The 113,745-nt window shown below is 65.9% G+C and carries 104 protein-coding genes and 3 tRNA genes (2 of these 107 running past the window's edge); 75 read left to right on the top strand and 32 right to left on the bottom strand.

Features of this window, described 5'->3' with window-relative positions; translation table 11 throughout:
* From KAJ83_RS00175 to KAJ83_RS00285, 23 genes are all read left to right on the top strand, one after another.
* Positions 1 to 1,927, top strand: the 3' portion of a protein-coding gene (locus KAJ83_RS00175; protein ID WP_210680002.1) for a peptidase domain-containing ABC transporter. It extends 212 nt beyond the left edge of the window; 1,927 of the gene's 2,139 nt are visible here — the last part of the coding sequence; its start codon lies off the left edge, out of view; its stop codon occupies positions 1,925 to 1,927.
* 2 nt (positions 1,928 to 1,929) lie between these two features.
* Complete coding sequence (locus KAJ83_RS00180; RefSeq protein ID WP_210680003.1) at positions 1,930 to 3,219, top strand: HlyD family type I secretion periplasmic adaptor subunit; 1,290 nt, start codon at positions 1,930 to 1,932, stop codon at positions 3,217 to 3,219.
* Positions 3,220 to 3,277: 58 nt separating this feature from the next.
* Positions 3,278 to 4,582 carry a Zn-dependent hydrolase gene (locus KAJ83_RS00185; protein ID WP_210680004.1) on the top strand — a complete coding sequence of 435 codons (1,305 nt, stop codon included), beginning with the start codon at positions 3,278 to 3,280 and terminating at the stop codon, positions 4,580 to 4,582.
* Complete coding sequence (locus KAJ83_RS00190) at positions 4,579 to 5,808, top strand: alpha/beta hydrolase (protein ID WP_210680005.1); 1,230 nt, start codon at positions 4,579 to 4,581, stop codon at positions 5,806 to 5,808. Before KAJ83_RS00185 ends, KAJ83_RS00190 begins: the two co-directional genes overlap by 4 nt.
* Before the next feature lie 198 nt (positions 5,809 to 6,006).
* The gene (locus KAJ83_RS00195; protein WP_210680006.1) at positions 6,007 to 7,668 is read left to right on the top strand and encodes a long-chain-fatty-acid--CoA ligase; all 1,662 of its coding nucleotides are present in this window, start codon (positions 6,007 to 6,009) and stop codon (positions 7,666 to 7,668) included.
* Between the two features lie 28 nt (positions 7,669 to 7,696).
* Positions 7,697 to 8,461: an SDR family NAD(P)-dependent oxidoreductase gene (locus KAJ83_RS00200; protein WP_210680007.1), complete on the top strand. Its 765-nt coding sequence runs from the start codon at positions 7,697 to 7,699 to the stop codon at positions 8,459 to 8,461.
* A complete protein-coding gene (locus tag KAJ83_RS00205; protein ID WP_210680008.1) occupies positions 8,458 to 10,266 on the top strand; it encodes an acyl-CoA dehydrogenase in 1,809 nt (602 codons plus the stop codon). The genes KAJ83_RS00200 and KAJ83_RS00205 overlap by 4 nt, the downstream gene beginning before the upstream one ends.
* Before the next feature lie 64 nt (positions 10,267 to 10,330).
* The gene (locus KAJ83_RS00210) at positions 10,331 to 11,194 is read left to right on the top strand and encodes a 3-hydroxyacyl-CoA dehydrogenase family protein (RefSeq protein ID WP_210680009.1); all 864 of its coding nucleotides are present in this window, start codon (positions 10,331 to 10,333) and stop codon (positions 11,192 to 11,194) included.
* Between the two features lie 16 nt (positions 11,195 to 11,210).
* A complete protein-coding gene (locus KAJ83_RS00215) occupies positions 11,211 to 11,999 on the top strand; it encodes an enoyl-CoA hydratase/isomerase family protein (protein ID WP_246484120.1) in 789 nt (262 codons plus the stop codon).
* A 204-nt stretch (positions 12,000 to 12,203) separates the two neighbouring features.
* The gene (locus KAJ83_RS00220) at positions 12,204 to 13,055 is read left to right on the top strand and encodes a FadR/GntR family transcriptional regulator (protein ID WP_210680010.1); all 852 of its coding nucleotides are present in this window, start codon (positions 12,204 to 12,206) and stop codon (positions 13,053 to 13,055) included.
* On the top strand, positions 13,052 to 14,242 hold the full coding sequence (locus tag KAJ83_RS00225; protein WP_343221906.1) for a thiolase family protein: 1,191 nt from the start codon (positions 13,052 to 13,054) through the stop codon (positions 14,240 to 14,242). The genes KAJ83_RS00220 and KAJ83_RS00225 overlap by 4 nt, the downstream gene beginning before the upstream one ends.
* 108 nt (positions 14,243 to 14,350) lie before the next feature.
* A complete protein-coding gene (locus tag KAJ83_RS00230; RefSeq protein ID WP_210680011.1) occupies positions 14,351 to 15,655 on the top strand; it encodes an ABC transporter substrate-binding protein in 1,305 nt (434 codons plus the stop codon).
* A 172-nt stretch (positions 15,656 to 15,827) separates the two neighbouring features.
* A complete protein-coding gene (locus tag KAJ83_RS00235; RefSeq protein ID WP_343221907.1) occupies positions 15,828 to 16,730 on the top strand; it encodes a branched-chain amino acid ABC transporter permease in 903 nt (300 codons plus the stop codon).
* 3 nt (positions 16,731 to 16,733) lie between these two features.
* Positions 16,734 to 17,729: a branched-chain amino acid ABC transporter permease gene (locus KAJ83_RS00240; protein ID WP_210680012.1), complete on the top strand. Its 996-nt coding sequence runs from the start codon at positions 16,734 to 16,736 to the stop codon at positions 17,727 to 17,729.
* Entirely contained in the window at positions 17,726 to 18,511 is a 786-nt protein-coding gene (locus KAJ83_RS00245) for an ABC transporter ATP-binding protein (protein WP_210680013.1), read from the top strand. Before KAJ83_RS00240 ends, KAJ83_RS00245 begins: the two co-directional genes overlap by 4 nt.
* Positions 18,508 to 19,167: an ABC transporter ATP-binding protein gene (locus KAJ83_RS00250; protein ID WP_210680014.1), complete on the top strand. Its 660-nt coding sequence runs from the start codon at positions 18,508 to 18,510 to the stop codon at positions 19,165 to 19,167. The genes KAJ83_RS00245 and KAJ83_RS00250 overlap by 4 nt, the downstream gene beginning before the upstream one ends.
* Positions 19,164 to 20,213, top strand: coding sequence for a phosphotransferase family protein (locus KAJ83_RS00255; protein ID WP_210680015.1), 1,050 nt, complete (start codon positions 19,164 to 19,166; stop codon positions 20,211 to 20,213). The genes KAJ83_RS00250 and KAJ83_RS00255 overlap by 4 nt, the downstream gene beginning before the upstream one ends.
* A 40-nt stretch (positions 20,214 to 20,253) precedes the next feature.
* Positions 20,254 to 21,519 carry an acyl-CoA dehydrogenase family protein gene (locus tag KAJ83_RS00260; RefSeq protein ID WP_210680016.1) on the top strand — a complete coding sequence of 422 codons (1,266 nt, stop codon included), beginning with the start codon at positions 20,254 to 20,256 and terminating at the stop codon, positions 21,517 to 21,519.
* A gap of 17 nt (positions 21,520 to 21,536) precedes the next feature.
* Positions 21,537 to 23,135, top strand: a complete 1,599-nt coding sequence (locus KAJ83_RS00265; RefSeq protein WP_210680017.1) for a class I adenylate-forming enzyme family protein — start codon at positions 21,537 to 21,539, stop codon at positions 23,133 to 23,135.
* Positions 23,128 to 23,571, top strand: coding sequence for a PaaI family thioesterase (locus tag KAJ83_RS00270; RefSeq protein ID WP_210680018.1), 444 nt, complete (start codon positions 23,128 to 23,130; stop codon positions 23,569 to 23,571). Before KAJ83_RS00265 ends, KAJ83_RS00270 begins: the two co-directional genes overlap by 8 nt.
* A 28-nt stretch (positions 23,572 to 23,599) precedes the next feature.
* On the top strand, positions 23,600 to 24,580 hold the full coding sequence (locus tag KAJ83_RS00275) for an NADPH:quinone oxidoreductase family protein (protein ID WP_210680019.1): 981 nt from the start codon (positions 23,600 to 23,602) through the stop codon (positions 24,578 to 24,580).
* A gap of 120 nt (positions 24,581 to 24,700) precedes the next feature.
* Positions 24,701 to 24,777: transfer RNA gene (locus KAJ83_RS00280), tRNA-Pro, on the top strand.
* A gap of 118 nt (positions 24,778 to 24,895) precedes the next feature.
* Positions 24,896 to 25,288 carry a GFA family protein gene (locus KAJ83_RS00285; protein WP_210680020.1) on the top strand — a complete coding sequence of 131 codons (393 nt, stop codon included), beginning with the start codon at positions 24,896 to 24,898 and terminating at the stop codon, positions 25,286 to 25,288.
* Between the two features lie 29 nt (positions 25,289 to 25,317).
* On the opposite strand, the gene KAJ83_RS00290 is transcribed toward KAJ83_RS00285, so the two are convergent.
* Genes KAJ83_RS00290 through KAJ83_RS00320 form a run of 7 tightly spaced genes read right to left on the bottom strand, consistent with a single transcriptional unit; the run spans position 25,318 to position 31,868 of the window.
* Positions 25,318 to 25,755: a hypothetical protein gene (locus tag KAJ83_RS00290; RefSeq protein ID WP_210680021.1), complete on the bottom strand. Its 438-nt coding sequence runs from the start codon at positions 25,753 to 25,755 to the stop codon at positions 25,318 to 25,320.
* Positions 25,756 to 25,789: 34 nt separating this feature from the next.
* Entirely contained in the window at positions 25,790 to 26,209 is a 420-nt protein-coding gene (locus tag KAJ83_RS00295) for a Na+/H+ antiporter subunit G (protein ID WP_210680022.1), read from the bottom strand.
* 3 nt (positions 26,210 to 26,212) lie between these two features.
* On the bottom strand, positions 26,213 to 26,482 hold the full coding sequence (locus KAJ83_RS00300; RefSeq protein WP_210680023.1) for a K+/H+ antiporter subunit F: 270 nt from the start codon (positions 26,480 to 26,482) through the stop codon (positions 26,213 to 26,215).
* Positions 26,479 to 26,976 carry a Na+/H+ antiporter subunit E gene (locus tag KAJ83_RS00305; protein ID WP_246484121.1) on the bottom strand — a complete coding sequence of 166 codons (498 nt, stop codon included), beginning with the start codon at positions 26,974 to 26,976 and terminating at the stop codon, positions 26,479 to 26,481. Before KAJ83_RS00305 ends, KAJ83_RS00300 begins: the two co-directional genes overlap by 4 nt.
* A 23-nt stretch (positions 26,977 to 26,999) precedes the next feature.
* Positions 27,000 to 28,595 carry a monovalent cation/H+ antiporter subunit D gene (locus KAJ83_RS00310; protein ID WP_210680024.1) on the bottom strand — a complete coding sequence of 532 codons (1,596 nt, stop codon included), beginning with the start codon at positions 28,593 to 28,595 and terminating at the stop codon, positions 27,000 to 27,002.
* Entirely contained in the window at positions 28,592 to 28,984 is a 393-nt protein-coding gene (locus tag KAJ83_RS00315) for a Na+/H+ antiporter subunit C (RefSeq protein WP_210680025.1), read from the bottom strand. The genes KAJ83_RS00310 and KAJ83_RS00315 overlap by 4 nt, the downstream gene beginning before the upstream one ends.
* 4 nt (positions 28,985 to 28,988) lie before the next feature.
* Entirely contained in the window at positions 28,989 to 31,868 is a 2,880-nt protein-coding gene (locus KAJ83_RS00320) for a monovalent cation/H+ antiporter subunit A (RefSeq protein ID WP_210680026.1), read from the bottom strand.
* Positions 31,869 to 32,022: 154 nt separating this feature from the next.
* On the opposite strand from KAJ83_RS00320, the gene KAJ83_RS00325 reads away from it, so the two are divergent.
* Together KAJ83_RS00325 and KAJ83_RS00330 are read left to right on the top strand one after the other, a co-directional pair.
* Positions 32,023 to 33,879, top strand: a complete 1,857-nt coding sequence (locus KAJ83_RS00325) for an ABCB family ABC transporter ATP-binding protein/permease (RefSeq protein WP_210680027.1) — start codon at positions 32,023 to 32,025, stop codon at positions 33,877 to 33,879.
* A gap of 220 nt (positions 33,880 to 34,099) precedes the next feature.
* Positions 34,100 to 34,795 carry a hypothetical protein gene (locus KAJ83_RS00330; RefSeq protein WP_210680028.1) on the top strand — a complete coding sequence of 232 codons (696 nt, stop codon included), beginning with the start codon at positions 34,100 to 34,102 and terminating at the stop codon, positions 34,793 to 34,795.
* Here the strand turns inward: KAJ83_RS00330 and KAJ83_RS00335 are convergent.
* The 3 genes from KAJ83_RS00335 to KAJ83_RS00345 all read right to left on the bottom strand — a co-directional run bounded on the left by KAJ83_RS00335 (position 34,705) and on the right by KAJ83_RS00345 (position 36,779).
* On the bottom strand, positions 34,705 to 35,538 hold the full coding sequence (locus tag KAJ83_RS00335) for a hypothetical protein (protein WP_210680029.1): 834 nt from the start codon (positions 35,536 to 35,538) through the stop codon (positions 34,705 to 34,707). The two genes, KAJ83_RS00330 and KAJ83_RS00335, sit on opposite strands and share 91 nt — an antisense overlap.
* Before the next feature lie 25 nt (positions 35,539 to 35,563).
* Positions 35,564 to 35,947 (bottom strand): helix-turn-helix transcriptional regulator, encoded by a 384-nt coding sequence (locus tag KAJ83_RS00340; RefSeq protein ID WP_210680030.1) that lies wholly within the window; start codon positions 35,945 to 35,947, stop codon positions 35,564 to 35,566.
* Positions 35,948 to 36,116: 169 nt separating this feature from the next.
* On the bottom strand, positions 36,117 to 36,779 hold the full coding sequence (locus tag KAJ83_RS00345; protein ID WP_210680031.1) for a peroxiredoxin: 663 nt from the start codon (positions 36,777 to 36,779) through the stop codon (positions 36,117 to 36,119).
* Positions 36,780 to 36,946: 167 nt separating this feature from the next.
* On the opposite strand from KAJ83_RS00345, the gene KAJ83_RS00350 reads away from it, so the two are divergent.
* The gene (locus KAJ83_RS00350; protein ID WP_210680032.1) at positions 36,947 to 38,068 is read left to right on the top strand and encodes an acetoin utilization protein AcuC; all 1,122 of its coding nucleotides are present in this window, start codon (positions 36,947 to 36,949) and stop codon (positions 38,066 to 38,068) included.
* A 56-nt stretch (positions 38,069 to 38,124) separates the two neighbouring features.
* Positions 38,125 to 38,574: a GFA family protein gene (locus KAJ83_RS00355; protein ID WP_210680033.1), complete on the top strand. Its 450-nt coding sequence runs from the start codon at positions 38,125 to 38,127 to the stop codon at positions 38,572 to 38,574.
* A gap of 57 nt (positions 38,575 to 38,631) precedes the next feature.
* On the opposite strand, the gene KAJ83_RS00360 is transcribed toward KAJ83_RS00355, so the two are convergent.
* Together KAJ83_RS00360 and KAJ83_RS00365 are read right to left on the bottom strand one after the other, a co-directional pair.
* Positions 38,632 to 39,936, bottom strand: a complete 1,305-nt coding sequence (locus tag KAJ83_RS00360; protein ID WP_210680034.1) for an NAD(P)/FAD-dependent oxidoreductase — start codon at positions 39,934 to 39,936, stop codon at positions 38,632 to 38,634.
* Positions 39,937 to 39,966: 30 nt separating this feature from the next.
* Positions 39,967 to 40,452 carry a PAS domain-containing protein gene (locus KAJ83_RS00365; RefSeq protein ID WP_210680035.1) on the bottom strand — a complete coding sequence of 162 codons (486 nt, stop codon included), beginning with the start codon at positions 40,450 to 40,452 and terminating at the stop codon, positions 39,967 to 39,969.
* Positions 40,453 to 40,633: 181 nt separating this feature from the next.
* Here KAJ83_RS00365 and KAJ83_RS00370 point away from each other — a divergent pair, with 181 nt between their 5' ends.
* Entirely contained in the window at positions 40,634 to 41,632 is a 999-nt protein-coding gene (locus tag KAJ83_RS00370) for a threonine/serine dehydratase (RefSeq protein WP_210680036.1), read from the top strand.
* Positions 41,633 to 42,214: 582 nt separating this feature from the next.
* Positions 42,215 to 42,646 (top strand): MbcA/ParS/Xre antitoxin family protein, encoded by a 432-nt coding sequence (locus KAJ83_RS00375; protein ID WP_210680037.1) that lies wholly within the window; start codon positions 42,215 to 42,217, stop codon positions 42,644 to 42,646.
* A 106-nt stretch (positions 42,647 to 42,752) separates the two neighbouring features.
* Here the strand turns inward: KAJ83_RS00375 and glnA are convergent, their stop codons facing one another.
* Entirely contained in the window at positions 42,753 to 44,165 is a 1,413-nt protein-coding gene (gene glnA / locus KAJ83_RS00380; protein WP_210680038.1) for a type I glutamate--ammonia ligase, read from the bottom strand.
* Between the two features lie 169 nt (positions 44,166 to 44,334).
* Positions 44,335 to 44,673: a P-II family nitrogen regulator gene (locus KAJ83_RS00385; protein WP_210680786.1), complete on the bottom strand. Its 339-nt coding sequence runs from the start codon at positions 44,671 to 44,673 to the stop codon at positions 44,335 to 44,337.
* Positions 44,674 to 45,025: 352 nt separating this feature from the next.
* Between KAJ83_RS00385 and KAJ83_RS00390 the strand changes: the two genes are divergently transcribed.
* From KAJ83_RS00390 to KAJ83_RS00480, 19 genes are all read left to right on the top strand, one after another.
* Positions 45,026 to 45,667, top strand: coding sequence for a class I SAM-dependent DNA methyltransferase (locus tag KAJ83_RS00390; RefSeq protein WP_210680039.1), 642 nt, complete (start codon positions 45,026 to 45,028; stop codon positions 45,665 to 45,667).
* Positions 45,668 to 45,745: 78 nt separating this feature from the next.
* A complete protein-coding gene (locus KAJ83_RS00395) occupies positions 45,746 to 46,684 on the top strand; it encodes a cation diffusion facilitator family transporter (RefSeq protein ID WP_210680040.1) in 939 nt (312 codons plus the stop codon).
* Between the two features lie 102 nt (positions 46,685 to 46,786).
* Positions 46,787 to 50,290 carry a DNA polymerase III subunit alpha gene (dnaE, locus tag KAJ83_RS00400; protein WP_210680041.1) on the top strand — a complete coding sequence of 1,168 codons (3,504 nt, stop codon included), beginning with the start codon at positions 46,787 to 46,789 and terminating at the stop codon, positions 50,288 to 50,290.
* Between the two features lie 66 nt (positions 50,291 to 50,356).
* Positions 50,357 to 50,701: a hypothetical protein gene (locus KAJ83_RS00405; RefSeq protein ID WP_210680042.1), complete on the top strand. Its 345-nt coding sequence runs from the start codon at positions 50,357 to 50,359 to the stop codon at positions 50,699 to 50,701.
* A gap of 190 nt (positions 50,702 to 50,891) precedes the next feature.
* Positions 50,892 to 51,761 carry a 30S ribosomal protein S2 gene (gene rpsB, locus KAJ83_RS00410; protein WP_210680043.1) on the top strand — a complete coding sequence of 290 codons (870 nt, stop codon included), beginning with the start codon at positions 50,892 to 50,894 and terminating at the stop codon, positions 51,759 to 51,761.
* A gap of 146 nt (positions 51,762 to 51,907) precedes the next feature.
* On the top strand, positions 51,908 to 52,834 hold the full coding sequence (tsf, locus tag KAJ83_RS00415) for a translation elongation factor Ts (RefSeq protein WP_210680044.1): 927 nt from the start codon (positions 51,908 to 51,910) through the stop codon (positions 52,832 to 52,834).
* Between the two features lie 304 nt (positions 52,835 to 53,138).
* The gene (gene frr, locus KAJ83_RS00420) at positions 53,139 to 53,693 is read left to right on the top strand and encodes a ribosome recycling factor (RefSeq protein ID WP_210680045.1); all 555 of its coding nucleotides are present in this window, start codon (positions 53,139 to 53,141) and stop codon (positions 53,691 to 53,693) included.
* Between the two features lie 42 nt (positions 53,694 to 53,735).
* The gene (locus KAJ83_RS00425; protein ID WP_210680046.1) at positions 53,736 to 54,485 is read left to right on the top strand and encodes an isoprenyl transferase; all 750 of its coding nucleotides are present in this window, start codon (positions 53,736 to 53,738) and stop codon (positions 54,483 to 54,485) included.
* A 4-nt stretch (positions 54,486 to 54,489) separates the two neighbouring features.
* Positions 54,490 to 55,167 carry a phosphatidate cytidylyltransferase gene (locus tag KAJ83_RS00430; protein WP_343221910.1) on the top strand — a complete coding sequence of 226 codons (678 nt, stop codon included), beginning with the start codon at positions 54,490 to 54,492 and terminating at the stop codon, positions 55,165 to 55,167.
* Between the two features lie 20 nt (positions 55,168 to 55,187).
* On the top strand, positions 55,188 to 56,444 hold the full coding sequence (locus tag KAJ83_RS00435) for a 1-deoxy-D-xylulose-5-phosphate reductoisomerase (RefSeq protein WP_210680048.1): 1,257 nt from the start codon (positions 55,188 to 55,190) through the stop codon (positions 56,442 to 56,444).
* A 99-nt stretch (positions 56,445 to 56,543) separates the two neighbouring features.
* Complete coding sequence (gene rseP / locus KAJ83_RS00440) at positions 56,544 to 57,668, top strand: RIP metalloprotease RseP (protein WP_210680049.1); 1,125 nt, start codon at positions 56,544 to 56,546, stop codon at positions 57,666 to 57,668.
* Positions 57,669 to 57,883: 215 nt separating this feature from the next.
* Positions 57,884 to 60,202 (top strand): outer membrane protein assembly factor BamA, encoded by a 2,319-nt coding sequence (gene bamA / locus KAJ83_RS00445; protein ID WP_210680050.1) that lies wholly within the window; start codon positions 57,884 to 57,886, stop codon positions 60,200 to 60,202.
* Positions 60,202 to 60,798 (top strand): OmpH/Skp family outer membrane protein, encoded by a 597-nt coding sequence (locus KAJ83_RS00450; protein WP_210680051.1) that lies wholly within the window; start codon positions 60,202 to 60,204, stop codon positions 60,796 to 60,798. Before bamA ends, KAJ83_RS00450 begins: the two co-directional genes overlap by 1 nt.
* Before the next feature lie 17 nt (positions 60,799 to 60,815).
* Positions 60,816 to 61,853: a UDP-3-O-(3-hydroxymyristoyl)glucosamine N-acyltransferase gene (gene lpxD / locus KAJ83_RS00455; RefSeq protein ID WP_210680052.1), complete on the top strand. Its 1,038-nt coding sequence runs from the start codon at positions 60,816 to 60,818 to the stop codon at positions 61,851 to 61,853.
* Positions 61,854 to 61,950: 97 nt separating this feature from the next.
* Entirely contained in the window at positions 61,951 to 62,400 is a 450-nt protein-coding gene (fabZ, locus tag KAJ83_RS00460) for a 3-hydroxyacyl-ACP dehydratase FabZ (RefSeq protein ID WP_246484125.1), read from the top strand.
* The gene (lpxA, locus tag KAJ83_RS00465; protein ID WP_210680054.1) at positions 62,400 to 63,206 is read left to right on the top strand and encodes an acyl-ACP--UDP-N-acetylglucosamine O-acyltransferase; all 807 of its coding nucleotides are present in this window, start codon (positions 62,400 to 62,402) and stop codon (positions 63,204 to 63,206) included. The genes fabZ and lpxA overlap by 1 nt, the downstream gene beginning before the upstream one ends.
* Before the next feature lie 10 nt (positions 63,207 to 63,216).
* Positions 63,217 to 64,092 carry an LpxI family protein gene (locus KAJ83_RS00470; RefSeq protein ID WP_343221911.1) on the top strand — a complete coding sequence of 292 codons (876 nt, stop codon included), beginning with the start codon at positions 63,217 to 63,219 and terminating at the stop codon, positions 64,090 to 64,092.
* Between the two features lie 14 nt (positions 64,093 to 64,106).
* Positions 64,107 to 65,261 carry a lipid-A-disaccharide synthase gene (lpxB, locus tag KAJ83_RS00475; RefSeq protein WP_210680056.1) on the top strand — a complete coding sequence of 385 codons (1,155 nt, stop codon included), beginning with the start codon at positions 64,107 to 64,109 and terminating at the stop codon, positions 65,259 to 65,261.
* 99 nt (positions 65,262 to 65,360) lie between these two features.
* On the top strand, positions 65,361 to 67,352 hold the full coding sequence (locus KAJ83_RS00480; RefSeq protein ID WP_210680057.1) for a methyl-accepting chemotaxis protein: 1,992 nt from the start codon (positions 65,361 to 65,363) through the stop codon (positions 67,350 to 67,352).
* Between the two features lie 112 nt (positions 67,353 to 67,464).
* Here KAJ83_RS00480 and KAJ83_RS00485 read toward each other — a convergent pair whose 3' ends face one another.
* Positions 67,465 to 68,769, bottom strand: coding sequence for a citrate synthase (locus tag KAJ83_RS00485; protein WP_210680058.1), 1,305 nt, complete (start codon positions 68,767 to 68,769; stop codon positions 67,465 to 67,467).
* Positions 68,770 to 68,949: 180 nt separating this feature from the next.
* Entirely contained in the window at positions 68,950 to 70,353 is a 1,404-nt protein-coding gene (gltX, locus tag KAJ83_RS00490; protein WP_210680059.1) for a glutamate--tRNA ligase, read from the bottom strand.
* Between the two features lie 210 nt (positions 70,354 to 70,563).
* Between gltX and KAJ83_RS00495 the strand changes: the two genes are divergently transcribed.
* Positions 70,564 to 72,702, top strand: a complete 2,139-nt coding sequence (locus KAJ83_RS00495; RefSeq protein WP_210680060.1) for a ComEC/Rec2 family competence protein — start codon at positions 70,564 to 70,566, stop codon at positions 72,700 to 72,702.
* Positions 72,703 to 72,724: 22 nt separating this feature from the next.
* Here KAJ83_RS00495 and lexA read toward each other — a convergent pair whose 3' ends face one another.
* The 5 genes from lexA to trpD form a co-directional block, all read right to left on the bottom strand.
* On the bottom strand, positions 72,725 to 73,420 hold the full coding sequence (lexA, locus tag KAJ83_RS00500; protein ID WP_210680061.1) for a transcriptional repressor LexA: 696 nt from the start codon (positions 73,418 to 73,420) through the stop codon (positions 72,725 to 72,727).
* Between the two features lie 233 nt (positions 73,421 to 73,653).
* Positions 73,654 to 74,871, bottom strand: a complete 1,218-nt coding sequence (locus KAJ83_RS00505; protein ID WP_210680062.1) for a molybdopterin molybdotransferase MoeA — start codon at positions 74,869 to 74,871, stop codon at positions 73,654 to 73,656.
* 25 nt (positions 74,872 to 74,896) lie between these two features.
* A complete protein-coding gene (moaC, locus tag KAJ83_RS00510; RefSeq protein ID WP_210680063.1) occupies positions 74,897 to 75,400 on the bottom strand; it encodes a cyclic pyranopterin monophosphate synthase MoaC in 504 nt (167 codons plus the stop codon).
* A complete protein-coding gene (gene trpC, locus KAJ83_RS00515; protein ID WP_210680064.1) occupies positions 75,397 to 76,200 on the bottom strand; it encodes an indole-3-glycerol phosphate synthase TrpC in 804 nt (267 codons plus the stop codon). Before trpC ends, moaC begins: the two co-directional genes overlap by 4 nt.
* Positions 76,201 to 76,250: 50 nt before the next feature.
* A complete protein-coding gene (gene trpD / locus KAJ83_RS00520; protein ID WP_210680065.1) occupies positions 76,251 to 77,282 on the bottom strand; it encodes an anthranilate phosphoribosyltransferase in 1,032 nt (343 codons plus the stop codon).
* Positions 77,283 to 77,624: 342 nt separating this feature from the next.
* On the opposite strand from trpD, the gene KAJ83_RS00525 reads away from it, so the two are divergent.
* Positions 77,625 to 78,878 carry a divergent polysaccharide deacetylase family protein gene (locus KAJ83_RS00525; protein ID WP_210680066.1) on the top strand — a complete coding sequence of 418 codons (1,254 nt, stop codon included), beginning with the start codon at positions 77,625 to 77,627 and terminating at the stop codon, positions 78,876 to 78,878.
* Between the two features lie 28 nt (positions 78,879 to 78,906).
* On the opposite strand, the gene KAJ83_RS00530 is transcribed toward KAJ83_RS00525, so the two are convergent.
* Positions 78,907 to 80,796: a SurA N-terminal domain-containing protein gene (locus tag KAJ83_RS00530; RefSeq protein WP_210680067.1), complete on the bottom strand. Its 1,890-nt coding sequence runs from the start codon at positions 80,794 to 80,796 to the stop codon at positions 78,907 to 78,909.
* Positions 80,797 to 81,038: 242 nt separating this feature from the next.
* Here KAJ83_RS00530 and tpiA point away from each other — a divergent pair, with 242 nt between their 5' ends.
* From tpiA to kdsA, 4 genes are all read left to right on the top strand, one after another.
* A complete protein-coding gene (gene tpiA, locus KAJ83_RS00535) occupies positions 81,039 to 81,806 on the top strand; it encodes a triose-phosphate isomerase (RefSeq protein WP_210680068.1) in 768 nt (255 codons plus the stop codon).
* Between the two features lie 117 nt (positions 81,807 to 81,923).
* Complete coding sequence (gene secG / locus KAJ83_RS00540) at positions 81,924 to 82,268, top strand: preprotein translocase subunit SecG (protein ID WP_210680069.1); 345 nt, start codon at positions 81,924 to 81,926, stop codon at positions 82,266 to 82,268.
* Between the two features lie 98 nt (positions 82,269 to 82,366).
* Complete coding sequence (gene pyrG / locus KAJ83_RS00545) at positions 82,367 to 84,007, top strand: CTP synthase (RefSeq protein WP_210680070.1); 1,641 nt, start codon at positions 82,367 to 82,369, stop codon at positions 84,005 to 84,007.
* A gap of 51 nt (positions 84,008 to 84,058) precedes the next feature.
* Complete coding sequence (gene kdsA, locus KAJ83_RS00550) at positions 84,059 to 84,907, top strand: 3-deoxy-8-phosphooctulonate synthase (RefSeq protein WP_210680071.1); 849 nt, start codon at positions 84,059 to 84,061, stop codon at positions 84,905 to 84,907.
* 9 nt (positions 84,908 to 84,916) lie between these two features.
* On the opposite strand, the gene fabI is transcribed toward kdsA, so the two are convergent.
* The 3 genes from fabI to KAJ83_RS00565 all read right to left on the bottom strand — a co-directional run bounded on the left by fabI (position 84,917) and on the right by KAJ83_RS00565 (position 87,808).
* Entirely contained in the window at positions 84,917 to 85,678 is a 762-nt protein-coding gene (gene fabI / locus KAJ83_RS00555) for an enoyl-ACP reductase FabI (protein ID WP_210680072.1), read from the bottom strand.
* Positions 85,679 to 85,740: 62 nt separating this feature from the next.
* Positions 85,741 to 86,403, bottom strand: a complete 663-nt coding sequence (locus KAJ83_RS00560; protein WP_210680073.1) for a DsbA family oxidoreductase — start codon at positions 86,401 to 86,403, stop codon at positions 85,741 to 85,743.
* Between the two features lie 46 nt (positions 86,404 to 86,449).
* Positions 86,450 to 87,808, bottom strand: coding sequence for a diguanylate cyclase domain-containing protein (locus KAJ83_RS00565; RefSeq protein ID WP_210680074.1), 1,359 nt, complete (start codon positions 87,806 to 87,808; stop codon positions 86,450 to 86,452).
* 217 nt (positions 87,809 to 88,025) lie between these two features.
* Here KAJ83_RS00565 and KAJ83_RS00570 point away from each other — a divergent pair, with 217 nt between their 5' ends.
* From KAJ83_RS00570 to KAJ83_RS00580, 3 genes are read left to right on the top strand one after another with little or no spacing between them, the layout of a single operon-like run.
* Positions 88,026 to 89,669 (top strand): acyl-CoA synthetase, encoded by a 1,644-nt coding sequence (locus KAJ83_RS00570; RefSeq protein WP_343221912.1) that lies wholly within the window; start codon positions 88,026 to 88,028, stop codon positions 89,667 to 89,669.
* 52 nt (positions 89,670 to 89,721) lie between these two features.
* The gene (locus KAJ83_RS00575) at positions 89,722 to 90,072 is read left to right on the top strand and encodes an NIPSNAP family protein (RefSeq protein ID WP_210680075.1); all 351 of its coding nucleotides are present in this window, start codon (positions 89,722 to 89,724) and stop codon (positions 90,070 to 90,072) included.
* Between the two features lie 22 nt (positions 90,073 to 90,094).
* Complete coding sequence (locus tag KAJ83_RS00580) at positions 90,095 to 91,633, top strand: phosphotransferase family protein (RefSeq protein ID WP_210680076.1); 1,539 nt, start codon at positions 90,095 to 90,097, stop codon at positions 91,631 to 91,633.
* 51 nt (positions 91,634 to 91,684) lie between these two features.
* Here KAJ83_RS00580 and KAJ83_RS00585 read toward each other — a convergent pair whose 3' ends face one another.
* Positions 91,685 to 92,194, bottom strand: a complete 510-nt coding sequence (locus tag KAJ83_RS00585; RefSeq protein ID WP_210680077.1) for a response regulator — start codon at positions 92,192 to 92,194, stop codon at positions 91,685 to 91,687.
* Between the two features lie 289 nt (positions 92,195 to 92,483).
* Between KAJ83_RS00585 and infA the strand changes: the two genes are divergently transcribed.
* Both infA and KAJ83_RS00595 read left to right on the top strand, forming a co-directional pair.
* Positions 92,484 to 92,702 carry a translation initiation factor IF-1 gene (gene infA, locus KAJ83_RS00590; RefSeq protein WP_210680078.1) on the top strand — a complete coding sequence of 73 codons (219 nt, stop codon included), beginning with the start codon at positions 92,484 to 92,486 and terminating at the stop codon, positions 92,700 to 92,702.
* Positions 92,703 to 92,797: 95 nt separating this feature from the next.
* Positions 92,798 to 92,887, top strand: a tRNA-Ser gene (locus KAJ83_RS00595).
* 218 nt (positions 92,888 to 93,105) lie between these two features.
* Here the strand turns inward: KAJ83_RS00595 and KAJ83_RS00600 are convergent.
* Positions 93,106 to 93,423 (bottom strand): winged helix-turn-helix transcriptional regulator, encoded by a 318-nt coding sequence (locus KAJ83_RS00600; protein ID WP_343221913.1) that lies wholly within the window; start codon positions 93,421 to 93,423, stop codon positions 93,106 to 93,108.
* 138 nt (positions 93,424 to 93,561) lie between these two features.
* Between KAJ83_RS00600 and KAJ83_RS00605 the strand changes: the two genes are divergently transcribed.
* From KAJ83_RS00605 to KAJ83_RS00645, 9 genes are all read left to right on the top strand, one after another.
* Positions 93,562 to 93,888: a nuclear transport factor 2 family protein gene (locus KAJ83_RS00605; RefSeq protein ID WP_210680080.1), complete on the top strand. Its 327-nt coding sequence runs from the start codon at positions 93,562 to 93,564 to the stop codon at positions 93,886 to 93,888.
* Positions 93,885 to 94,667 carry an SDR family oxidoreductase gene (locus KAJ83_RS00610; protein WP_210680081.1) on the top strand — a complete coding sequence of 261 codons (783 nt, stop codon included), beginning with the start codon at positions 93,885 to 93,887 and terminating at the stop codon, positions 94,665 to 94,667. Before KAJ83_RS00605 ends, KAJ83_RS00610 begins: the two co-directional genes overlap by 4 nt.
* A 323-nt stretch (positions 94,668 to 94,990) precedes the next feature.
* Entirely contained in the window at positions 94,991 to 95,566 is a 576-nt protein-coding gene (locus KAJ83_RS00615; RefSeq protein ID WP_210680082.1) for a PAS domain-containing protein, read from the top strand.
* Between the two features lie 89 nt (positions 95,567 to 95,655).
* On the top strand, positions 95,656 to 96,630 hold the full coding sequence (locus tag KAJ83_RS00620; protein WP_210680083.1) for a 2-hydroxyacid dehydrogenase: 975 nt from the start codon (positions 95,656 to 95,658) through the stop codon (positions 96,628 to 96,630).
* Positions 96,631 to 96,992: 362 nt separating this feature from the next.
* Positions 96,993 to 98,126 (top strand): TRAP transporter substrate-binding protein, encoded by a 1,134-nt coding sequence (locus tag KAJ83_RS00625; protein WP_210680084.1) that lies wholly within the window; start codon positions 96,993 to 96,995, stop codon positions 98,124 to 98,126.
* Positions 98,127 to 98,275: 149 nt separating this feature from the next.
* Positions 98,276 to 98,884 carry a TRAP transporter small permease subunit gene (locus tag KAJ83_RS00630; protein ID WP_210680085.1) on the top strand — a complete coding sequence of 203 codons (609 nt, stop codon included), beginning with the start codon at positions 98,276 to 98,278 and terminating at the stop codon, positions 98,882 to 98,884.
* The gene (locus KAJ83_RS00635; protein ID WP_210680086.1) at positions 98,881 to 100,236 is read left to right on the top strand and encodes a TRAP transporter large permease; all 1,356 of its coding nucleotides are present in this window, start codon (positions 98,881 to 98,883) and stop codon (positions 100,234 to 100,236) included. Before KAJ83_RS00630 ends, KAJ83_RS00635 begins: the two co-directional genes overlap by 4 nt.
* Positions 100,237 to 100,273: 37 nt before the next feature.
* Positions 100,274 to 101,626: an amidase gene (locus KAJ83_RS00640; protein ID WP_210680087.1), complete on the top strand. Its 1,353-nt coding sequence runs from the start codon at positions 100,274 to 100,276 to the stop codon at positions 101,624 to 101,626.
* Positions 101,627 to 101,644: 18 nt separating this feature from the next.
* Positions 101,645 to 101,827 carry a hypothetical protein gene (locus tag KAJ83_RS00645; RefSeq protein ID WP_210680088.1) on the top strand — a complete coding sequence of 61 codons (183 nt, stop codon included), beginning with the start codon at positions 101,645 to 101,647 and terminating at the stop codon, positions 101,825 to 101,827.
* A 132-nt stretch (positions 101,828 to 101,959) separates the two neighbouring features.
* On the opposite strand, the gene KAJ83_RS00650 is transcribed toward KAJ83_RS00645, so the two are convergent.
* A complete protein-coding gene (locus tag KAJ83_RS00650; protein ID WP_210680788.1) occupies positions 101,960 to 102,382 on the bottom strand; it encodes a GlcG/HbpS family heme-binding protein in 423 nt (140 codons plus the stop codon).
* 62 nt (positions 102,383 to 102,444) lie between these two features.
* On the opposite strand from KAJ83_RS00650, the gene KAJ83_RS00655 reads away from it, so the two are divergent.
* Positions 102,445 to 102,768 (top strand): hypothetical protein, encoded by a 324-nt coding sequence (locus KAJ83_RS00655; RefSeq protein WP_210680089.1) that lies wholly within the window; start codon positions 102,445 to 102,447, stop codon positions 102,766 to 102,768.
* Positions 102,769 to 102,922: 154 nt separating this feature from the next.
* Here KAJ83_RS00655 and KAJ83_RS00660 read toward each other — a convergent pair whose 3' ends face one another.
* Entirely contained in the window at positions 102,923 to 104,401 is a 1,479-nt protein-coding gene (locus KAJ83_RS00660) for a PAS domain-containing protein (RefSeq protein ID WP_210680090.1), read from the bottom strand.
* A gap of 107 nt (positions 104,402 to 104,508) precedes the next feature.
* Positions 104,509 to 105,207, bottom strand: a complete 699-nt coding sequence (locus tag KAJ83_RS00665) for a Crp/Fnr family transcriptional regulator (protein ID WP_210680091.1) — start codon at positions 105,205 to 105,207, stop codon at positions 104,509 to 104,511.
* A 300-nt stretch (positions 105,208 to 105,507) separates the two neighbouring features.
* On the opposite strand from KAJ83_RS00665, the gene KAJ83_RS00670 reads away from it, so the two are divergent.
* The gene (locus tag KAJ83_RS00670) at positions 105,508 to 106,305 is read left to right on the top strand and encodes a DUF502 domain-containing protein (protein ID WP_210680092.1); all 798 of its coding nucleotides are present in this window, start codon (positions 105,508 to 105,510) and stop codon (positions 106,303 to 106,305) included.
* A 65-nt stretch (positions 106,306 to 106,370) separates the two neighbouring features.
* On the opposite strand, the gene ngg is transcribed toward KAJ83_RS00670, so the two are convergent.
* Together ngg and mnmC2 are read right to left on the bottom strand one after the other, a co-directional pair.
* Positions 106,371 to 108,116 (bottom strand): N-acetylglutaminylglutamine synthetase, encoded by a 1,746-nt coding sequence (ngg, locus tag KAJ83_RS00675; RefSeq protein WP_210680093.1) that lies wholly within the window; start codon positions 108,114 to 108,116, stop codon positions 106,371 to 106,373.
* 205 nt (positions 108,117 to 108,321) lie between these two features.
* On the bottom strand, positions 108,322 to 110,379 hold the full coding sequence (mnmC2, locus tag KAJ83_RS00680; protein ID WP_210680094.1) for a tRNA (5-methylaminomethyl-2-thiouridine)(34)-methyltransferase MnmC2: 2,058 nt from the start codon (positions 110,377 to 110,379) through the stop codon (positions 108,322 to 108,324).
* Positions 110,380 to 110,836: 457 nt separating this feature from the next.
* On the opposite strand from mnmC2, the gene KAJ83_RS00685 reads away from it, so the two are divergent.
* The 5 genes from KAJ83_RS00685 to tig all read left to right on the top strand — a co-directional run.
* Entirely contained in the window at positions 110,837 to 111,184 is a 348-nt protein-coding gene (locus KAJ83_RS00685) for a hypothetical protein (RefSeq protein WP_210680095.1), read from the top strand.
* A gap of 99 nt (positions 111,185 to 111,283) precedes the next feature.
* On the top strand, positions 111,284 to 112,837 hold the full coding sequence (locus KAJ83_RS00690; protein ID WP_210680096.1) for an NAD(P)H-hydrate dehydratase: 1,554 nt from the start codon (positions 111,284 to 111,286) through the stop codon (positions 112,835 to 112,837).
* A gap of 217 nt (positions 112,838 to 113,054) precedes the next feature.
* Complete coding sequence (locus tag KAJ83_RS00695) at positions 113,055 to 113,303, top strand: hypothetical protein (RefSeq protein ID WP_210680097.1); 249 nt, start codon at positions 113,055 to 113,057, stop codon at positions 113,301 to 113,303.
* A gap of 176 nt (positions 113,304 to 113,479) precedes the next feature.
* A tRNA-Leu gene (locus KAJ83_RS00700) sits at positions 113,480 to 113,564 on the top strand.
* A 137-nt stretch (positions 113,565 to 113,701) separates the two neighbouring features.
* Positions 113,702 to 113,745: the beginning of a trigger factor gene (tig, locus tag KAJ83_RS00705; RefSeq protein ID WP_210680098.1), read on the top strand. It continues 1,414 nt past the right edge of the window; the window shows 44 of its 1,458 coding nt (coding positions 1-44); the start codon lies at positions 113,702 to 113,704; the stop codon falls past the right edge of the window.

Raw genomic sequence — 113,745 nt, forward strand, 5'->3', positions numbered from 1 at the left:
GGTGGTCTTCCAGGCCGGACTGACGACCCTTCAGGGGCTCGTCGCGGGCGTGCTGCTGGCGGTGGCGTTCGATTTCCTGCTGCGCCTGTTGCGCGGGCGCATGGTGCAGCGGACCGCGATCCGGATCGACGCGGATGTCGGCCGGTTGCTCTTCGGCAAGCTCGCGCGGCTGCCGCTGGCCGCGCTGGAGAAGCGCACGACGGCGCAGTGGCACGGGCTTCAGCGCGACGCGGAACTGGCCCGAAACGTCGTGGCGGGCCCGCCGCTGGTGATGGTGATCGATCTACCCTTCGTGGTGATCTTCATCGCGGTCATCTGGATCATCGCCGCGCCCATCGCCTGGGTGTTGTCGTTGGTGGTGGGGGCTTTCCTGCTGTTGGCGCTTCTCTCCCAGCGGCTGATCGCCCGTTCGACCGAGGCGGAGCGGCGCGCCCAGGCCGACCGCGACGCGGTGACGACGGAAATGTTCCACGGCCGCGCGACGATGAAGGCGCTGGGCCTCGCGCCCGCGCTTTCCGCGCGCTGGGAGGACCGCCAGGCCGGGCTGGTCGAGAGCAGCCTCCGTCGGGGCACCTTGAGCGATATCTTCGCCAATTCCGGCATATCGCTCAGCCTGCTGGCGACGGTGGCGATGACCAGCGTCGGCGCACTCGCGATCATTGAGCAGGATATGACCATGGGCGCGCTGATCGCCGCCAATATGCTGACCAACAAGGTCATTCAGCCGATGAACCAACTTGTCGGCATGTGGCGGCAATTGGTCGGGTTCCGGGATGCGCTGCGCCGTCTTTCCGCGTTGTTCGAGACGGCGGACGAAATCGGCGCCAACGCCATCGACCGCCCCAGGCCGTCGGGCCATCTCAGCGTGCGCGAACTGACCTTCGCCTATGGCCGAGAGGCGCCGGTTCTCGAAGCCGTCACGCTGGAAATCCGCCCGGGACAGGTGCATGGGATCATCGGGCCCAACGGCAGCGGCAAGACCACCTTCCTGATGATGCTGCAACGGCTCTACCCGCCGGCGGGCGGACGGATCATGCTGGATGGCGTGGACCTCACCCAATTCTCGCGCGAGCAGTTGAGCCGATGGGTCGCCATCGTGCCCCAGGACCCCTTCTTTTTCACCGGCACCATCAAGGAGAATATCGCGGGCGGGATCGCGTCCCCTTCGGACGAGCGGGTGCTGGCGGTCGCCAAGCTGGCCGGCGCGGACAGCTTCATCGACGAACTGACCGACGGTTACGAGACCGCTATCGGCGATGGGGGGCGGCGCTTGTCGACGGGGCAAAGGCAACGGCTCGCGATCGCGCGCGCGCTTTATCCCGACCCGCCGGTGCTGTTGCTTGACGAGCCGAGTTCCAGCCTCGACCGCGCGGCGGAACAGACGCTCGCGCGGACGCTGCGCACGCTCGCGACCGGCCGGTCGGTCATCGTGGTGACGCATAGCCCCGGGCTGCTTTCCGTCTGCGAGACGATCACGGCCTTCCAGAAGGGGCGGGTCATGTTGAGCGGTGGCGGCGCGGAGGTACGCCGCCAGATTCTCGGCGACAAGCCGGGCGCGGAGGCGTCGGGCACCCCGGGGAAAGAGACGGCGTCGGGCCGCCCGCCGTTGCGCCGCGTACCGCTCGCCCCCGTGGCTCGACCACCGCTCAAGCCGCCGCTCAAGCCGGCGGCCACGGCCGGGGTGGAAGATGGGCGAGACGGTCGCATGAAGGGCGGGTCGGACACGGCCGAAACCGATGCGCCGCCTGCGTCTTCCCGGGAAGGCCGGAAGACGCGGGCCAAGGGCAAGGGTAAGGCCGGTGGCAAGAAGGCCGGCGCGAAGAAAGCGCGCGCGCGGAAAGATACCGCGCGAAAGGAACCTGACGACGCACCCACACCCGCACTCGATGATACCGCCGCGCGCGGCTATGGGGAGGCGGCGGAATAGCCATGGCGACCCTCGACGACATCGTCGCGCGCTATCCCGCGCCCCGGTTCCAGCCGCTGGCGTGGCTGTTGATGGGGTTGTTGGTCGCGACCGGCCTGTGGGCATGGCAGGCGAAGCTCGACACCGTCGCCGTCGCGCAGGGCACGGTGGTGCCGCAGGGCGAGATCAAGGTGGTTCAGCATCTTGAGGGCGGCGTCGTTCAGGCCATTTTCGTGCGCGAGGGGACGGTTGTCGAGGCGGGGCAGCCCCTGCTGCAACTCGACCTCTCGACCAGCGCGACGAACACGGAGGAATTGGAGGTTCGCCTCGACGGCTTGGTCCTGAAGCGTGCGCGGCTGGAATCGGAAGCGGCTGGCGAGCCGCTCTCCTTCCCGGAGGATGTCGCCGTCCGCCGGCCGGTCCTGAGCGCGGCCGAGCGACGGACCCATGAAAGCCGCCTCGACAATCTGGAGGGCAAGGTCCGCGTACTGGAGCAGCAGGCCGAGCAGCGCGCGCTGGAGATCAATGAGTTGAATGTGCGGCGGCGCTCCGTTTCGAACGACCTGTCGCTCGCGCGGGAACGCTACGACCTTTCCCAGCCGCTCCTGGCCAGTAAGCTGGTGACGCGGATCGAGCTCAACGAGATCGCGCGCGACGTCCAGCGCCTGGAGGGGGAATTGGCCTCGATCGATGCCGGTCTGCCGCGGGCCCGCGCCGCGCTGGAGGAGGTGGAGGAGAAGCTGGCGAGCGCCCGGCAGGAGTTTCGCACCGACGCTTCCGGGCAGTTGAGCGAGGTGGAACTGGAAATCCGCCGGCAGGAGAAATTGCTGGACCGCGCGCGCAGCGAGGCCGGCCGGATGGAGATCGCGAGCCCGATCGACGGCGTGGTCAAGACGCTGGTGCATAACACGGTCGGTGGCGTGGTGCGGCCGGGCGAGCCGATCATGGAAATCGTGCCGACCCAGGACCGTCTGGTCGTCGATGCCCGCATCGACCCGATCGATATCGGCCATATCGCGGAGGGCATGCCGGCGACGGTCAAGATCACCACCTATGATTTCGTGCGCTATGGCGGGTTGGAGGGGACCGTCACCGCCGTTGGCGCGGATATCGAGCAGGACGAGCAGGGCAAGCAGTTCTTCAAGGCGGAAATCGAGACCGCACACTCCTATCTTGAGCGCGACGGCCTGACCTATCCCATCCATCCGGGCATGCAGGCCACGGTGGATATCCATCTGGGGGACAAGACGGTCCTGGACTTCCTGATCCAGCCCGTGCTGAAAATGCGCTACGAGGCCTTCCGGGAACGCTGAGCGGCGCGAGAACCGAGGCGCTTCCGGCCCATTACGATCAATCCGGGGATGGAAAATCATGACCGATCTTGCGGTGGAGGCGGCGGCGCGCGCGCCCGCGATCGACGGCGAACGCCTGTGGCGCAGCCTGATGGAGATGGCGCGCATCGGCGCGACGGATAAGGGCGGGTGTTGTCGCCTCGCGCTGACCGATCTGGATCGGCAGGGGCGGGACCTCTTCCGCCGCTGGGTCGAGGCGGCGGGCTGCACGGTCGAGATCGACAGCATGGGCAATATCTTCGCCCGCCGCCCGGGCCGCGATCCGGCCCGACCGCCGGTCGCGACGGGCAGCCATTTGGACACCCAGCCGACCGGAGGAAAGTTCGACGGGGTCTATGGCGTGCTGGCCGGGCTGGAGGTGGTTCGTGCCCTGAACGACGCGGATATCGTGACGGAGGCGCCGGTGGAAATCGTCGTCTGGACGAATGAGGAGGGGTCGCGCTTCGCCCCATCGATGATCGGCAGCGGGGTCTTCGCGGGCGTGTTCGACGAGGCGAAGGCCTATGCGACGCTGGACCTCGACGGGTTGAGCCTGGGCGACGAACTGGCGCGCATCGGCTATCGTGGCGCGGCGCGGTGCGGCGACCATGAAATCGGCGCTTTCTTCGAGGCGCATATCGAGCAAGGCCCGATCCTGGAGGCGGAGGCGCGCACCATCGGCGTGGTCGAGGGCGCGCAGGGCATGAATTGGTACGATGTGGAGATCACCGGCGCCGAAAGCCATGCCGGCACCACGCCGATGAACCGCCGGCGCGATGCCTTCCTGGCGGCGGCGCGGGTCGCGGACCGGGTGGTGGCGATCGCGGCGGATCACGGCCCGGCCGGTGTCGCGACTGTGGGGCAGGTGCAGGTCTTTCCCAACAGCCGCAACACGGTGCCGGGGCGGGTCGCCTTCTCCGTCGATCTGCGCCATCCGGAGGCGGAGGCGCTCGCCGCGATGGATGCGGCCATGCGCGCGGCGGTGGCGGATATCTGCGCGGCCGATGGCGGTGGCGGTGGTCTGACCTTCCGGATCGAGAGGATTTCGGCCGAGGCGCCGATCCGTTTCGATCCGGACTGCGTCGGCGCGGTGGAACGCGCGGCGGCGGCGCACGGCCTCTCCCATCGCCGAATGGTTTCCGGCGCGGGCCACGATGCCTGCTTCATCGCCGGGGTGGCGCCCACGGGGATGATCTTCGTGCCTTGCGCCGACGGGATCAGCCATAACGAGGTGGAGAGCGCGACGGCGGAGGATCTGGGCGCCGGGGCCCGTGTGCTCCTTTCCGCGATGTTGGAACGCGCCGGGATCGCGGACGCGGGCCAGAATGGGGACGACGCATCATGAAGTTGGATTATGCCGACTCCCCCCTGGTGCCGCCCGCCGCGCCGGACGGCGCGCGCGCCGTCCATATCGGTCCCTTGGCGGCGGATGACGGCGGGATGCTCGCCGGGCGGTTCCTGGGCGCGATGACCATGCTGGGCCGCGCGCTGGCGGCGGAGAAGGCCGGGCCGCCGCATCTGGTCGCGCTCACCATCCGCACGGGCGACGCGCAGGCCCTGCTGGACGCGGACCGATGGGAACTGGAACTGCTCTATCGCGAGGCCCTTGGCGGGAATTTCTGCCAGATCGCGGTCGTCAGCGACCCGGATTTCGACCTGGCGGTCGAGGCGCATGCCATCGTGCCCGTCCCGCCGGCGGGGCCGATCCATGCGGACATGGACGCCGCCACCCTCAATTACGAATATTCCGCGCGCGCGCAGGTACCCGGCCATATGGCCCATTTCCACGCTTGGCGCACGGAGGGCGCGGCCTATCGCGCGGCGCATCTGACGGCGGAACTGCCCTATGGCGAGGGGCCGGGCCAAGCCATCGACCTCTATATGCCGGAGGGGGGAGAAGGGGCGCCGCCGCTTCACATCTTCATTCATGGCGGCTACTGGCAGGCGCTGGACAAGTCGGATCACGGCCACCTCCTCGCCGCGATGGGCGCGGCGGGCCATGCCGTCGCGGTCATCAATTACGATCTGTTGCCGAAGCCGGGCCTGACCATCGACGATCTGGCGGAGCAATGCCGCCGCGCGGTCGAGGCCCTGTGGCGTGCCGCGCCGCTATATGGCTATGACCGGGCGCGGATCACGATTTCCGGCCATTCGGCGGGCGGGCATCTGGGCGCGGAATTGGCGGCGACCGACTGGCCCGCGCGGGATACGGACATGCCGGCGGATCTGGTGAAGGGGGCGATCCTCGTTTCCGGCCTCTATGATCTGGAGCCGCTGCGCCTCACGGGCGTCAACAAGGCGGTCGGCATGGATGAGGCGACGGCGGTCCGGCGCAGCCCGATCCATATGAAACCGGCACATCCGTTGCCGGTCGTCGTCGCGGTGGGCGGGGCCGAATCCTCGGAATTCCATCGGCAATCGCGGGCCTTCGCCGAGGTTTGGGCGCATCGCGGCGCGCGGACGGAGTTCCTGGCGCTCGACGGGCTCAACCATTTCACTGTGCTGGAGGCGTTTGGCGATCCGTCATCGGCACTCGGCGCGCGCGCTCTCCGGCTTATGGCCACGTTATAGACGCGCGGTTGGCGCGGGAGCGCATCCGGCCCCGCCGATTTTCCCTGCGACGGTTCCCGGCCATGCTTGCCCGCGATGGTTCTCCATTGCCGCGCGGTTTCGCATCGGCCATTATGTGCCTCAGAACGATTGTCCGACAAACGGACCGCAATGCCGGCATTCGCATGAAAGGCCGGTCCGGGAGGAACGGGGCGACCAATGGGGGCCACGGAACAGGATACGGCAGGCGGGGGCGCGCCCGTGCCGTCGATTTTTGACACCGATCTGCCGCGTCGGACGGCGAACTACCAGCCGTTGACGCCAATCACCTTCCTGGTGCGCTCCGCGCGGGTGGTGCCGGAGCACACGGCGGTGATCGACGGCGATCAACGCTGGACCTATCGGGAGATGCATGCGCGCTGCGCGCGGCTCGCCCATGCGTTGGAACGGCTCGGCGTGCGGCCGGGGGAATGCGTGGCGGCGCTCGCCTTCAACTCCCACGCCATGCTGGAGGCGCATTACGGCGTGCCGATGGCGGGCGCGGTGCTGAACGCGATCAACACCCGCCTGGATGCGGAGGCCATCGCCTATATCCTGGATCATGGGGAGGCGAGGGTGCTGCTGGTCGATCCCGATCTGGCGGCGGTAGCGGAGAAGGCGCTGGCCCTCGCGCGCAACAAGCCCGTCGTCGTCGATCTGGACGGCCCGGCCTATCCCGACGGGCGGCGCATCGGCGATCACGGGTACGAGGCGTTGCTGGCGGCGGCCGATCCGGCCCATCCCTGGCCCGGCATCACGGATGAGTGGCAGGCGATCGCGCTCAACTACACCTCGGGCACGACGGGCGCGCCGAAGGGCGTCGTCTATCACCATCGCGGCGCCTATCTGAACGCGATGGCGAACCATATGGGCTTCCGGCTGGCCCCGCACGCGGTCTATCTGTGGACCCTGCCGATGTTTCATTGCAACGGCTGGTGCAACAGTTGGGCGATCACGGCGCTGATGGGCACGCATGTCTGCCTGCGCGCGGTCGATCCGGCGGCGATCTTCCGCCTGATCGACGACCACGGCGTGACGCACATGTCGGGCGCGCCCATCGTGCTGAACATGCTGATGAACGCGGAGCCGTCCGCGCGCCGGAAAAGTACCCACCGGGTCGCCTACACGGTCGGCGGGGCGCCACCGCCGGCCGCGCTGCTGGAGCGGGCGGAGGCGCTCGATTTCGACGTGCTGCACGGCTATGGGCTGACGGAGACCTATGGGCCCGCCTCCTGCTGCGACTGGCATGCCGATTGGTCCGCCCTGCCGATCGCGGAGCAGGCGGAAATCAAGAAACGCCAGGGCGTGCCGACCCTCGGCCTCATCGACATGACGGTGCTGGACCCGGAAAGGATGGTCCCGGTCCCCGCCGACGGCGCGACCATGGGCGAGATCGCCATGCGGGGCCATGCGATCATGAAAGGGTATCTGAAGGACCCGGCGGCGAGCGCGGCGGCGTTGGATCGTGGCTGGTTCCTGTCCGGCGATCTGGGGGTGCTGCATCCCGACGGCTATGTCGAATTGCGCGACCGGTCGAAGGATATCGTCATCTCCGGCGGGGAGAACATTTCCAGCCTGGAGGTTGAGGGCGCGATCTTTCGCCATCCGGCGGTCCTGGAATGCGCCGTCGTCGCCATGCCGGACGAGAAATGGGGCGAGACGCCCTGCGCCTTCGTCACCGTGAAGCCGGGTGAAAGTCTGACGGAGGCGGATGTCATCGACTGGGCGTGCGCGCATCTGGCGCGCTTCAAGGCGCCGCGCCGGGTGATCTTCGGCGAATTGCCCAAGACCTCCACCGGCAAGGTTCAGAAGCATCTGCTGCGCCGGCGGTTCGATGAATGATCAGTATCAGCAAGGGATGAATGAAGGCATGAAGGGATCCGATCTTTTCGATCTGACCGGCAAGGTGGCGCTGGTGACGGGGGCGAGCCAGGGGCTCGGCGCGCGCTTCGCGGAGGTGTTGGCCGAGAACGGCGCGGCCGTCGCGCTTGCCGCGCGCCAGACCGACAAGCTGGAGACGCTGAAGGCGCGGATCGAGGCTTCGGGCGGCACCGCCCACGCGGTCGCGCTCGACGTCACGGACGAGGCGTCTGTCGCGGCGGCTTTCGACGCGGCGGAGGGGGCGCTCGGCCCCCTCGATATCGTGATCAACAATGCGGGCGTCGCGATCAGCAAGGGGTTGCTCGATGTCACGGCCGAGGAATGGGACAAGGTCCTGGATACCAATCTGCGCGGTGCCTTCCTGGTGGCCCAGGCGGCGGGCCGACGCATGGCCGAACGCGGCGCGGGCAGCATCGTGAATATCGAATCCGTGCTCGGCTATTCGGTCATGAAGGGGGTCGGGCCCTATTGCGCCTCGAAAGGGGGGCTGGGCCAGTTGACCCGCGTCCTGGCCGCGGAACTCGCCCGTTTCGGCGTGCGGGTCAACGGTATCGCGCCGGGCTATATCGGGACGGACATCAACCGCGACTTCTTCGCCACGGAGGCGGGCGAGAAACTACGCAAATCCATCCCCTTCCGCCGCGTGGGCGAGCCGGAGGAACTGGACGGCACCCTGCTGCTGCTGGCGTCCAAGGCCGGAAGCTACATGACCGGAAGTACCGTCGTCGTCGATGGTGGGTTCCTGACCCGATGAGCGCGGACGCGATCCTGAGCGAGCGCGATATCGCCTTCGTGCTTCACGAGCTGCTCGATGCCGAAGGACTGACCCGCTATGCGCGGTTCGCGGAACATGGGCGGGAGACCTTCGACGGCGCGCTCGCCACCGCCCAGCGGATCGCGACGGAGCAGTTCGCGCCCCATAACCGCAAGGCCGATTTGAACGAACCCCGGTTGGTCGACGGCCGGGTCGAGATCATTCCGGAGGTGAAACCGGCGCTGGAGTCCTTCGCCGAGGCCGGGTTCTTCGCCGCCCACGCCGATTTCGAGCGGGGCGGCATGCAATTGCCCTGGACGGTGGCGCAGGCCTGCTATGCCTGGTTCCAGGCGGCCAATATCGGCACCTTCGCCTATGGTTTCCTGACGGTCGCGGCCTCCAACCTGTTGAACGCCTTCGCGACGGAGACGCAGAAGGCCCGCTATATGCAGCCCATGCTGGAGGGGCGCTTCTTCGGCACGATGGCGTTGAGCGAGCCGCAGGCGGGCTCCTCCCTCGGCGATATCCGCACGGTGGCGGAACCGGACGGGGAGGGCGGCTATCGCCTCAAGGGAGGCAAGATGTGGATTTCCGGCGGCGATCACCCGCTGTCGGAAAATATCGTTCACCTGATGCTGGCGCGTCTGCGCGACGCGCCGCCGGGGGTGAAGGGCCTTTCCCTTTTCATCGTGCCGAAATACCGGTTGGACGCGGCGGGCGGTCCGGGGCCGGAAAACGGCGTCGCGCTCGCCGGGCTGAACCACAAGATGGGCTATCGCGGCACGACGAACACGGTGCTGGATATCGGCGGGGACGGTCCGTGCCACGGCGAACTTCTGGGGGAGCCGGGCCAGGGCCTAGCCTACATGTTCCATATGATGAACGAGGCGCGCACCATCGTCGGCATGTCATCGGCGATGCTGGCCTATGCGGGTTATCGCCACGCCCTCGGCTATGCGCGGGAGCGGCGGCAGGGCCGACCCGTCGGCGCCAAGGACCCGGCCGCGCCGCCCGCGCGCCTGATCGAGCATGCGGATGTGCGCCGGATGCTGCTGATGCAGAAGGCGATCGCGGAAGGGGGGCTGGCTCTTTCCCTCTATGCCGCGCGGTTGGTGGACGTGAAGGACGCGGACCCCGACGCGGAGGCGCGTCGGGAGGCCCATCTGGTCCTGGAAATCCTGACCCCGATCGTGAAGGCCTATCTCTCCGATCGGGCGTTGGAGGCGAACGACGCGGCCATCCAATGCCTGGGCGGCTATGGTTATACGCGCGATTTCCCGGTGGAGCAGTATTGGCGCGACAATCGCCTGAACCCGATCCATGAGGGGACGAACGGCATTCAGGCGATCGACCTCGCCGGGCGCAAGGTCGCCATGGAGGAAGGGGGCGCTTTACACGCGCTGGCCGCCCGTATCGACGCGACGGCGCGTGCCGCCAGTGCGTGGGAATCCCTCGCCCCTTGGGGGCGGGCATTGGGCGATGCGCTCGCCCGGTTGGAGGGGACGGCCGCCCGCTTGGTCGAGATCGGTCGGGGCGAGGGCGCGCCCGTCCAACTCGCCAACGCCAATGCCTTCATGGAGATGGCGGGGCATCTGACGCTCGCCTGGATGCACCTCAAGGCCGCGCTGGTGGCGGCCGACGCGTTGAAGGTTGGCGCGGAAGGGGCGGAAGCGGACTTCTATCGCGGCAAGCTGCACGCCTGCCGCTATGTTTTCACGGTCGATCTGCCGAAGACGGAGAGGTTGGCCGCGCTGTGCGAAAGCGCGGACCGCACGGCCTTGGATATGGCGGAGGACTGGTTCTGACCGAATGAATCGGTCCATGGCGGGAGGTGTCCCGACCCTGATGCAATTGGAGACAAGGAAAATCATGGCCATTGAACGGATCGGCGTCGTCGGCGCCGGCATGATGGGGGCGGAGATCGCCTATATCTTCGCGCTGTCGGGCGCGTCGGTGAAACTCTCCGATGCGAGCGTGGAAGCCCTGGCCCGCGCCCGTGCGCGGCATGAGGCACTGCTGACCAAGGCGGTGGAGAAGGGCGCGATCGACCGCGACGGGGCCGACGATGTGCTGATGCGTCTCGAAGGGACGACGGACCTCGCCGATTTCGCCGACCGGGATATGGTGATCGAGGCCGTGTTCGAGGATCAGGAGGTTAAGGGCGGTATCTTCAAGCGCCTCGACGACATCCTTCCGGCCGACTGCCTGATTGCGAGCAATACCTCCTCGATTTCGATTTCCGTGCTGGCGAGCTATCTGAGCGAGGCGCGGCGGCCGAACTTCATGGGTCTGCACTTCTTCTCGCCGGTCAGCCGGATGAAGCTGGTGGAGGCGATCAGCGCCTTCGAGACCGACCCGGCGGCGCTGAAGCGCGCTCAGGATGCGTGCGAGGCGGCCGGCAAGGTCGCGATTCCGGTTAAGGACGTGGTCGGTTTCGCGGTCAACCGACTGTTGATGGCCTTCTTCATCGAGGCGAACAAGCTGGTGGAGGAAGGTGTCGCGACGCCGGAGGATATCGACACCGCCTGTCGTCTCGGCCTTGGCCATCCGGTCGGGCCGTTCAAGCTGCTGGACGAGGTCAGCAACCCGCTCGCCCTGCAGGTGATGGACATCCTGCACGACGCCTATGGGGAGCGTTTCCATCCGCCGCTGTTGATGAAGCAGATGGTCCATAGCGGCCGGCACGGGCGCAAGGCCGGGCGTGGCTGGTACGATTACCGCGGCGGCGCGTGAGAGGGGGAGGGAGGCGATGATGAACGATACGGTCCTGGTGTCGGACGACGGGGCGGTACGCACGCTGACGCTCAACCGGCCGGATAAGATGAACGCCCTCGACCTTGAGATGGCGGATGCGTTGTTGACGGCCGCGCGCGACGCGGCGGCGAGCGCGACGGTCCGCTGCGTCGTCCTGCGCGGGGCGGGACGCGGTTTCTTCGCCGGCGGCGATGTGGCCGAATTCGCCCGGCACGGCGAACGGGCGGGCGATTATGCCGGTCAGTTGATCGACCGCTATCACCCGGCGATCGAAACGCTGGTCCGGATGGAGAAGCCGGTGCTGGCCGCCCTGCACGGGCCGGTCGCGGGCGCGGGCCTCAGCCTCGCCATGACGGCGGACCTCGCGGTCGCCCGCGAGGATGCGGTCTTCTCCCTTGCCTACAGCTTGATCGGGGCATCGCCGGACGGTGGCTCGACCTATTTCCTGCCGCGCCTGCTGGGGCGGCGGCGGGCGATGGAAATCGCCATGCTCTCCGACCGGTTCGACGCGCGAAAGGCTTTGGAACTCGGCCTCGTCAACCGAATCGCCTCGGCGGATGGGTTCGATGAGGCCGTGACGGAATGGGCCCAGCGGCTCGCCGCCGGACCCACCGGCGCCTATGGGCGGATCAAGCGGCTGATCGACGGGTCGCTCGACCGTGATCTTTCCGGACAACTCGCGGCGGAGCGGGAAGCCTTTCTGGAAGGCGCGAAAGGGCCGGATTTCCAGGAGGGAATCCAGGCTTTCGTGGGGAAGCGCAAGCCGGATTTCGAGGGGCACTGATGCAAGAGGGGCCGTGCACGCGCTTGCCGCTTGACGCTTCCTCCATCGGGCGGCTACGGTTCACTTGTCCGACAAACGGACGATGAAGCGCCCGGTGAGAGGGGCCGCGCGATTTGATGTCGCGGCGGCGTCCCTCGGACAATGGGCGCGCACGGGCAAATGCGCATGAGCGGACGCGCACGGGCGAACAGGGGTCAGGAAACGATGAGCGCGGATGGCGCGGCGGTCGATCCATCGCACGCCCCGGCGCGGGACTCGGCCACCCAGGCCGGGCAGGGCGCGGGCGGCGAGGACGGCGACTCCCTCCATTTCCGGAAACTCGCGGTCGCGCCGACCTATCGGGTCGTGGCGGAGACGATCGAGCGCGAGATCATGGAAGGCCGTCTGCAGCCGGGGGACCGCTTGCCGTCCGAGACCGCGTTGGCCGAGCAGCTTGGCGTCAACCGATCCACCGCGCGCGAGGGGTTGCGGCTTCTCGAACAGACCGGGCTTGTCGAGCGGAAGTCAGGACGCCGCCTGCATGCCGCGATCCCCGGTCATGTGGAATTGAGCACGCGGGCCAGCCGCGCGTTGTTGTTGCAGCAAGTTACCTTCATCGACCTTCATCAGTTGCTGATGGCGTTGGAGCCCGCGGCGGCCGCGATGGCCGCGACCACGATCGGCGAGGACGATCTGGCGGCCCTGGAACGCAATCTGGCGGAGACCGAAGCGCGGGTCGAGCGGGGGGAGACCATCACCGCGCTCGACACCGAATTTCATGAGATTATCAGCGCGGCCGTCGGCAATCCCGCTTGGCTGATGGCGCGCGAGGCGGCGGCGAAGCTGCTGTTCCCGGCGGCGGACCCGATGATGTCGCGGCTCGATCAGGCGCCGCACCGGCTGGTCGCGGCGCACCGCCGGATATTGGACGGTTTGCGTGCCGGCGATGTGGAGGCGGCGCGCGAATGGATGCGTAAGCACATCATCGATTTCAAGCGTGGCTACGAGCTGGCGGGCCTGCCGACCGATCGGCCGGTCCATCATCCGCTCAATCAGGAAAAGGACGAACAGTCGTGAGTTCCACGGAGATCTGTATCGCGGGCGGCATGCGCACGCCCTTCGGCGATTATGGCAAGTCGCTCAAATATACGCCCATGGTGCAACTCGGCATCCATGCGGCGAAGGCTTGCGTGGAGAAGGCGGGTATCGACCCGGCGAAACTCGACCACTCGGTCTGGGGCAATGTCCTGCCTGTCGATCATGACGGGTTCTACGCCAGCCGCGCGGTCGCGCTCGGCATCGGCATGAAGGAGGAAAGCTGCGCGCTCAATGTCAGCCGCGCCTGCGGCTCCGGCACCCAGGCGATCATCACGGCGGCCGAGCAGATCATGAGCGGGCACGGCAAGCTGGCGCTCGCCGGCGGCGGGGAGAATTTCTCGCGCGGGCCCTATATGGATACCGCGGCCCGCTGGGGCGCGATCCGCGGGCCGAAGGTGATGGAGGACAGCCTCGACTGGGCCTATCGCGACCCCTTCAGCCGGGAGTTGATGGGGGAGACGGCCGAGAATCTCTCCGACGACTTTCAATATACCCGCGAGGCGATGGACGAATACGCGCTGCTGAGCCAGCAGCGTGCCGGTCGGGCGATCGAGAGCGGCTTTCTCGCGCGTCAGATCGCACCGATCGAGGTGAAGGAAGGCAAGGGAGCCCGCGTGATGGAGATGGACGAGTTCCCGCGTCCGACCGTCACGGCGGAGAAGCTCGCCAAGCTGAAGCCGGTGTTCCGCGAGGGCGGGCGGGTGACGCCCGGCAACTCCTCCGGCGTCACCGACGGCGCGGCGATGGTGATCGTCGGCGACCGCGCGGCGTTGGAGGCGGAGGGCGTGGCGCCTCGCGTCCGGCTCAAGGACTGGGCCATCGTCGGCGTGCCGCCGCGCATCATGGGCTGCGGTCCGGTGCCCGCGATCGCCGCGTTGCTGGAACGTAACGGTCTCGCCCTGGGCGATATCGACTATTTCGAGATCAACGAGGCCTTCGCCGCGGTCAATCTGCATACCGAACATAAGCTCGGCATCAGCCGCGACAACACGAACCTCTATGGCGGCGGTATTTCGATCGGCCACCCTCCGGGTGCGACGGGTACGCGGATGACGCTGGTCGCGATGCAGCATTTGGAGGAGGTCGGCGGCCGTTACGCGGTCGTCAGCATGTGCATGGGCGCAGGCCAGGGCATGGCCGTGCTTCTGGAATCGATCGGCCATTGAACGAGACCAAGAAAAAACAAGGCGGCCGAACGGAAAAGCGGGCACGACGACGGGCCGGGTGGGCCGGCACGCGTTTGATGTTCGCGAAAACAGGGAGGTGAGTTCTCTATGGTGAATACGACCCTCAAGAGCCTGATGGCCGGGGCGGCGATGGCCGCGCTCGGCCTCGCCGCGGCCGGATCGGCCGCGGCCCAGGATGATACTTACAAGATCGGTGTCGTCACGTTCCTCAGCGGTCAGGCGGCGGAGAGCTTCGGCGTCCCGGCTTGGGACGGCGGCAAGCTGCTGATCGAGAAGCTGAACGCGGGCGAGGTCCCGGCGCCGTACGACACGGTCGGATTCGGCGGCATGAAGATCGAAGCGATTCCGATCGACGAAGCCGGCGGCGCGACCAAGCAGGTGCAGGAGTTCCGCAACCTGGTGCAGCGCGAGAACGTGGATGCCGTGATCGGCTATGTGTCATCCGGCGACTGCCTGGCGATCTCGCCGGTGGCGGACGAGTTGGAGGCGCTGACCATCCTCTATGACTGCGGCACGCCGCGCGTCTTCGAGGACGGTTCCTACGAGTACGTCTTCCGTACCGCCGCCCACGCGACCATGGATAACGTGTCGATCGCCCGCTATCTGAAGGCGCGCGACATGAAGGTCGGGACCTTCGCGGGCCTGAACCAGGATTATGCCTGGGGTCATGACAGCTGGCGCGACTTCACCGCCTCGATGGCGCAGCTCTATCCGGAGGCCGAGGTCACGGCCGAGCTGTTCCCGGCCTTCGGCGCGGGCCAGTACGGCACGGAGATTTCCGCGCTGATGCGCGAGGGACCGGATGTCGTGCACAGCTCCAACTGGGGCGGCGACCTTCAGTCGTTCCTGCTTCAGGCGCTGCCGCGCGGTCTGTTCCAGCGTAGCCAGGTCGTGCTTTCCGCTGGTGACCACTCCATCCCGCCGCTTGGCAAGAACATGCCGGAAGGCGTCGTGCTGGGCGCGCGTGGTTCCTATGGCCTGCTGTCCCCGGACACGCCGCTCAACGACTGGTGGTTCAAGACCTATCAGGATGAGTATGACGTGATCCCGGTTCAGGCGCCCTACCGCATGGTGCAGGCGCTGCTCGGTCTGAAGTCGGCGATCGAGAAGGCGATGGAGGCCAATGGCGGCAACCGTCCGACCAAGGACGAGATCGCGGCTGCCCTGAAGGGGCATGAGTGGGAGAGCCCGGCAGGCATGATCCAGATGAAGCTGGGTGACGGCCATCAGGCGATCCAACCGACCGCGATCGGCACCACCGCCAAGGACGAGAACGGCGACACCATTCTGGTCGATATCGAGCGGTTCGCGGCCGAGTGCGTGAACCCGCCCCCGGGCCAGAAGAGCGTGGACTGGATCAACGCGGGCTTCCAGGGCGCGAAGTGCGAGTGATCCTTTCCTGAAAGGCATGCCGGGGCGCGATCGGTCGTTTCGACCGGCCCGCGTCCCGGCGGCCTTCATATCGCTGAAGTCCGGCACGTCGCGGGGGAGGCATGACCCGCGCGGCGTCCAGAACCGGACCCGGCGCAACGACGACGAGATGAGGTGAGGGGGGAGCCGTCCCGTGGAATTCGCCGACATCCTGACGATTTTGGTCGATGGCGTGGTCTATGCGTCATGGCTATTCATCGTCGCCCTTGGTCTGACCCTGATTTTCGGGGTGTTGCAGATCCTGAATCTGGCGCATGGCAGTCTCTATGCCGTCGGCGCCTATGCGGCCGCGAGCTTCACGATGCTCGTCCCCTATTTCGGGTTGCCGCCGGCTTTCTCTCTGCTGGCGATGCTGATCGCCGCGCTGGCGGTGGCGCTGGTCCTGGCACCGATCCTGGAACGGGGACTTCTTCGTCTGTTCTACGGACGGGACGAGGTGCTGATCCTGCTGGTGACCTACGCGGTCTTCCTTGTTTTGGAGGATGTGACCAAGCTGGTGTGGGGCGTGCAGCCCTATTACGTGTTCGAGCCGCGCAATCTGTTCGGCAATGTCGAGATCGGCCAGCTCTTCTATGTCGGCTATGATCTGATGCTGATCGTTCTGGCGGCGATCTGCGGGCTCGCCGTGTGGCTCGGTCTCAACAAGACCACGACCGGCAAGGTCGTGCTGGCGGTGATCCATAACCCGGACGTCAGTGCCTGCATGGGGGTGCGGGTCAACTGGATCTATCTGCTTGCCTTCTTCGTGGGGGTATTCCTGGCGGCGTTGGCGGGGGCCTATACCGCGCCGTTGATCTCGGTCCAGCCGGGCATCAGCGTCAATGTGATCATTCTGAGCTTCGCCGTCGTCATCATCGGTGGGCTGGGTAGCATTCCCGGCGCGGCCATCGGCGCGCTGGTGGTGGGTATCGCCCGGGCCGCCGCCGTCTACGAATTCCCGGAAGCGGAGATATTCATCATCTATCTCGTGATGGCCATCGTCCTGGTGTTCCGCCCGGAAGGCCTCTTCCAGCGGACGCAAGCGAGGAAGATCTGAGCCATGCACGCTTCAACGAAAAGAACCTGTCTCGCCGGCCTGATCGCGGTCATCCTGCTCGTTCTGGCCGGGTTCGTCTTCCAACATTGGCAGACCTGGATACTCTTCACGGCGACCAAGGCGATCGGATACGGGCTCGTCGCGCTCGGCATCATCACCTTGATGCGCGGGGGGCTCGTTTCCTTCGGGCAGGGCCTGGTCTATTGCACGGGCGCCTATGCGTCCGGGTTGATGGCGACCCGCTTGGGCGTGACCGACGCGCCGGTGCTGCTGGTCGTGGGCATGCTGGCCTCGGCGCTGCTGGCGTTGATCGTCAGCCCGCTGATCGCGCGCTATCGCGGCATCTTCTTCGCCATGTTGACCGTGGCGCTCTCGATGGTGCTCTACGGCGTGCTGGTGAAGATGAACGCCATCGGCGGGTCCGACGGCTTCACCTTGCCGGAACCGACATTCCTCGGCTGGCAGCCGAGCGTCGATTACGCCGATCTCGCGCTTTATCTCCTGGCCGCGGTCGTCGCCGTGGTCGCGTCGACGGCGACGCGTCTCTATTACGACTCGATGGCGGGGCTGGTCGCCCTGGCGGTCCGGGAGAACGAGTTGCGGGTGGAATATCTCGGCTCCTCCGTCTTTAAGGTGACGGTGCGCCATTTCACCATCGCGGGCGCGCTCGGCGGTCTCGGCGGTACGCTGAACGGCATGGCGCTCGGCCATATCGACCCGCTCTTCAGCTTCTGGACCACGTCGGGCGAGTTCGTCTTCATCGCGGTCCTCGCGGGCTATATCAGCGTCTCGGCGGTGTTCCTCTCGGCGATGATCCTGGAACTCGTCCGGTCCTTCTCGAACCTCTACTTCCCGGAGACATGGCAACTCATCCTCGGCGGGTTCCTGATCGTGGTGATCGTCTTCCTGCCGGGTGGAATCGGGTCCTTCTGGGAGCGGGTCAAGGAAGGCCGTGCCGCCCGCGCGCAAGCCGAGCAAGAGGAGGGCGCCGGATCATGAGCGATGCAGCAATCATCCTGGAAGCCCGCGATGTCCAGAAGCGCTTCGGCGCGGTCGTCGCGGCGCAGGACATCAACATCAAGGTCGGACTGGGGGAGAAACTGTCCCTGATCGGCGCCAACGGCGCGGGCAAGACGACCTTCATGAACATCGTGACCGGCTATCTGAAGCCGGATGCCGGATCGATCCATTTCGACGGGCTGGATGTGACCAAGCTGAACCCGCGTCAGTTGACCCGACGCGGAGTTTGCCGGTCGTTCCAGATTCCGCAGCTTTATGAGCCGATGACGGCGCTGGAGAATCTGCTGGTCGCCATCGGTACGTCAAATCAGGCCTTCTCGCTGTTGCGGCCGGCCCGCGATGCGGCGGTGTTGGATCAAGGACACGCGTTGCTCAAGCGGTTCGGACTTGAGGGCTATGCCGAACGCAAGGTCAGCGAACTGCCCGGCGGCGTGCGGAAGCTTCTGGATATCGCCATGGCGCTCGTCCGCCGCCCGAAGGTGCTGCTGCTTGACGAGCCGACAAGCGGCGTCAGTGTCGACGAGAAGTTCCCGCTGATGGAGACGGTGATGGAGGCGCTTTCCGAGGAGGAGGTGACCGTCATCTTCGTCGAGCACGACATGGAGATCGTCACCCGCTATTCCGATCGCGTGCTGGCCTTCTATCAGGGGCAGGTGATCGCGGACGACGATCCGGGCGAGGTGTTGGCGGACAAGGCCGTCCAGAAGTACGTGACCGGCACGGCCAAGGCCGATGCGGTGGAAGAGGAGGCCGGCGCATGATGCTTTCGGTCGAGAACGCGCATGTGAAGATCGGCGCGATCGTTGCCCTGCGCGGCTTTTCGCTCTCCCTCGGCGAGGGAGAGATGGTCGGGCTCACCGGCCGGAACGGTGCCGGGAAGACCACCTTCATGAAGGCGGTCATGGGGCTGCATAAACTCCAGCAGGGCGGTGTCTCCCTCGACGGGCGGGATCTGACCAAGGTAGCGATCCATGAGCGCGCGGCGCTCGGCATCGGCTACATGCCGGAGGATCGCGCGCTGATCCCCGACCTGACGGTGGAGGAGAATATCCTCCTGCCGACCTGGGTGACCAAGAGCCTGGACGGCCCGGCGCGCCTGGAGACGGTCTACGAGATCCTGCCGGAATTGAAGGAGATGCGCGCGCGCAAGGCGCTTCTGCTCTCCGGTGGGCAGCAGAAGCTGGTCGCGCTGGCCCGCGCGCTGGCGGTCGGCACGCGGCTTCTGCTGCTGGACGAGCCGTTCGAGGGCGTGGCCCCGGCGCTCAGCCAGCGTCTGGCCGATGTCATCGGCGGGTTGCGCGGGCACAATATGGCGGTGATCCTAAGCCAGTCGGAACTTAACCATTCCTTCGACATCTTCGACCGCGAGTTCGTGATCGAGCGCGGCGCCAACATGGCGGCGAAGGAGAACGCATGACCGACGATACGGGCGCCCGGCCGGTCCGGTCGGACCGGGTCGAGTTCGATATCGATATCCTGGCGAAGTACCTGAAGGGGCGGTTCGGGGAACTCGGCGATCTTACCGGGGTCGAGCGGTTTTCCGGCGGACAGTCCAACCCGACCTTCCGGTTGAGCGGAACGGCAGGCGCCGTGGTGCTGCGCAAGCAGCCGCCGGGGGAAATCCTGCCCTCCGCCCATGCCGTCGATCGGGAGTTCCGGGTCATGCGCGCGTTGGCGGAAACGGACGTGCCGGTGCCCCGCATGCTGCATTACTGCGAGGACCGCGAGGTCGTCGGCACGCCCTTCTATGTCATGGAGTATCTGGAAGGGCGTGTTTTCCACGACTGCTCCCTGCCGGATCTGTCGGCGGACGAGCGTGCCCAGGTCTATGACAGCATGAACGCGGTCATGGCGGCATTGCACCGGATCGATCCGGCGGCCATCGGCCTCGACGATTTCGGCAAGCACGGGGGCTATTTCGCGCGCCAAATCCGGCGCTGGTCGAAGCAACTCGACCTCTCTCGCACGAACGACGTGACCCGGCACGAACGCGTGCGTGACTGGCTGACGGAGAATATGGCGGCCGACGACGAGACGCGCATCTGCCACGGCGATTTCCGGCTGGGCAACATCCTGTTCGCGCCGGACGCGCCGAAGGCACGCGCGCTGCTGGATTGGGAACTCTCGACGCTGGGGCATCCGCTGGCGGACGTCGCCTATAACTGCATCGTCTATCATTCCTCGACGGACGAATATGGCGGCATTCTGGATATCGACTATCAAGCGCTCGGCATACCGAGCGAGCGCGACTATCTCGCGCGCTATTACGAACGGACCGGCCGGGACAGCCGGATGGAGACCTTCCATCTCGCCTTCTCGCTTTGGCGCTTCGCGGTGATCTTCGAAGGGATCGCCGCGCGCGCCAAATCCGGTAACGCCGCCGCGGAGGACGCGGGCAAGGTCGGGCAGTTGAGCCTCGCCTTCGCCAAGCGCGCGGCGGACCTGATCGACGCGGACGGCTGAGGCCGTCGCGAAACCCGAACTGGACGAGGATCGAGACGCGATGGATTTCGCCTATTCCCCCAAGGTCGAGGAACTGCGCGCCCGGGTGCAGCGTTTCATGGACGACCATATCGTGCCGGCGAACCCGGAATGGCTGCGCGAGACGGAGAAGGGCGTCTATCCCCCGGCGATCGTCGAGCATCTGAAGGAAAAGGCGAAGGAGGAGGGGCTTTGGAACCTGTTCCTGCCGGGCTTGAAGGATGACGAGCCGGGCACGCGGCTGACCAATCTGGAATATGCGCCGCTGGCCGAGATCATGGGCCGGATCTTCTGGGCCTCCGAGGTCTTCAATTGCAACGCGCCGGATACGGGCAACATGGAGCTTCTGCACATGTTCGCCGACGCGGCGCAGTATGAAACCTATCTGAAGCCGCTGCTTAACGGGGAGTGCCGGTCCAGCTTCTCGATGACGGAGCCGGATGTCGCCTCCTCCGACGCGACCAACATCCAGACGACGATTTTGCGCGATGGCGACGATTATGTGATCAACGGCCGGAAATGGTTCATCACCGGCGCTGCCGACCCGCGATGCCGTTTCACCATCGTCCTCGGTGTCTCGGACCCGAGCCCGGACGCCGATCCGCATAACAAGCATTCGATGGTCATCGTGCCGATGGATGCCAAGGGCCTGACCGTCGTGCGCAACCCGGCGGTCATGCATCATGTCGCGCCGGAGGGGCATTGCGAATTGCGCTTCGACAATGTGCGCGTGCCGGCGGCCAATCTGCTGCATGAGGAAGGCAAGGGCTTCATGCTCGCCCAGGCGCGCCTCGGCCCCGGTCGTATTCATCATTGCATGCGCTCCATCGGGCAGTGCGAGGTGGCGCTGGAACTGGCCTGCGATCGCGCGCTGGAGCGCAAGGCCTTCGGCAAGACCTTGTCCGATCACGGGCAGGTGGCGGAATGGATCGCGCTCTCCCGGATGGAGATCGATCAGGCCCGCCTCATGGTCCTTCAGGCCGCCTGGAAGATCGATCAGTTCGGCAACAAGGCCGCGCGCACCGACGTTTCCGCCATCAAGGTGGTGGTCCCGCGCCTGCAGACGACGGTGCTGGACCGGGCGATGCAGATCTTCGGATCGGCCGGGCTGACACCGGATACGCCGCTCAGCTTCCTGTGGACCTGGGGGCGGGCGCTGCGCTTCATCGACGGGCCGGACGAGGTGCATATCCGTTCCGTCGCGCGGCGGGAACTCAAGACCGCCAAGGAGAACCGCGGCCGGTCGATCCCCTATCTGACGCCGCCGGAGAGTCTGCACGGCGGTTGAGCGGCGGGGGCGGTGTCATGACGACTGGCTGGAGGCATGACGGGCGGGGCGATTTGCGTCGGGAGGCGCATTTCGGCGCGCGTCTCGTCACCTGCTACGCGGAGCGGCCGGCGAATGTGGATGCGATGTTGCGCGCCGCGGCCGAGGCGCATGGCGGTCGCGACGCGCTGGTCGATGGCGACACGCGGATATCCCACGACGCGCTGGACGCGCTGGCGACACGGATCGCGGCGGATCTGACGGCGCGCGGCCTCGAAGCCGGGGACCGGGTGCTCCTCCTGGCCGCCAACCGATGGGAATTCGCGGCTGTCCTTCTGGGGGGAATCCGGGCGGGGCTGATCGTCGTACCGGTCAGCACGCGCTCGCAGCGTCCGGAACTCGCCTATATCGCCGGGGATTGCGGGGCGCGGGCGATCGTTCACGACGGCGCGCTCGCCGACATCTTGCCGACGGTGGACGAGGCCCCGGCGTTGAGCCTGCGCCTTGATCTCGACGGCGCGGCGTTCCAGGGGCTTATGAAGGCGGACGGGGCGGATTTCACGCCCCCGCCGCTGGCCGAGGATGCCACCGCCGTCATCCTCTATACCTCCGGCACGACCGGCCGGCCGAAGGGCGCGATGCTGACGCATCTCAACATCGTCCATTCCTGCCTGCATTTCGCGGAATGCTTCGCGATGACGGCCGATGACCGCAGCCTGATGGCGGTTCCGGCGAGCCATGTGACGGGGCTGATCGCGAATGTCTTCTCGATCCTGTCGGTCGGGGGCGCGTTGCTGATCCTGCGGAAGTTCGATGTCGCCGGCTTCCTCGCCCTGGCGGAGGGGGAGGGGATTACCCACACCATCATGGTGCCGGCGATGTATAACCTCCTTCTGTTGCGCGCGGAGCTTTCCGATCACGATCTGAGCGGATGGCGGATCGGCGGCTTCGGCGGCGCCCAGATGCCGGAGAGCACCATCGCGCGGCTGGCGGAGAAGCTGCCGAACCTGATGCTTTGCAACGCCTATGGCGCGACGGAGACGACCTCTCCCACCACCTTGATGCCGCCGGGCGTCACCGAGCGGATGGATAGCGTGGGGCTGCCGGTTCCCTGTGCCGATGTGCGCATCATCGATGCCGACGGGGTGGAGGTGCCGCCGGGCGGCACGGGCGAGGTCTGGATCGCGGGGCCGATGGTCGTGCCCGGCTATTGGAACAAGCCGGACAAGACGGCGGAGAGCTTCGTCGGCGGCTATTGGCGCTCCGGCGATGTCGGATCGGTGGATGCCGACGGGTATCTGCGTGTCTTCGACCGGCTGAAGGACATGATCAACCGCGGCGGGTACAAGATATTCTCCGCCGAGGTGGAGAATATCCTCGCCTTCCATGAGGCGGTGGCGGAGGTCGCCGTCGTCCCCCAGGCCGACCCGGTGCTGGGGGAGCGGGTGCATGCCTTCATCCATCCGGCGCCCGGCGCCGACGTCGAGGTGGAGGCGCTGCGCGCTTATTGCGCGGAACGGCTCTCGGACTACAAGGTGCCGGACGGCTTCACGATCTCGGAGGGGCCATTGCCGCGCAACGCCAACGGCAAGCTGATGAAGCGCGAACTGCGTGAGCGGGTGCTCCCGCATGACTGACGGCGTGCCGGAAGGGCTGCCGCCCGATCTGACGGAGCGCGTGGCCGGCGTGATCGACGTTCCGCTCCACCGCCATCTGGGGTTCGAGGTGGTGAGCGTCGGCGACGGCGTGTCCCGTGCCCGCTTCGTCGTGGGGGCGGCGGCGATCAACAATGTCGGGCTGATCCATGGCGGCGTGCTCTACAGCCTGCTGGACGCGGTCTGTTATCTCGCCGTGGCGGGACGGCTGGCGGTGGGAACGACCGCCTCGACCATCGATATCGCCTTCTCGATGTTGCGGCCGGCGTCGGCCGGGGCGGAGGTGACCCTGACGGCGGAGCTGGATCGTCTCGGCCGGTCGGTCGCCTTCCTTCATGGCGAGGCATGGGTGGACGGCAAGCTGATCGCGAAGGCCCAGGCGACGAAGGCGATCCTGGCTGTCGATCCAGGTCACTGAATTTTCTATAATACAAGGATTGTGTAAAATGCGCGCTCTGCTCTGCAAGACCTATGGCGGGATCGACGACCTGTCGGAGGAGGAGGTTGCTTCCCCCAAGCCCGGTCCGGGCGAGGTTCGGGTCAAGGTCGCGGCCTGCGGCGTCAATTTTCCAGATACGCTAATCGTCGCGGGGAAGTATCAGTTCAAGCCCGATCCGCCCTTCAGCCCGGGCGGGGAGATCAGCGGCGTGGTCGATGCGCTGGGCGAGGGGGTGACGGCTGTCGCCGTCGGCGATTCGGTGGTCGCCACCACGCTTTGGGGTGGCTTCGCGGAGGAGATCGTGATCGCGGCCGACAAGGTCATGCGCCGGCCGGAGGCGATGGATCCGGTGATCGCCGCCGGCTTCTCCATGACCTATGGCACGGCGATCCATGCATTGGTGCAGCGCGGCGCGCTCAAGCGGGGGGAGGCGCTGTTGGTCCTCGGTGCCTCCGGCGGTGTCGGCATGGCGGCGGTGGAGATCGGCAAGGCCCTCGGCGCCACGGTCATCGCGGCGGCAAGCAGCGCGGATAAGCTGGCGATCGCGAAGGAGGCCGGTGCCGATATCACCATCAACTATACGGATCAACCGCTTAAGGATGCGGTGAAGGAGGCGACGGGCGGTAAGGGCGCCGATGTCGTTTTCGATCCGGTCGGCGGCGATTTCACGGAGCAGGCGTTGCGCGCGACCGGTTGGGGCGGGCGGCTTCTGATCATCGGTTTCGCCGCCGGCGCGATCCCAAAAATCCCGGCGAACCTGACATTGCTGAAGGGGTGCGCGGTCGTCGGTGTCTTCTGGGGCGATTTCGTGCGGCGCGAGCCGGAGGCAAATCGCGCCAATTTCGACCGGCTTTTCGCCTGGGTCGCCGACGGCACGTTGAAACCGCTGGTCAGCGAGACCTTCGCGCTCGCCGACGCGCCGGAGGCGCTCCGCCGTCTCGCCGCCCGGCAGGCAGTGGGAAAGCTCGTCGTCGATCTGACGAAATAGAGCGCCGTGGCCGCGGGTGCGATATCACCCCCGCGTCACGGTTGATCGCGCGCCCCGCACGGACTATCAGTTGCCGATCGACGCGGCGGACCGGGGCACGGTCCCGCCGCGCCCACGGTTCGGGGCGTAGCGCAGCCTGGTAGCGCATCTGCTTTGGGAGCAGAGGGTCGTTGGTTCAAATCCAGCCGCCCCGACCATTTTCCCTTGGAAACTTCCTTGCCGTCATGTGGGAGGGATCGTTCGGCGCGGGGCGTCGTTGACGGTCCCGCGCCCCAGGGCGACTATCGCGACCGCTTGGTTCGAGGGAGAGATGGCATGGAGAGCGTTACCGGCGGATGTCTGTGCGGCGATGTCCGGATCGTCGCGACGGGGCGGCCTTATCGCGTCGGGCTGTGCCACTGCCTCGATTGCCGGAAGCATCACGGCGCGCTTTTCCATGCCTCCGCCGTCTTCCCGCGCGATGCCCTGGCGGTCGAGGGGGAGACAGGAGAGTATGCGGGGCGGCACTTCTGCCCGCGCTGCGGTTCCTCCGTCTTCTCATGCAGCGCGAATGAGGTCGAAGTGCATCTGGGGAGCCTGGACGCGCCCGATCAGTTCGTTCCGACCTATGAACTCTGGACCGTCCGACGGGAAAGCTGGCTGCCGCCCTTTCCCCTCGAGAGGCAGTACGAGCGCGAGCGCGACACGGCGGGACGCGCCGAGCCGTAGCGCATCGCATGCGGTGCGCGTGCCGCGGTTCAGGTCGGTTCCTTGAACCCGATCATCTCGACAAGCCGACGGCGGAGCAGGGCGGTATCGATCTCCAGCCATTTCGCCGTCTCGTTCAGGTCGTGGAAGGTGCGGGCCTCGATCCCCGCGCCTTCATAGTCGCGCATCTGCACCCAGAGCCTCAGCAACGGCTCGTCATGCGGGGCAGCGGAATAGAAGGCGACGCGGCTACGGTGCAATTTTTCGTCGACGCGAAGCCCCGCCACTTCCGCCCGGAAGTTCTGTAGCGTCCTTGGGTCGATCTCCGCGATGGAGGCGTCGAATATGCAGAGATCGCGATAGAGGATGTCCGAACGTGCCCCCTCCGCCGCCTGCCGGATCGAGGCGAGGATATCCAGGGGCGATATCCGTCCCCGCCATAGGCGCAGGATCAGGCGGCTTTCATGATCAATCCGCGTGACCTGCATCGTGGTGTTCCTTATCCCCTTGGGCGCGCGGCCCTTATTCCTGTTCGCCTCTCAGGCGGGCGGCGGCGATCGAGGACGGTTCGTCCCGATGCGTGGCCTCGGGTGCTTCGAACGTTGCCCAACTCGCCCCGTCCTCCGGCGCGGGCAGACTTTCCCGCCGTTCGATCCGGCGGTGCAGATGGCTCTTCGCCAGGAAATTCGCGGTGATCGGCGCGGTCAGGAAGATGAAAAGCGTGATCAGCAACTCATGGCTGGAGAAGCCGTGACCGCTCATCAATGCCCAGATCATCGAGGCGATCAGGATGCCACCGATACCGAGCGTCGAGGCCTTGGTCGGCGCATGCAGCCGGGTCATCAAATCCGGTAGCTTGGCAAGTCCGTAGGAGCCGACGAGGCCGAAGAATCCGGCCGCGACGATCAGAACGGAAACGAGAATTTCAGCCAGCAGGGTCATGGGTCACTCGATGATGTCGCCGCGCAGGATGAACTTGCAATAGGCCACGGTGGAGATGAAGCCTACCATGGCGAAGAGCAGGGCCGCCTCGAAATAAACCGCCGTGCCTTCCCACATGCCGTAAAGGATCAGGATCGCGATGCCGTTTATCACCATCGTATCCAGGGCCAGCACGCGGTCCGCGATCCCAGGTCCCTTGGCGAGGCGGTAGAGATTGAGAACCAGCGCCAGCGAGAAGCAGGCGAATCCGATGATGAGCGCGATCTCGATCATTCGAAGATCTCCTTCAACCGGCCTTCGTATCGTTGCTTGATCTGGTTCGCCACGGCTTCGCCGTCCGGGGCGTGCAGGCAATGGACCAGCAGCGCGTGCCCATCCGCCGAGATATCGGCGGAGACCGTGCCGGGGGTCATCGTGATGGTCCCGGCCAGGACGGTGATGGCCTCCGGCGCGGTCAGTTCCAGCGGGATGGAGATGAAGCATGGCCGCAGATCACGATTGCGCTTGAACAGGATCAGCAGTGCCACCTCGATATTCGCGACGACGATGTCATAAAGCACGACAAGGCCGTATTCGACGATGCGCAGCGGTTGGCGGACGCGCGGCCGGTCCTGCCAGAAGGGTGCGGTGATCAGTGGGATGATCAGCCCCAGGATGAGGCCGAAGGCGAAGACGCCGGGCGAATAGTCGTTGACCAGCAGCACCCAAACGACGGTCAGCATCGCGGTCAGGATCGGGTGCGGCAGGAGGCGTCGGGCGATCGGCATGGGGGTATCCGTCCCTTCCGCTGTCATTGGCCGGTGAAGGCGTCGGGGCCGAGCACGGCCTGAATATACGCTACCGGATTGTAGAGTTGCCAGGCCGTGCCTTCCAGATAATCGGTGATCGGCCCCGCGAAGGCGCTGAGCGCGACCATCCCGGCCAGCATCAGGCCCGCCGCCGCGAAGGGCAGTCCCTCCGCCATGGTCATCGTGGAGGGGGCAGGGGGCGGCACGGGGGAGGCGTCTTCCTCCGCGGCCGTGTCGCCCACCTGTGGGAGGCCGACCTGGGCACTCTTCCAGAAGAGCGTGCTACCGGATCGGGCGAAGCCGACGATGCAGATCAGCGATGTCGTCAGGACCACGGTCCAGATCAGGGCCATGGAGGGCGACGACATGGCTGCGTCGAGGACGAGCAGCTTTCCGAGGAAGCCGCTCAACGGTGGCATTCCGGCCATACCGATCGCGCCGGCGAAGAAGAACCCGGCGAGCAGCCCCGACTGTGGGAAGCGTGGGGCGGTCCTCAGCCGGTCGCCGTCCGCGCCGCGCCGCGCGACGACGAGGTCCGCGATCAGGAACAGCGCCGCCGCCGCGAAGGTTGAATGGATCAGGTAATAGAGCGCGGCGACCGTCGCCTCCGGCGTGAAGAGGGCGATGGCGATCATCAACGTGCCCATCGAGCCGATCACCGCGAAACAGACCTGCCGGATCATGCCCGACGCGCCCAGCACCCCGATCATGCCCACCGCCAGGGTGACGATGGCCGCAGGCATCAGCCAATCCGCCGCGAGCCAGGCCGCATCGCCCGCGCCGCCGCCGAAAACCAGCGTGTAGACGCGCAGAATGGCATAGGCCCCGACCTTGGTCATGATGGCGAACAGCGCCGCCACCGGCCCCGGCGCGTTGGCATAGGCCCCGGGCAGCCAGAACTGGATCGGTACCAGCGCCGCCTTGACCGCGAAGACGATCAACAGCAGTACGCCGGCGATTTGCAGCAATGCCTGATCGGACGCTGGTACCCGGGAGACCTGAATCGCGAGGTCCGCCATGTTGAGTGTACCGGTGACACCGTAGAGCGTGCCGACCGCGAAGAGAAAGAGCGTCGAGCCCATCAGGTTGACCGCGACATATTGCAGGCCGGCGCGCGCGCGCTTCGCCCCGCCACCGTGGAGCATCAAACCATAGGAGGCGATCAGCAATACCTCGAAGAAGACGAAGAGGTTGAAGATATCGCCGGTCAGGAAGGCCCCGTTGATGCCCATGAGCTGGAACTGGAACAGCGCATGGAAGTGCCGTCCGCGCTTGTCCCAACCGCTGGTCGTCGCATAGAGCACCACGCCGACGGCCAGGATCGCCGTCAGCAGAACCATCAGCGCCGACAGCCGGTCCAGCACCATGACGATGCCGAAGGGCGCGTCCCAATTCCCGAGTTCGTATAGCTGCGGCGGGCCGCCGGCCGCCTGGAAGGTCAGGTCGATCGCAATGCCGAGTAGCGCGAAGGTCGCCGCGATCGAGAAGACGCGCTGAAGCACCAGATCGTGGCGCATGGCCAGCACGATCGCCGGTGCCATAAGCGCCGGCAGCACGATCGGCATGAGAATCCAGTGATCGAGGGTCAGGTCGCTCATCGGCCGGCCTCCGCGCCTTCGGCGGCGTGGGATGTGTCCGCGTTCGGCTGGCCCGCCTCGCATTCACCGGCGGCGGTGTCGATTTCGTCGGTCCCGGATTCCAGATAGGCGCGCAGCGCCAGCACCACGATCACGGCCGTCATGCCGAAGGAAATCACGATCGCCGTCAGCACCAGCGCCTGGGGCAGGGGATCGGTATAGGCCTCGGCGGTGTCGGAGATGACCGGCGGCAGGTCGATGGCCAGCCGCCCGGTAGCGAACAGGAAGACATTGACCGCGTAGGACAGCATGGCGAGGCCGACGATCACCGGAAAGGTGCGCGCCCGCAGCACGAGATAGAGCCCGGAGGCGGTCATCGCGCCGACGGCGCTGGCGACGAGGAGTTCCATGGTTTCAGCCCTCCGCCTTGCCGGTGTGGGCGGCGTCGGGCATGCCCGTGCCGGGACCGCGTCTTTGTGGGTCGACATCCATCGGGTCGTCGCTGATCGGTCCCTCGGTCACCCGGGCGAGGCGGGATAGGTTCGCCAGCGCCACCATGACCGAGCCGACGACGGTCAGGAAAACCCCGACATCGAAGGCCATGGCCGTCGCCAATTCGAAATCGCCGAAGACCGGCAGATGGACATGGGCGAAATCACTGGTCAGGAAGGGGCGCCCGGCGATCCAGGCGCCGACGCCGGTGAAGCCGGCGGCCAGCACGCCCCAACCGATCAGAAGATGATAGTCGATCTTCATGCGACGTTCGGCCCAGCCGAAGCCGCTCGCCATATATTGCATCAGGAAGGCGATGGCGACGACGAGGCCGGCGATGAAGCCGCCGCCGGGTTCGTTATGGCCGCGCAGGAAGATGAAGAGGCCGACCATCAGGGAGAGCGGCAGCATGACCCGCGTGGCCACCACCAGCATCATCGGGTGCCGGTCCCGGGCGCGCTCCTGATCCGGAACCCAGGAGCGCAGGCGCTTGACCGCCGGCCCGTTCAAGGCCCCGTCGAGCAGTGCGTAGATCGCCAGCGCGGCGATGCCGAGCACGATGATCTCCCCGAAGGTATCGAACCCGCGGAAATCGACCAGGATGACGTTGACCACGTTCGTACCGCCGCCTCCCGGCTTCGATTGCGCCAAATGGAAATCCGAGATGGTGGTGAAATCACGCGTCATGACGGCATAGATGATGCCGCCGACGCCGAGCCCGCCGAGCCCGGCCAGCAGCCCGTCGCGCAGGCGCCGCCCGGTGCCGCTGTCGCGCGGGGTCTGCTTGGGCAGGAAGTTCAGCGCCAGCAGCAGCAGGATCACCGTCACCACCTCGACCGAGATTTGGGTTAGCGCGAGGTCCGGGGCGGACAGATAGACGAAGCCGAGCGAGACCAGCATGCCCACCACCCCGACGATGACGAGCGTCAGAAGGCGCTGACGATGGAAGATCACGATGGTGACGCAGGCCCCGATCAACACGGCCCAGGCCAGGAGAGTGATGATCGGCACATGCGTCAGTTCCCGGCCGCCCGGCGCATGGCTGGCATTCAGGAAGGCGGTCGCGCCGGCTAGGATGCACGCGCCGATCATCACCGCCAGATAGCGGCGCAGCGACCCGTTATGCAGCCCGTCGGTGAAGAGCCGCGCGCCGGCGGCGGCGCCGTCGACCAGGGTTTCGAATATCCGCTTCGCCTCCGGCCGGGGGACGGAGAGGCGCACCGCATTCGCCTGCCGATGCCGCCATAGCAGGAACGCGCCCAAGGCCAACGCCGCGAGGCTCGACACCAGCGTCAGGTTGAAGCCGTGCCAGATCGCGAGGTGATAGTCCGGCAGGTTGCCACCCGTCACCGCATCCGCCGCCACCGCCACCAGCGGCCCGGCGACCGCCGCCGGGAACAGCCCGATCAGCACCACGGGCACGATCAGGATAAGCGGCGGTAGATACATGCCGAAGGGCGGGTCGTGCGGATGGTGCGGATAATCGTCGCGTTTCGGCCCCAGGAAGACATGCGCGATATAGCGGAAGCTGTAGGCGACGGAGAAGATCGCGCCGACCACCGCCGCCGCGCCGAGGAGCCAGGGCACGCCCGCCCATTCGGTATGGAGCGCCTCGTGCAGCATCATCTCCTTGGTCAGGAAGCCGTTCAATAGCGGTACCCCCGCCATGGAAAGCGCGGCCAATGTCGCGATCGTCATGGTAATCGGCATCAGGACCATGAGGCCGCCCAGTTTCTTGATGTCGCGCGTGCCGGTTTCATGGTCGATGATACCGGCGGTCATGAAGAGCGCCGCCTTGAAGCTCGCGTGGTTGATGATGTGGAACACGCCGGCCACGGCCGCGATCGGCGTGCCGAGCCCGAACAGGAAAGTGATCAGCGCCAGATGGCTGACCGTCGAGAAGGCCAGCAGCCCCTTGAGGTCGTCCTTGAAGAGCGCGATCCACGCCGCCATCACCATGGTGAAGAGTCCGGTCGTGGCGACGATGTAGAACCACCAGTCGGTTCCCGCCAGTACCGGCCAGAGGCGCGCCATCAGGAAGATTCCCGCCTTCACCATGGTGGCCGAATGCAGATAGGCGCTGACCGGCGTCGGCGCCGCCATGGCGTGCGGCAGCCAGAAATGGAACGGGAACTGCGCTGATTTGGTGAAACAGCCGAGCAGGATCAGGATCAGGGCCGGCACATACCATTGCGAGGCGCGGATAGCCTCGCCTTCCTGCAGGATGGTGCTGAGGTCGTAGGACCCCGCGATTTCTCCCAGGATCAGCATGCCGGCGATCATGGCGAGTCCGCCCATGCCGGTGACCGCCAGCGCCATCCGCGCGCCCTGGCGCCCTTCCGGCAGGTGTTTCCAATAGCCGATCAGCAGGAACGAACTCAGGCTCGTCAGCTCCCAGAAGATCAGCAGAAGCAGGATGTTGTCGCACAGGACGATCCCGACCATCGCGCCCTGGAACAACAGGAGGTACGTATAGAACTGCCCCATCGGGTCGTTCCTGGAGAGATAGAACCGGGCATAGGTGATGATCAGCAGGCCGATTCCGAGAATCAGGCCGGCGAACAGGAAGCCCAAGCCATCCAGGAAGAAATTCGCGTCGAGGCCGATCGCCGGCAGCCATTCCCACCGGGCGTGCACCACCTCTCCGGCGAAGACGGCGGGCGCCTGGGACATCAGCAGCACGAAGGCCAGGAGCGTGACGGCGCCGGTCGCCAGCGCGCAACCATTCCGCCCGGCCCGGATCATGAGCCCCGGGAGCAGGGCCCCCACGAACGGCAACAGAACGATTAGCGTGAGGGCCATGCCCACCCTTTCTTTTCGGCGCGTCCCAGTCTACGTCATCGGTGTTCCGCCAGTAGTCTGCGGACCTCATCCGGTGAAACCCTAGTGACCTGCGGGCCGGGGTCAAGATAAACCGGGAGGGATCAAAACAGCCGCCGAGGGACGGGCAAGGACGATGACGTCATCCGGCGAGGAGGCTCCGAAAAAGGCTTCGGCCCAGGCTCGAAAGGGGACGGGCCGAAAGGGCGCCGATGCCGTGCGCCGCCACCAGTTTCGCACGCTGTTGACCCTGCTTCCCTATCTCTGGCCGCCGGGGCGCCGGGACATCAGGAACCGGGTCGTATTGGCCGTCATGGCGTTGGCCCTGGCGAAGGTCGCCACGGTCTATGTTCCGATTCTCTACAAACAGGCGGTGGATGCGCTCGATAAGGGCGGGGGCGGGGAGGCCGCGGTGCTCGCCGTGCCGGTCGGCCTCATCGTCGCCTACGGCACGGTACGGCTCGCCTCCAGTCTGTTCCAGGAACTGCGCGAGGCCCTGTTCGCGCGGGTCACGCAGAACGCCATCCGCAATGCCGCGCTCAATACCTTCCGGCATTTGCACGGGCTCTCCCTACGCTATCATCTGGAGCGCCAGACAGGCGGCCTCAGCCGGGTGATCGAGCGTGGGGTGAAGGGGATCGAGTTCCTGCTCTCCTTCACGCTGTTCAACATCCTGCCGACCTTGATCGAGATCGTGTTGGTCTGCGGGATCCTTTGGTCGATGCTGGATTGGCGGTTCGCGGCGGCGACCTTCCTGACGATCGCGGGTTATATCGCCTACACGCTGGTGGTGACCGAATGGCGCCTCAAGTTCCGACGCGCCATGAACGACAAGGATTCGGAAGCCAACACCAAGGCGATCGACAGCCTGTTGAACTATGAGACCGTAAAGTATTTCGGCGCGGAAGGGCATGAGAGCGCGCGTTTCGACCGCTCCATGCGCGGATACGAGGAAGCGGCGGTCCGCTCCATCACATCGCTGGCCGCGGTCAATATCGGCCAGGGCGGCATCATCGCCGTCGGTCTCGTCGCGGTCATGCTGATGGCGGCGGACGGCGTGGTCTCGGGGGCGATGAGCCTCGGCGACTTCGTGCTGGTGAACACCTATCTGATCCAGCTCTATCTACCGCTCAATTTCCTCGGCTTCGTCTATCGCCAGATCCGGCAGTCCCTGACCGACATGGAGGATATGTTCTCGATCCTGCGGATCGAACGGGAGGTGGAGGATGGGCCCGGCGCCGGGGCGCTCGCGATCGCGGGCGGCGCGGTTCGGTTCGAAGGGGTGGTCTTCGGCTATGACCCCCGACGACCGATCCTGAAGGGGGTGGATTTCCATGTCCCGGCCGGCCGGACGCTCGCCATCGTCGGGCCGTCGGGCGCGGGTAAATCGACGATCAGCCGGTTGCTCTTCCGCTTTTATGACGTACAGGCGGGACGCGTCACGATCGATGGGCAGGATATCCGGGACGCGACCCAGGCGAGCGTACGCGCGGCCATCGGTATCGTGCCCCAGGATACCGTGCTCTTCAACGACACCATCCGCTACAACATCGCCTATGGCCGTCAGGGCGCCGATTTCGCGGCGGTCGAGCGCGCCGCGCGGTTGGCCCGCATCGATCGCTTCATCGAGGATCTGCCCGACGGGTACGACACCATGGTGGGGGAACGGGGCCTGAAACTCTCCGGTGGGGAGAAACAGCGCGTGGCTATCGCGCGCACGATCCTGAAGAACCCGGCGATCCTGCTGTTCGACGAGGCGACATCGGCCCTCGATACCGCGACCGAGCGCGATATCCAGCAGAGCCTGCGCACGGTTAGTGAAGGGCGCACGACGCTGATCATCGCGCACCGGCTCTCCACGGTCGTGGACGCGGACGAGATCATCGTGCTTTCCGAGGGCGTGGTGGCGGAGCGCGGCCGCCATGCCGATCTGTTGGCGGCCGATGGTCCCTATGCCCGCATGTGGCGTCGCCAGCAACGCGTCGAGGGATGACGGGGCGCCGGGCGCGCTTCCACACCCGCCTGCCCCTGATCTTGTTGCGAGCACGCCTGACGTGCGTTTCGGCCAGCATATCGCGTTGGCTTAGGCGGCTCGGAGAATATCTCCCTATGATAGTAATACCCGAAAAAGTAATGCTATCGACGCGATAGTCTGATATTTTAACTCGATGGCAACCTTTGCGTGCCTTCGGCCATCCGTATCGGAGAGATTGATGGAACAGATACTTGATCTGCCGGACTATGAACTGACGTTGTCGATCGTGGAGGATACGTCGGTGATTTTCGAGCAGCCCGATCGTCCGGCCACCTCGCTGGTTTTCGATCCGGGGCGCGGTGTGTTCTCGGACAGTTTCGCGGTGCTCGGTCATGATCGCGACGGAACCCTGATGCACACCCAGGCGGTCGGCTTCCGCGATCCGGAGACATCCCTGAAGCGCTATATCCAGAGCAGCTTCCTCGATTACCGGCCGTCTGACTACCCGCTGCACGCCTTGCGGTGCCGGATGGACCTGCCGGAGGCATTCGCCTTCATGCAGGGGTCCTTCGCCTATCAGGGGGAGCTATGGATGCGGCCAGGGCGCGGCGGACGCCAGGGGCTGGGGCTCGCGCGGAAGCTGACGAACTTCGCGATGATGCATGCGCTTGAGCGCTGGGACTACGACGTCATCTGGGCGGTGGTCTCGGAGAAGAAGATTCGCGCGCGGTTTCCTCAACGCGCGGGCTATCCGCACCATAACGGCCCGGCCTTCACCTGGAGCGCGGGGGAGCAGAGCCTGGAGGAATATGTCGTCTGGGCGCTGGCCGAGGAGGTTCCGAACTATTCGAAGGATATGCGCTGCGACGGTGTCGGATCGGTGAAGACCGCCAACTTGCCGAGGGAGAGCAGCGGCACGGTGATGCGCTTGTAATGCAGCCAGCGCCGCTCCCGCCCGCCGAGACGAACCGGTGCGGTGACCAGATCGACGACGGGTCTGTTGTCGGCGATCGCCGTGCGATAGGCCCGGGTCACCGCATCGCCGAAACCATTGTCCGCCGGATCGATCAGATCGTCCTTGCCGACGGTCTCGTCGACCTCCTCCTTGGTGCAGACATTGGCGAAGAGCGTGCGTCCGCCGATATGGGCATAGCGCAGGCGGCCGGCTTCCACCACGTCATAGAGGATGATGTCGTCAATGGCGTTGTCGCGGACCTTGATCTCGATCGAACGCGCGACGGCGGCCTCGTCCTCCGAGGTGTCGAGCGCGCGGATGCGCGGTGTCATGTCCACCGGCCGGCGCGCGATCTCCTCGATATAGTCGAGACGCTCGAACACTTCCTTGCCCCGGAGCGTCTCCTCCGCCCAGCCGGCGATGTAGTAGCGAAGACTTACCGTCTCCGCCCCGGCATCATGGCAGACCGCGTTGGTGGCGGCGTTGAGGGCCGACCAGCCCGTCGCGTCCGGAACCCAGGTCAGAAGGGGGGGCGTCGCGCCGTCAAGACCCGCGCGGTCGCCGGTTACCTCGCGGGCGCCCTTGCGGCCCAGGACGATCACGCCGCCGGCATAGCGCAGGCATGCACCCAACGCCGGATCCTCGACCGAACGCGGGGCGGGCCGATCGTAGCGCTTACCTTCGTTATCGAACCAGGCGCACCAGCTTTCCGATTGGCTCATCACCGTTCACTCCGTGCCCCCGGCGTCACGAAACGGTGGTTTCCTCCTCCACCGGATCTGGTGCCACGGCGCGGGATGGTCCGCCAGCGCGTGGTACCGACGTCCCCGCCGCGCGCGGCGACTTTTCGACGTCCAGGGTCAACCCATCGAAAATCCGTTCCAAAGTGACATTTAACACGTCCGCGAGCCGGAGCAAGGTAGTATGATCCGGCATCGTTTCGCCTTTTTCGAAGGATGCCAGCTTTTCCTCGCAGCCGCGCACCTGTTTGGCGAGGCTCGCGCGGGACATCGCGCGGCCCAATCGCAGGCGCTTCAGGTTGCGTCCGACGACGACGACGACCTGTTTTTCCACCACCGGCATCGCATCTTCCAAAGGTTGCGGCAATTCTCGTTTGGAGTGTGCCGCCATCGGGCGCGCGATGCAACTGATAGATGCCGTATGTCGGTCGATGGGATGGCTGATAGGCCGTGGGTTGCGCCATGAATGGGAAAGCCCGCGCGGATCAGGCTCACGCGCGGGCTTCCCTGCAATGGTTCGATGGGGTTTCGTTCAGTGAAAACCCCGGGGTTGGCTGTGATCAGTCGCCGGGATCGGGGACGTAGCGCAGATAGGGCTTCTCCGCGCGCCAGCCGTTCGGGAACTTCTCCTTCGCGGCGTCATCCTTCAGGGCGGGGACGATGATGACCTCGCCGCCCTTCGTCCAGTTCGCCGGGGTGGCGACCTGATGACGCGCGGTCAATTGCAAGCTGTCGACCACCCGCAGGATCTCGTCGAAGTTTCGTCCCGTGCTCATCGGATAGGTCAGGATCAGCTTGATCTTCTTGTCCGGTCCGATGACGAAGACGCTGCGCACGGTCATGTTGTCGACCGCGGTGCGCCCCTCGGAGCTTTCGCCCGCGCCGGCCGGCAGCATGTTGTAGAGCTTCGAGACCTCGAGGTCGGTGTCGCCGATCATCGGATAGTTCGGCGCGGTGCCTTGGGTTTCCTCGATATCGATCGACCATTTGGTGTGGTTCTCGACCGGGTCGACGCTGAGGCCGATGACCTTCACGTTCCGCGTGTCGAACTCGGGCTTCAACTTCGCCATCGTGCCGAGTTCCGTCGTGCAGACCGGCGTGAAGTCCTTCGGGTGCGAGAACAGGATCGCCCAGCTATCGCCGATCCATTGGTGGAAGTCGATCTCGCCCTCGGTCGTGTTCGCGGTGAAATTCGGTGCTTCCGCCCCGATTTGCAGGCTCATTGGTTTTCTCCCTCTCATCGTTCCGTACGGGTTACGACTGCCCGGAATAAAGGGTGCGGCGATCGGTTTTACAAGGTTTACGTGGAGAATTCGGGCCGTGCCGGCCGATGCCGTCCCCTTCCGATGAATTCTTGGCGATCGGGGTGAAGCGCGCTAGCTCTTGTCCCATGGTGACGCGGCCGCATTTCATCGCCTCGGAAATTTATCGCAAGTCGCGATATGGCGCGAAGCATCCGCTTTCCATCCCCCGGGTTTCGCTGGTAGCGGACATGATACGGCTGTTGGGGTGGCTGGACGAGGCGGTCTATCGCGACGGACCGGTTGCGACACCGGCGCAACTCGCCCGGTTCCACGATCCGACCTATATCGAGGCCGTCCGGCGGGCGGAGCGAACCGGCAGCCTGTCGGACGAGGAGCGGCGGCGCTGGAACGTCGGCGCGGGCGGCAATCCGATCTATGGCGAGGTCTATCGGCGTCCGGCGACGGCGGCCGGCTCCTCCATCCTGGCGGCGGAGATGCTGCGCGAGGGCGGGATCGTGCACAGCCCGGCCGGGGGAACCCATCACGGCCGTCCCGACCGGGCCAGCGGCTTTTGCTATTTCAACGATCCGGTGCTGGGCATCCTGACCTTGCTGGATCAGGGGATAACGCCGATCGCCTATATCGACCTGGATGCCCATCACGGGGACGGGGTGGAGGCGGCCTTCGGCGACGATCCCCGGGTCCTGACCCTCTCCGTCCATCAGGAGGGGCTCTGGCCGCGCACCGGAACCGTCGAGCGCGCGCGCTCCCTCGTTGGAGCGGTCAATTTCCCGGTGCCGGAAGGCTTCCATGACGACGAGTTCGCCTACGTCCTGGAGAGCGCGGTCCTGCCGCTGGTCGTGGATCACGCCCCGGCCGCGATCGTCATCCAGTGCGGGGTGGATGGGCTGTTCGAGGACCCGCTTTCCAAACTGGCGCTTTCCAACGGCAGTTATTGGCGCGCGGTGGATATGCTGCGGCCGCTGGCGCCACGCCTGCTGGTGCTGGGCGGTGGCGGCTACAATCCCTTTGCCGTCGCCCGCGCTTGGAGCGGGGTGTGGGCGCGTCTCAATCATTTGGAGATTCCGGACCGTCTGCCGAAGCAGGCGGAAAGCCTGCTGCGCGCTGTCCCCTGGCGCCATAGCATGGCGCGGAGCGCGCCGAACCATTGGTTCACCACGCTGGCCGACCGCCCGCGCGGCGGCCCGATCCGCGAGCCGGTCCGGGCCATGATACGCGAGGCCTTGTGGAAAAAAGCCCTGGTTTAGGCGATTTCTTTGTTCTAGTTTTGCCCCGGATCGAAACAAGAACAAGGGAGGTGGCCATGACCGGGGCCGTTCGTGACGAGACACCGAGGAATAGAACGGGCGGATGCGCCTGCGGTTCTGTGCGCTATCGCGTCGACGGGCCGATGAAGCAGGTGATTGCCTGCCATTGCTCCATCTGTCGGCGGCAGACAAGTCATTTCCTGGCCTTCACGGCCGCCTGGACGGATCAGTTGAGCGTGACCGGCGCCGATCGTATCGCCTGGTACCGGTCGAGCGAGACGAGCCGGCGCGGATTCTGTAGCGATTGCGGCAGTTTCCTATTCTTCGAGACCGACGGGGCGGAGAAGGTCTCGATCTCGGCGGGAAGCCTCGACGACGATACCGGCTTCCGCCTGGTCGCCCACATCCATGTCGACGACAAGAGCGGTTATTACCAGATCGCGGACGATGCAGCGCGTTGGCCGCAGGGGGGAGACGACGTCCCCATGCCGCCGCGCGACGCGTGATCCCGCATTGACCGGCATGGGCCGGGGCATCGCCCTCGGCCCATTCCTTCCGGACCGCTATCCCAGAACCGAGAAGCTGCTCTCCGGATTGATCGTGCGAAGGCGGCTGTAGAATCCGACATCGATCGATCGGTCGATATAGCTCATGTGGAAGCGCACGGGCTCGGCGTCATGGTCGTGGCCGTCCTCGACCGCCTCGATCAGTTCCGCCATCATCCTGCCGGCGGGCGGGGCGTTCTTGAATTGGTTCCCGCTGGAGCCGCAGGCCATGTAGAAGCCGGGCACGCAGCTCTTGTCATAGATCGGAATCCAATCGTCGGACGCGTCGTAGAGCGAGACCACGCCCTTCATCTGGCTCGGAATGCCGAGGCTGGGGACCCGCTGGGCGGTGCGCATCGCCTGGATCTTCCATTGTTCGGTGAAGTTCTCGTCGAAATCGTCGGGATCGACGAACTCGCGCGGGTCGCATTCCGGGTCCTCGCTGCCGATCAGCAGGTAATTGCCCTTTTCCGGCCGGGTATAGCAGGAGATATCGCTGTCGGAGGTGACGATGCCGAGCGTGTCCCAGTTCTCCACCGGCATGGGGACATGCACGACCTCTTGTTTCAGCGCCTTGGTGCCGATCTTCATGTCGGCCGTCGCGCCCGCCATCTCGTTGATCTTGGCGGAATGCGGGCCGGCGACATTGACGACGACGGGCGCGTCGATCCGGCTGCCGTCCTTCAGGGTGACGCCGGCGATGCGGCCATCGTCCCCCTTGCGGATTTCCGCCACTTCCGCGTTGAAGCGGAAGGCCCCGCCGGCGGCCTCGGCCGCGCGCTGGATATTGTGGGTAGCGAGTTGCGGGTCGGAGATATAGCCCGCGCAGGGGAAGAAGACGCCGCCCCGGATCGTGCCGCCGGTCGGCTCTCCGAAGCCTTCGTCCTCCGGTCGTTTCGGCGGGGCGTATGTGTTCAGGTTCATGTGCGGCAACTTGGCCTTGATGGTTTCCGTGTCCCATTCCTCGAACGGAATGCCGACCGCGCGCTGGTGGTCGAGCAGGGCGGCGAGATAGCCGTTCGCCTCCGTCTTCATGACCAGCGCGCCGCGATCGTGGAAGGCGGCGAGGCCGCGCTCATCCTCCACGCCCAGATAGTCCGCCCAATGCTTCCAGTAGAAATAGCCCTCATAGGCGAAGGCCGTGCCGTCGCGCGTCGAATAGTGGGTGCGGATGATGGCGCAGGAGGCCGAGGTCGAGCCGTAACCGGCCGCGGGTAGCTTATCGATATTGAGGGTCTTCCACCCCTTGCGGCTCAACTCCAACCCGACGGCGGCGCCGATGATGCCCGCCCCGATGATGATCGCGTCGAAACGCTCCGACATGTCCTCGAACTCCCCCGCTGGCGCCGCGTCTCAGCGCGACGTGAAGAATGTGCCGCCGAAGAGCCAGACATCGTCCGCGTCACGGCCCAGGATGGGCAAGGACATGGTCTCGATCGGCGTGTCATAGTCGCCGGAGACGAAACGGGCGCGCAGGAATAACGGCTCCCGGCTGTCGCGTACCGCATTGGAAAGCGCGATCGCCTGCTCCGCCTCTTCCGACGTCATATGCTCCCGAAGCGGCACGTTGGTCACTTCCTGACCGTAAATCTCGACGATTCGGGTGCCGAGCAAGCGGTATCGCCAGTCGCTTCCATCTTCCAACGGCTCCAGGATGAAAATGCTGTCCAGACAGTCGAGCCGGGCCAGATCGTCCATCGCGATTTGTCGCCGCCAGGGCAGGTTCGGCGGCGGGGCGAGCGCGCGCCAATAGGCGTGAAGCGCCTTGGCGCGCGGGCCGGCGGGGGCGTCGAGGCGCTCGAAGAATGCACCGTAGAGGTCGGTTCCGTCGCCGGCCAAGCCTTTACCACTCCCAGTTCACGGCGGCCGCCCGCACGGCCCTTCGCGTTCATCGCCCGGCGTCGTTCCACCGCCCGAAGGGAAGTGTCGGGCTAAGCCGGCACGCTTGCAACCGTAGTCTCGGCCCGTGTATCGGATCGGAATGGCCATTCAAGGCCGCGGGCAACGGAAGGGACGGGTGATGGCGGACCAAGCGGAACAAAGCGGGGCTTGCCTCGAACGAAGCGGGGACCTGCCGACGCGGGCGGCGATCGAGGCGGCGGGACGGGCGATCGCCGGTCATGTCCGGCGGACGCCGGTACTCGATATCGATCGGGCCGAGCTGGGCCTGACCGGCGGTGCCGCCGTTACCCTGAAACTGGAGCATTTGCAGCATACCGGCTCCTTCAAGGCGCGTGGCGCCTTCAATGCCTTGCTCTCGGAGCCGGTGCCGCCGGCCGGCGTCATCGCGGCCTCCGGTGGCAATCACGGCGCGGCGGTCGCTTACGCGGCGCGGGCACTAGGCCATCGGGCGGAGATCTTCGTGCCGGAGATCGCCCACCCGGCCAAGCGCGCGCGCCTGGAAGCTTATGGCGCCAAGCTTCATGTGGTCGGCCGCGATTTTCAGGAAGCGCTGGATGCCTGCCTCACGCGGCGGGAAGAGACGGGCGCCCGCCTGCTGCATGCCTATGATCAACCGGCCATCCTGGCGGGGCAGGGGACCGTCGCCGACGAATTGGCGGTGCAGGCGCCGGACCTCGACACCCTGTTGGTGGCGGTCGGCGGCGGTGGGTTGATCGGCGGGATCGCCTGCCGTTATCGCGGCGATGTCCGGCTGATCGCGGTGGAGACGGAGGGGACGGCCGCTCTCCACGCCTCGCGCCGTGCCGGCACGCCGACGGAGGTGGCGGTTTCCGGCCTGGCGGCGGATTCATTGGGCGCCCGCAGGATTGGGGATTTAGCCTTCGCGGCGTCCCGGTCCTTCGTCGCCGATAGTCTTCTGATCGACGACGCCGCCGTTCGACAGGCGCAGGGGTGGCTTTGGGAAACGGTGCGCCAGATCGCCGAGCCCGGCGGGGCGGTCGCTCTCGGGGCGCTATTGTCCGGGGCCTATCGCCCGGCTGATGGGGAGCGGGTTGGGGTGCTGATCTGCGGCGCCAACACGAAACCTGCCGATCCATCCGATCCGGCGGCGGATTGACATTGTCGCGGATCGATAAAACCCCGGCGCGGAAAATCGCGCCGGGGTTTTCAGCTTCATATAGGGATTATGCCGGTCAGCCGAAAACGCGATTGAGCGTTTCGATATTGGCCGCGAAGGCGACCACGATAATGGCCGCCGTGCAGATGATGGTGTCCATGACGCCCTCTGTTTGTCGATGCAGGCGCCGCGAATTGGTGGGCGGTGCCTTCCTGGGGCTGTATGTCGCCCGATCGTGTGCCCGCGACAAGCCGGGCTTGTTGCAGTGCACCATTGCATTCGGCGCATGACGGGACGGAACGGCCGCGCGCGTGTCTGATGGAAACGTGGCCCATGGGCAATGCACGCGGATGACATGTCATGAACTCTTCGTGGAAATATGCCGCGCGTGACTGGAACTCGGGGCGGTTCCGCGTTAAGCTTAGGCATCCTTAAAATTCACGCGGTCGCCCGAGACCATTCTCCTCGAATGGTGGCGACCGGGGTGCGGTTCCGCGGCACGGCGGTGCCGGCGGCGTCCCTTGAGGGCCGGAATCGACATCACGGGTTTCGCGCATCCCGATCATGGAGGAGCGATCAAGAATGGATATGTTGGATCCGACGCATGCGCGGTCCGAGGGCGGGTCCCGATCTTCCCCGGGCGATCCCGTTATCGGGCCGGAGAAGATTTTCGACGTGGCCGGTATCGCCCGATGCTGGTCGCTGGCCGAAAGCGAGCAGCGCGATCTTTTGGGCGGCGTGCCGGCCGATGTCTTCGAACACTGGCGCCTTGGCGATTTCAGCGGCTTTACCGAGGATGCGCGCGGCCGGATGATCCGGGTGTTCGAGATATTCGACTTGCTGCAACAGGCCGTGCCGGAGAGCGAGACGGCGGACGGCTGGGTGCGGCGGGCGAACTACGACCTGCACGGCCGTACGCCGCTCTCGATCATGATGGAAGGGGTCGAGGGTCTGGAGCGCGTGCGTGCCCATCTCGCGGCAATCGCGCGCGACCGGGCGGCTTCAATCGGCTGATATTCTGAGAAGCCGGAAGAAAAACGGCCCCGCCGGTCACGCCGGCGGGGCCGTCTTGCCAAGACCGTCCGGGTGGCCGAGGCACCCGGAAGCCTTCCCCCTCCGATCAGCTGGAGTAGTAGAGGGCGTATTCCATCGGGTGCGTGGTGTGCTCGATGGCGTAGACCTCCTCCCACTTCAGATCCAGATAACCGTCGATCTGCTCGTCCGTGAAGACGTCGCCCTTCTTCAGGAATTCGCGGTCGGCGCTCAAGGATTCCAGTGCCTCGCGCAGCGAGCCGCAGACGGTCGGGATGCCTTCCAGCTCTTCCGGCGGCAGATCGTAAAGATCCTTGTCCATCGCCTCGCCCGGGTGGAGCTTGTTCTGGATGCCGTCCAGGCCGGCCATCAGCATGGCCGTGTAGGCGAGGTAGGGGTTCGCCGTCGCATCCGGGAACCGCGCCTCCAGCCGCTTGCCCTTCGGGCTCGCGACATAGGGGATACGGATCGAGGCCGAGCGGTTGCGCGCCGAATAGGCGAGCAGGACCGGTGCCTCGAAGCCCGGAATCAGCCGCTTGTAGCTGTTGGTCGACGGGTTGGTGAAGGCGTTCAGCGCCTTCGCATGCTTGATGATGCCGCCGATATAGTAGAGGCACATTTCCGACAGATCGGCATAGCCCGAGCCGGCGAAGATGTTCTGACCGTCCTTCCAGATCGACTGGTGCGTGTGCATGCCCGAGCCGTTGTCGCCGACGACCGGCTTCGGCATGAAGGTCGCGGTCTTGCCATAGGCATGGGCGACCTGATGCACGACGTACTTGTAGATCTGCATCTCGTCGGCGCAGCGCACCAGGGTGTTGAACTTGATGCCCAGCTCGTGCTGCGAGGGCGCGACCTCGTGATGGTGCTTCTCCATCTCCAGGCCCATCTGGATCATGGTGGAGACCATTTCGGCACGCATGTCCTGGCCGCTATCGACCGGCGGGACGGGGAAGTAGCCGCCCTTGATCGCCGGGCGGTGGCCCATATTGCCTTCCTCGAAGTCGGAGGCGGAGTTGTACGGGCCCTCCTCGCTGTCGATCTTATAGGCCATGAAGTTCATGTCGGTCGACCACTTGACGTCGTCGAATACGAAGAACTCCGCCTCCGGGCCGAAATAGGCCGTATCGCCGATGCCCAGGCTCGCCATGTAGGCCAGCGCCTTCTTGGCGGTCGAGCGCGGGTCGCGGTCATAGGGCTGGCCGGTCGACGGCTCCAGGATATCGCAGAACAGGACCAGGAGCGGCTGCGCGGCGAAGGGGTCCATCACGGCCGTCTCGGGATCCGGCATCAGGATCATGTCCGACTCGTTGATCGCCTTCCAGCCGGCGATCGAGGAGCCGTCGAACATGATGCCGTCCTTGAAGACATCCTCGTCGATGGTGGAGACGTGCTGGGCGGTGTGCTGCCACTTGCCCCGCGGGTCCGTGAAGCGGAAATCGACGTACTGGACGTCGTTTTCCTTAATCATATCCATTACTTTCTTGATTCCGTCGGACATGGTCCTGTTCCCCTTCGCATTTACCGTCTTGATCGTTGCTTCGCATGACTGCGCGTCATGGGTCGTTCGGTCGTACCGTCCTGCCCGCTCGCATCGTGCGGACCGGGTTGGACGGCGTTCGGTCGTGGCCGGGACCGGGTCTCGGCGGACCCGACGTCGGCCGGTTGGCTTAGATGGCCTCCGCGCCGGTCTCGCCGGTGCGGATGCGGATCACTTCCTCGATGCTGGAGACGAAGATCTTGCCGTCGCCGATCCTGCCGGTCTTGGCGGCGTTCTGGATCGCCTCGACCGCGTTGTCCGCCAGGCTGTCCTCGACGACGATCTCCAATTTCACCTTCGGCAGGAAATCCACAACGTACTCGGCCCCACGATAAAGTTCCGTGTGGCCTTTCTGGCGCCCGAAGCCCTTGGCCTCGGTGACGGTGATGCCCTGGATTCCCACGTCGTGCAGGGCTTCCTTCACCTCATCGAGCTTGAACGGCTTGATGATCGCCTCGATCTTCTTCATCGGATCCGTTTCTCCTAAAACCTGATTAACCGCCGCGCCGGCGGATCGCGGGGGCGATCGCTCTTGGCCGACAAAGCGGAACGAGGCGCGCTTGCCCTGCATCGATCCGCCGGGCGGGTCACGCCACACAGCCATAGCAGGGCGCGTGCCACTTTCACGCTCTCTCTAAAATAATGCGATATCAAACATTTACTGTATGATAAACCACGAGCCTCCATGAGACGCCGCCCAATTCGTGTGCGTTTGCCTAAAAATTGGGCTGTTGGTGTGCGTTTGCGGTACGCATTCGGTCCCGATAGACTCCTTCCCCGCCGCCCAAATCGACGACAGGATAATGAAGGACAGGCAATCCATGGCACAGCGCATCGATCCGTGGCTCGACAAGGTGTACCAGGCCCGCGACGCCGACGAGGTGGGGGCTCATTACGATGCCTGGGCGCACGCCTATGAGCGCGATCTGATGGCGGCCGGCTATCGCTATCCCGCCGTCGGCGCGGCGCTGATCGGACGGCACGTTCCCACGGGGGCGCGCGTTCTCGACGGCGGGTGCGGCACCGGTTTGATGGGGGAGGCGCTGGCCGCCGCCGGTTATGAGCGGATCGTCGGCCTCGATCCTTCGGAAGGGATGCTGGGCGTCGCGCGGGCGAAGGGCTGTTACGGCGCGTTGGTGCAAGGGTTGCTCGGCGCGGAGATCGAGGGGGTCGAGGCTGAAAGCTTCGATGCCTGCGTCAGCTTCGGCGTGCTGACGCCGGGTCACGCGCCGCCGGAGGCTTTGACGGGCATGGTGTGGGCGACCAAGCCGGGCGGCTGGTTGATCTTCTCCGTCAGTCACCCGGCATGGGACGGCGGCGGGTTCCGGGAGGCCGCTACCGCGTTGCGCGATGAAGGGGCCTGGGAGCCTGTGGAGACCAGCGCCTCGATCCGCTCCATGCCCTATTCCGAGACCGAAGGTCATCTGGAGGCGCGCATCCATGTTTATCGGAAGCGGTCCTGAGAAAGCGGTTCCGTCCGGTCCGGCCAAGCGGACCGGTCGGTGAGCGCGTCCGCCCCATGATCGGGAGTAATCCCCGCCATGCCGCATGAGGGCCATGCGCACGGCCACCACGATCATCAGCATCACCATCATCACGTCGATCCGGACGCGATGGGCGACCGCAAGCTCCACCTGGCGGTCGCTGCCAATATCGTCCTGACCGTGGGGCAGGTGGCGGGTGGTCTGGCCGCCGGATCGCTGGCGCTGGTCGCGGACGCGCTGCACAATTTCTCCGACGCGGCCGCGCTGCTGCTCGCGGTCGTCGCGCGCCGCATCGGACGAAAGCCCGCCGATCCGGCGCGCAGTTTCGGCTACCGCCGGGCGGAATTGATCGCGGCGCTGATCAACCTGACGGTGCTGGTCGTGCTTGGCCTCTTCCTCGTCAACGAGGCGGTTTGGCGCCTAATCGAGCCGGAACCGATCGAGGGCTGGATCGTCGTGATCGTCGCCGGCGTGGCGTTGGCGGTCGATGTGGCGACCGCGTGTCTGACCTTCGCGCTGGCCAGGACCTCGATCAACATCAAGGCGGCCTTCGTCCATAATCTGGCGGACGCGGCTGCCTCGCTCGCGGTGATCCTGGGGGGCGGCCTGATCCTGCTGTTCGGCTGGGTCTGGATCGACGCGGTACTGACGCTGGCGATCGCGGTCTATGTGCTGTGGCATGGCCTGGCACTGATGCCGGGGACGATCCATATCCTGATGGAGGGCACGCCCCGTCATATCGACCGCCGCGCGGTGATCGACGCGATGGCGGCGGTGTCGGGTGTCGAGGCGGTCCATCACATCCATATCTGGTGGCTGGACGAGGCGCGCGTGGCGCTGGAAGCGCATGTCGTCATCGATGACGCGATGGTGGCGGGCGGCGATCTCGCGCGGTTGGAGGCGATCAAGGCGGATCTGAAGCACCTGCTCGCCGAGCGGTTCGATATCGCGCACTCCACGTTGGAGTTCGAGCGCCACGGCATCGCCTGCGCGTAAGGGCCGTCCAGGAGTCCCCACGATCGACTTATCCCCAGGAAAGCGACTCTATCCCCAGGCGCGGCGGATGACGCGCCGCGCGACTCGCGTAAGGATACGGATATGAGTAGCCACGCCGATTTCGTCCATTTGCGCGTCCATTCCGCCTATTCGCTGGCGGAAGGGGCGATTCACGTCAAGGAACTGGTCAAGCTGGCCGCCGCGCAGCGGATGCCGGCCGTCGCCGTGACCGATTCGAACAACGTCTTCGGCGCGCTGGAATTCGCCATGACCGCCTCCGGCGCGGGCGTGCAGCCGATCGTCGGCGCGCAGATCGGCCTTCGGCGGGAGGATCGCGCGCCCAACCGGATGGGGCAGGCCCCGGCCCCCGATCCGGTCGTCATGCTGGCGAAGGACGAGGCGGGATATCGCAGCCTGATGAAGTTGCTCTCGCGCGCCTATATGGAGCCGGAGGCGGGGGAGGACGCGCAAATCTCCCTCGACGACCTGCGGGAGGTGAATGACGGATTGATCATGCTGACCGGCGGGCCGAAGGGGCCGCTCGGCCGGCTGATCCTGGAATCCCAGATGCAGGCGGCGGAAGATATGCTCCGCCTGCTGAAGGAAATCCTGGGCGATCGCCTCTATATCGAAATCATGCGTCACGGTCTGGTCGAGGAGGAGCGGACGGAGGACGCCTTCATCGACCTGGCCTATGCCCAGGACGTTCCCCTGGTCGCGACGAACGAGTGCTTCTTTCCGACGCGTGGGATGCACGAGGCGCACGATGCCCTGATCTGCATCGCCGAGGGCGCCTATGTCGCGGATGCCGAGCGCCGACACCTAACGCCCGAGCATTACTTCAAGTCGGCGGAGGAGATGCGCGCGCTCTTCGCCGACCTGCCGGAAGCGGCGGACAATACGCTGGTGATCGCCCGGCGCTGCGCCATCATGCCGGAGAAGATCAAGCCGCTGCTGCCCGTCTATACCAAGCTGGAGGGGCGTTCGGAGACGCAGGCGCTGGCCGATTTGGCGGAGGAGGGGCTGCGCCATCGCCTGGAAACCCAGGTATGGGCCGAAGGGATGGACGAGGCCGCGCGGGAGGCCGCCGCCGTACCCTATCGCGAACGGCTGGCCTATGAGCTGGACGTGATCCAGCAGATGGGCTTTCCCGGCTATTTCCTGATCGTCGCGGACTTCATCCAATGGGCGAAGGCCCGGGATATCCCGGTCGGGCCGGGCCGTGGTTCGGGCGCGGGGTCCGTTGTCGCCTGGGCACTGACGATCACCGATCTGGACCCCTTGCGGTTCGGCCTGCTGTTCGAGCGTTTCCTCAATCCCGAGCGCGTCAGCATGCCGGACTTCGACATCGATTTCTGCCAGGACCGGCGGGACGAGGTCATCCGCTACGTCCAGAAGGAATATGGCCGCGACAAGGTCGCCCAGATCATTACCTTCGGAAAGCTGCAGGCGCGCGCCGTGCTGCGTGATGTCGGCCGCGTGTTGCAGATGCCCTACGGTCAGGTCGACCGTATCTGCAAGATGGTGCCGAACAACCCGGCCAATCCGGTGACCCTCGACCAGGCAATCGAGGGCGAGCCGCTGTTGCAGCAGGAGATAGAGAACGAGACGGCGGTCGAACGTCTCGTCGGCATCGCGCGCAAGCTGGAGGGGCTTTATCGCCATGCCTCGACCCATGCGGCGGGCGTGGTGATCGGCGACCGGCCGCTGGACGAGTTGGTGGCGCTTTACCGCGATCCGCGCTCCGACATGCCGGTCACCCAGTTCAACATGAAATATGTCGAACAGGCGGGGTTGGTGAAGTTCGACTTCCTGGGCCTCAAGACCCTGACCGTCATCGCGCGGGCGAAGGAACTGATCGACAAGCGCGAGGACCGAACGGAACCGCTGGACATCGCGCAAATCCCGCTTGAGGACCCGCGCACCTTCGAGATGCTCTGCAAGGGCAATACGGTCGGGGTTTTCCAGTTGGAATCCTCCGGCATGCGCGACGTGCTGAAAAGCATGAAGCCCGACCGCTTCGAGGATCTGATCGCCGTCGTCGCCCTCTATCGTCCGGGACCGATGGAGAACATCCCGACCTACATCAAGCGCAAGCATGGGGAAGAGGTTCCGGTCTATCCGCATCCCAAGCTCAAGGCCTGCCTGGAGGAGACCTTCGGCATCCCGATCTATCAGGAACAGGTGATGCAGATGGCCCAGGAGCTTTCGGGCTTCACGCTCGGCGGGGCCGACCTGTTGCGCCGGGCCATGGGCAAGAAGATCAAGGAGGAGATGGACAAGCAGCGCGCCATCTTCGTCGAAGGGGCGGAAACCCATTCCCAGGTACCGGCCAAGCAGGCCAACGAGATCTTCGATACCATCGCGGCCTTCGCCGGCTACGGCTTCAACAAGAGCCACGCGGCCGCCTACGCGCTCGTCGCCTATCACACGGCCTGGCTCAAGGCGAACTATCCGGTGGAGTTCATGGCCGCCTCCATGACTCTCGACATGCACAATACCGATAAGCTCAACGTCTTCCGCTCGGAACTCGACCGGCTGGAGGTCGAGCTGCTGCCGCCGGATGTGAACAAGTCCGACGTCATCTTCTCGGTCGAGAAGGGGGCGGGGGCGGACGGCGCGCGGATGGTGCGCTACGCGCTCGCCGCGCTCAAGAATGTCGGTTCCGGCGCCATGCAGGCCGTGGTGGACGAGCGTCGGGAGAACGGTCCCTATAAGGACCCGTTCGATTTCGCGGAGCGCGTGGATAGCCGCACGCTGAACAAGCGCCTGATGGAAAATCTGGTGAAGGCGGGTGGCTTCGACGCGCTGGAGCCCAATCGGCGGCGGCTCTTCGACGGGCTGGAACAGGTGGTGCGGCACGGTCAGGCCACCCAGGCGGACAGGAATTCGGATCAGGTCAGTCTGTTCGGCGATGCGCCCGACACGCTGAACCGGCCCAGTCTCGCCGACCTGCCGGACTGGCCGCCGACGGAGAAGCTGCATTACGAATTCGAGGCGATCGGCTTCTATCTCTCCGCCCATCCGTTGGAGGCGTACGCGAACGCCTGCCGGCGGTTGGGCATCGTGTCGTACGCGGACGTGGCCCAGGGCCGGGTGCGCACGTCGAAGGCCGTGAAACTAGCCGGGATCGTGGGCGGCAAACGCCAAATGACCACCTCGCGCGGGTCCAAGATGGCCTTCGTGCAGATGTCGGATGCCTCCGGCCAGTACGAGGTGACGCTGTTCCAGGAGGTGCTCTCCGGCGCGCGGGAGATGCTGGACAGCGGCGAGCCCCTGCTGATGACCGTCGATGTGCAGAAGCGCGGCGACGGCCAGGATGCGGAAATCCGTCTCACCGCCACGTCCTGCCGTCCGTTGGAGGAGGAGGCCGCCCAGGCCGCCGACGGCATGGTGATCTATCTGCGCGACGACGCGCCGCTGAAGCCCCTGACCCGTGTCTTCGAGGGACACGGCAAGCCGGGGCGCGGCCGGGTGGAAATCCACTTGGTGGATCGCGACGAGGGCGCGATCGATCTTACACTGCCGCGCACCTACGCGATCAACGCCGCCTTCCGTCAGGCGGTTAAATCGATCCCGGGCATCGTGGATGTGCAGGATCTCTAGCCATCGCTCGGTGGCCGGCCGCTCTTCTCATGGCATGGCGGCGGGGCATTCGTCGGAGGGGCGCGCATGCTTATCCTGATAACGGGTCCGGACGGGTCCGGATCGGCGCGCGGCGGCGGGGCGGGCGACATCGTTCAAAAGGCGAACGATGCGGCCTTGCTGCTGTTGCGGCGCGGGCACATGCCGCTTGTCTCTTCGGTCCTGACACGGCCGATCGTCGCGCGCGCGGACGAAGAAGGGATGGCGGACGAGACGCGGGTCTCTCTTGCCGAACGCCTGGCCGCCCATTGCGACGCCTGTTTGCGCCTCGGCGGCGCGTCGGAACGGGCGGACGCCGAAACCGCCCTTTTCGGGCAGGCGGGCAAACCCGTCTATCATGACGTGAATCAGGTGCCGGAGGAGACGGGGTAGGGCGACCCCACCGTCATCCCCTTGCAAAGCCCGTAATCCACGCGTATATCCCGCGCCATCACGCACACGGGGACGGTGCGGGGCCGCGTCGCCATATGTCGCGCGCTCCTTCCGGTGCCGGGCCGAGAGATGGCCGGTCACTCATATGCCCCCCGTGGAGGATCAACCGGAGAAGAAAGGAGCCATTTCGATGGCCATGCCGACCTTTACCATGCGTCAGCTCCTGGAAGCGGGCGTCCATTTCGGTCACACCACCCGCCGCTGGAACCCGAAGATGAAGCCGTTCATCTTCGGCGAACGTAACGGTATCCACATCATCGATCTCGAGCAGACTGTTCCGATGCTGAACCGCGCGCTTGAGGCGGTACGCGACATTTCGGCCGCCGGCGGGCGGGTGCTGTTCGTCGGCACCAAGCGCCAGGCCCAGCCGATCGTGCGCGAGAACGCGACCAAGTGCGGCCAGTATTTCATCAACCACCGTTGGCTCGGCGGCATGCTGACCAACTGGCGGACGATCTCGCATTCGATCAAGCGCCTGAAGGAACTGGAGGAACTGCTGTCGAAGGACGAGACGGGCCTCACCAAGAAGGAGCGCCTGAATCTCGACCGCGAGCGCGACAAGCTCGAAATCTCGCTGGGCGGCATCAAGGAGATGGGCAATACGCCCGATATCCTGTTCATCATCGATACCAACAAGGAATCCATCGCGGTCAAGGAAGCCAACAAGCTCGGCATTCCGGTCTGCGCGGTGATCGATTCCAACAGCGATCCGGACGGCATCGATTATCCGATCCCCGGCAATGACGACGCCATGCGCGCGGTGAACATGTATTGCGACCTCGTGGCGGGCGCCGTGCTGGAAGGCCTGCAGCAGTCGATGGGCGCCGCCGGCATCGATTTCGGCGCGCAGTCGGAGCCGACCCCGGAGGCCACGCTGGCCGAGGGCGATGCCTCGGCCGAGATCGCGGCGGCGGCCGAGATCGGTGTCGAGAACGGCGAGGGCGAAGCCAAGAAGGAAGAGGCCGACGCCGCGCCGGCGGAGACTACCTCCGGCGCCTGATCGACGGATGACGGATGGGCGAGGGGCGGCGCGCCTGTAACATGCGCGCCGCTTTTCCCCGTTATAGCAACCGAAGGACCGGAGCGCGCGCGACGCCGGCGCGGGCCGCGCGCCATGTCCGGCCCCAAAGTAATGGAGAGGATAAGATGGCCGAGATTACCGCTACCCTCGTCAAGCAACTGCGCGAGAAGACCGGCGCGGGCATGATGGATTGCAAGAAGGCGTTGACGGAGACCGACGGCGACGTCGAGGGTGCCGTCGACTGGCTGCGCAAGAAGGGCTTGTCGCAAGCCGCGAAGAAGTCGGGCCGCACGGCGGCCGAGGGTCTGGTCGGCGTCGCCACGGGCGGCACCTCCGGCGCGATCGTCGAGATCAACGCCGAGACCGATTTCGTCGCGCGGAACGAGAGCTTCCAGGATTTCGTCTCGACCGCCTCCAAGATCGCGCTGGAGAAGGCGGGCGATGCCGACGCGGTGCTCAAGGCCGAATATCCCGGAACGGCCCGCACGGTCGAGGAGGAACTGACCAACAAGATCGCGACGATCGGCGAGAATATGAGCTTCCGCCGCACGGCCGCGCTTACCGTCGAGAATGGCGTGGTCGCCGCCTATGTGCACAATCAGATGAAGCCGGAGCTGGGCAAGATCGGCGTGCTGGTGGCGCTCGAGTCCACCGGCTCGGTGGATGCGCTGAATGCGCTCGGCCGCAATCTCGCCATGCACATCGCCGCCGCCAAGCCGGAATTCCTGAAGATCGACGATGTCGATGCCGCCGCCCTGCAGCGCGAACGCGACATTCTGACGGAACAGGCCAAGGCCTCCGGCAAACCGGACAACATCATCGAGAAGATGGTCGAGGGCCGGTTGCGGAAGTTCTACGAGGAAGTCGTGCTGACCGAGCAGATCTACATGATCGACGGTGAGAGCAAGGTCTCCAAGGTCGTCGAGGCGGCGGAGAAGGAAGCCGGCGCGCCGATCAAGCTGACGGGCTTCCTCTGCTACCGTCTGGGCGAGGGAATCGAGAAGCAGGAATCCGATTTCCAGGCCGAGGTCGCGGCCGCGATGAAGGGCTAAGGCCCCGCGGATTTCCGCCTATCTCGGTCAGGCTTTGCCGGCGCGGCGTTTGTGATATAACGCCGCGTCGGTGTTTTTGGCGCCGGGATTTCGAAGGGCGCGCCGCGAAGTCGCCTCCGGAGTGCCTCTAAAGGGTGTTCCTTTTGGTCGATCGTGCGGTGTGGATAGGGGGCGGCTTGGCTTGACGGCGTGCCGGGGGGCTTGATCCAGCGCCCCGGGACCGGCATCCGGGTGGCCGCGATCCGCGGCGGATGTTCATTAATTAAAGGAAACGGCCACGCCAGCCGGGAGGAAGAGTGACGCGATGTCGAGCGACGTGAAGGAATTGAACCGCCGGATGCATGGGGCGGTCGAGGCGTTCCGTAAGGAATTGGCGGGGCTGCGCACGGGGCGCGCCGCGCCGTCGCTGCTGGACCCGGTGCGGGTGCAGGCCTATGGCTCGGACATGCCGCTCAATCAGGTCGCCGCGGTCAGCGTACCGGAGCCGCGCATGCTGGCGGTCACCGTATGGGACATCAATAATATCAAGGCGACGGAGAAGGCGATCCGCGAGAGCGATCTCGGCCTCAATCCGATGACCGAGGGCAATGTCATCCGCATCCCGATTCCGGAACTCAACGAAGAGCGGCGCAAGGATCTGATCAAGGTCGCGCATAAATATGCCGAGCAGGCGCGTATCGCCGTCCGCAATGTCCGCCGCGACGGCATGGACAGCGTCAAGAAGGAAGAGAAGGACGGCGATCTCGGCCAGGACGAGGCCCGTCGCGTCTCCGACGAGATTCAGAAGATCACCGACAAGACGATCGGCGAGATCGACGGAGTACTCGCGGAGAAGGAAGAAGAGATCATGCAGGTCTGAGGCGCCGGAGTTTCGCCGGCCGCCAATTTCTGGGGAACCGTCATGTCCGATAGCGCAAGCGCGGAAGGAGGCCGAACCGCGCCCTCTGGACCGCGTCACGTCGCGATCATCATGGATGGAAACGGGCGCTGGGCGCGCCGGCGCGGCCTGCCGCGCGCGGCCGGTCATCGCAAGGGCGTGGAGGCCGTGCGCGCGGCGATCGAGGGCGCGGCCGACGCCGGAATAGAGGTGCTGACCCTCTATAGCTTCTCGGCGGAGAACTGGCGCCGTCCGGCGGATGAGATCGAAACCCTCATGGGACTGCTGCGCCGTTATCTTCAGGCCGAACTCGCCGATATGCACGCGCGGGGTATCCGCTTTCGCGCGATCGGCGAACGGGACCGCCTGCCGGCCGATATCGTCAAGTTGATCGACGAGGCGGAGCAGACCACCGAGGAAAACGACAAGCTCACCCTGGTGCTCGCGCTCAATTACGGCGGCCGGCAGGATATTGCCCGGGCGGCGCGTAATATCGCGGAATCGGTCGCACGCGGTTTGCTCAGCCCGGAGGCCGTCGACGACGATCTGTTCTCCAGCTATCTCCTCACCGCGGGGCTACCGGACCCGGATCTGCTGATCCGCACCAGCGGCGAGCAGCGGATATCCAACTTCCTGCTCTGGCAGATGGCCTATACGGAGTTCATCTTCATCGACAAGTACTGGCCCGACTTCACCAAGGAGGATTTCGCCGAGGCGGTGGATGCCTTCACGGTTCGCGATCGGCGCTATGGCTCGATCAAGAGCGGCCGGTGACGGCGTGAGTGAACTGACGATCAGGGCGCTTTCGGCGCTGGTATTGGTTCCGATCGCGGCCGTGCTGATTTGGAGCGGTGGCTGGGCGCTCACCGGCTTGGTCATCGTCGCGGTCGGTCTGATGTTGGTCGAATGGCGGCGGATGGTGGCGGCTTTCCCCGTGCGGGACCGGGTCATTGCCTTGGTCGGCGGCGTGGGTGTCATCCTGCTCTGCGGGGTTTCGGCCTATGCGTTGCGCAACGCGCCCTATGGCCTCGACCTGTTGGTTTGGCTCGTGCTTCTGGTGGTCGCGACGGATATCGGTGCCTATGCGTGCGGCCGCACCTTCGGCGGACCGAAACTGGCCCCGCGCATCAGCCCCAACAAGACTTGGGCCGGGCTGTTGGGCGGTATGGCGGTGGCCGTCCTCGTAACGATTCTTTGCGCGCTCTGGGCCGGGCAGATGCGAGGGGAGACGATCCTGGTCGCCGCATTGCTGAGCGCGGTTTCGCAAGGCGGCGATCTCCTCGAATCCTGGTGCAAGCGGCGTGCGGGGGTGAAGGATTCCGGTACGCTAATTCCTGGGCATGGGGGCATTCTCGACCGTCTCGACGGGTTCCTCACGGCGACGCCGGCGCTTTGGCTCTATCATGTCGGTTTCGACGGCGGCTTGCGTCTCGACCTGCCGCCGGGTCCCTTTTGACGGCAACGAGGGCGAACGGTATGGCCGTGCGAACCATCGGCGCGAACGAAGCGAACGGGACGGTGGCGGCACGGCCGGGAACCGAGGGGTCGCCGCGCGCCGTTACCGTGCTCGGCGCCACCGGGTCGGTCGGGCGAAGCACCATGGATCTGATCGCGGACGCCCCCGACCGGTTCAGGGTCGAGGCACTGACGGCGCATCGCAATGTCGAGGGGTTGGCCGACCTGGCCCGTCGCTTCGGCGCGCGTTTCGCCGCGCTTGGTGATCCGTCGGGCTATGGCGCGCTGAAGGCGGCGTTGTCCGGGACGGGCTGCGAGGTCGCGGCCGGGCCGGATGCCGTGGTCGAGGCCGCGCGGCGGGATGCCGATTGGGTCATGGCGGGGATCGTCGGCGCGGCCGGCCTGCCGGCGACGTTGGCGGCGGTGGAGCGCGGGGCGCTGGTGGCCTTCGCCAACAAGGAGTGCCTTGTCAGCGCCGGTTCCCTGATGATGGAGCGGGTCGCGGCCCGAGGGGCTACGCTGCTGCCGGTCGATTCGGAGCATAACGCGATCTTCCAGGTCTTCGAGGAGGCCAACCGCGCGGCGATCGACCGCCTTATCCTGACCGCGTCCGGCGGGCCGTTCCGTGACCATACGCGCGACCAGATGCGCGGAATGCGCCCCGAACAGGCGGTGGCGCACCCGAACTGGTCGATGGGCGCGAAGATTTCGGTCGATTCCGCCACGATGATGAACAAGGGCCTGGAGGTGATCGAGGCCCATTATCTCTTCGACATGCCGTCGGAGCGGATCGAGGTGCTGGTCCATCCGCAATCGGTCGTGCATTCGATGGTGGCCTATTCGGACGGCTCGTTCCTGGCGCAACTCGGCGCGCCGGACATGCGTATCCCGATCGCCCACGCCCTGGCCTGGCCGCGCCGGATCAGGACGGCCAGCCCCGTGCTCGATCTGAGCGCGATCGCGCGGCTGGATTTCTCGCCGCCGGATGAAAGCCGTTTTCCCGCGCTTCGCCTCGCGCGGGAGGCGCTGGATGCCGGCCCGGCCGCGCCGCCGGTGATGAATGCCGCGAACGAGGTGGCCGTAGCGGCGTTCCTGGCGGGGCGGATCGGCTTCCTCGATATCGTCGCGGTGGTGGAGGCGACGCTGGAACATTTCGACGCGCCGGTCCCGGATAGTGTATCGGCGGTCATCGCCCTGGACGGCGAGGCGCGCGCCGAGGCGGAGTCCCATGTTGCCCGGATCGGCGGCGGGACGCGGCCGGCGGAAAGCACGCGGTAAAAGGGCGGGGACCCTCGACGGACGGGCCTTGCCGCCATATCTATGCCAGGGCGCGCGAACGGCGCGCTCGCGTGAACAGGACGGAGACGGAACGGTATCATGGATTCATTCGTCGGCTCGGTTGGCTATTTCAACGCCATCATCGTGTTCTGCCTCCTCGTCTTCGTTCATGAGCTGGGCCATTATCTGGTGGCGCGCTGGGCCGGCGTGCGGGTCGAGACCTTCTCCATCGGCTTCGGCCGGGAAATCTGGGGCCGGACCGACAAGGCGGGCACGCGCTGGAAAGTGAGCCTGATCCCGCTCGGCGGCTATGTGAAGATGTTCGGCGAGGGGGAGACCCTGATCGAGCGCGGCGAGAGCGACGGCGAGGAACGCGAACGGCCGCTGACCGAGGCGGAGCGCGCGGTTTCCTTCGCGCACAAGCCGCTTGGCAAGCGCGCGGCCGTGGTCGCGGCTGGACCGGTCGCCAATTTCCTGTTCGCGATCGTGATCCTGGCCGGCCTCTACATGGTGCATGGCAAGCCCGTTCCGACCGATTTCCAGGAACAGGGGGTCGGTTCCGTCCGCGAGGGGTCCGCCGCCGACCGGGCCGGGTTCCAGCCGGGCGACCGCATCCTGTCCGTCGATGGCAGGCCGATCGAGACCTTCGAGGATCTGCGGCAAGCCGTCGCGGAGAGCGGTGGAGAGCGCCTTAGTTTCACCATTGCCCGCGAGGGCGAGCGCCTGACGCTGAACGCCGCGCCGGAGGTACGCGATTCCGAGGCGGAGGAAGGCGGCACCGGCTATCTTCTGGGGGTCACGGGGCCGGTCGCGCGGTTCGAGCGTCAGGGGCCGTTCGGCGCATTGGCTTCTGGCGCGTCGGAGACCTGGCGGCTGACGGCGCTTACGCTGTCCGCGATCGGCGAGATATTCTATGGCGACCGATCGGTCGACGATATGGGCGGCCCGGTGAAGATCGTTCAACTTTCCAACGACGTGGCGCAACTCGGTCTGCTCTCGCTCATCAGCTTCATGGCCGTCCTGTCGATCAATCTGGGGCTTCTGAACCTGTTCCCGATTCCGATGCTGGACGGCGGGCATCTGGCCTTCTACGCCGTCGAGGCGGTGCGCGGCCGGCCCATCGGTGAACGCACGCAGGAGGTCGCGTTCCGAATAGGGCTGGCCTTGCTGTTGGCCCTCATGATATTCATCACCATCAACGATGTGTTGAGCCTTCCGATCTGATCTCGGCTTAAGCACTTGAAGTAAATCATCTCCTGGGGTATTGCGGCGGCAATGAGCTGGCGCGGTGCATCGGAAACCCCGGGTGGATCGCGTTGCGATAATGGGGGCGTGGTTTGAAGCGAACGGCGGGGCGGGTCTTCCTGGCGGCACTAGACTCTTTGTCGTGGCGTGCCGCGCACGCGCTTGGCGTTCTCGCGGTCGCCGGCATCTTGGCCATGTCGGGAATCGGCGCCGCGTGGGCGCAATCCTCCGATGAAAGTCCGACGATCGTCGAGCCCGCGCCGTCCGAGGGCGCCGCGCCGGAAGCGAGCGACGGACCGACCACGACCCTGCCGGGGCGCCCGGCGCTGGAGGGTATCCGCGTCGAGGGCACGCAGCGTATCGAGGCGGAGACGGTGCGCAGCTATATCGGGTTGCAGGAAGGCGATCCGATCGACCCGACCCAGATCAACAAGGCCCTGAAGGCGCTTTTCGCGACGGAATATTTCGCCGATGTCAGCATGGCGCTGGAGGGGCGGACGCTGGTCGTGACGGTGGTCGAGAATCCGATCATCAATCGCATTGCCTTCGAGGGAAACCAGCGGATCGACGACGAAACGCTGCAGTCCGAGGTGCGGTTGCGGCCCCGTCTCGTCTACACGCGCACGGCCGTTCAGAACGATGTGCGCCGTATCCTCGAGCTTTATCGCCGCAGCGGGCGTTTCGCGGCGACGGTCGATCCCAAGGTCATTCAGCAGCGCGACAATCGCGTCGATTTGGCCTTCGAAATCGACGAAGGGCCGCTGACCGGGATCGAGAAGATCAGTTTCATCGGGAACCGCTACTTCTCGGACGGCGCGCTGCGCGAGGAAATTCAGACCAAGGAATCGCGCTGGTATCGTTTTCTGTCGAACAGCGATGTCTATGATCCCGACCGGCTGACCTTCGATCGGGAGCTTCTGCGGCGCTTCTACCTCGCGGAGGGCTTCGCCGACTTCCGGGTTGTCTCCGCCGTCGCCGAGTTGACGGAGGATCGCGAGAACTTTTTCGTCACCTTCACGATCGAGGAAGGGGACCGCTATACCTTCGGCGACTTCGATGTCGTTTCTCGGATTCCGGACGTGGATGCTGAGGTCTTGAAGCAGGCGGTCGAGCTTGAACCCGGTGATTGGTACGACGCCAACGCGGTCGACGAGACGGTCCTGAAGCTGACGGACATGGTCGGAGATCAGGGGTACGCCTTCATCGAGGTGCGCCCCAATGTCGAGCGTGACCGCGATAGCCGGACGATCGACATCACCTTCGAGGTGCTCGAGGGGCCCAGGACTTATGTCGAGCGGATCGAGATTCGCGGCAACACACGCACCGAGGACGAGGTGGTCCGGCGGGAGTTCCTGCTGGTGGAAGGCGATGCCTTCAACGCCTCGAAGCTGCGGCGCTCGCGTGAGCGGATTTCCGATCTCGGCTTCTTCAAGCAGGTGGATGTGAACAACGTGCCGGGCAGCGAGCAGGACCGCACCGTCGTTCAGGTCGATGTGGAGGAGCAGTCCACCGGCGAGTTGAGCGTCGGCGCGGGCTATTCGACCTCGGTCGGCGCGTTGGCGGAATTCAGCATCCGGGAACGCAACCTGCTCGGCCGGGCGCAGGAACTCCGGCTCTCCAGTACGATCGCGCAGGAACAGCAGAGCGTCGATTTGAGCTTTACCGAGCCTTATTTCCTCGGGCGCCGTCTGTCGGCCGGGTTCGATCTGTTCCATACCGTGCGTGACAATCAGGATATCGCCTCCTTCGACAGCAAGGAGACGGGCGCGGGGCTGCGAACCGGCTATGAGATTAACGAGGATTGGCGGCAGAATCTCCGCTACCGCTTCGCGCGGGAGACCGTCGAGAACGTCGCCGCCAATGCCTCGCTCTTCGTAAAGGAGCAGGAAGGCACCGAATATGTCTCGTCGGTCGGCCAGACCCTGACCTTCGACCGGCGTAACAGCCGTATCGATCCGACCGACGGTTATTATGTCGCGCTGCGTAACGATCTGGCGGGCGTCGGCGGCACGGTGAATTACTTCAAGACTTCCGTTGAGGGGGCCTATTACATTCCCTTCTCCGCCGACTATCGCCTGATGCTGGGCGCGGAGGCCGGCCATATGGTCGGGTGGGGCGGCGAGAATACACGGATCAAGGACCGCTTCTTCCTTGGTGGCGACAATCTGCGCGGCTTCGAGGACGCGGGTGCCGGGCCGCGCGATGTGGCGACGGACGATGCGCTGGGCGGGCAGCAATATGCCGCCGGTACGGTGGAGCTTTCCTTCCCGCTCGGTCTGCCCGAGGAATTCGATCTCACCGGTGCGTTGTTCAGCGACTTCGGAACGCTCACGGAGGTCGACAATTCCGGTAGCGGCGTTCGCGATACGGCAAGTCTGCGCGCTTCCGTCGGTGTCGGCGTCAACTGGGTTTCACCTTTCGGACCGATCCGCGTCGATCTCGCGCAGGCGGTCGTGAAGGAAGATTACGACAGGACGGAAGTCTTCCGCTTCTCGTTTGGCACGAGGTTCTGATGTCCACGATCACGCGTAACGTTTCCGCCCTTGCCGCCGCCTGTGTCATGGGGGGCGCCGTGCTCCTGAACGCCACCCCGGCGGTGGTCGCGCAGGAGATTCCGGAGGCTCGGATCGCCGTCATCGATGTGGCCGGTGTCGAGCGCGATTCCATCGCGTGGCAAAGTCTGCGTGAACAGTTCGAGGCCCTGTTGAGCGGTTACCAGACCGAACTGCGCGATCGTCAATCCAGCTTGGAGCAGGAAGGCCAGCAATTGGAGCAGCAGCGCTCCATCCTCTCGCAGGATGCCTTCCAGGAGAAGAAGGCGGCCTTCGATCAACGGGTCGCTGAATTGCAGCGCACCGCGCAGGAGCGCAAGCAGGCGTTGGACAAGGCCTATGCCGCCGCGCGGGGACAAATTCGCGATGCGTTGCGCCAAGTTGTGCTGGAGATCGCGAAGGAACGCGATCTCAATCTGATCTTCAGCAATTCCCCGCAGGATAGCAGTGTCATCATGTCGCGGGACGAGCTTTCGATCAGCGAGGAGGCGCTCGAGCGTCTGAACGAGTCCATCAAGTCCGTCGAATTGCCGGATGTGAGCAGCACCGGCAACTGATCGTCGAGGAGCGATCCGTGGCCGATCCGCGCTTCTTCCACAAAGTCGGGCCCTTCACGGCCGGTCGGATCGCCGAGGCGATCGAGGCGACCGTGGAGCCCGCCGATCAAGCCGACCGTATCTTTTCGGATACCGGTACTCTGGAGGCCGCGGGCGCGCACGTCCTTAGCTTCTTCGAGAATGTGAAATACAAGGATGCGCTGGCCAAGACGAAGGCGGGTGGGGTCGTCGTGCGTCCGGATCATGCAGACCGCGTGCCGGCCGGTGCGATGCGCTTTCTGACGCCCTTGCCCTACCGGTCCTTCGCGCTCGCGGTGCAGATGTTCTATCCCGACGCGACCGTGGAGCCGGCGGTCGATGACTCGGCGTGGATCGCCGAGGATGCGATCATCGGTACCGGCGTGCGCATCGAGGCCGGCGCGGTGATCGAAGAGCAGGCCGAAATTGCCGACGGTTGTTGGATCCAATCCAATGCGGTGGTGGGACGCGGGTGCCGGGTCGGCGCGGGGACGCGCATCGGTCGCGGCGTCGTCGTCACCTATGCGTTGATCGGAGAAAGATGCCGCATCTACGCGGGAACGACCATCGGGACGCGCGGCTTCGGCTTCGCGATGGATCGGCGGGGCCATATAGACCTGCCGCAGTTGGGGCGCGTGGTGATCGGCGACGATGTCGAGATCGGCGCCAACTGCTCGATCGATCGCGGCATGAGCGGCGATACGGAGGTTGGCAACGGGACCAGGATTGATAACCTCGTTCACATCGGGCACAACGTTCGTATCGGGAAGGGGTGTGTCCTGTGCGCGCAAGTTGGGATCGCCGGTAGCGCCGTTCTCGAGGATTTCGTCGTGCTGGGCGGCCAAGTCGGCATCGGGCCGCATTCGCGTGTTGGAACCGGCGTGCAGATGGCCGCCAAGAGCGGTAGCTGGCGCGACGTGGAGGCCGGCGCCAAGCTCTGCGGGGTTCCGGCCGTACCCATCCGGGAATTCCACCGTCGCAACGTGATTCTCGAGCGGCTGAGTCGCGACAGGAATGCGCGCGACGATCAGTCCTGACGGCAACCGAGAGGTCTGGCGCGGCAAGCGGTCGCGGACAAGCGACGGGCAAGTGACGGGGGTAACAGCAGGGGCCATGGCGGACCAACAAGAACCAATGAAAAAGATCGAGGACATCGACATCATGACCGTCATGGAGCGGATCCCGCATCGGTATCCGTTCCTGATGATCGACCGCATCGAGGAAGTCGTGCCGTACGAGCACGCGATCGGCATCAAATGCGTCTCGATCAACGAGAGCTTCTTCCAGGGCCATTTTCCGCGTAAGCCGATCATGCCGGGCGTGTTGATCGTCGAGGCGATGGCCCAGACGGCGGGCGTCATGGTCGTCACCAGCCTCGGCCCCGAATCGGAAGGTAAGCTCGTCTACTTCATGTCGGTCGAGGAGGCGAAGTTCCGCCGCCCGGTCTTCCCCGGGGACCGCATGCATATCCGGGTCAATCGACGACAGAACCGCGGCATGGTCTGGAAGTTCTTCGGCGAGGCCTTCGTCGAGGACAAGCTGGTCGCCGAGGCGACATTCTCCGCGATGATACGGGATAGCTGATGGCCGAAATTCACCCTACCGCGATCGTCGATCCGAAGGCCGACATCGCGGACGATGTCCATATTGGCCCTTATTGCATCGTGGGACCGGACGTCGTTCTGGGCGCGGGCGTCCGATTGCGGTCCCATGTCGTGGTCGAAGGGCGGACCCGGATCGGGGCGGGCACGGAAATATATCCTTTCGCGTCGATCGGGTTGCCGCCGCAGGACCTTAAATACAAGGGGGAGCCGTCCGAGCTTGTTATCGGGAGCGGTAACCGCATCCGGGAATATGTCACCATGAATCCCGGTACCGAGGGCGGGGGCATGCTGACCAAGGTCGGGGATAACTGCCTCTTCATGGCGAGCGCGCATGTCGCGCATGATTGCCGTGTCGGCGACGGTGTCATCATGGCGAATAACGCCACCCTGGCGGGCCATGTCGTGGTCGGAGACCATGTCATCATCGGTGGCCTCTCGGCCGTGCATCAGTTCGTGCGCATCGGCCATCAGGCGATGATCGGCGGGATGTCGGGGGTGGAGAACGACGTGATCCCCTTCGGCTCCGTCATGGGGGAGCGGGCGAACCTCTGCGGCCTCAATATCATCGGCCTGAAGCGCCGGGGTTTCGAGAAGAACCAGATTCATGCGCTGCGTGCGGCCTATAAGGCGCTTTTCGCCGCCGAGGCCGGGACGCTCGGCGAGCGGGTCGAGGCGATCGCCAAGACCTATGAGGATGTGCCGGCCGTCGGCGAGTTGGTGTCCTTCATCCGGGAGGGCGGTGCGCGCGGGGTGACCCAGCCCAAGCCCGCGGACAATGACGCGTGAGCGCGACGGCGTGAGCGATCCCGTCCCGCCGCGCGCCGAACGGCCCGGCGGGGAGACGTCCCGGAAACTCGGTATCGTCGCCGGTGGCGGCAAGCTTCCCAGGCGCGTCGTGGACCGGTGCCTGAGCGAGGGGCGTCCCTTCTTCGTCTTCGTGATCGAGAATGCGGCGGAGCCCGGCCTGTTCGACGATGTCCCCCATATGCCGATCCGGCTCGGCGCGGCCGGAGCCTATCTGAAGCGCGCGAAGGAGGAGGGCATCCAGGATCTCGTCATGGTTGGTCCGGTGACGCGCCCATCCTTGCCGGCCATGCGGCCGGACGCGACCGCGCTCAAGGTTCTGACGCGTATCGGTGCGCGCGCCCTGGGGGATGATGGGCTGCTGCGCGCGGTCATCGGCTATTTCGAGCGGGAGCATGGTTGGCGCATCGTTGGGGTCGACACCTTGCTGACGGACATGTCGCCGGAGCCGGGTCAGTTGGGGGCGCACGCGCCGGACGCGGGCGCGCTCTCGGACGTGGCGCGCGGTCAGGAGGTCCTGGCCGCGCTGGCCAAGGCGGATGTCGGGCAGGCCGTGGTGGTGCAGGAAGGGCTGGTCCTCGGGGTCGAGGCGATCGAGGGAACGGACAGCTTGATCGCCCGTTGCGCCGGCTTGCGGCGCGAGGGGGCGGGCGGTGTGCTGGTTAAGTTCGCGAAGCAAGGGCAGGAGATGCGCGCGGACCGCCCCACCCTGGGTCCCCGGACGGTCGAGGGCGCGCGGGACGCGGGCCTGAGCGGCATCGCGGTCGAGGCGCGTCGTACCCTGCTGGTCGATCGCGAGCGGATGGTCGAAATCGCGGATGCGGCCGGGATGTTCCTGGTCGCCGTCGATCCGTCGGCGGACGCGTGAGGGGACCGCGCGCGATGGTGGAGTCCCCCCTGATCTTCCTGACCGCCGGTGAATCCTCCGGCGACGCCATTGGCGCGCGGCTCATCGCCGCGCTCAAGGCACGTACGGGGGGGGCGGTCCGCATCGCCGGCGTGGGCGGGCCGATGATGCGGGAGCAGGGGTTGGAAAGCCTCTTTCCCATGGAGGAACTCTCCGTCATGGGGTTCCTGGAGGTTCTGCCCCATGCGCGTCGTTTGAAGCGCCGCATCGCGGAGACGGCGGCCGCCATCGACCGGCTGGCGCCAGACGCCGTGGTGACGATCGATTCCCCCGGCTTCGCGCGGCGGGTTATGGACTCACTGGTAAGCCGCCCGGGCGTCTTGATCCACTATGTCGCACCGACGGTCTGGGCCTGGAAGCCGAAGCGCGTGCATGGCTTCAAGGCACGCTACGACCGGCTTCTGTGCTTGCTGCCGTTCGAGCCGCCCTATTTCGAGGCGGTCGGCCTCGACGCGCCCTTCGTCGGCCATCCGGTGTTGGAGTCGGGGGCGGATAGGGGGGACGGCCCGGCCTTCCGCGACCGCCACGGGATTGATCCGGACCGACCTCTCATCTGCGTTCTTCCGGGAAGCCGACGGGGTGAGGTTCGGCGTCTCCTGCCGGTGTTCGGCCGATCGGTCGAGCGTTTGGCGGGCCGGATCGGCGATCTTTCCATCGTAATTCCGACCGTGCCGCATCTGACCGACGAAATCGCGGCCGCCGTCGCGGCGTGGCGGGTGCCGGCGACGGTCCTGCGCGGCGCATCGGAGAAGTACGATGCCATGGCGGCAAGCAACGCGGCGCTGGCCGCCAGTGGGACGGTCGCGCTCGAACTCGCGCTGGCCCGGGTGCCGACGGTGATCGCCTACCGCCTCAACCCGATCACCTATTGGGTAATCGACCGGATGACATCGGTCGATTACGTGCATCTCTGCAACATCATGGCGGAACGCGAACTGGTGCCGGAGCGGTTGCAGGGGGAATGCAATCCGGCGCAACTCGCCGCCGATCTCGATGCACTCTTGAAGGGGGAGGGCGCCGCGCAGGAAGAGGCCCTCGTCCCCTATCTGAAAAGCCTCGCTCCGTCCGGGGGCGCGCCCAGCCTGGCGGCGGCCGACGCGATTATCTCATCCCTTCGATCCAGTACCTAGGCGGGTGTTAACGCTTCCATAACCGGATCTGTGCAAATTCCGGCCTACGGAACACCGGTGCTTCGCCGGTCCACCCTCATGCAGGTCTGGATAGATATCATGCAAAAGGACAAGAGCCGGGTCGGCTTCTTCAAACGCGCTTCCATCAAGATGCAGATCGCGCTTCTCGCCGGTGTCTCGCTTGGTGGTTTCTTGTTGATCGCCTTCGTCGTTATCGGCGGAAACATGATGGAAGGCCGCGCCAATGCCGTCGCGCGGGAGGCCGCCGGTCAAAACGAGATCCTGGATTCCATCGCCTACGAATTCTTGAACGCACGGCGGCGGGAGAAGGATTTCCTCCTGCGTCAGGACATGACCTATGCGCAGAAGCATTCGGAGGTCATGACCAAGATCGATCAGGCGCTCGGGACGATGGACCGCCGGAATCTTGGCGATACCTTCCAGGCCTTGGAAGAGGGGCTCGCCGCTTACAATGCCCAGTTCGCAAGCGTCGTGGATGCGTCGCAAACCGTCGGATTGACGGAGGAGGACGGCCTGCGCGGGCGCTTGCGCGGATCGGTTCATGCCGTCGAGGAGGCGTTGGGCCGGTTCGACGATGCCGACCTTCGGGTGCTCATGCTGATGTTGCGCCGGCACGAGAAGGATTTCCTGCTTCGCCTTTCCCCGAAATATGTCGAGCGGTTCGAGGCGGCTTTCGCTGAATTCGCCCGGACGCTCGACGGGGCGGCGGTACCGGGCACGGAGCGGCGGAACATCGCGGTGTTGATGCAATCCTACCGGGATGACTTCATGGCTCTGAGCGAGCTTCGGCTGGCGCTGGAAGAGCGGATCGCGCATCTGTCGGACTTGTTCGCGGCGAGCGAGCCTTTCTTTGTGGAGATCGAATCCGCCTTCCACGCACGCATGGAGGAGGCGACCGGCACCGCCGATGAAACCGCCACCATGGTCGAGCGCAGCATCGTCGCCACGATCCTCGTCACGGCGGTGATTCTGGCGCTGCTCGGCATTGGGATCGTTCGCGCGGTTTCCCTGCCCGTGGGACGCATGACCGATGCGATGTCGCGGCTGGCCGGGGGCGAGCGTGACACGGCGATTCCGGCGACCGAATACCGCAACGAACTGGGACGCATGGCCAAGGCCGTGGATGTCTTCAAGGCGACGATGCAACAGGCCGAGGAGGCGGCGGCGGAACGGGAACGTGCCGCGAAGGCGCGGGAGCAGGAGGCACGGGAGCGTGCCGCGCGCGCCGAACAGCTCAGCAAGCTGACCCAGGCTTTCGACCGGGATGTCGCGCAGGTCCTGAATCAGGTGCGCGACGCGGTATCGATGATGAACGATACCTCCCGCGCGCTCTCGGAGGCGTCGAGCGCCGTACGGGTCCAGGCATCCGAAGTCTCCGAGGCCGCCGTGCAGGCGACCGGCAACGTCCAGATGGTCGCGAGCGCCACGGAGGAACTGACCGCGTCGATCGGCGAGATCGGCGGGCAGATCCAGACCTCGACCGGCGTGGCGCGCGAGGCGGTCGATCAGGCGCGGACGACGGATACGCTGGTGAAGGAACTGGCCGACTCCGCTGAACGGATCGGCAGGACGATCGAGATCGTCTCGGCGATTTCGGAGCAGACCAATCTCCTCGCATTGAACGCCACGATCGAGGCGGCGCGCGCGGGCGAGGCGGGCAAGGGCTTCGCTGTCGTCGCCAACGAGGTAAAAACCCTCGCCGCGCAGACCGGCAAGGCGACGGAGGAGATCACCGGCCATATCGCGAAGGTTCAGCACAACACGACGGCGGTCGTCGGCGCGATCGTCGAGATCACGACGACGATCGAACGGGTGAACGAGGTGGCGGCGACCATCGCCGCGGCGATCGAGGAGCAGACCGCCGCCACGAACGAGATCGCCCGCAATGTCGAGGAGGCCGCGCGCGGCACCGAGACCGTCACGCAGAATATCGGCAGTGTCTCCGCGTCAGCCACGACGACGGATGATTCCGCCGGGCAGGTGCGCGTCGCTTCGGATAATCTATCGAAGCAGTCGGACCGGTTGAGCGGGATCGTCGCGAATTTCCTGGAGGCCGTTCGGGCGGCTTGATAGCCGGTCCATCTTCCGGAAGAAATTCGCGCAAGAAAAAGGCGGGAGGCCCTTCATGGTCCTCCCGCCTTTATTTCTGCCGCGTGCGCCCGGTCGTGGCGCGTTCGGGGTCTTAGCGCTGGTTGATCGGCACGAAATCGCGCTTCGTATTGCCGGTATAGAGCTGGCGCGGCCGGCCGATCTTCTGATTGGGGTCCGTGATCATCTCGTTCCACTGCGCGACCCAGCCGACGGTGCGCGCCAGCGCGAACAGCACGGTGAACATGCTGGTCGGGAAGCCGATCGCCTTCAGGATGATGCCGGAATAGAAATCGACGTTCGGGAACAGCTTACGCTCGACGAAATAATCGTCGCTCAGCGCGATCTGCTCCAGCTCCTGGGCAAGTTCCAGCAGCGGATCGCTGACATTGAGCTCCTTGAGCACTTCGTCGCAGCTCTTCTTCAGGACCTTCGCGCGCGGGTCGTAGTTCTTGTAGACCCGGTGGCCGAAGCCCATCAGGCGGAAGGGGTCGTCCTTGTCCTTCGCGCGCTCCAGGAACTCGGGGATGTTCTTCTTATCCCCGATCTGGTTGAGCATGTTCAGCACCGCCTCGTTCGCGCCGCCATGGGCAGGGCCCCAGAGGGAGGAAATGCCGGCGGCGATGCAGGCGAAGGGATTGGCGCCCGAGGATCCGGCGATGCGCACGGTCGAGGTCGAGGCGTTCTGCTCGTGATCCGCATGCAGGATGAAGATGCGATCCATGGCGCGGGCCACGGCGGGGGAGCACTTATACTCCTCGCACGGCACGCCGAAGGTCATGTGCATGAAGTTCTCGGCATAGCCGAGATCGTTGCGCGGATACATGAAGGGCTGGCCGACGGAGTATTTGTAGGCCATCGCGGCGATCGTCGGCATCTTGGCGATCAGCCGGTGCGAGGCGATCATCCGCTGCTCGGGATCGTTGATGTCCGTGCTGTCGTGATAGAAGGCGCTGAGCGCGCCGACCACGCCGACCATGACGGCCATCGGATGGGCATCGCGGCGGAAGCCACGGTAGAAGTTGCTCATCTGCTCATGGACCATCGTGTGATAGGTGATGGTCGTCTTGAAGGTCTCCTTCTCCTGCGCGTTCGGCAGTTCGCCGCGCAGCAGCAGATAACAGACCTCCATGAAATCGCAGTGCTCGGCCAGATCCTCGATCGAATAGCCGCGGTGCAGCAGGATACCTTCGTCACCGTCGATATAGGTAACCTCGCTGTCGCAAGAGGCGGTCGAGGTGAATCCCGGATCATAGGTGAAATAGCCGGTCTGGGCGTAGAGCTTGCGGATGTCGATGACATCGGGGCCGGTCGAGCCCTGCAAGACCGACAGGTCCCAGCTGTCCCCGGTGTCCGGGTCGCTCAGCTTCAGGGTCTTCTTGGGTTCGGATTTGCTCATGGTGCGGCCCCTCTCTTGCGTTCAGGGTGTTGGTCCGACGCGCGGCCGGTATCGGCGGCACGGACAGGAGGCTGCGACCCACAGGATAGGGATCGGCAGCGTGCGCGGACAATAGCCGCTACTGCCGCACCGCACAATGCCTGAGTGCTTCCCCAGGGAACGGGGTATAAACACTTGTAATCAATCGTGATCGGGCGTCCGGGCAAGTCGTGCGAGGGTTTCCTCGCGGCCGAGAATGGCCATGACCTCGAACAGGCCGGGTGAAGCATTGGAGCCGGTGAGCGCCGCGCGCAGCGGTTGCGCGACCTTGCCGAAGCCGATCTCCTTCTCCTCCGCGAAACGCCTGAGTCGCGCCTCGATATCCTCCTCCAACCAGCGGTCGAGGTCGCGGAGCGCGCTACCCGCTTCGCGGGCGACAGCGGCCCCGCCGCCGGAAAGCAGCTTCGCGGCCTTCGGGTTCTCAAGGGGGAAGACCGGTCGGTCGATGTAGAATATAGCACTTTCAGCCAGTTGCGCGACGGTGTTCGCCCGCGCCTTGAGGCCGCCCATGCCGTCGCGCAGACGGGTCGTCGCCACGTCGTCGAGGGTGCGTTCACGGCTCAGCCGCTCGACCACGAGGTTGGTAAGGCGCGCGTCCTCTGCCTCGCGGAGGTAATGGCCGTTGAGGTTCTCCAGCTTCGCGAAATCGAACCGCGCGGCGGAGCGCCCGACCTGCGGCAGGTCGAACCAGTCGATCGCCTGCGCTTCGGAGATCACCTCGTCGTCGCCATGCGCCCAGCCCAGGCGCAGCAGATAGTTCTTCACCGCCTCCGGCAGATAGCCCATCTCGCGATAGGCATCGACACCCAGCGCGCCATGGCGTTTCGACAGCTTGGCGCCGTCCGGTCCGTGGATCAGCGGTATATGCGCGAAGACCGGCGGCTCCCAGCCGCAGAGCTTATAGAGGTGGTATTGCCGGAAGGCGTTGGTCAGGTGATCGTCCCCCCGGATCACATGCGTGATTCCCATATCGTGATCGTCGACCACGACGGAGAGCATATAGGTCGGGCTGCCGTCGCCGCGCAGCAGGATGAAATCGTCGAGTTGCTCATGATCGATCGTCACGTCGCCCTGCACCTTGTCGGCGATCGTCGTCTTCCCCTCGCGCGGCATCTTGATGCGCACGACGGGATCGATCCCGGCCGGTGCCTCCGACGGGTCGGCGTCGCGCCAAGGGCTGCGGATGCGCACCGGGCGGCCCTCGGCGCGCGCGGCCTCGCGTTCGGCGTCGAGTTCCGCCGTCGTCATGTAGCAGCGATAAGCCTGACCATCCGCCAGAAGCTGGCGCGCGACCTCGGCATGGCGCGTGGCATTGCGCGATTGGAAGATCGCCGGCTCATCCCCCTCCAGGCCAAGCCAGGCGAGCCCGTCGCGGATCGCGGCGATCGCCTCCTCGGTCGAGCGCTGGCGGTCCGTATCCTCGATCCGGATCAGGTAGCGGCCACCGAAATGCCGTGCGTAGAGATAGTTGAAGAGCGCTGTGCGCGCGCCGCCGATATGCAGGAAGCCGGTGGGCGAGGGGGCGAAACGCGTGACGACCGTCATGGGCTTCTTCTCTTTCTCCGGTGCTGTCGCGAAGGCTTTCGGGAATGGGCGGCGATGTAGCACGGGGCCGGGGCCCGGGCAAAAGGCTTTTGCCCGGCCATCCCCGCGTGAATTGCAAATCCCCGTTCGCTGCTTCCCATGCTAGAAGGCGGCATGTGGCGCACGTTTCAAGAGGGCCGACGCGGGCCGCGCCGGTGGATCGACGGCAGGTTGGCGCGTCTCGGACGGCTCGGTTCGGCGCGCGCGATCGAACGCGCCCTAACGGCCGAGCGGGAACGGTGGGCGCTCTGGGCGCCGGTGGCCTTCGGCGCGGGCATCGCCGTCTATTTCGCCTTGCCCCTGGAGCCGCCACCCTGGAGCGGCGCGGCGATCGCCGGGATCGCGGGGGCCGGTTTGCTGGCGATCCGGGGCGGTCGGTCGGCTATCCTCGTCCTTTTGCTCTCCGCGGTCTTGTGCGCCGGGCTGGGATTCCTCCGTGTCGGTCTGGAGACGCAGCGCGTGGCCGCCCCGACGCTTCACCGGGATGCCGGTGTCACCCGGATCGCCGGAACCGTGACGGCGGTGGAAGCCTTCGCGGACGGACCGCGCGTGGTGTTGAACCGGATCGATTATCGGTGGCGCGCGCCGGACCCGGCGCCGGAGACGGTTCGTATCCGCCTTTCGGCCGGAGATAGCGTGCGGATCGGCGAGCGGATCGAACTCCTCGCCATCCTGCGCGCGCCGCCCCGACCGGCCTATCCCGGCGCCTATGATTTCGCCCGGCGGGCCTGGTTCGAGGGGCTGGGCGCCGTCGGTTTCGCGCTCGGCGGGTCGGAACCGGTCGTCGGCGCCGGGGGGATGGACGATCTCGGCGGGGGGCTCCGCGCGCGGGCCTTCGTCGATGCGCGCCGGCAGGAGATTACCCGCGCGATCCGCGACGGGTTGGCGGGGGAGGCGGGCGCGGTCGCCGCGGCCCTCATCACCGGCGACCGCAGCGGTCTGTCGGAGGAGGCGGTGGAGGCGATGCGGCGCTCCGGCCTGGCCCATCTGCTGGCCATATCGGGGCTGCATATCGGGTTGGCGGCGGGGATCGTCTTCGTCGGGTTGCGGGCGCTGTTGGCCATGCATGAGGGCACGGCGCTGCGCCGGCCGATCAAGAAATGGGCGGCCGCCGCCGCGCTGGTCGCGGCCTTCGTCTATCTGCTGCTGGCGGGGGCGACGGTGCCGACTCAGCGCGCCTTCCTGATGACGGGCCTGGTCCTGATCGCGGTCATGCTGGACCGCAAGGCGATATCGCTGCGTCTCGTCGCCATCGCGGCGGCGGTCGTCCTGCTGCTCGCCCCGCAGAGCGTGCTGGGGGCGAGCTTCCAGCTTTCCTTCGCGGCCGTCACCGCGTTGGTCGCGGTCTATGAGGGGGGGCGGCCGCTCGCGCGGGAGGAGGGAGAAGGCGATGCCGACCGCACGGCGCGCTGGATGCGGCGTATCGTGCGCTATTTGCTGCTGATCGTGGCGACGACCCTGATCGCGGGCGCTGCGACGGCCCCCTTCGCCCTGCATCACTTCGGGCGGATGGCGAATTACGGCGTGATCGGCAATCTACTGGCGATTCCGCTGATGGCCTGGATGGTCATGCCGGCCGGGGTGCTGGCGATGTTGGCCATGCCCTTCGGGCTGGAAGCCTGGCCGCTCGCCGCGATGGGGCAGGGGATCGAGTGGATCCTGGCGATCGCGCGGTTCGTCGCCGCGCTGCCGGGGGCCAGTATCCAGGTCGCGGCGAGCCCGGCCTGGGCGGCGGCCCTGATCGCGGGGGGCGGGTTATGGGCGGCGCTATGGCGCGGGCGCTGGCGGTTTTGGGGCGCGTTGCCGCTCGCCTGCGGCATGCTGCTGCCGCTGCTCGCGGATCAGCCGCACCTCATCGTCTCCGGCACGGGGCGTCAGATCGCGGTGACGGGGCCGGACGGCGGTTTCTGGCTGCAGCATCCCAGGCGGGAAAGTTTCGCGACCGGCGTCTGGTCGGAACGCACGGGCCGCGCCGTCGCGGGCGGCTGGGAGACGCTGTTGACGGGCGCGGGGCCGGGACCGCCGCTCGCCTGCGGGCCGCTCGGCTGCCATTATCGCTGGGGCGACCGGGTGGTCGCGATCTCCTATGACCCTCGCACCCTCGCGGAGGATTGCCGCCATGCCGATGTGGTCGTCTCCACCGTGGCGCCGCCCCGGGCGCTGCGCGAAGGGCTGTGCCGCGACCGCCGGCTGATCGATCCGGCGGCGCTCGCGCGTCAGGGCACGCACGCACTCATCCTGCGCGATGATCGCCCGCCAGCGGTACGAACCGTGGAAGCCGCGCGCGGCGCGCGTCCCTGGAGCCGGTAACAGGCTATCTGACCGCCGCCGATCAGTACTTGCGCAGCAAACCGACGAGGCGCCCCTGCACATTCACCTGATCGGGATTGTAGGTGCGTGGCTGATAGCTGGCATTGGCCGGGCGCAATTCAATCATGTCGCCGGCGCGCTTGTAGGTCTTGAGCGTGACTTCCGATCCTTCGACCAGCGCAACGACGATATCGCCGTTGTCCGCCGTCTCCGCCCGCTCGATCACGACCGTGTCGCCATCCAGGATTCCGGCGTCGACCATCGAATCGCCGTCCACCTCCAGCGCATAGTGATCGCCCTTGCCCAGCAGGGTCGCGGGTACCTCCACCATCATGGAGTGATCGCGCAGCGCCTCGATCGGCGTGCCGGCCGCGATCCGGCCATAGAGGGAGAGCTGCACCGAATTGCCGCCGCCGCGCATCATGGATTTGCGCGTACCGACCTCCTTCGCGCGCAGCATGTCGACGCGCCGGTTGCGGATCGGAAGCTGTTCCGTGCCCGTATTCTCCGGCAGGCGCACGACTTCCAGCGCGCGGGCGCGGTTCGGCAGGCGGCGCAGGAAGCCCCGTTCCTCCAGCCCGGTGATCAGCCGGTGGATGCCCGATTTAGACTTCAGGTCGAGGGCTTCCTTCATCTCCTCGAAGGAGGGCGAGACGCCGGAGTCGTTCAACCGGTCATGGATGAACATCAACAGATCGTACTGCTTTCGCGTCAGCATGGCGGTGTCGTCTCCTGTCCCGGTTCGCGATCGCCGTCCGGCCAAGGTCCGCATCGGGACGCGCACGGTACCAAGGCACAGGACCAAGGTTGGTCGCGCGAAGGGACCATATGCCGAACAAACATAAAACAATAGCGTTCTATAAGTGTTCGCTTATGCTGTCAAGCAAGGGCCCCACGCGCTTTCAAGATCGCGCCAGGGCCGGCACCCGCCTCACGCCGCCGCGATCTTCACTAGAAACCATCCGGGAACATAAGGATATCAACGGGATCACCGGTTTCGGCCGGCGGGGCACCGGGCGCCCGGCGGATCAGACAGGTCGCCGCCGCGAGGCGGGACAGCATGGAACTGTCCTGGGTCTCGAAGGCGAAGGCGGCCATGGTTCCCGCCGAATCGGACCGCAGGGTCGCGCGTAGGTAATCCTCCCGCCGGTCGTTCGCTGCCAACGGCGCGCCGAGCGACACCCGCCGGGTCTCGACCGCGGGCGCATTCGCCGGATGCCCCGCGAGGCGCAGCAGCGCCGGGCGCACGAAGATCAGGAAGCAGACCAGGGTGGAGACCGGATTGCCGGGAAGCCCCAGCATCGGCGTGCCGTCGAAATCCCCGAACATCAAGGGCTTGCCGGGGCGCATCGCGATCTTCCAGAAATCGATGGAAAGGCCGGCCTCTCCCAGCACCTCCGCCACCAGATCGTGGTCGCCGACGGAGGCGCCGCCGGTCGTCACCAGCAGATCCGCCCCGCGCGCGCCCTCTGCCATCCGGCGCAGGGAATCGCGATCATCCCGCGCGATGCCGAGCAGGATGGGCTCGCCCCCCGCCGCGCGTACCGCCTCGGCTAGCGCGGGGCCGTTGGAACTGACGATCTGGTGCGGGCCGACCGGGTCGCCGGGCATGGCGATTTCGTCCCCCGTCGCCAGGATCGCGACCCGGGGGCGCCGATGCACGAAAAGCCAGGGCCGGTTCATAGCCGCCGCCAGCCCGATATCGCGCGCGGTGAGGCGCCGGCCGGCCGTCAGCAGCAGATCCCCCTCCGCGAAGTCCAGCCCGGCCTTGCGCACCCAGCGCCCCGCGACCGCAGCCTCGGCGAAGGTGGCGTGGCGTCCGTCCTCGGAACGCGTCGCGTCCTCCTGGATCAGAATGCTGTCGGCGCCCGGCGGCAGGGGCGCGCCGGTGAAGATGCGGGCGCATTCCCCGGGGGCGAGCGCCGTGTCGTGGCTGGTGCCCGCCGGGATCTCCGCGACGACGGAGAGGGTGGCGCCGGCCACCGCCGCGTCGGCGGCGCGCAGCGCATAACCGTCCATGGCGGAGACGTCGCGCGGCGGCTGTGTCCGGCGCGATGCCGTATCTTCCGCCAGGACGCGGCCCAGGGCCTGGGGCAGCGATACTTGCTCCCCCGGCACCGGCTCCAGGCCGGTCAGGATGCGGGTTCGGGCTTCCTCGACGGAGATCATCGCTCGTCCACGCTTCCGCGCGCCCTCAATTGCCGTGGAACTCGCCGGACTTGCCGCCGGCCTTGTGCAGCAGGCGGATATCGGTGATTCGCATACCCTTATCCACGGCCTTGGCCATGTCGTAGACGGTCAACGCCGCGACGGAAACGGCGGTCAGCGCCTCCATCTCCACGCCGGTGCGGCCGGTGATCTTGCAGGTCGCCTCGATCTCCACCGCCGGCATGTCCTCCACGAGGCGCAGCGTTACCTTGACCGAACTCAAGGCCAGCGGATGACAGAGCGGGATCAGGTCCGGCGTGCGCTTCGCCCCCATGATGCCCGCCAATTGCGCGACGGAGAGCACATCGCCCTTCTTGAGCCCGCCCCGGCGGATCAGGTCGGCCGTCTCCGGCGCCATCTCGACCCGGCCGGCGGCGGTCGCGGTGCGCGCCGTCTCGTCCTTGGGCGAGACATCGACCATCACCGCGTTGCCCTCGGCATCGAAATGGGTGAGGGCGCTCGGCGCGCCCTGCTGTCCGTCGTCGCTCATGCCGCGGTCTCGCGGGTAAGGATGACGCGGGTCGCCTCGGCGACATCGGCCTGCCGCATCAGCGATTCCCCGATCAGGAAGCAATGGGCGCCGCAATCCGCCATGCGGGCAAGGTCGGCGGGCGCGAACAGGCCGCTTTCGGCGACCGCGATACGATCCGGCCCGATGGTTGGAATGAGTTGCGCTCCCGTTTCAAGAGAGACGTCCAGGGTCTTGAGGTTTCTATTATTTACGCCGATCAGCTTGGATTTCAGCTTGAGCGCGCGGGCGAGTTCCTCCGCATCATGCACCTCGACCAGCACGTCCATCCCGAGGGTATGCGCGATCTCCTCCAGTTGCGCCGCCCGGTCGTCGGAAAGCGCGGCCATGATCAGCAGGATGGCGTCGGCGCCAATCGCCCGGCTTTCATGGATCTGATAGGGGTCCAGCATGAAGTCCTTGCGCAATACCGGCAGATCGACGGCCGTACGCGCCGCCGTCAGATAGCGGTCGCGGCCCTGGAAATAGGGCTCGTCCGTCAGGATGGACAGGCACGCCGCGCCCCCCTGGCGGTAGGCGCGGGCCAGATCGACCGGGGCGAAGTCCTCCCGGATCACGCCCTTCGAGGGGCTGGCCTTCTTGATTTCCGCGATCAGGCCATAGGCGCCGGCGGCGATTTTCGCCTCCAACGCGGCGGCGAAACCGCGCGGACGCGGCGCGGCGGCGGCGGCCTCCCGCACGGCCTCCAGCGGGGTATCCTTCTTGCGCGCGGCGACGAAGTCGCGCTTATCGGCGCAGATTTTATCGAGCACGTCGCTCATCGATATCCTTTCCGTCCGGGGCGCGGCACGCCCTCAACCGAGGAGGGGACTCAGACGCCGACCCCGGCGATCTTCAGTAATTTACCCAGCGCGGCGTCGGCCTGGCCGGCGTCGATGGCGGCGGCCGCCCGTTCCACCCCGGAGCGGATATCCGCGACGGCTTCGTGCACCACCAGGGCCGCGGCCGCGTTCAGCAGCACGACGTCGCGATAGGGGCCTTTCTGACCGATCAGCAGGGCGCGGATCGCGGCCGCGTTCTCCTCCGGCGTGCCGCCCTTGAGGTCTTCTAGCTCCGCGCGCGGCAGGCCGGCTTCCTCCGGCGTTACCTCGAAGGTTCGGACGGCACCGTCCTTGAGCTCCGCCACCTTGTTCGTGCCCGTCGTGCTCAGTTCGTCCAGCCCGTCCGCGCCATGCACGACCCAGGCCCGCTTCGCCCCGAGATTGCCTAGCGTCTCGGCCATCGGCACGATCAATTTCTCCTGGAAAACGCCGAGCAGATAGCGATCCACCATCGCCGGGTTGGAGAGGGGGCCCAGGATGTTGAAGATCGTGCGCGTACCGAGTTCGACCCGCGTCGGGCCGACATTGCGCATGGCCCCGTGATGGCGCGGGGCCATCAGGAAGCCGATGCGGGCTTCCTCCATCGCGTGGCGCACCGCCTCGATCGGTGCCTCGATATCGAGGCCGAGGGCGGTCAGCACGTCCGCCGCCCCGGATTTCGACGAGAAGGCGCGGTTGCCGTGCTTCGCCACCGAAACGCCGCAACCGGCCACGACGAGCGCCGTCGCGGTCGAGATATTGTAGGTGCCGACACCATCGCCCCCGGTGCCGACAATATCCATCGCATCGGCCGGGGCCTGGATATGAAGCGCCTTGGCGCGCATCGCCTTGGCGGCGCCGGTGATCTCGTCGACGGTTTCGCCGCGCACGCGCAGCGCCATCAGGAAGCCACCCATCTGGGAGGGCGTGGCGTCGCCCGACATCATGATGTCGAAGGCGCGCTCCGCCTCCGCCTGCGTCAGTGTCGCGCCGTCCGCCACCTTGGCGATCAGCTGCTTGATGTCCTTCAGTTCTCCGGCCATGGCTTCCGTGTCGCTCCCGCCCTCGCATGTCGGAGGCCCGGCGCCGAGACGCCGGCCTTCGACGGTGCGTTCTTTCCCGTCGCTCCGCCTGTCCGTCGCGGCGAGGCTTTTCGCGCCGCTTGCGCGCGGTTATAGCAGGGCCGAACCGGGCTGGAAAAGCCGTGAAGCGCGCACCATGTGGCGGCGGGACGGCGACTCGCCCTAGGATTCCGAGACCTCCGCCCCACCGGTCGGCCATGCTGGCGCCCTCGTATCGAGCTTCTGGGAAGAAGGATGCCTCGTCACCAATCCCGGTCCCGTCCTCCGGGGGACCCGCGCGGCAAGGCCGGCCCGACCCGTGGCTTGACCCGTGGCGCGGCCCGGCGGACGGCCGTCCGTGCCAAGCGCGCGGCGACGCGCAACGCGACACGGCGCCGCGCGGTGTGGGCGGGGGCGCTGGCCGCCGTGTTCCTGCTGGGTATCGGCCTCGGGGTGTTGGGGGGCTATGGCGCTGGATTCTTCGATCGCTCGGGCTCGCGTGTCGCCATCGAGGCCGAGTCGGCCGGAGAAGCCGCGATCCGTCGCGATCCGCCACGCGAGACGCTCTATGACCTGCCGGTCACCGTGCGCTCGTCCGATCGGGCACGGAAGGCCTATCTCGACGCCTATGAGGAGGATCTGCGCGCCGCGCCCCCACCGCCGAGATTGTCGATACCGTCTGGTCCGGCGCCGCCCGTCCCAAGCGGTCATGCGCCGGAGAAGCATCCGGCTCCCGGCGCGCCCATGGCGGATACGCCGGATCAACCGACCCCCCAGCCACCGCGGGCCGAATCGCCTGGCGGACTGGATCGGCATGGCCCCTCGACCCCGATGGGTGAGGCGAGCGAAGCACGGCCCGCCTGGATCGCCAATGCGCGCGCGGTGCCGCTCGACCCGTCGCGGCCGATCCTGGCGATCGTGATCGACGATGTCGGGGTCGATGTCGCGCATAGCCGGGAGGCGGTGCGCCTGCCGGCGCCGCTTACCTTCGCCTTCCTGCCCTATGGCTACGACCTGCCGGCGATGACCCGGACGGCACGCGAGGGAGGGCACGAAATCATGGTCCATCTGCCGATGGAGCCTGAGAACCGGGAGGTCGATCCCGGTCCGCACGCCCTAATGACGGACCTGCCGCCGGAGGAGATCGACCGGCGCATTGCCTGGAACCTGGCCCGCATCGACGGGCCGGTCGGCCTCAACAACCATATGGGCAGCAAGTTCTCGGCCCGGCCGGAGGGGATGCGCCGGGTGCTGCGCGCGCTGTCCGACCGGGGGCTGTTCTTCCTCGACAGCGTCACCAGCGCGCGAACGACCGGCTATCGACTGGCCGAGGAGATGGGCGTGCCTTTCGCCGTGCGCGACATCTTCATCGACCATACGCTCGACAAGGCGACGATCCGCGCGCAACTGGAAAAGGCCGTGGAGACGGCGAAGCGCCAGGGCCATGCCGTCGCGATCGGCCATCCGCATGACGAGACGATCGACGTGCTCCGCGACTGGCTGCCCACGGTGGCGGGGCAGGGGGTGCAACTCGTCCCGATGAGCGCCGTCATCCGGCGGCGCTACGGCATGGGATAGGGCCCGGCCGCGATCATGGGGCCAAGGATCAGTAGACGCGATCGACCACGCCTTCGTTCACGGTGACGTCGAACCGGGTCCGCAGGGCGGCGGCGAGTTCGTCGACGATCTCGCCCTGCAAGCCGGCCGCAAGACTTTGGGCGATATTCTCGCGCAGGCTGGCATCGGCGGCTTCGCTTGCCGGCGTGCGGCCGGTGACCTCCGCGACGACATAACCGCCCTCGGGATCGGCGGCATAGTCGATCCCGCCGACCTCAAGGTCGAAAAGGGCGGTGGCGAGCGCGCGGGGCAGATTCCCCTGGTCGCCGCCGCCGTCGCGCCCGAAGCCGTCGATCTCGGTCAGCGCATGGCCCTCGGCCTCGGCGGCCTGGCGCAGAGAGCCGCCGTTCCGCGCGGCATCCGCCAGTACCTCGGCCCGCTCTTCCGCCAGCGCGTCGCGCCGGTCCTCGCGCCAAGCATCCTCAACCCGCTCGGTAATCTCGCTCAAGGGCGGTACGCGCGGGGCCATCACCTCGTCGACGCGCAGCACGAAATAGCCGTTATTGGCGGTTTCCTCCAGGAAACTGGCCTCACCGGCCGGCGTATTCCAGGCGGTTTCCAGGAAGCTGACGCCCGGCGGCAGTCCCTCGACCGGCTCGCCCGCCGGGTCGCGGCCCTGGCGGCTCACGGCGTCCACCGTCTTGACGGGAAGGGCGACGCGCTCCGCCGTTTCCTCCAGCGTCAGACCCTCGCCGAAGGCCTCGTCGATCCGCTTGGAGAGGTCGTAGACCGCATCGATCGCCTCGTCGAGCGCGAGGTCGTTGCGAATCTCGTCGCGTACCTGGGCGAGCGGCGTCACCGCGCCTTGCTCGACGGATGTCACTTTCACGAGGAACCAACCGAAGGCGCCCTGGACAGGCTCCGAGACACCGCCTTCCGGCAGGGCGAAGGCGGTTTCGGCCAGGGTTTCGTCCGGAATTTCACCCTGCGTGAAGGTGCCGAGATCAAGACCGGCGGGATCGACGCCCGCGATTTCCTCAGCCACGCTCTCGATCGTCCGGCCTTCCTCGATCATCGCGGCCGCACGCTGGGCCGTTTCCTCGTCGGGTAGCAGGAGTTGCTGCAGCGCGCGGCGTTCCGGTCTGGTGTAAGTGTCGCGTCGGGCCTCGTAGGTCGCTTGAATCTCCTCTTCCGGTACCGCGACTTCCTCGATCAGGTCCTGCGGGGCGAGGTGGATATAGGAGAGGCGCCGGAATTCGGGCAATTGGAAGCTGTCCTTGTTGGCATCGTAGAACGCTTGCAAATCGCCCTCGTCCGGTGCCGGGACCGATGCGGCATCCGGTAAGGGGACCGTCGCGCTGACGGCGGAAAGACGGGCACCGTGATATTGGAACAGCGCGTCCACCAGCGCGGGGCTAGCGCTCGTCCCGGCGGCGGCGGCGCTCAGCAACTGTTGGCGGGAGAGGTCGTTGCGCACGCCCGCGACATAGGATTGCTCCGTGATGCCGGCGGCGGCCAGCGTATTCTGGAACAGTTCCCGGTCGAAGCTGCCGAACTGGTTGCGGAACTGGTCGGTCGACTGGATATCCTGGCGCACCATCGCGTCGGTCGCGGTAAGGCCGAGAGCCGAGGCCTCCGCGTCGAAGAGCGCGCGTGTCACCATGCCGTCCAAGGTGCGTCGGGCTAGGCCCAGCTGGCGCGCCGTCTCGGAATCGACGGATTGCAGGTTATTGCGGCGAAGCTCCGTGCGATAGGCCTGCGACAACTCGTTGATACCGATCTGCTGATCGCCGACCTCGGCCGCGACATTGCCGCCGCCGCCGGGGCCGCTGGCATTCATATAGTCCTGAACGCCCCAGCCCGCGAAGCTGAGCACGACGATCGCGAGAATCCCCTTCGCCACCCAGGAGGCGACGCCGGTGCGCATGGCCTGAAGCATGGATATCGCTGCCTTTTCTCGGTCCTTCGGGTCGAGCCCCTGATTTGAGCGGCGCGGATCATAGAAGGGGCGACGGGTCCCCGCAACCGCCGGGTCGGCGGGACTTGGCGGTCGGTCGGCGCCGGCGCGACGGCGTTGGCGCGGCCGCGCGGCAATGCTATTGAACCCCAGCCTGGACCACGCCCTGTTTTCGGGGCATGCGATGGCGCAGGATCGAGCAAGATCGAGGAGGAGCCCCGACCATGGCGCGTACACCGCTGATCGCCGGAAATTGGAAGATGAACATGCTACGCGCGCCGGCGGCCGCGCTGGTGGAGGCGCTGGCGGATGGGCTGTCCGGCGAGGCATGGAGGGCGGAGGTGCTGATCTGCCCGCCGGCGGTGCTGCTGGCCCCGCTCGCCGGTCTGCTGGCGGAGAAGGGGGCGGCGGGCCGAATTCAACTCGGTGGGCAGGATTGCCACCAGGCGGGTTCCGGCGCGCATACCGGTGATATCGCCGCGGAGATGCTGGCGGATATCGGCGCGCGCCACGTCATTCTGGGCCATTCGGAACGGCGCCAGGATCACGGCGAGACCGACGCGATCGTCCGCGCCAAGGCCGAGGCGGCGCACGCCGCGGGCCTGACCGCGATCGTCTGCGTCGGCGAGACGCGGGCCGAGCGCGATGCCGGCACCGCGTTGGAGGTGATCGCCCGGCAACTGGGTGCCTCTCTTCCGGCCGGCGCGACGGCGGGGAACACCGTCGTCGCCTATGAACCGGTCTGGGCCATCGGCACCGGGCTGACCGCGACCCCCCAGGACGCGCAGGAGGTTCACCACCATATCCGCAGCGAGATCGCCGATAGCCACGGGGAGGCGGTTTCGGACGGAATGCGGGTGCTCTACGGTGGATCGATGAAACCCGGCAACGCGGCCGATCTACTCGCCCAGGCGGATATCGACGGCGGCCTGATCGGCGGCGCCAGCCTCGTGGCGGAGGATTTCCTGAAGATCGTCGCCTCCGCTGACTAGGCCGGGACGGCCTCGTCCCGTCACCGGCGACGGGGGCGCGCATTTCCGGTCTGGAAATCACCGCCCTTAGGCGTTACATAGCGCGCGCAAGAGATAAGGAACGAACGGGTTCGATCCATGGAAAACATCCTGCTGGTCATTCATCTGCTGATCGCGCTGGCGCTCGTCGGCACGGTACTCATGCAGCGCTCCGAGGGGGGCGCGCTCGGTATCGGCGGCGGTGGCGGCGGCGGCGCCGGGGGACCCGGGATGTTCTCCGCGCGCGGGGCCGCCAACGCGTTGACGCGCACGACGGCGATCCTGGCCGCGGCCTTCATGGCGACGAGCCTGGCCTTGGCGATCCTGGCCGGCACGGAGACCGAGCACGACTCGATTTTCAATTCCGCCACGCCCGAGGCGTCGCAGGAGGCGCCGGCCGCGCCCGCCGCCGACGAGGGACCGAGCGTACCGCTCTCCGAATAAGTCGCTTTTTCAATCGGTTGGAAATTGGCGTCGGGTTCCGGGCGGAACCCGGACGCTAGCGCTGGACTTGCAGTCCGCTTTGCGTATGGTGGGGTTCCATGTCGACACGGTACATCTTCATCACCGGCGGCGTGGTGTCCTCCTTGGGGAAGGGCTTGGCCTCCGCCGCGCTGGGCGCGTTGCTGCAGGCGCGCGGCTATAAGGTCCGCCTGCGCAAGCTCGACCCCTATCTGAACGTCGATCCTGGCACGATGAGCCCCTATCAGCATGGGGAATGCTACGTCACGGACGACGGGGCGGAAACCGACCTGGATCTGGGCCATTACGAACGCTTCACCGGCGTGCCCGCCCGCCAGACGGATAACGTCACCACCGGCCGCATATATTCCGACATCATCGCGAAGGAGCGGCGGGGCGATTACCTGGGCGGCACGGTCCAGGTCATCCCGCATGTGACCGACGCGATCCGGGAGTTCGTCGTCTCCGACCTGACGGACGAGGATTTCGTGCTTTGCGAGATCGGCGGCACCGTCGGCGATATCGAGGGGCTGCCTTTCCTGGAGGCGATCCGCCAACTCGGCAACGAATTGGGGCGGGAGCGCACCTGCTATATCCACGTGACGCTGCTGCCTTTCATCGGCGCGGCCGGGGAACTCAAGACCAAGCCGACGCAGCATTCGGTGAAGGAACTGCTCTCCGTCGGGATTCAGCCGGATATCCTGCTGTGCCGCGCCGAGCGGCCCATTCCGGAAGGGGAACGGCGGAAGATCGCGCTGTTCTGTAACGTGAAGGAAAGCCGGGTCATCCCCGCGCTCGACGTCGATACCATCTACGACGTGCCGAACACCTATCACGCGGAAGGGCTCGATATCGAACTCTTGCGCTATTTCAAGGCGTTGCCGGAAGGGGATGAGGAAAAGGTCGACCTGTCCACCTGGGAGGACATCACCCAGCGCATCCGCCAGCCCGAGGGCCGTGTCCGCATCGCGGTGGTCGGCAAGTACACGGTCCTGCTCGACGCCTATAAATCATTGGCCGAGGCGCTGACCCATGGCGGCATCGCCAATAATGTGAAGGTGGAGCTTCAGTGGGTCGATTCCGAGATATTCGAGACGGAGGATCCGACCCCCCATCTGGACGGCGTCCACGCCATCCTGGTGCCCGGAGGCTTCGGCGAGCGCGGGGCCGAGGGTAAGATAAAGGCCGTCACCTTCGCGCGGGAACGCAAGGTGCCCTATTTCGGCATCTGCTTCGGCATGCAGATGGCGGTGATCGAGGCCGCCCGCTCGCTCGCTGGAATCGACAAGGCGGGCTCGACCGAGTTCGGCCCCTGCGCGGAGCCGATCGTCGGTCTGCTGACCGAGTGGGTGCGCGGCAATGTGCGCGAGACCCGCGCCGAGGGCGGGGACATGGGGGGCACCATGCGCCTGGGCGCCTATCCCTGCATGCTGGGGGAGGGGTCGCGCGTGCGCGAGATCTACGACGTGGCCGAGATTTCGGAACGTCACCGCCATCGCTATGAAGTCAATATCGCCTATAAGGAGCGGTTGGAGGCGACGGGCATGGTCTTCTCCGGCATGTCGCCCGATGGCGTGCTGCCGGAGATCGTGGAGCTTCCGGACCACCCCTGGTTCGTCGGCGTGCAGTTCCATCCGGAACTGAAGTCGAAGCCCTTCGCGCCGCATCCGTTGTTCGCCAGCTTCGTGGCCGCCGCCTTGCAGCAGAGCCGTCTCGTCTGATCCGCCGTCCTTCGCTAGGATGCGGTCGCCCGTGAAGGAGGGGCGCCACCCATGAGCCTGTCGCCGCACCGCATATCGCTCGGCCCGGTCGAGATCGCCAACGACCGGCCCTTCACGCTGATCGCCGGCCCCTGCCAGATGGAGAGCCGCGAGCATGCGCTGATGACGAGCCAGCGGCTGAAGGATATCTGCGGGCGCCTCGGTATTCCGCTGATCTACAAGACCAGCTACGACAAGGCCAACCGCACCAGCCTCAAGGGAAAGCGCGGGGTGGGGCTGGAGGCGGCGATGTCCGTCTTCGACGAGATCCGGGAGACGCTGGGCCTGCCCGTCCTGACCGACGTGCATGAACCGGGACAGTGCGCCGTCGTCGCGCCGCATGTGGATGTATTGCAGATTCCGGCCTTCCTGTGCCGACAAACCGACCTTCTCGTCGCGGCGGCGGCGACCGGCAAGGCCGTCAATGTCAAGAAGGGCCAGTTCCTCGCCCCGTGGGACATGAAGAACGTGGTCGATAAGCTGGAAGCCTCCGGCTGTTCCGACGTGCTGGTGACGGAGCGCGGGGTGAGCTTCGGCTACAACACGCTGGTCAATGATTTCCGCGCCCTGCCGATCATGGCGGCGGAAACCGGCAAGCCGCTGGTTTTCGATGCTACCCATTCGGTGCAGCAGCCGGGCGGGCAGGGGACGGCCTCCGGCGGCAAGCGGGAATTCGTGCCGGTCCTGGCCCGCGCGGCGATCGCGGTGGGCGTCGCGGCGGTCTTCATGGAAACGCACGAGGACCCGGACAACGCGCCCAGCGATGGCCCGAACATGGTGCCGCTCGACAAGATGGAGGCGCTATTGGCGGATCTCATGGCATTCGACCGCCTGGCGAAGGCACGGCCCATCACGCTCTGACGGACCCGCTTACCCCAGCGTATTGTAGCCGTTGTCGACGAAGATCGTCTGGCCGGTGATATGCCGGGATTTGTCGGAAAGCAGGAAGGCGGCGGCTTCCCCGATCTGTTCGATCGAGACGAGCGAGTGGATCGGCGCTTCCCGCGCGGCCTTCTCCATCAGCGCGTCGAAATGGCTGAGACCCGAGGCCGCGCGCGTCGCGACCGGGCCCGGGGAAAGCGCATTCACCCGGATTCCCCGTGACCCAAGATCGTGCGCGAGATAGCGGACGGAGGCCTCCAGCGCCGCCTTGACCGGCCCCATCAGATTATAGTTCGCGATCACCTTCTCCGCGCCGTAATAGCTCATGGTCAGGATCGAGCCGCCGTCGGCCATCAGAGGTTCCGCGCGGCGCGCTAGACGGATCAGGGAATGGCAGGAGATGTCCATCGCCGTCCGGAACCCCTCGGCGGAACTGTCGACGACCCGGCCCTGGAGATCCGCCTTCGGGGCGAAGGCGATCGAGTGGAGCAGGAAGTCGAGACGCCCCCAATGCGCCTCGATCGCGGCGAAGACCGCTTCGGTTTGCTCCGGATCGGTGACGTCGAGCGGCAGGTAAAGCGGGGCGTTCACCCGTTGAATCAGCGGCTCGGTGAAACGGCGCGTCTTCTCGTTCAAATAGGTGACGGCCAGTTCGGCTCCCTGGGCATGCAGGGCCTCGATACAGCCCCAGGCGATGGATTGATCATTGGCGAGGCCGACGATCAGCCCCCTGGTCGGCGTACTGCTCATGCCACGCGTGGTCCTTCGGCGTTCACATGGTGAAAATCAGGCGATCCAGGTGAATCGGCGCTTTATCCGCTTGATTGCGGTTCGGTCTCTATTCGCTCTTGCCGGGCCATGTCGAAGAGCGGCAGGAAGCTCTCCGGTTCCTGGGCGCCGGAGAGTGCGTATTTCCCGTTCACGATGAAGCAGGGAACACCGCCGATGCCGATACGTCGCGCGTAATTATCCTCCGCCCGGATTTCGTCGGCATAGTCGTCACCGTCGAGGAGGGCGCGCGCTTCCTCCTCCGCCATGCCGGCGGCGGTCGCGCGCTCGATGAGAACCGCGCGGTCACCGATATCGCGCGCCTGAAGGAAATAGGCGTCGAACAGGGTTTCCACCAAACGTTCGGCGACCTCCGACCCGATATGCTGGGCGTGGCGGATCAATCGGTGGGCGGCCAATGTGTTCGGCGTGCGGGGGATCGAGTCGAAATCGAAGGGGATACCCACATCCTCGCCCACGCGCCGGATATGGCCATAGAGTTCATGCGCCCGATCCGGTCCGCCGAACTTCACATTGAGGTAGGTTTGCCGGTCCATGCCGCCGGACGGCATGTCGGGGTTCAACTGGAACGCCCGCCAGCGCACGGTGACGCTCACGCCCGGACGCAGTTTACGCGCGGCGTCGAGGCGCTTCTTGCCGATGAAGCACCAGGGACAGATCGGATCGGAGAAGATATCTATCTGCATGGTCTCAGTATGGGGGCTCGCGGGCGCGATGATAAGGGGCGATCCGTCACAGGCACGCGCGGCGCGCCCGTTCGATCATGCGGTCCGCATCATCTCCATCGCCGGCGGCGACCACGCCGACGCTGGGCCAGACGCGAATCGGTTCCATCACCTCCTCGGTCAGGTGGAATTCGGACTGATGCAGGATGCCGGCGATTCGGTGAAGTACGCGCTCCGCCTCGGCGATCGATGTTTCCGGCATGAGGATCGCGAAACCGTTCGCGTCCATCCGGCAGACGCAATCCTCGATTCGCGTCATGCCGGTGATCCAGGCGGCCATTTGCTGCATTAGGATACGCGCGGCTTCGTCGCCATGTGTGTCGCGCACCCCCTCGGCATTGTCGATTACCGCGAGGCCGAGGGAAAGCATGCCCTCGCGCACCGCGCGGGCCTGCAACAGCCTTGCCAGATGCTCCTCCATGAAGGCCGGGCCGTAGACCCCGTTCAACTCCACGTCGGCCGTTCCGGAAGACAGCGTCGCCTTGAAGGGATCGCGCATCGTCCATCGCCAGCGCTGCCGGTTCACCAGCATATGCATATAGGGGATGAAGCCGGTCGAGGGGGTGGGCACGACGGGTTCGTTCAGCACGATACTGACCCCGGCTTTGTAGAGGGTCTCCGACGCGGCATCGTCGATCGCCGGACCGACGATCAGGGTCGGCAGGTTGAATAGGCGCGGGTTGGCGCGAATATGGGCGGCCAGGGAGGCGGCGCGCGCGATATCGCGCGGTCCCTCGACGCCGATTATGGCGGCATCGACGCGTTCGTCATCGATCCGTTCCCCGGCACGGAAGGCGCTGCGTTCCGGAATCGCGTGGAAGCCGGCCATCAGCAGGGCCTGTTGCAGATCGGTCAGGATCGCCCCGTTCTCGCACACCGTCATGATGCGGGGGCGCAGCGCGTAGTTCCGGCTGAATCCGGTGGGGTCGACATCCACGCCGAACCGGCCCGCGCTTTCGACTCGCCGGGAAAGTTCCGTCTGCATTACGGACGCGCGGACCAGGCGCGGCAGCCGGGCGGCGATTTCCTTCGTCGCGCTGTCGGCGGGAAGAAGATCGTCGACACCCGCGGCAAGCGCGCCGTCGCGCATCCGCCGGTCCGTAGCGTCCGTCAGGATTATCGGAATGGCCGCCGTGATGGGGTCATGCTTCAAGATGTCGACGAGGTGAAGAGCCTCCGCGTCCTCCGCTTCGCCGTCCGAGGCGATCAGGATCACGTCCGGCGCCCGCGTGCGCGCCTGTTCCGGCAGGGCGGCCCGGTCGCTCACAGCAAGACAGCGATAGCCAAGCGCGTGCAGGGCGCCCTGGCGCGCCTCCACCCGTTCGGGCGACGGGTCGCCCAACAGGATCAACCCATGTTTGCTCATCGCGCTTTTCGCCCCGCTTCCAGATCCGTCTTCCAAGATCCGTGACCGCATGGTCGGCCGCGACTTGACCTGATGCGCCGATCACGGGACAAACTCTACCGTTCCGCCGGGCCATTGAAAGCCCAATCGGAGCCGACGTCAGCCCCCTAATCCCCGGGGTCACGAACGAGAGTGGGGCCGAGATAGAGCCGGGGCCAAGAACAGGGAGACACGATTCGTGAGCGAATCCGAGAGTATGTATGATCGCGACCTAGACCGGACTCCGGCCAATTTCGTGCCGTTGTCCCCGATCAGCTTCCTGGAGCGGGCGGCCAATCTCTATCCCGATCGTGTCGCGATCATCCACGGCGCGCGGCGGATCACCTATGGCGAGTTCCTGAAGCGTGTGCGCCGCTTCGCCTCGGCGCTCGCCAAGCGCGGGATCGGCAAGGGGGATACGGTCAGCGTCATGGCCCTCAACACTCCGGCGTTGCTGGAGGCGCATTACGCGGTGCCGATGGTGGGCGCGGTGTTGAACGCGATCAATACGCGGCTCGACCCGGCGACGGTCGCCTTCATCCTGACCCATGGCGAGGCCAAGGCGGTCTTCACCGACCGTGAACTGAACCCTATCATGGGACCGGCGCTGGAGCAGTTGGACAGGAAGCCGGATTTCGTCGTCGATATCGACGATGCGGAAGCCGCCGAGGGTGAGTTCGTCGGCGAGATAGAATACGAGGCATTCCTGGAACAGGGCGATCCCGATCACCCGATAACCCTGCCGGCGGATGAATGGGATTCGCTCTGCCTCAACTATACCTCCGGCACCACGGGCAACCCGAAGGGGGTCGTCTATCATCACCGCGGCGCCTATCTGAACGCGCTGTCCAATGCGATGACCTTCAACCTGACGCGTGAATCGGTCTATCTCTGGACCTTGCCGATGTTCCACTGCAACGGCTGGACCTATACCTGGGCCGTGACGGCGGCTTGCGGCACGCATGTCTGTCTGCGCAAGGTCGATCCGGCGAAGATCTTTCCGATGATCGCGGAACATGGCGTCACCCACATGTGCGGCGCGCCGATCGTGTTGACCATGCTGATCCATGCGCCCGGGGAGCAGAAGCGCACCTTCCCCCAGCGGGTCGAGGTCGCGACCGGCGGTGCGGCGCCGCCCTCGGCGGTTATTTCCAAGATGGAGAATATGGGCTTCAACGTCACCCATCTCTATGGCATGACGGAATGCTACGGTCCCGCGACCGTCTGCGCGTGGCAGGACGATTGGGACGATATGGAGCTGGAGGCGCGCGCCGCCCGGATGGCCCGCCAGGGCACGAACATGGTGGCGGTTGCCGGCTATCGCGTGGCCGACGAGGAAAGCTTCGAGGACGTACCGCGCGACGGCAAGACGGTCGGCATGCTGATGCTGCGCTCGAACACCGTCATGAAGGGCTATCTGAAAAACCCGGAGGCGACGCGCGAGGCGCTGCGCAACGGGTGGCTTTCGACCGGCGACCTAGCGGTGATGCATCCCGACGGCTATGTCGAGATCAAGGACCGCGCGAAGGATATCATCATCTCCGGCGGGGAGAACATATCCTCCCTGGAGGTGGAGGAGGTGCTCTACAAGCACCCGGACATCGTGGAGGCCGCCGTCGTCGCCGCGCCACACGAGAAATGGGGCGAGACGCCCGTCGCCTATGTCACGCCCAAGCCGGAAGCGGTGGGGCGGCTAACCGCCGATGCGGTCATCGATTATTGCAAGGAGCACATGGCGCGGTTCAAGGCGCCGACGCGCATCGTCTTCGGCCCGCTGCCCAAGACCTCTACCGGCAAGATTCAGAAATTCGTGTTGCGCGAGCAGGCGAAAGAGACAGGCTAGGCTCGGTTCCCATGCCCGTCCCGCTCACAGAGGTTGGAAGGATACCGCATCCATGATCGTCGATCACCGTACCTATACGCTGCATCCGGGCAAGTTGCCGGCCTTCCTCAAGGTCTATCGCGAGAAGGGCTATCCCGTTCAGTCGAAGCATCTGGGCAAGCCGGTCGGGTGGTATCTCTCGATGGATATCGGGGAACTCAATCAGGTGGTTCACATGTGGGCCTATGACGATCTGAACCAGCGCGCGGATCGTCGCGCGGCGTTGAACGCCGATCCGGATTGGCAGGCTTATCTCGCCGAGGCGACCCCCTTCGTGCAGCATATGGAGAACAAGATCCTGACCGCCGCGCCCTTCTTCGAGGACCCGCCGGCGGTGCCCGAGGCGTTCTCCGAGTCCGAGTGACCGGGCCGGAACGGGCGGGCCCATGGATCTGTCCGACCTGAAGCGTCTGGGGCATCGATCCGGCACTGGCGGGTGGGGGCTTGGCGGCCTTCATGAGACAGGGCTGGAGGAGGTGCGGCCCGTCGGCGTCGGCGGTCCGTGGGCGGCTTCCGGGACGCGCGCTTCCGATGCGGGAGAACCTGGGAACAGCACTGCCATCGCGGCGCTGATACGTGACGCGCTTTCGGCCGATCAAGTCGTCGTCCGTGAGGTGTCCGCGCTGACGGGCGGCGCGATTCATGCCCATCACGCGATCGATCTTCGGGCGGAGGGGGGGACGGTTCCCGGCGACAGCGCCTGGGTGATCCGGTTCCCCGCCGATCCTTCCTTTCGGATCGGCCATCCGCCGGATGTCGAGGCCGCGGTCATGCGCCGCGCGGCACGCGTCGGCGTGCCGGTTCCCGAGGTTTTGAAGACGGGGCAGGCACGCGCGCCGGGGTCGGTGGCGATGGACCGTCCCTATCTGATTATGCGTCGCGTGGTGGGGCGCGCCGTGGCGTCGGAACTGGTGGGGCTTGGGACGGCTGATGGGGTGCGTGTCGGGCGACGGGCCGGCGAGGTGCTCGGCCGTCTGCATGGAATCGCGCCCGACGCGGGCGTGGTCGACGGCCTTATACCCCCGCCGGAGGACCCGGCGGGGGCGCGGCTCGCGAATCTGAGCCGCGCCCTGGACGCGACGGGGGCGGTGGAGCCCGGCCTGGAATGGGTGCTTGCCTGGCTGACCCGAAACCGCCCCGCGCCGGTCCCACCGCGTCTCGTTCATGGTGATTTCCGTAGCGGCAACCTGATGATCGACGGTGGATCGGGGAAGGCCCGCCTCGTCGCGGTGCTGGATTGGGAGTTCGCACGCTGGTCCGATCCGCATGAGGATCTGGGCTGGCTCTCCGCGCCGTGCTGGCGCTATGGCCGGCGCGACAGGCCGGTTGGCGGCTTCGCGGACTGGGCGTCGTTCGAGGCCGGATATCGCGCGGCCGGCGGCGTGGCGATCGAGCCCGCGCGCCTGCGCTTCTGGCAGGTTCTCGCGCTCTTGAACTGGGCGATCATCGCGCTCGGCCAGGCGGGGCGCTTCCGGCGGGATAGGCCCGAAACCCTCGATCTGGGGTTAACCGGTTGGCGGCTGCCCGAACTCTTGTTCGAGATGTTGCGCGCCACGGCGCCGGAGGCACGGGCGGAGGGGGCGGATGCGCCACCGCCCGCCTCGGATGCGGTCGTGTTGCCGGCTCCGGTGCCGGGCGTGGAGGATTTACTCCACGCGGTACGGCGGGCGCTGTCGAACGGGCTTCCCGCCGGACCGGAGGAAATGGGACTGCTGATCAACGCCATCGGCATCGCGGAGCGGGCGACGGCGGCGGGCGGCATGGCACGGGCCGGCGCGGATTGGGGCGACCGGGCCCGATCGATCCGACGGGACGGCATTCCGGCGGGGCGCTCGGCTGCCCATCACGGGCGCCTCCTGGCGGAAACCCGGGCGCGGCTCACGCTCGCCAATCCGCGTTATTTGATCGCGCTCGGCTTGGATTGACGGGTGGGGCGAGGGAGAGCGCGGGCGGAGAGAACGGCCCCGACGAAGGGGTCAAAGATCGATCATGTCCGCCTGGGCCCGGCGTTCGCGACCGTCATAGCCCGCGCCCTTGCGGCGGCGTCTGTCGGGACCGATGAAGCCGCGGGCGCGCACGAAGGGGCGCGGCCGCTCGATGATGGCGACGATTCGGTCATAGACGGCCCGGGCGGTCACCGGCTTGGCCAGGAATTCGGTGACGCCCGCATCGCGCGCGGCGGCGACATGATCGGTCTCGGAATGGCCGGTCAGCATGATGATCGGTTGGAAGGGGTCGATTCCGCAGTCGCCGCGCCGTACCAGGCGGGTGAATTCAAGCCCGTCCATCGGCTCCATCAATAGATCGGCGATGACGATATCGATTTCCCACCCGCTTGCCTGCAGGGTGTGAAGCGCTTCATGGCCGTTCGCGGCGTGGTGGATATTGCGGACGCCGAAGCCGAAAAGCACATCCTTGATAAGGCGCTTCATCAACATGTCGTCGTCGATGAGCAGAATGGACAAGCCACTAATGTCGTAGGCCATCGCTCGGGTTCCCGTCGACGCTGGTTACTGGGTGCCCCTCCCGTGTCCGGCGTCCGTCCAGGGACGGAACTATACCGCGTCGTCGCGCGCGGTGGAACCATGCGCGACGAACGATCCGACAACCGGATTGGAGCGGCCGCACCCTGCCATATGACGGGGCGTCGGCCAATGGCCCTTGTCATTCTGGGTCGTATGTCGCATATGGGGGCCGGTTCGAGGGGCACGGTCGCATCGCATGCGGCCCGATCCCTTCGAAACCGATTCTAGCCAGCCGATGGACGGAGCGTTTATGTCGAAGGAAGAGCTGATCGAGTTCAAGGGCGTCGTGACGGAAAAGCTTCCGAACGCCATGTTCCGTGTCGAACTCGAGAACGGCCATCAGATCATCGCTCACACGGCGGGTAAGATGCGCAAGTTCCGCATCCGCGTCATGGTCGGGGATCAGGTGGATGTCGAGATGACGCCCTATGATCTGACCAAGGGCCGCATCACCTTCCGCCACAAATAACCCGCCGCTCCACGCTCCCTTGCGCGCGAACGGATGCCGCGGCTAGGCTCCCGGCGCGCCGTCATCGGGGCCGGTATTTCCGGTGCGGGCGTTACGGATGGGTGGCCGAGTGGTTGAAGGCAGCGGTCTTGAAAACCGCCAGGGGTTCACGCCTCTCGTGGGTTCGAATCCCACCCCATCCGCCATTTTGCATATCTCACGGCAACTCGCTTCGCTCGTGCCTCCGATGGGGCGCGCTGACCGCGCGGCGCCCGGTCGGGCGCTTTGCGAAGCGTTTGAGCCTTGTCCCGCCGTCTCCGCCAATCCCCATATCCCACGGCACTTCGCGTCGCTCATGCCCCCGATAGGGGGCTGGCCGGCTGCGAGGATATCCATTGATCATACCCGAGGGCGCACCGGGTTCTCATGTATCCGGAAGAGAGGTCGTAGGCGCCATTTCCTCGCGCCGCGCGGCCCAGGACAGCAGCGCGTCTAGGGCCGGGCATAGCGCCTGCCCCCAGTCTGTGAGGCCGTATTCGACCTTTGGCGGCACTTGATGGTGAACGATGCGGCGCACGATGCCATCGCTTTCCATCTGTCGAAGCTGCTGGATCAGCATCTTCTGGGACACGGCGGGAATGGCCCGCTCAAGCTCGGAAAATCGCATGACGTTGCCGCCGAACAGGTGGAACAGAATAATCAGCTTCCACCGCCCCTCGAGCAGCTTCAGGACGTTCTCCACGCCCTCGGCCGCCGTCTCGCGCGTATAGGGGTGATCTGCCTTACCTTTTGGTAAGTACCTTACTTTTTTGTCCGTTCTTGTCATTCAGTGAGGCTAAGGCGACTTATTCTCCCGAACAACGGAAATCGGAGAGTCGTCATGTCGATCACCCTGCCGGAACCTGTCGCGGCCTATTTCGCCGCCGACCGTAAGGACGGCGATGCCGTCGCCCATTGCTTCACCGAGGACGCCGTCGTCACGGATGAGCGCCGGACCCATGTCGGCCGCGACGCCATCCGCCGGTGGCGGGCGGACGCATCGGCGGCGTTCAGTTACACCGTCGCCCCCTTCGCGGTCAGCGAGGAAGGCGGCCAGACCGTGGTCACCGCCCATGTCTCGGGAAACTTTCCGGGCAGCCCGGTCGATCTGCGCTACGCCTTCGTCCTGGAAGGCGACCGGATCGCGCGATTGGAGATAACGCCATGAGTTTCGATCTCGGCTTGCGGGGCGCGCGCGCCCTGGTAACGGGCGGGACGAAGGGGATCGGCGCGGCAGTGGTCGAGACCTTGAAGGAGGCCGGGGCCCATGTGGTGACGACCGCGCGCGGCGTGCCGGCCGGCGCCACGGACGGTGTCCGGTTCATTGCCGCCGATATCTCGACCGCCGAAGGGTGCGCCGCCGTCGCTGCGGGCCTGTTGGATCGTCTCGGTGGCGTCGACATTATCGTGCATGTCGTGGGCGGTTCGTCCGCGTCCGGTGGCGGGTTCGCGGCGCTGGACGATGCGGAATGGTCAAGGGCATTGGACGTGAACCTCATGCCGGCCGTGCGGCTGGACCGTGCGCTCTTGCCTGGAATGATCGCGCGTGGCTCGGGCGTGATCGTGCATGTGACCTCTATCCAGAGTCGTTTGCCGCTTCCGGAGTCGACGACCGCATATGCGGCTGCGAAGGCCGCCCTTTCGACCTATAGCAAGAGCCTGTCCAAGGAGGTCGCGCCGAAGGGAATTCGGGTGATGCGGGTTTCGCCCGGCTGGGTGGAGACGGAGGCGGCGGAGGCAATGGTCAAGCGCCTGGCAGAAAAGGCGGCCACCGATTACGAGGGCGGCAAGCGGATCGTCATGGAGTCGCTGGGCGGAATCCCCCTTGGCCGTCCAGCCAGCCCGGCCGAGGTCGCGGATTTGGTCGCGTTCGTCGTCTCCCCGCGCGCGGGCGCGGTGACCGGTGCCGAGTTCGTCATGGATGGCGGCACGGTCCCGACCGCGTAATAGCATGGAGGCCGATGAACAACGGGTTCAGTGAAACCTGACCAAATCGGTGCGTGCCGTTTCAGGGCACCAATTTCAAATCGCTGGGGTGCCCGCCACTCTCACTCTTATGGCCGGTGGGCTTATGGCCGGTGGGGATGCTTGGTGTCGTCGAAGGATTTGGTCGGCAGGCGCGCCGGCCTCGCGTGCGCGCTTGCTCCCTCGGGACGGGGCGGTATCGATGCCGTCGTTTCTGGTCAATCCCGTCGTCACCGTCTTTCAAAGCGGGCGGCGCTCCCCTAGGCTTGAACCGGGAGGGGCACGACGAAAAGGCTGATATATGGATGGTGTCCCAGGATGAAACACTGGCAGCCCTGCGCGCGATCGCGCAGGCGGGCCGGGATATCCCATCGGATTGGCTAAGTGGTCAGGCGACGCATGCGCTCGCGATCGAGCCGGCCGTCCAGGCCGCCGGTTTCGCGCGCACTCATGACCGCCTGATGGCCGCGATGCGCGACGGCGCGATCGACTGGCGGCGGTTCGATATCGCGGAGTTCGTCGATATCATGCCGTCGCTCGCCTATCTCGACCGGGTCGAGACGGATGCGGGCGCGGATTTCCGATATCGTTTCGTCGGGGAGGGGATCAATGCCGTGGCACGCCGACCGCTTCGCGGCCTGCTGTTGAGCGAGGTGCTGACAGGCACCGCGGCACGACAGATTATCGCGGAATATGAACGCGTGATCACGGATCGGGCGCCGCGTGCCAGCGCCGGCCGGGTCGTGGTCTCGGACATGTCCTGGATCAGCTATTTGCGGCTGCTCTATCCGGTTCGCACCGGAGAGCGCATCGACCGATTGCTGCTCGTCATGCTATTCGCTACCGACAAGAACGCGTGGGGAGCCGGGCCGCCCCGATAGGCACGGAGGGCCACCCCGACCGATCCGCGCGGCCAAGGTAGCCGGGGCCATAACGGGCCCGGGACGATAAAATACAAAGGGAGTATCCGATGAGCGACAAGCCGGTGCTGTTCGTCACCCGCAAGCTGCCCGACGCGGTCGAGGCTAGAATCCAGCGTGACTTCGATGCGATCCTCAACCCGGATGACCGGCTCTACGGCCCCGAGGATCTGATCGACATGTCCGCCAAGGCGGATGCGATCATGCCCTGCCATTCGGAGCATTTTACAGCGGATGTGATCCGGCGCCTGGATGGACGCGTCAAGGTGATCGCCAATTTCTCGGTCGGTTACGACCATGTCGATGTCGCCGCGGCGAAGGAAAAAGGGATCGTCGTCACCAACACACCCGATGTGTTGAGCGACGCGACCGCCGAGATCGCGATGCTCTGCATGCTGGGTGCCGCGCGCCGGGCGACGGAAGGCGTCGGGCTGGTCCGTGAAGCCGGGTGGAAGGATTGGAGCCCGGCCTTCATGGTCGGACGGCAGGTGACGGCCAAGCGATTCGGCGTGATCGGCATGGGCCGCGTCGGCCAGGTGACGGCCAAGCGTGCGCGGGGCTTCGACATGGCGGTTCACTATACCAAGCGCTCGCGCCTCGATTCGGAGGTCGAACATGCGCTGGGCGCCACCTATCATGAAACCATCGAGGATTTGCTGCCGCATTGCGACGTCCTCTCGCTGCATTGTCCCGCGACGCCCGATACGAAGGGGCTGTTGAACGCGGAGCGCATTGCCTTGTTGCCGGAGGGGGCGATCGTCGTGAATACCGCGCGCGGCGCGATTATCGATGATGCGGCTTTGATCGCCGCCTTGAAGAGCGGGCATGTCGGGGCCGCCGGACTTGACGTCTATAATGGTGAACCGCGCGATATCGCCGAGGAGTACCGCCGCCTGCCGAACGTGTTCGGCCTGCCTCATATCGGCAGCGCGACGGAGGAAACGCGGATCGCGATGGGCAACCGTGCCCTCGATAATCTCGATGCTTTCTTTCGGGGCGAGGCGCCGGGCGACCGGGTGGCCTGACAGTGGGGGGAGATTTCGCCGGGGGATTTCAAGGATTTCCGAGATGATGGCCGGGAATGCCGATGAATTGCGTCAACTCTATTGACGCGGTAACACGTTGTCCCTAGCGTTGGTATTACCATTGCAGGCCGGTCGCGTAAGAACCGGTGGAAGGCGAGCGCCGTTAACGGTGCCGTGGAACGGGGAGACGTGGCGGATTAGGTCCGCGTCATAAGAATTATTCCCCAAAACCAAGGGGTCGACGACACGGGTCCGTAAAAAGGGCGCGGTCGGCGGCCAGACAAGAATGGGTCACGTCGTGTCGTCATGCGAAGGCGACAGCGCGGAATGGGCCCAAGAATGAACGCTTACGGGAGGATGTAATGTCCAAGAGCACGAAGAAGTCGGAAAGCGGCGTTTCGCGTCGCAAATTTCTGCGCGGCGGCGCCGTCGCCGCGGCGGCCGCGCCGGCCGCGATGCTGTCCGCCCCGCATATCGCGAAGGCGGCGACGACGCTGAAGGTTCAGGCCGCCTGGGGTGGTGGTATCTTTCTGGAATTCGCGCAGGATTACGTCGATCGCGTGAACAAGATGGCCGGCGGTGCGATGAAGATCGACCTGCTGGGCGTCGGCGCGGTCGTGAAGACGGCCGAGATGCAGACCGCCGTGCATAACGGCGTGCTGGACGGCGCGCATCTGGTGACGGCCTATTGGTATTCGAAGAGCCCGGTCGCCTCGCTTTTCGGTACCGGCCCGTGCTTCGGCTGGACCGCGAACGAGATGATGGGCTGGGTCCAGTATGGTGGCGGCCGTGAGCTTTATAACGAGTTGATGCACGACATGCTGGGCCTCGATCTGGTCGGCTTCTTCTCCGGCCCGATGCCGGCGCAGCCGCTCGGCTGGTTCAAGGAGCAGATCACCGACGCCGCGCAGATGCAGGGCCTGAAGTATCGGACCGTCGGCTTGGCCGCGGACGTGCTGCAGGAGATGGGCATGTCGGTTGTTCAGCTTCCGGGCGGTGAAATCCAGCCGGCCATGAAGTCCGGCCTGATCGACGCGGCCGAATTCAACAACCCGACCGCCGACCGCGACTTCGGCATGCAGGACGTCTCGAAGCATTACCATCTGGGCAGCTTCCACCAGTCCCAGGAATCCTTCGAGATCATCTTCAACAAGACGCTCTTCGATAATCTGTCGGAGGAGCAGCGGGCGATTCTCGAATACGCGTCCGAGGCCGCCTCGACCGACATGGCCTGGAAGGCGATGGAGCGGTATTCGCAGGATCTCGTCGCGCTGCGCGAGGAATTCGGTGTCAATGTCTATCGCACGCCGGACGCCGTGATGAAGCAGCAGCTCGAGGCCTGGGACGTCGTCGTCGACCGGATCAGCAGCGAGGATCCGTTCTTCGCGAAGGTCGTCGAGTCGCAGAAGAACTGGGCGCAGCGTCACGGCGCCTACGCGCTTCAGAACGCGCCGGACTATCGCGCGGCCTACGAGCACTATTTCGGCGCTCTGTAGGACCGCTGGCCGGCCGCCCGCGCGGGCCGTCGGCACGGTCGATCCACCGGGGGGCGGCGCCAGGGACGGCGTCGCCCCTCGCGGCGTGCTTCCGGGCATGCCGTTCCGCCGGACTCCGGCTCACACCGCGTTGAACGGGATTTCGTCCGATGACCCGTATAATGTATTTCATCGATGGGTTGAGCGCTTGGACGGGCAAGGCATTCGCCTGGTGCATCGTCATCCTGACGCTCTCGACCTGCTATGAAGTGTTCGTCCGCTATGCGTTGAATGCGCCGACCGTCTGGGCCTTCGATATGAGCGTTCAGATGTATGGCGCGCTCTTCATGATGGCGGGTGCCTACGCGCTCGCGCAGGATGCCCATGTGCGCGGCGATGTCGTCTATCGACTGCTGCCGATCAAGGCGCAGGCGGGCATCGACCTCACGCTCTATATCCTGTTCCTCGCGCCGGGTGCGCTGGCGCTGATCTATTACGGGGCCTCGTTCGCCGCGGATAGCTGGCGTTACAACGAGGTGAGCTGGAGCTCGCCGGCCCGTATCCAGATCTACTTCTTCAAGACGCTCATTCCGATCGCCGGCGCGCTGGTGCTGCTGCAGGGGATTTCGGAAGCGGGGCGTTGCGTGAAATGCATCCGAGACGGTTTCTGGCCGCCTCGGTTGAGCGATGTTCAGGAAACGGAAACCGTCATGATGCATGAACAGGCCGATCTCGAAGAGACCGACCATAAGCCGGGCGCAGGGGAGAACCGGCAATGACCGATCCGCAAATCGCCCTCCTGATGCTGGGTCTGTTCATCTTCGTGGTGCTGCTCGGCTTTCCGATCGCTTTCACCCTGGTCGCCATGGGCCTCGGGTTCGGCTACTACGCCTATTACGACCCGCTGCGCATGCAGACGATCTTCGACAATCGAATATTCGATCTGTTCGTCCAGAATACATTCTCCGTGATGTCCAACGAGGTGTTGGTCGCGGTCCCATTGTTCTTGTTCATGGGATATGTGGTCGAACGGGCGAATATCGTGAACCGGCTGTTCTTCAGCTTCCAGCTGGCCGCGCGGCATCTTCCGGGCTCGATGGCGGTGGCCGCGCTCGCCACTTGCGCCGTGTTCGCGACGGCGACCGGTATCATCGGCGCGGTCGTGACGTTGATGGGAATGCTCGCCTTCCCGGCGATGATGGAAGCGCGCTACAACATTCGCTTCGCCTCCGGCGTGATCTGCGCGGGTGGGTGCCTCGGCATTCTGATTCCGCCCAGCATCATGCTGATCGTCTATGCGGCGATCGCGGAAATCTCACCGTTGCGGCTCTATGCCGGTGCGCTGTTCCCGGGTTTGATGCTGGCCGGTTTCTACATGATCTATGTGGTGACGCGGGCGGCCTTGAATCCTTCGCTCGCCCCGAAACCGAAGGCGGAGGACATTCCGCTCACGACGGTCCTCTCGGAGTTGGGCAAGAGCTTCGTGCCGCTCTTCGTGCTGATCCTCTCGGTGCTGGGCGCGATCCTGATGGGGCTCGCAACTCCGGCGGAGGCGGCCGCGGTCGGTGCCGCCGGCGGGTTGCTGCTGGCCTTCATCTACCGTTCCCTCAGTTGGGAACGGTTGAAGGAATCGGTCTTCCTGACGGCGAAGACCTCGGCGATGGTGTGCTGGCTCTTCGTCGGAAGCTGGACCTTCGCGGCCGTTTTCTCCTATCTGGGCGGCCACGACATCATCAAGGAATGGTTCCTGCACCATGATCTCAGTACGGTCGGATTCCTGGTGCTGGCGCAGACGACCATCTTCTTGCTGGGCTGGCCGCTGGAGTGGACGGAGATCATCATCATCTTCGTGCCGATCTTCCTGCCGATGCTGGCGACCTTCAGCGTGGAACCGCTATTCTTCGGCATGTTGGTCGCGCTCAATCTGCAGACCTCGTTCCTGACGCCACCCATGGCGATGGCCGCCTATTATCTGAAGGGCGTGGCACCGTCCTATGTGAAGTTGACCGACATCTTCTCGGGGATCATGCCCTATCTGGCGATCGTGATCTTCACGATGGTGTTGCTGTACAACTTCCCGGGGATCGCTCTGTGGCTACCGGAGTATCTATTCGGTCCGCCGAGCTATTGATCGGGCCATTCGGCCGATGGAGTAGAGGTGTTTGGTGATGGCGGCGAAGCAGGCCGAGCAGTTGAATTTCTCCGCGGTCGAGACCGCGCGCGCGATCCGGGCCGGGGAGGTCACGGCCGAGGAGGTGACACGCGCGTGCCTCGACCGTATCGAGGAGATCGAACCGACGATCCATGCTTGGGCCCATCTGGCGCCCGAGGTGGCGATGGAACAGGCCCGGCAGGCGGATGCGCGTCGCCGGGCCGGGAAGACCACCGGTCCACTTCACGGCGTGCCGGTCGGGATCAAGGACATCCTCGATACCAAGGATTTCCCGACCGAATACGGCACGCCGATCCATGCCGGGCGCCGCCCGGCGGAGGATGCCACGGCGGTTGCCCTGCTGCGGCAGGCAGGGGCGGTGATCCTGGGGAAGACGGTCACCACGGAATTCGCCACCATGCACCCCGGGCCGACGGCCAATCCGCATGATCCGTCGCGCACGCCGGGCGGGTCGTCCAGCGGGTCGGCGGCGGCGGTGGCCGCGGGGATGGTGCCGGTCGCGATCGGCACGCAGACCAATGGGTCCGTCATCCGGCCCGCGTCCTTTTGCGGTGTCGTCGGCTATAAGCCGAGTTTCGGGCTGATCCCGCGTCACCGGGTGCTGAAGCAATCGCCGCCGCTCGATCAAATCGGCAGTTTCGGGCGCACGGTGGAGGATGCGGCGCTGGCTGCGCAATGCGCCATGGGCTTCGATTCGCGTGATCCGGCGAGCCGACCCGTCGCGGTGCCCGATCTCTGGGGCTTGTGTGCGTCCGAACCGCCGATGCCGCCCACGCTCGCGCTCTTCAAGGGGCCGGTCTGGGACCAGGCGGAAGCGACGACGCACGAGGCGTTCGAGGAGTTAGCCGAATTTCTCGGCGATGGCGCGGGCGAGGCCGAGGTCGCGCCGGTCTTCGGCGAGGCGGCGGAACTCCACCGGAGAATCATGGAAGCGGATATCGCGAAGAACTATGCGGCCGATTATGGCCGGGCCCCGGATCGGTTCAGCGAGGTTTTGTCCGGCATCATAGAACGGGGCAGGGAGGTTCGCGCGGTTGACTACAATATCGCGATGGACCGGATCGACCTGTTCGCGCGTTCGCTTGAACCGCTTTTCGAGGAATATGACGCCCTGTTAACTCCCGCCGTCGCGGGCGAGGCCCCGATGGGGCTGGATAGTACCGGAAGCCCGGCCTTCTGTACGCTATGGACCTACTGCGGCATGCCGGCGGTCTCCTTGCCCATCCTGCATGGGCCGGCGGGGATGCCGCTCGGCGTTCAACTCGTTGGTCGCCGGGGCGATGACGGCAAGCTTTTGCGCACCGCGCGCTGGTTGATGGACAAGGTCACGGCCGAGGCCGAGGCCTGATCGAGAAGGAACGACGTCATGGGCAATATCCTTACCGGACTGTTCGCGATCACGGTTTTCCTGTTGTTCGTCGGGGGGCTCGCGGAATCGATCGGCGCGTTACCGTTCATCCTGATCGTGGTCTTCGTCAGCGTGCTCGCGGTCGTCGCGCTGTGGGAGGAAATCCGGGGCGATATCCTGCGCTGGCGCGGCAAATCCTGATACCGCGCCCGGCTTCCAAAGGGGGCGTTCACGCGCATGGAATTCGTTCCCCCTTCCGGGATCGAGCTTGAATACGGGGTGGGGACGGGCAGCCGGCAGGTCAGCTCGATCGCCGCCCGTCCCCGATATCCATCAGCTTCGCGCTTCCCATGCGGCGATACCGGCGTCGGCGCATTGGATATCCTCTTCCGGTTTGCCGCCACTGACGCCGATCGCGCCAACGAATTCCCCGTCGACCACGACGGGGACGCCACCGCCCACGAGGCTGAACCGCCCGCCCATCGCGGTGTTCATGCCGTTGGCCAAGTTACCGGGCTGGCAGGCCGCGTTATGAGCCTCCGTGGATTTCCGGGAGATGGCGGCGGTAAAGGCCTTGTCCTGGGCGAGGTGGGTGGACAGTGCCTTGCAGCCGTTGATCCGTTCGAAGGCGATCAGAAAGCCGGAGTCGTCGACGACCGCGATACACATCGCGACACCAAGAGCATTCGCCTTTTCCGTGGCGGCCTTGATCATCACGCGGGCGTCGTCGAGATCCAACCTTTTGATGGTCAGCATGGGCACTCTCCTCCTATAAGGGCCGTGTCGGCCGAAACATTCATCGCAGATTACTAGACCGCATGATCGAGTCCATAAAAGCCTATCTGCGCGTGCCCTTCTCCATGATCGTTTGGGTGATGGAGACCTATGCGGCGAATCGCGAACGTCTCGCCCGGTTCATGGCGCGTCCCTTGGTCGCGCGTATCTTCAAGGGGGCGGTGCTTATAACCTTCCTCGCCTGGCTGGGGATTGCCTTTCTGATCGCGGATGATGAGGCGGGGGGGCGCCTAGAGGATGCCGTCCGGACCTATGTGCCGCAGGCCGTCGATTGGGGATTGATGGACGAGGCGGGCGCGCCTGAGGATGGCGCGAAGCCCACGGGCGGGACGTCCGGTACCGAATAGCGGTTATATGCCAATCTTGTCGATCATGACCCATGAGGATCGTTCACCTCCCTCCTGAATGGACGGGGGAGGATAAGTGGCGCCAGGCGACGCGGCAGCGCGCGGAGAACCCGGGCGGGACGTCCCCATGGGTCATGATCAACAAGAGTTGGTATTAGTCCTTAAAAAGTTCGGGGAAAATCGCCGGACCGCCGATGCAGATATCCGGCACGTCCTTGAGCGCCAGCGCCGTGCTCGTATCGCTTACGCCATTCACATAGAGGGAGACGGAACGCGTGGCGCAGAGCCGGGCGATCTGGCGGAAGTCCCGGGCCGCCGCCGTCGGATCGTCCCCGAATCGGCTTTCGGGCACCCGGATGAACTCCAGGCTGTCCGTCTTTGCGATCAGGCGTTGCAATGCGCTCGACGTGGCGAGGTCCGTTCCATCCACGATCGTTCGGCTGGCATGGCAGAAGACGGCGGCGAACCGTTCGCCGTCCCTGGGGGAAAGCCGGCCTACGCCGGTGGCCAGCACCAGTACGTCCTCTCGGAAGCTCTCGACCGCGCGGCGTCCCAGGCGGGCCAGCATCGTCGCGTCCATGGCGACGCAAGCCGGGACGCCTCGTTCCACGGCAACCGCGCTGGCCTGTTCCATGCGTATCGCGAGGAGGTCCCCGGCCATTCGGATTTCGCCCTTGGTCGGCGTTTCGCCGATGGCGTTCATCGCGCCGTGGAAGGTCAGCAGGGCAAGCCGGGGACGGCCGTCGTCCGTCGCGTGCGCGATCTCCAGATCATAGCGGGGACCGGCACCCGGCCCCGTCAGGTCGGTTGCGATGGCGGTACGCGCCTCGCCGGCCGATAACATGGTTCCGTCGGGCATGGTGAAAGCCGCGAAGCGAGCCGCCGTGATCGTCGATTCGATCAGGTCCAGCTTTTCCTGCACGTCGAGATCGGCGTCGGAAAGGTCGATGCCCGCGCGCCCGACCGCGAAGGAGGGGCCTGCCGCGCGCGAGGCCTTGGTCGACGCCGCCTCGGCATCGAAATCCGTGCCATGCAGGACCGAGACCGTGTTGCGGTCGACGCGGAAGCTTGTCGCGCGACCGGCCGCCGTCCGGTGGACGGATTTCGCCATACGCTCCGCCGCGGCGACGATGGCGTCCACGTCGGTTTCATCGCCTGCCTCGATATCGAGGGAGAAGATCGACAGGGTCGGGCTGTCATATCGATCCCCGCGCAGCCCGTCCTCCACCTCCTCCAGGATGCCGGACAGGTCGTTGATCCCATCGGTCTCGAACGTACCGAGCGTGAGCGCGTCGCCCTCGTCCCGCATGGCGTGGAGTTGAACACGGCGGGCGCGGGCCGCCCGGTCATGGGATGCGATCTTCACCCGAAAGGGCACGACATTCCCGCCGTGATCGTTGAAGCCAACTCGGTCCTCGTAGGAACCGCCATTGGTCATCACGGTTTCGACCGCGTCGCTCGCCAACCAGATATCGTCCTCGCTCACGAGATCATAGAGGCTGATCCCTTGGAGCGCGGCCGGCGAGAGGCCGAGTGTCTCGTAGGTTCGGCCGATGCATCGCAGGATAGTGCCGGCCTCATCGATATCCATGACGAAAGTGGCACCGGCCTCGACATCAGCTAGGGCGATCATGGCAATATCCGTGCGGTTGCAGGGCATCAGGAACGGCGGTCCGGCTTCCCGGCCCCGCTCCGGGGTGAATATCGCTCCGCGCGGTAAAGGAATGGTTACGGGGGCGGTCAGTCCCCCCGAAACTCCTCCACCATATCCTGTAGAATCGTGAGATCGCTGATCTCCAGGATGTTTCCCTTGCGTTTTACCAGGCCCTTGCGCGCGAGGTCGCTCATCACCCGCGCGACGGTCTCGCGCGTGGTGCTGACACGGCTCGCGATCTCACCATGGATGGGGACCGGGCTGATGATCGCGCGGTCACCTTCCTGATCGCTTTTCTTGGCGAGGCGCAGGATCTCCGCATAGACTCGGTTGTTCGCGCCGAGCGTGCTGAGATCCATGATTCGTTCGACGGAAATACGGATGATCCGCGCCAGACGCCGCATCAGGCGCAGGGCGATGTCCGGCTTGGCTAGCAGCATGTCTTGAAAGGCGGCCGGGCTCATGCTGGCGACGGTCGTCGGCGTGATGGCGACGATGTTGGCCGAGCGCCGCTCCCCGTCAAGCGCCGCCAGTTCACCGAATATCTGACCCGCCTGGATATCATCAAACGTTACTTCGCGCCCGGAAATCGAATAGTTCACGACGCGAACGGTGCCGCGTGTCACGAAGAAAACGTCTTTGGACTCATCCTGAAAGTCGATGATTTGCTCTTGCGGTGCATAATTACGCCATCTGCAACGCGCCTCGATATCACTGAGCGTGTCCGCGTCCAGATCGCTAAAAATCGTGATGTCCGCGAGAGACCGCTGATCGGTGTCAGCCATGCGCTGAAAATCCTCCGCCCCTTATACGCCGGCGCCATTTTATCGAATGGGAACGGACGAAGCGAGCCGCTTGTCGGTCGATGACCGGCGGCCCGTTCGACATGGTCGACCATTTCCACATGTGGGCTTGATTGGGCTTGATCACGGCCTGGTCGCGGGCTTTCCCCCGATACAACGCTTCCCCAGAGGCCCCGTGTTCCCTATATATCAGTCGGGGTTTTCGCGGGTGCAGCAATCGCGGCGGTTCTATCCGGGGTATATGGATATCTTGGTCCCGGGACCGGCCGGCGGGAGGAATGAGTGACCAAGGACAAGGGCGAAAAATCAGCACATGGCGTTGGGTTTCTCGCCCGGTTGCGGGCGTATTTCCTGGCCGGTGTGCTGGTCACGGCACCGATCGGTATCACCGCCGCGCTCGCTTGGTGGGTGGTCGAGTTCATCGACAGTCAGGTCGTGCCGCTGATTCCGGATCGTTACAATCCGGATACCTATTTCCGGGATTATCTGGGGGTCAGCTTCGGCCTGCCCGGGCTGGGGCTGGTCGTGCTGGTCGTCGTGATCTCGCTGATCGGGTTCCTGGCTGCGGGGCTGGTCGGGCGCTGGGTTTTCGGATTGGGAGAGAAGCTGCTGGACCGGATGCCGGTGATCCGCAGCCTCTACAAGCTGACCAAGCAGATCTTCGAGACGGTGCTTCGCAATCAGTCCGACGCCTTCCGGCAGGCGGTTCTGGTCGAATATCCGCGCCGCGGGCTCTGGGCGATCGCCTTCCTGACCGCCGGCACGAAGGGGGAGATTAGAGAGAAGCTGGCCCGCGACCACGTCAATGTCTTCCTGCCGACGACTCCGAATCCGACCTCCGGCTTTTTGCTGTTCGTGCCGAGCGATGAGTTGATCGTGCTCGATATGCCGGTGGAAGACGCGGTGAAGCTTGTCATTTCCGCCGGTATCGTGACGCCGGGATTGGCCGGCGCGGACGAGGCCGCCACGCGCGAGCCGAGGGCGACGACGGAGAAGGCGCCCCGGACAGGTTCGAAACTCCGAACGCGGGGTGAGATGGAGGCGGAAATCGCCCGTTCAAAGCCGCATGAGGAGGTGTGACCGCATATTTTCCAGCATGATTAAGAACATAAAGTTTTCCATATAATATATTGAAATATGATGGATTACCTTCCACCGCGACGCGTTGTTTGTGGGAACAGCATATCGACGAAGCGCGCGGCGGCCGGTTGCGGTTGGTGATGCGCCAGGCTCGGTCTGGGATCGGCGCCGATCAGCGCGAAGTCGGGCTCCGTCGGATTGTCGACCATGAAATCGATACCCACGACCGGCGCTCCCAGCATGCGCGAGGCGGTGGTTGCCGCATCCACCAACTGATGGTGCATCATCGCGGTCACGTCGTGGATTGTTCCACCGAAACGCAGGTTGGGCGTTCGGCGGACCCGCAGGATTTCGCCGTCTCCCGGCACGCCGTCGAGGCTGTAGCCGGCGGCTAGGATGCAGCCCCGCGTCTCCTCGTCCCAGGGGATGCGACTTTCCCCGCCGGTGGCGGCGGCGCGGCGGCGGCTCTGGACCTCCACCAGTTGGCGCACGCTGGCCCGGCCGTTGCCGACGATCTCCGCCGGGCGTCGCAGGGCGCCGGCGATCACCCGGTTCTCGATCACCAGCACGCGCAGATGGTCGCCCGGCAGCATCTCCTCCAGCAGGACACGGGGGGATTGCGCGCCGATCTCCGCCACCGCGTGCTCCAACGCGTCGAGATTGGCGATATCGACCATCACCGGCGCATGGGAGGATCGACGCGCCGGCTTGGCGATGATCCTGCCGTTGCGTTCCAGGAAGGCGCGCTCCTCGTCGGGATCGCCGGCCTCGATCTGCTCGGGCACCGGCAGGCCGGCGCGGATGAAGAGGCGTCGGGAGAGTTGCCGATCCTCGCAGCGCCGCTCCGCCAGCGCGCTGGTGAAATCGCTCAAGGATTCGTCGCAGCAGATCGCCCGCCCGCCGAACGTCAATTGGAACAGGCCGCTCTCGCTGTCCTCGATCTCGACCGCGATGCCGCGCCGGCGGGCCTCGCGGATGATGACCTCGGCATCCTGTTTCAGGCGGTCGCGGGGCTCCGGCGCGGTATAGAGCGGTTCGTTGAAGGAATTCCGGCATTTGACGGAGAAAAGAGGAATCCGTTCGAAACCGAGCTTTTCATAAAGCGCGATGGCCGGCTCGTTGTCGTGCATGACGGAGAGGTCGAGGAACCGACGCTCGCGCGCCTGGAAATGTTCCGCCAGCGCGCGGATCAGTGCTTCCCCCACGCCCGGAAGCTGGCCGTGCGGATCGACGGCCAGGCTCCACAGGCTCGCCCCGTGCTCCGGTTCGTTGAAGCAGAGCAGATGGTCGAGGCCGGTTACCGTGCCGAGCGCGGCGCCGGTCGTCCGATCCTCCGCGACGAGATGGACGATGCGGTCGCTCTCCAGATTGGCCATGAAGCGCTCGATCGGTGCCTGAACCATGCCGCAGGCGGAATAGAGCCGGTTGATCTCCTGGGCATCACGCTTGGAGCGCATCGGGCGGACCGTGAAACCGTGCTGGACCTCGCCGCCGGGCCGATATGCCGAAAGGTCGAGGCGGTAGGTGTGGGACGGGTCGAGGAACAGCGATTCCGGTGCCGCCGCGAGCACCAGATGAGGGTCGCGAACATAGATCGCGATATCGCGCTCGCCGTCGCGTTCGGCCAGCAGGGTCTCGGCGATCCGCTCCGCCGATTCGAAGCTGTGGGAGAATAGCACGCGGCCCCAGCCGAGCGAGACCACGGCCTCCTCGTCGGGACCGTCATCGGGGGCGCCACCGCCTTGCGGGGAGGGCGCGCGGTCTTCCGTCGTCGCGACGGTGGGCCGCGTTGGGTGGGTCGTGCCGGTCATATCCTGTTCGATGTGTCCTCGATCTTCCGGGGTTGGGGACGCTCCTGTCCGCCCGGGTCGTTCGGGGCCCTTGATCATGCCCTATCGGGATCGGCGATGGCAAATCGACCCGCCCCAACGCCACCAGCCCATTGGCTCCACCCATTGACAGGGACGAAACCGGAGAGACGAAACCGGAGAGACGAAACCGGAGACCGGGGAGGGGCTATTCCCGGGCCATCGCCCGGATCAGGAAACGGCCGGGGTGAAGCGCGGCCATATCCTCCGCCGTCAACGGCGAGACGCCGCCGGTCAGTTCGGCCGCCAGCATGTCCGCCAGCAGCGGGGCCAGTTGGTACCCGCGTGCGCCCAGCATCGCAACCGTGAAGAGCCCGGGACGATCCCAAGCCGTGATCTTTGTTTCGTCGCCATCGGGCGGGCTGTCGCGCCGAACCCCGCGTGCCCCCCGCGCCAATCCGCGGAGCGATCGGCGATAGGCCCTGTCGTCCGGCACCGGCCCCGCCATCGGCAGATGGTCGGGTGTGGTGGCGCGCACGCCGGTCCAGCTCTCCGGGACCGCGCCGGAGAACGCGTCGGCGATTCGCGCGGCGGTGTCCGGACGGCTCATCGCGATGCGGTCGAGGCACATGCGCAGGCTCTCGTCATGCAGGCCGGATTCGGCCGCCAAGGCATCGTCCGGCGTGGCACCAGGGCGCGCGCTCGCCCCCAGGACGGCGCGCTCGCCATATTGCGCACCGAGCGGTTGGGTCAGGAATCCGACGCGATTGACCGCATGGGCGAGGTCCGAGCCGGGGACGAGGAACAGCCGGCCACCGGCATGGCGCGCGACGCCGCGAATATCGCTCTCCGGCAGCAGGTCGAGGCTCCAGGGGCCGGCGGCCAGGATCGCGACCGGCGCCGAGGTGACCGCTTCCCCGTCGGCGTCGAGTGCTCGCCACAGGCCGTTGTGCCGGTCCAGCCGCGTGACGGTAGCGGCGATCGTGGCGCCGCCGAGGGCGGCGGTTCGCGTATCCAGCCAATCGTGCAAGACCGCCGGGTCGATGACGCCCGCGCGTGGGTGGTGCAGGTCCTTCCCGTCGTGGGTCAGCAGGCTCTCCGGCCAGTCGAGAGCGTCGACGAGCGCCGCGTGGCGCCCCCGCCAATCGGTCTTGCCGGCCCGTGCCGGTTCGCTCACGCCGCGCGCGAGCCACAGGCCGGGCTTTTCCGCCGCGATGGTCTCGTAACGCCGCAGCGCATCGAGGTAGGCGAGGGCCGAGAGCCGCGCATAGGCATCGCCGCCGCGCACCAGCTTCGGCGCAAGCAGTATCGCGGGCGGGTGCGGGACCGCCCCGCCGTCCGGTGTCCGCGGGGCGATTCGGGTGACGGCCATGCCGTATTCCGCCAGGGCATGCGCGCAGCACCGCGCCGCGATCCCATCGCCGACGACCAGCATGGCCGTTCCGCCGGGCCGGGCCGTCGGACGCTGGTGCCAGGGCGCGCGGCGCGGCGCGGGGGCCGGGGTTCCGGGACGCGAAGGGGCGGTGCCGTCCCCCTCGGGAAACCGCGCCATGAGGCAATGGCGCTTTCGCCCGAATCCCGGGCGGCGCGTGACCTGCGCGCCTGCCTGTTGGAGCGCGCGGCGCACCGCGCCGGCGGCCGTGAAGCTGGCCAGCCGCGCGCCGGGGGCGCAAAGCCGCGTTACCTGACCGATCACCGTCTCGGTCCACATATCCGGATTGGCGGCGGGCGCGAACCCGTCGAGGAACCAAGCATCGGCCGCCGCCTCCATGCGGGAAAGACCGGCCGCCGCCTCGTCCAGCATCAGCGTCAGGCGAACGCCGGCCTCCGGAAACGCGATCCGATGCGGACCGCGATAGGGGGGCGGCCATTGGGCGCGCAGTTCGGCGGCGTCCGTCGCCAGATCTTCCGGCAAGAGCCGGTGCGCACGGGCCAGATCCGGGCCGTCGAGCGGATAGCCCTCGACCGACAGGATATCCAGCAGCGCCCCGGCCGGCCGCCGGTTACGCGTCTTCCGCCAGGCGTCGATCAACAGCAGGACGCTCAAGCCGGTGCCGAATCCGGTCTCGCCGACCGTGAAGCGCTCACGTCCCGTCCAGGCCTCCGGCAGGCCGCATCCTTCGAGGAAGACGTGCCGCCGCTCCCCCACCGGGTCCGCGCCGTCGAAATAGGCATCGCCGAACCCCTCGGCGCGGGGAATACCGTTGTCGTCCCATGTCAGGCCAGGGTGCGGCACGCGCGGGTCGGTGGGCGCGGATCGGCTCATGGGGTGGGTTGTAGGACGGGAGGCGCCGATTTGGAACCGCCCGGTTGGAGCTAGCGGCTGGAGCTAGCGGCTGGAGCTAGCGGCTGGAGCCACCTAGGGCGCCGTGTTCGTCATCGGGGCCGGGCACGTGCAAAAAAAAAGCGACGAAGCACGCCCAGCCTACACTTAATCTCATCGGCTGGGTGCGCTCGTCGCCAGTAGCCCGTAGAACGGGCGGTTGGTCGATGGGAAGACGGTAATGCCCGGTCTTTACATCGCAGTGACAGTGATATGGCACGCAAGTGACCATGTCCGGCGGTGTTTTGGAGTCTTGTAACTATATTTCTTCTGCTTGATGGAATAGGCAATTCGGCTTATATCGAAAGATGGCTTGCTTTGGGGCCGGTCGGGCCGGCCCCGCTCGGCGGACAGGTCGCGGCGGCCTGGATATCACGCTGGCCGGGATGAGGTCTGGACCATGTCGTTGTTCGGCGGATTGTTCGGCGCGCGTCGTGGCGCGGAGGAGCGGGAGCACGATCGCGCGCCCGGTCACGGCGTGCGGGTGCGGATCGACCGGAACACCTATCAGGTGGAGGATTTGTCGGCCGTCGGCTTCCGCATCAATCCCTATGACGGGGATTTGATCGCGCGGCAGCAGTTCACCTTTCGCTTCCAGCTCGTTCTGAACGGGGAATCACATGATTTCCCCTGCCAGGGATATGTGGTGCGAATCGACGAGAATGGCCTCGCGGCAAAGTATCAGCGCCCGCAGCCCTATTACCAGCACGTCCTGGTCGAGTTTCTGCGCGCCACCGCCCGCGCCTGACCCGATCTCGCCGCGCCGCGAAGCGCGCCCTTGGAAGGCCCTCCATGGCCTGCGATGATCCTGCATGGTCCGACCCGATCCACCTTGGATATATTCCCCATGGAAGACTCTCTCCGGCACGATATCGCCCATGATCATGCCTTGCTGACGACGGCGGAAATGTATGCGGCCGACCGCGCGGCGGTCGCGGGCGGCCGGGCCGGGATCGATCTGATGGAGGCGGCGGGCGCGGCGGTTGCCGAGACGGTGCTGGAGCGTTTCGAGCCTGGCGCGGTCGCCGTCCTCTGCGGTCCTGGAAATAACGGCGGCGACGGGTTCGTAGCCGCGCGCCGGCTGGTCGAGGCGGGGTGGACCGTCCGTCTGGGGCTGCTGGGCGAGCGGGCGAAGCTCTCCGGCGACGCGGCGGTGGCGGCCGCGCGCTGGACCGGTGCCGTCGAGCCGCTCTCGCCCGCGCTCCTGGACGGGGCGGGAATCGTGATCGACGCGCTGTTCGGCGCCGGGCTCGATCGCCCGCCGGAGGGCGCGGCGGCGGAGACCCTTCGCGCCATAGGGGATCGGGCGATCCTGGCCGTCGACATGCCGAGCGGCATCGCCGGCGACAGTGGGGCCGACCTCTCCGCCCGGGCCGACCCATCCCATCCAGCCCCCCGGGCGGATGTTACGGTCACCTTCTTCCGCGCCAAGCCGGGACATTTCCTACTGCCAGGGCGGATAGCGCGGGGCGATCTGGTGGTGCGTGATATCGGTATTTCCGCGCGCGTGCTGGACACGATCGGGCCGCGCATCGCGTTGAACGATCCGGCATCGTGGCGCGCGCTCTTTCCCCTGCCGACGCCGGAGCAGCATAAGTACGGGCGCGGCCATCTGCTCGTCGCCGGCGGTCCGGAAATGCTGGGTGCCAGCCGGCTCGCCGCCCGCGCGGCGCAGCGCGTCGGGGCCGGCATGGTGACATTGGCCGCGCCGCATCAGGCGGCCCCGCTCTACCGTGTCTCGCTCGACAGCGCGGTCGTGCGGGCCTACCGCGATACCAAGACCTTCGTCGACATGGTCGATGAGCGTCGGGTTTCCGCCGCGTTGATTGGCCCCGGCCTGGGGGAGGGGACGCTGGCCGCGCGCGAGAAGGCGCTGGCCATCCTGCGCACGGGCAAGCCGTCGGTGCTGGATGCCGACGCCTTGAGTCTCTTCGAAGGAGGGGCGGACCTGTTGTTCGGGGCCGTCACGGGGCCGGTGCTGCTGACCCCGCATGAGGGGGAATTCCACCGTCTGTTCCCGGATCTCGCGGACGACCCGGCTCTCTCGAAGCTCGACCGCGCCCGCCAGGCTGCCGCGCGGGCCGGCGGGGTCCTGGTGCTGAAGGGCTTCGATAGCGTGATCGCCGCCCCCGACGGCCGCGCCGCGATCAACGCGAACGCGCCGCCGACGCTCGCCACCGCCGGCAGCGGGGACGTGCTGGCCGGGCTCGCCGGCGGGCTGATGGCGCAGGGCATGCCGGCCTTCGAGGCGGGGTGCGCCGCGTGCTGGTTGCACGGCGCGGCGGCCACCGGCTTCGGGCCCGGGTTGGTGGCCGACGATTTGCCGGAAAGAATACCGGCGGCGCTGCGCCTGCTTGGCGGTTGGGACCATCGCGCGGCCGAGCAAGGGGGGTACGAGTGACGATCAGAAGGCACGATCGAGAGTGGCGAGGAATTCATTATATATAGAATTAAAGATAAATTCTATTCAATCCCAATTGACACGACCTGTGGATAACTCCGATTGTATTTGACAGGGAGACGGAATCGGCCGGACTGCTCCGCCAGTTCGGCATGCCGAAGACCGCCTTTCTCGATGCGATGACGATAGATGGGGCGATGGGTCGGGGAGATCGGGGATGTTCTTCAAACGCGCGAACGCCATGGATTTCGTCAAGGCCGGTTCCGCCTTCCGGCGTATCCGGCCCGATAGGATGATCGAGACCGCTCGCATCCTCTCCATCGCCGCCGACGGGTTCGGTATCCCGCATGTAAAATACGAGCTGACCGTGGAAAAGCCGTCGGCCCTGCCGCGCATGGTGGAGGGGCATCGAATGTTGTCGCTCAGCGCCTTCACCGACACTTATAGCGAACGTGTCGCGGGGTGATCGGCGCGCCGGTGCCGCGCCGCGCCGGGGCGGATGCCGGAACGCCGGGCGGGACCGCGCCGCGACCCCCCGAAAATCCCTGCAATCTACGCTTTGACGCGCCCCCGGCGCGTTGCTATAGAAGCGCCGCTTCGACGGGGGCAGGCGCCCCTTTTTGTCTCGGCCCGGTTTACGTCGCGGGCGTGGCGGAATTGGTAGACGCGTCAGGTTTAGGTCCTGGTGGGGAAACCCGTGGGGGTTCAAGTCCCTCCGCCCGCACCAATTCGGCCTCGCGGTCGCGCGGCTCCGGAGCGGGAGACGGGCCGGGAGGCGCCGAGCGCTAGGGGGCGGCTTCATGCGCCCCGTCGAAGTCACGGACGTTCGCCCTATGCATTCCCAACGACAATGGTCAGCATCTCATGCAGGTAGAGGAAACCAAGAACGACGGCCTGAGCCGGGAATT

The organism is Marivibrio halodurans, from assembly GCF_017963645.1.
Classification (GTDB): Bacteria; Pseudomonadota; Alphaproteobacteria; order UBA8366; family Aestuariispiraceae; genus Marivibrio; species Marivibrio halodurans.

Bases quoted from the DNA above. Each gene is read 5' to 3' on its own strand.
- KAJ83_RS00180 (WP_210680003.1), top strand. From the start codon at position 1,930: ATGGCGACCCTCGACGACATCGTCGCGCGCTATCCCGCGCCCCGGTTC.
- KAJ83_RS00185 (WP_210680004.1), top strand. From the start codon at position 3,278: ATGACCGATCTTGCGGTGGAGGCGGCGGCGCGCGCGCCCGCGATCGAC.
- KAJ83_RS00190 (WP_210680005.1), top strand. From the start codon at position 4,579: ATGAAGTTGGATTATGCCGACTCCCCCCTGGTGCCGCCCGCCGCGCCG.
- KAJ83_RS00195 (WP_210680006.1), top strand. From the start codon at position 6,007: ATGGGGGCCACGGAACAGGATACGGCAGGCGGGGGCGCGCCCGTGCCG.
- KAJ83_RS00200 (WP_210680007.1), top strand. From the start codon at position 7,697: ATGAAGGGATCCGATCTTTTCGATCTGACCGGCAAGGTGGCGCTGGTG.
- KAJ83_RS00205 (WP_210680008.1), top strand. From the start codon at position 8,458: ATGAGCGCGGACGCGATCCTGAGCGAGCGCGATATCGCCTTCGTGCTT.
- KAJ83_RS00210 (WP_210680009.1), top strand. From the start codon at position 10,331: ATGGCCATTGAACGGATCGGCGTCGTCGGCGCCGGCATGATGGGGGCG.
- KAJ83_RS00215 (WP_246484120.1), top strand. From the start codon at position 11,211: ATGATGAACGATACGGTCCTGGTGTCGGACGACGGGGCGGTACGCACG.
- KAJ83_RS00220 (WP_210680010.1), top strand. From the start codon at position 12,204: ATGAGCGCGGATGGCGCGGCGGTCGATCCATCGCACGCCCCGGCGCGG.
- KAJ83_RS00230 (WP_210680011.1), top strand. From the start codon at position 14,351: ATGGTGAATACGACCCTCAAGAGCCTGATGGCCGGGGCGGCGATGGCC.
- KAJ83_RS00240 (WP_210680012.1), top strand. From the start codon at position 16,734: ATGCACGCTTCAACGAAAAGAACCTGTCTCGCCGGCCTGATCGCGGTC.
- KAJ83_RS00245 (WP_210680013.1), top strand. From the start codon at position 17,726: ATGAGCGATGCAGCAATCATCCTGGAAGCCCGCGATGTCCAGAAGCGC.
- KAJ83_RS00250 (WP_210680014.1), top strand. From the start codon at position 18,508: ATGATGCTTTCGGTCGAGAACGCGCATGTGAAGATCGGCGCGATCGTT.
- KAJ83_RS00255 (WP_210680015.1), top strand. From the start codon at position 19,164: ATGACCGACGATACGGGCGCCCGGCCGGTCCGGTCGGACCGGGTCGAG.
- KAJ83_RS00260 (WP_210680016.1), top strand. From the start codon at position 20,254: ATGGATTTCGCCTATTCCCCCAAGGTCGAGGAACTGCGCGCCCGGGTG.
- KAJ83_RS00265 (WP_210680017.1), top strand. From the start codon at position 21,537: ATGACGACTGGCTGGAGGCATGACGGGCGGGGCGATTTGCGTCGGGAG.
- KAJ83_RS00270 (WP_210680018.1), top strand. From the start codon at position 23,128: ATGACTGACGGCGTGCCGGAAGGGCTGCCGCCCGATCTGACGGAGCGC.
- KAJ83_RS00275 (WP_210680019.1), top strand. From the start codon at position 23,600: ATGCGCGCTCTGCTCTGCAAGACCTATGGCGGGATCGACGACCTGTCG.
- KAJ83_RS00285 (WP_210680020.1), top strand. From the start codon at position 24,896: ATGGAGAGCGTTACCGGCGGATGTCTGTGCGGCGATGTCCGGATCGTC.
- KAJ83_RS00290 (WP_210680021.1), bottom strand. From the start codon at position 25,755: ATGCAGGTCACGCGGATTGATCATGAAAGCCGCCTGATCCTGCGCCTA.
- KAJ83_RS00295 (WP_210680022.1), bottom strand. From the start codon at position 26,209: ATGACCCTGCTGGCTGAAATTCTCGTTTCCGTTCTGATCGTCGCGGCC.
- KAJ83_RS00300 (WP_210680023.1), bottom strand. From the start codon at position 26,482: ATGATCGAGATCGCGCTCATCATCGGATTCGCCTGCTTCTCGCTGGCG.
- KAJ83_RS00305 (WP_246484121.1), bottom strand. From the start codon at position 26,976: ATGCCGATCGCCCGACGCCTCCTGCCGCACCCGATCCTGACCGCGATG.
- KAJ83_RS00310 (WP_210680024.1), bottom strand. From the start codon at position 28,595: ATGAGCGACCTGACCCTCGATCACTGGATTCTCATGCCGATCGTGCTG.
- KAJ83_RS00315 (WP_210680025.1), bottom strand. From the start codon at position 28,984: ATGGAACTCCTCGTCGCCAGCGCCGTCGGCGCGATGACCGCCTCCGGG.
- KAJ83_RS00320 (WP_210680026.1), bottom strand. From the start codon at position 31,868: ATGGCCCTCACGCTAATCGTTCTGTTGCCGTTCGTGGGGGCCCTGCTC.
- KAJ83_RS00325 (WP_210680027.1), top strand. From the start codon at position 32,023: ATGACGTCATCCGGCGAGGAGGCTCCGAAAAAGGCTTCGGCCCAGGCT.
- KAJ83_RS00330 (WP_210680028.1), top strand. From the start codon at position 34,100: ATGGAACAGATACTTGATCTGCCGGACTATGAACTGACGTTGTCGATC.
- KAJ83_RS00335 (WP_210680029.1), bottom strand. From the start codon at position 35,538: ATGAGCCAATCGGAAAGCTGGTGCGCCTGGTTCGATAACGAAGGTAAG.
- KAJ83_RS00340 (WP_210680030.1), bottom strand. From the start codon at position 35,947: ATGGCGGCACACTCCAAACGAGAATTGCCGCAACCTTTGGAAGATGCG.
- KAJ83_RS00345 (WP_210680031.1), bottom strand. From the start codon at position 36,779: ATGAGCCTGCAAATCGGGGCGGAAGCACCGAATTTCACCGCGAACACG.
- KAJ83_RS00350 (WP_210680032.1), top strand. From the start codon at position 36,947: ATGGTGACGCGGCCGCATTTCATCGCCTCGGAAATTTATCGCAAGTCG.
- KAJ83_RS00355 (WP_210680033.1), top strand. From the start codon at position 38,125: ATGACCGGGGCCGTTCGTGACGAGACACCGAGGAATAGAACGGGCGGA.
- KAJ83_RS00360 (WP_210680034.1), bottom strand. From the start codon at position 39,936: ATGTCGGAGCGTTTCGACGCGATCATCATCGGGGCGGGCATCATCGGC.
- KAJ83_RS00370 (WP_210680036.1), top strand. From the start codon at position 40,634: ATGGCGGACCAAGCGGAACAAAGCGGGGCTTGCCTCGAACGAAGCGGG.
- KAJ83_RS00375 (WP_210680037.1), top strand. From the start codon at position 42,215: ATGGATATGTTGGATCCGACGCATGCGCGGTCCGAGGGCGGGTCCCGA.
- glnA (WP_210680038.1), bottom strand. From the start codon at position 44,165: ATGTCCGACGGAATCAAGAAAGTAATGGATATGATTAAGGAAAACGAC.
- KAJ83_RS00385 (WP_210680786.1), bottom strand. From the start codon at position 44,673: ATGAAGAAGATCGAGGCGATCATCAAGCCGTTCAAGCTCGATGAGGTG.
- KAJ83_RS00390 (WP_210680039.1), top strand. From the start codon at position 45,026: ATGGCACAGCGCATCGATCCGTGGCTCGACAAGGTGTACCAGGCCCGC.
- KAJ83_RS00395 (WP_210680040.1), top strand. From the start codon at position 45,746: ATGCCGCATGAGGGCCATGCGCACGGCCACCACGATCATCAGCATCAC.
- dnaE (WP_210680041.1), top strand. From the start codon at position 46,787: ATGAGTAGCCACGCCGATTTCGTCCATTTGCGCGTCCATTCCGCCTAT.
- KAJ83_RS00405 (WP_210680042.1), top strand. From the start codon at position 50,357: ATGCTTATCCTGATAACGGGTCCGGACGGGTCCGGATCGGCGCGCGGC.
- rpsB (WP_210680043.1), top strand. From the start codon at position 50,892: ATGGCCATGCCGACCTTTACCATGCGTCAGCTCCTGGAAGCGGGCGTC.
- tsf (WP_210680044.1), top strand. From the start codon at position 51,908: ATGGCCGAGATTACCGCTACCCTCGTCAAGCAACTGCGCGAGAAGACC.
- frr (WP_210680045.1), top strand. From the start codon at position 53,139: ATGTCGAGCGACGTGAAGGAATTGAACCGCCGGATGCATGGGGCGGTC.
- KAJ83_RS00425 (WP_210680046.1), top strand. From the start codon at position 53,736: ATGTCCGATAGCGCAAGCGCGGAAGGAGGCCGAACCGCGCCCTCTGGA.
- KAJ83_RS00435 (WP_210680048.1), top strand. From the start codon at position 55,188: ATGGCCGTGCGAACCATCGGCGCGAACGAAGCGAACGGGACGGTGGCG.
- rseP (WP_210680049.1), top strand. From the start codon at position 56,544: ATGGATTCATTCGTCGGCTCGGTTGGCTATTTCAACGCCATCATCGTG.
- bamA (WP_210680050.1), top strand. From the start codon at position 57,884: ATGTCGGGAATCGGCGCCGCGTGGGCGCAATCCTCCGATGAAAGTCCG.
- KAJ83_RS00450 (WP_210680051.1), top strand. From the start codon at position 60,202: ATGTCCACGATCACGCGTAACGTTTCCGCCCTTGCCGCCGCCTGTGTC.
- fabZ (WP_246484125.1), top strand. From the start codon at position 61,951: ATGAAAAAGATCGAGGACATCGACATCATGACCGTCATGGAGCGGATC.
- lpxA (WP_210680054.1), top strand. From the start codon at position 62,400: ATGGCCGAAATTCACCCTACCGCGATCGTCGATCCGAAGGCCGACATC.
- lpxB (WP_210680056.1), top strand. From the start codon at position 64,107: ATGGTGGAGTCCCCCCTGATCTTCCTGACCGCCGGTGAATCCTCCGGC.
- KAJ83_RS00480 (WP_210680057.1), top strand. From the start codon at position 65,361: ATGCAAAAGGACAAGAGCCGGGTCGGCTTCTTCAAACGCGCTTCCATC.
- KAJ83_RS00485 (WP_210680058.1), bottom strand. From the start codon at position 68,769: ATGAGCAAATCCGAACCCAAGAAGACCCTGAAGCTGAGCGACCCGGAC.
- gltX (WP_210680059.1), bottom strand. From the start codon at position 70,353: ATGACGGTCGTCACGCGTTTCGCCCCCTCGCCCACCGGCTTCCTGCAT.
- lexA (WP_210680061.1), bottom strand. From the start codon at position 73,420: ATGCTGACGCGAAAGCAGTACGATCTGTTGATGTTCATCCATGACCGG.
- KAJ83_RS00505 (WP_210680062.1), bottom strand. From the start codon at position 74,871: ATGATCTCCGTCGAGGAAGCCCGAACCCGCATCCTGACCGGCCTGGAG.
- moaC (WP_210680063.1), bottom strand. From the start codon at position 75,400: ATGAGCGACGACGGACAGCAGGGCGCGCCGAGCGCCCTCACCCATTTC.
- trpC (WP_210680064.1), bottom strand. From the start codon at position 76,200: ATGAGCGACGTGCTCGATAAAATCTGCGCCGATAAGCGCGACTTCGTC.
- trpD (WP_210680065.1), bottom strand. From the start codon at position 77,282: ATGGCCGGAGAACTGAAGGACATCAAGCAGCTGATCGCCAAGGTGGCG.
- KAJ83_RS00530 (WP_210680067.1), bottom strand. From the start codon at position 80,796: ATGCTTCAGGCCATGCGCACCGGCGTCGCCTCCTGGGTGGCGAAGGGG.
- tpiA (WP_210680068.1), top strand. From the start codon at position 81,039: ATGGCGCGTACACCGCTGATCGCCGGAAATTGGAAGATGAACATGCTA.
- secG (WP_210680069.1), top strand. From the start codon at position 81,924: ATGGAAAACATCCTGCTGGTCATTCATCTGCTGATCGCGCTGGCGCTC.
- pyrG (WP_210680070.1), top strand. From the start codon at position 82,367: ATGTCGACACGGTACATCTTCATCACCGGCGGCGTGGTGTCCTCCTTG.
- kdsA (WP_210680071.1), top strand. From the start codon at position 84,059: ATGAGCCTGTCGCCGCACCGCATATCGCTCGGCCCGGTCGAGATCGCC.
- fabI (WP_210680072.1), bottom strand. From the start codon at position 85,678: ATGAGCAGTACGCCGACCAGGGGGCTGATCGTCGGCCTCGCCAATGAT.
- KAJ83_RS00560 (WP_210680073.1), bottom strand. From the start codon at position 86,403: ATGCAGATAGATATCTTCTCCGATCCGATCTGTCCCTGGTGCTTCATC.
- KAJ83_RS00565 (WP_210680074.1), bottom strand. From the start codon at position 87,808: ATGAGCAAACATGGGTTGATCCTGTTGGGCGACCCGTCGCCCGAACGG.
- KAJ83_RS00575 (WP_210680075.1), top strand. From the start codon at position 89,722: ATGATCGTCGATCACCGTACCTATACGCTGCATCCGGGCAAGTTGCCG.
- KAJ83_RS00580 (WP_210680076.1), top strand. From the start codon at position 90,095: ATGGATCTGTCCGACCTGAAGCGTCTGGGGCATCGATCCGGCACTGGC.
- KAJ83_RS00585 (WP_210680077.1), bottom strand. From the start codon at position 92,194: ATGGCCTACGACATTAGTGGCTTGTCCATTCTGCTCATCGACGACGAC.
- infA (WP_210680078.1), top strand. From the start codon at position 92,484: ATGTCGAAGGAAGAGCTGATCGAGTTCAAGGGCGTCGTGACGGAAAAG.
- KAJ83_RS00605 (WP_210680080.1), top strand. From the start codon at position 93,562: ATGTCGATCACCCTGCCGGAACCTGTCGCGGCCTATTTCGCCGCCGAC.
- KAJ83_RS00610 (WP_210680081.1), top strand. From the start codon at position 93,885: ATGAGTTTCGATCTCGGCTTGCGGGGCGCGCGCGCCCTGGTAACGGGC.
- KAJ83_RS00615 (WP_210680082.1), top strand. From the start codon at position 94,991: ATGGTGTCCCAGGATGAAACACTGGCAGCCCTGCGCGCGATCGCGCAG.
- KAJ83_RS00620 (WP_210680083.1), top strand. From the start codon at position 95,656: ATGAGCGACAAGCCGGTGCTGTTCGTCACCCGCAAGCTGCCCGACGCG.
- KAJ83_RS00625 (WP_210680084.1), top strand. From the start codon at position 96,993: ATGTCCAAGAGCACGAAGAAGTCGGAAAGCGGCGTTTCGCGTCGCAAA.
- KAJ83_RS00630 (WP_210680085.1), top strand. From the start codon at position 98,276: ATGACCCGTATAATGTATTTCATCGATGGGTTGAGCGCTTGGACGGGC.
- KAJ83_RS00635 (WP_210680086.1), top strand. From the start codon at position 98,881: ATGACCGATCCGCAAATCGCCCTCCTGATGCTGGGTCTGTTCATCTTC.
- KAJ83_RS00640 (WP_210680087.1), top strand. From the start codon at position 100,274: ATGGCGGCGAAGCAGGCCGAGCAGTTGAATTTCTCCGCGGTCGAGACC.
- KAJ83_RS00645 (WP_210680088.1), top strand. From the start codon at position 101,645: ATGGGCAATATCCTTACCGGACTGTTCGCGATCACGGTTTTCCTGTTG.
- KAJ83_RS00650 (WP_210680788.1), bottom strand. From the start codon at position 102,382: ATGCTGACCATCAAAAGGTTGGATCTCGACGACGCCCGCGTGATGATC.
- KAJ83_RS00655 (WP_210680089.1), top strand. From the start codon at position 102,445: ATGATCGAGTCCATAAAAGCCTATCTGCGCGTGCCCTTCTCCATGATC.
- KAJ83_RS00660 (WP_210680090.1), bottom strand. From the start codon at position 104,401: ATGATCGCCCTAGCTGATGTCGAGGCCGGTGCCACTTTCGTCATGGAT.
- KAJ83_RS00665 (WP_210680091.1), bottom strand. From the start codon at position 105,207: ATGGCTGACACCGATCAGCGGTCTCTCGCGGACATCACGATTTTTAGC.
- ngg (WP_210680093.1), bottom strand. From the start codon at position 108,116: ATGACCGGCACGACCCACCCAACGCGGCCCACCGTCGCGACGACGGAA.
- mnmC2 (WP_210680094.1), bottom strand. From the start codon at position 110,379: ATGAGCCGATCCGCGCCCACCGACCCGCGCGTGCCGCACCCTGGCCTG.
- KAJ83_RS00685 (WP_210680095.1), top strand. From the start codon at position 110,837: ATGTCGTTGTTCGGCGGATTGTTCGGCGCGCGTCGTGGCGCGGAGGAG.
- KAJ83_RS00690 (WP_210680096.1), top strand. From the start codon at position 111,284: ATGGAAGACTCTCTCCGGCACGATATCGCCCATGATCATGCCTTGCTG.
- KAJ83_RS00695 (WP_210680097.1), top strand. From the start codon at position 113,055: ATGTTCTTCAAACGCGCGAACGCCATGGATTTCGTCAAGGCCGGTTCC.